Source organism: Nocardia sp. NPDC059228 (assembly GCF_042754245.1).
Lineage (GTDB): Bacteria > Actinomycetota > Actinomycetes > Mycobacteriales > Mycobacteriaceae > Nocardia.
Genome location: NZ_JBHZAL010000024.1, coordinates 1 through 113897, shown reverse-complemented (window position 1 = coordinate 113897; position 113897 = coordinate 1). Strand labels below are relative to the sequence as shown.

The window sequence follows — 113897 nt, the reverse complement described above, 5'->3', positions numbered from 1 at the left end:
GAACCAGTTGCGGTGGCACGCCGAGACCTACGCGTTGACGTCGAACGACGTGGTGCTGCAGAAGTCCCCGGCTACGTTCGACATGTCGGTATGGGAGGTGTTCACGACCCTGGCGATGGGGGCGCGGCTGGTGATCGCGCGCGCCGACGGGCATACCGACCTCGCGTATCTCGCCGAAACCATTGCTGCCCAGCGGGTCACGATCACCGCCCTCGTACCGTCGATGCTGGCGGTATTGGCGGACGCGGTGCCGGCGGAGTCGCTGGAGTCGGTGCGGACGCTCCTGGTGGGTGGTGAGGCATTCGGGCCCGACGTGGTGGCCGACGTGCGGCGAACCTGGCCCGGGGTCGAGTTGCACAACCTGTACGGGCCGACCGAGTTCACCGTGGCCGCAACCGCGCATCGGGTGATCGAATCCGACAGCGGCACCATGCCGATCGGCTCACCGGTATGGAACGCGCGGGCATACGTACTCGACGACCGGTTACATCCGGTACCACCCGGTGTCGCCGGGGAACTGTACCTGGCGGGCGCCCAGCTCGCGCGCGGCTATCAGTCACGTCCGGGCCTGACCGCGGAACGGTTCGTGGCCGACCCCTACGGTGACGGCGGACGCCTGTACCGCACCGGCGACCTGGTGCGCTGGCGCCACAGCGGCGAATTGGAATACCTGAGCCGCACCGATTTCCAGGTGAAGCTGCGCGGCCTGCGTATCGAACTCGGTGAAATCGAGGCCGTACTCGCCGAGCACCCGGGCGTCGCCCGCGCGATCGCCGTGGTGCACACCACCGGTACGGCGGACCATCTCGTCGGCTACGTGGTGCCCGCCGCGGGCGCGACGATCGATACCGCGGCGGTCCTGGCGCACGTGGCAAGCGAACTGCCCGACTACATGGTGCCCACCACGGTGGTGGCGCTCGACACGGTGCCCCTCACGGTGTCGGGCAAGTTGGACCGTGCGCGACTACCGGAGCCGGTGCTCGCGGTGGGAGAGTTCAGGGAGCCCTCGTCGTGGTTGGAAGAGGAGGTCGCGCGGGCCTTCGAAGCGGTACTCGGTGTGGAACGGGTGGGCGCCGACGACGACTTCTACGCTTTGGGCGGCAACTCGCTGAAGTCGGTGCAAGTGGTGAGCGAGTTGCGCAAGGGACTCGACTACGAGGTTCCGATCAGCTGGATGTTGTCCGATCCCTGCCCGGCCGACCTGGCGAAGCGGATCGAATCCGGAATGCGCTCCGGTACCACCGTCGAGCGGACCGACATCGGCTTCGACGTATTGCTGCCGATCCGGACCGGCGGTGAGCAACCGCCACTGTTCTGTATCCACCCGGCCCTGGGCCTGTCGTGGTGTTACCGCACATTCGACAGGTACCTCGCCGCCGGCCGGCCGATCTACGGCCTTCAGGCGCCGCAGATCGGCGGCGAGGACCCCGGTCCGACGTCGATCCGGGACATGGCGGAACGCTATTTCGAGGAGATTCGCGCGGTTCAGCCACACGGCCCCTATCACCTCCTCGGCTGGTCGCTGGGTGGCGTGATCGCCCACGCGATTGCCGTCGAGATGCGCGCCGCCGGTGAAGAGGTCGCGCTACTGGCACTGCTGGACGCCGAAGTGGGCGGTGTCGACGAGTCGACGGTCCGCGCCGTCACGGCCGGAGAGCTGATCAGCAATCTCGGCCCGGTCATGGGCGTCGATTTCGTGAGCGCCGATGCGACCGCCGAGGAGGCTGCCGATCTGATCGAACAGCACTTCGGGGGCGGCCTGGGCATCGACGCCGCCAGGATCGAGCGCCTGACCGACGCCTACAACCTGGCGATCCGGGCAGCCAGTGCGTGGCGGCCGGCGGTCCTGGACAGCGACATGCTCTATTTCACCGCGACACAGGACAGGCGATCCGATGCTGCGGGTCACGAGGGGTGGGCGCAGGTGGTCCGTGGCCGGATTTCGACCTTCGACATCGATGCGGCCCACCTCGCGATGACCGAACCGGGCGCGGTTGCTCAGATCGCCCGGATTCTCAACACACGATTGGAGCGATGACCGCGTCCTTCAGGGCGACGTGACGGGCGCGCCGGATCCATCGGTCGGGCCGCCCGGCGGCGAGAGGGGCGAAGCGAGGCCCAGTATCGCCCCGACCGACGCCCCGAGCGCCCCACCGAGCAGGGCGGCCGGTCCGGCGACGACCGCCACGCCGACAGCCGCGCCGAGGAGCGGGCCGACAACCAAACCGGTTGGCAGGAAAGGGATACCGACGACGAACCCGGCGGCCGCCCCGACCAGGCCCGCACCTATCGCGACGGGCGCGGACACTCCCGCGCCGAGGCCTGCACCGATTGCCGCACCGACGCCCGCGTCGACGACGGCGACGGAGCATCTCTGGGGATCCACCGGGAGGTACGCGCAGAACGACTGGACCGGTTGCTGATCCACGGCCGGCATCAAGTCCGCCGCGTCCACATTGTCGATTCCGGTCCAACCCGCGGCGGCAAGCGGATTCGCCGGGCCGATGGCTGGATCGCCGCTGCTCATATCGACCGCGGGTGCGACGCCGACCGGCGACTGGACGAGCGGAGCGAGTTCGGTCGGCAGCGCGAACGGATCCTGCCCCTGCGCGAATTGCCTGAGTGATAGCCAGTCCGCTGTCGTGGGTAGCGGGGCAGGTGGCGGCGCGGTGCCATCCGGGGATGCCGCGGCGACTCCGGTTCCGAGGATGACGGCAACCGGCAAAAAACTCGCAATCAATAGTGGACGTGAGCGGCACCAACGGCCGGCTTCCGGCATTCCGCACCTCCTGGACTCAAAGCTTCTCTACATCAAGCATTTGTCGTACGGCGTAGATAGCTTAAGCGGCAAGCACGGCCGGATCCGGAAGAAATGCCGAATTCCATGCGCACCTGGCAAATCCGTGGCCGTACCAGACGTTGCACAGCACCCTCCGCTTCCGAATGCATCCGGCCGATATCCCGCTAGCCGCGCCAGCCGTTAGCTACTTGTCATCGAATTACTCAGTTCGAGCCAGCGCTGCACTCCTGACCGCGGACCTGGACCCGGGCAAGGGCGGTGAGCGAATCGCAATGCCGACGACTCCTATGAGAATTGGCGGCGCCGGATTCTCATGGAGTCGCCGCTTTCTTCAGCGCCGCGAAACGAGCAAGTGCCACACACGTTCCACGAAAGCTCGACGCGCAGAGACCACGTATGCGAACTGCCCGCCACCGCTGCCATATGGCTCACCGATGCACCACGGGCGGGGTTGGTCCAGGTCGAGTTCACAGTTGCCAAATGGGGCTGTTTCCGGGACGTGCTGGAATCCATTCTGCTGCTGGCGTTGTGGAGCGAAATCGGGGGGCTTTTCCGAGGTATCGCACAAATGGTGGCTGCCCTCTGGTCTTCTTCGGTGATGCCGTAGTGGCCATTGCGATAGTCACCTGACCGAGAACGAGGACGGGTCCCGCACCATCATGGCGGCCTCGATCCGCTACCTCGACACCATGATCAAGCAGGACGGCGTCTGGCTGTTCGCCGAACGCAATCTCATGGTCGACTGGACCGCCACGCGCCCCAGCTCCCCCTGAGTCCCGCGGCACATCGATCGGACGCGGAATCTCCCACTTGTGCAATCTATTTCGAAACATTCGGGGTCACTGCGAAACTTGGCGGTAGTAGAGGGCCATGCGTGCGATGTGGTCGCCGTCGGCCGCGACGGTGAGATGGTCCATGGCGTATTGGACCGCGTCGTAGCCGTCGACTCGCGCTTGGAGTTCGAAGGCGATTCGGTTGTCCTGCTCGATCCACCCGGCGGCGGTGACCCTGGGAGTGACCGCGAGGATGGTCTTCTCATAGAAGCCGCGAATCTGCTCGGAACCGGCGAAATGCCCGAACGGATTGAGCAGCTCGGCATTGTCGGCGAACAGTGCGACGATGCCATCGAGGTCACCGGCGTCGACCCTGTCCACATAGCGGTCGGCGAGTTGTCGAGCTCTCCCCATGGAAACAACTTTCTTCTGCGCGAGGGTCTGGTTGACGAGTCCCGCAGGACAGCAATGGATTCGGTCAGCGTGCGGTCATGCGCAGCGGCAGGTGACGCAGTCCGGTGTGGCGGCTGCTGCGTGTCCACTCGACCGGTCCGGCGAGTTCGAAGCCGTCGAAGCGGGCGAACAGCTCCTCGAATACGACCCGCATCTCCAACCGGGCCAGATGCGCGCCGAGGCAGAAATGAATGCCTTGTCCGAATCCCAAGTGCGGGTTGGGGTCTCGATGGATATCGAAGCGGTCGGCATGGTCGAATCGAAGCTCGTCACGGTTGGCCGAGGCCTCCCAGACCAACACTTTCTGACCCGGCTCCAGCCGGTGCCCGGCCAGTTCGGCGGGGCGGGTGACGGTGCGGCGCTTGGACGGAGACGGCGCGGTCCAGCGCACGATCTCCTCGATAGCGACCGGCAGTAGTTCCGGGTTGTCACGCAATTCGGCCAGCTGCGAAGGGTTTTCGATCAGCGCGAGAAGTCCGGCCGCGATGGCGTTGCGGGTGGTGTCGGAGCCGCCGGAGAACAGCAGATTGAAGAACGATCGCAATTCCTCGTCGGACAGGCGCGGCGGGTCCTCGTCCGGCATCTCCGCGTGGACGACCAGCGACAGCATGTCCGCGCCCGGATCTGCCCGGCGCTGGGCGATCTGCGCCAGGCCGTACTCGTAGAGTTCCCCTATAGCCGCCGTCCGTTCCGGGCTCGTGGTCAGGTAGTCCTGGCCGCCGGGAATGTCGAAGACATGCTCGATGAGCCCGAACAGACGGTGACGATCCGCCTCGGGGATGCCCAGCAGGAAGCAGATCGCCTGCATCGGAAGCTCGGCCGCGATCTCGGTGAGGAAGTCGTGGTCGCCGCCACTGACGACGGTGTCCAGCAGGCGCCCGGTACGCGCCCGCAGATCCTCTTCCAGGTTGCGAACCGTCCTGGGCGTCAAGCCTTTCGACACCAGACGCCGAATCCTGGAGTGCCGCGGATCGTCCATCATGTTCAACACCACACCCGCCATCGGCAGGTCCTGCAGCACGGTACCGCCGTAGGGCCGGTCGCCGCCGGTCTCGGAGGAGTAGGTCGCGGGACTGGTCAGAACCTCCTTGGTCTCGGCGTAGGTCGCCACCGACCAGAACCCCTCACCGTCGGGAGTGTGCGCAGTGGGCTCGTGCCAGTACACGGGAGCTTCGGTGCGGTGCAGGGCGAACAGGCCGTGCGGGAAGCCCGCGGCGAAGTTGTCCAGATCGGTGAGATCCACGGACGAGAGCGACTCAGCCATGGGTTACAAGCTATACACTTCTGGATAAATCTGTAAAGCGCCTAGGATGACCCACTGTGACAGCTCCGAAGTTGGCCTGGGGTGGGGATCCACCCATGGACGGCGCGGGCGCGCGGCAGCGGCTCGTCGAGGCCGCCGCCCGATGCCTGATCCGGTTGGGGCGCGCGCGTACGTCGATCAGCGTGGTCGCCGCCGAGGCGCGGGTCTCACGACCGACCGTCTACGCGCACTTCAGCGGCCGCGAAGAGTTGATCGAACTCGCCGCGACGCATGTCTCGGCCGGGTTGTTCCAGCACATCGTCGACGAGGCGAGCCATGCGTCCACGGCAGCGGATTTCGTGGTGGAGGCCACCGTCGCGGGCGCGCGGCTACTGCGTGAAACCCAGCGGACCGCCCTGTCCTCGGCAGACTCCGCCGACGCCGAGTGGCTCGCCACGCTGATGACACCGGAGTCACTGCGCCTGGCCCGGCATTATCTCGAACCCATCCGCCGATACGAGCCCGACCTGGAACTGGATCTCGACGAAATCGCCGAAACGACTATCAGATTCCTCATCTCGATCCTGCAATTCGACACCCCCGCCACCAGCGACTCCGAACGCCTGCGCGGCTACCTGCGCCGCCGACTCGTACCCGCTCTCGGGCTGAAGACCCGGCCATAACCGCGACCGGCTCGACCGAGGTCAGTGCCTCCGGCGTTCCCGGCCTCGCACCCACCGCCGCGCGGCACGCACCCGGCTGCGGCCGACGCCGGCTCTTCGAATGGCGTGTGCGCAAGGGTGGGTTCGACAGAACCTCGCGAAAGCTCGGCCCCGGTGTGGGTCGTGGGAGGACGATGATGGCTGTGGGGGCCGATCCGGCCGTCACGGCTCGAAGACGGAGAACCAACCTAGTGCGGTGCGGATCCGGCTGATCCGTGCCGAGGAAGGGTGCGCATCATGTCGACGCCGACCACACCGAGCATTGTCTTCGCTCACGGTTTGTGGGCCGACGGGTCCTGCTTCAGCAAGGTGATTCCCACATTGCAGGCGGAGGGGCACGAGGTGGTGTCCACGCAGAACAGCCTCGATACCTTGGAAGGTGACGTCGCCGCCGTCAAGCGGGCGTTGGGCCGGGTGAGCAGCCCGGCCATCCTCGTCGGTCACTCGTACGGTGGCACCGTCATCACGGCCGCGGGGACCGATGACCGGGTCGCGGGACTCGTCTACATCGCCGCGCTCGCCCCGGACGAGGACGAGACGTCGCAGAGTCTGCAGGCCAAGTTCCCCACGACGGATCTGTTCGCGCACATCGAGATCGCCGAGGGTCGAATCTGGTTGCGACCGGACGGTATCGAGTACTTCGCGGGCGATCTCTCCGAACAGGAGCAGCAACTCGTGCTGGCGACCCAGGGCGTACCCACCGCGGACCTCTTCGACCAGCAGGTCTCGGGCACCGCATGGAAGTCGAAGCCGAGCTGGTACATCGTGGCCGGCAACGACCGCACCGTGCATCCCGAGTTGGAGCGCTTCTGCGCGAAACGCATGAACGCCAGCACCTACGAGGTGGCCAGCAGCCATGTCCCCATGCTGTCCCAGCCCGGCCTGGTGATCGACGTCATCCGCACCGCCGCGAAATCCTGCCAGGGGGCGTAAAGGGGAGACCTCAGGTGTCGGTGGGCCATCCGATAGCGTCGAAGACCGCCAGCGGGTCGAGGTAGTCGCGCCAGTGCACGATCTTGCGATCGGCGATGGTCAGCACCGAGATATAGCGGTTGGCGTAGGCGGCACCGGTGGCGACGGTGCGGCCCTGGGATGCGTATTCGAGAACGACGACGCCGGTGTCCTTGTCGTGGTGGACGGCCACGTCGTGGCAGTGGTCGAGGACGAAGGTCTCGCCGTAGGGGCGATACAGGTCGGCGACGGCTTGCCGGCCGATCACCCGGCGTGGATAGCCGGGAACCGTGATCACGTATTCGATGACGACGTCCTCGGCGAGCATGTCGAAGAAATGGTCGCCGTCCACGAGGCCGTCGACGCCTTGCTCGATGATTCGGAAGAACGGGTCCAGGGCACGGAAATCCTCGAGATTGCCGATCCGGGTCATCGGGCTGTCTCCTTACTCCAGGCTGCTGCCGTGCGGTGAGCGAAATCGGTGAAGTCCGTTGGCGCCGAACCGGTTACCTTCTCCACATCACCGGTCGGCCGTGAACCATGTCCGGATGCGATGGTTTCGGTCAGCATGCGCAGCACCGACGCGTACTCGTCCGGAATTCCGCCCGCGATGGCGGCGGCGATCCATTCATCGCGGTCGATGTCGAGATGAGTCACCGTGGTACCCGAGACGCGGCTGATGATGGCGGCCGCGTCCGCGACGGTGATCGCTTCCGGACCGGTGAGCGTGTACTGCGCGCCCACGTGCGCGACCGGATCGGCGAGGGTCGCGCTCGCGACCGCGGCGATGTCGTCCGCATCGATGAACGCCTCCGCGCCATTGCCGGTGGGGACCGCGATGACTCCGTTGACCGGAGCCAGGAAGGTTTCGCTGAAGTTCTGCATGAACCACGCCGGGCGCAGGATCGTGTGGCCGAGGCCCGTGCGACCGATCAGGTCGAGTTCCACACTGCGCGTGGCCATTTCCGGTGGCGCGGCGTCGACCCCGTAGGCGCTGAGATAGGTGATGTGACCGACGCCGGCGACCTCGGCCTGATCCAGGAACGCCGAGACCTGCCCGGCGAAGTCGATACGCCCAACCGGACCGACGAGATAGACCCGCTCGGCACCCGCGAGCGCGGGTGCATGGGTGCGGGAGTCGTCCCAATCGAAGCGGACGTCGGCGCCGGTTCGGGCCGCGGTGCGCACCCCGATCCCGGCCGCGCGCAGCTTGCTCGCCACGCGCGAACCGGTCTTACCGGTGGCGCCGAGCACGAGGGTGATAGCAGTCGGATTCTTCATACGATCATCCTGGCGGCATCGATTGAGCTTATCAATGTGCGAAACTCTCCAATTACGATGAGATACTCTCATCAAGTGGATGTTCTGCAAGACCATTTAGCGTGTGCCCGCGCGTCGGGTGGGGTGTTCGCCCGCTCGGTCGCGCAGCCACCGTGGGGGCTGCGGCTGCCCGGCACCATCCAGCTGACCGCGCACACCGTCGTACAGGGCCGCGCATGGCTGTGGCTCGACGATCACACGAGCGCGATCGAACTGACTCCCGGCGACCTGGCACTGGTCCGCGGCGGCCCCGACCACCACATCGCACACGAAGCGCGAGCAACCTGTATCCCACCGGAACGCTTCCGCGAACTCCACACCGACGACCAGCACGCCGACCTCCGGAACGCGACGGTATTCCTGTGTGGCGCATATCGATTCGCCGGCGACGTCGGCCAAGGCCTGATCCGCACCCTGCCCCCGATCCTGCTCCTGCGCACCGCCACCGGTGATCCCCTGCACGATGTCATCGCCATGCTGTCGCGCGAGCTGAGCGGACCGGCCCCCGGACAGCAAACCGTCCTCGACCGGCTTCTCGATGTGCTGCTGGTGCTGGCGATGCGTGCCTGTTTCGAACAGAACCCGACAGCGCCCGCGTGGTACCGGGCGGCCGGCGATTCCCGGCTGGGCCCAGCACTGCACGCCATCCACTCCGACCCCGGTCATCCATGGACGGTGCCCGAACTGGCAGCTCTGAGCCGACTTTCACGTCCTGCATTCGCTCGGCACTTCGAACGAGCCCTCGGCCAACCTCCCCTGCAGTACCTCACCGAATGGCGAATGACCCTCGCTCGTGACCATCTCCGTACCGGCGAGCTGACCCTCGCCCAGATCGCCGACCATACCGGCTACACCTCACCCAACGCCTTCGCCGCCGCCTTCCGCCGCCACCATGGGCAACCGCCGGGTCAGTGGCGTCGGACCGAGCTCGCCGGACCCCCCGAGCCGATCCACGGAACATGAGCAGACGACGGCGATCCGGACCCGGCACCTCACATGTTCAATTCCGCTGCGCCCGTGCGAATCTCGATTGAAGGACCAGCAGTCAGGATGCCGTCTCGAGCCCGATCAGCAGGGCGGTGAGGATGCGGGTGAGTTTCGGTTCGACGTCGACCACGGCGTGGGCCAGTTCGGGGCGGGACTCGTAGAGTGCGCGCAGGCCGGTACCGGGCGCGGCCATCTGCCATAGCGCCCCGGCCATGCTGGTGGCCGTGGAGACGACATCGGTCGCCGCAATTTCGGTGATCGGCAGCAGTTGACGCAAAGTGGCTGTCAGAGTGGCGACTTCGGCGAGCACCTCGGTTTTGAACGCGTAGGCGGTCTCGAGGGAGACGTTGCGTTCCAGGTTCATCGGGGCCTGCGCGAGCAGGTCGCAGAACAGCGGGCGCGCGACGAGAGAACTCGCCAGCGCGAACGCGATCGCCCCGGGATCGGGATCGGCCGATTCGCCCAGCCGGGTTCCCACCTCGGCCGACCAATCCCGCCAGCCCTCGGCGGTGAGCGCCAGGAAGATCTGCTCCCGCGTCTCGAAATAGCGCAGCATGGCGGACTTGTGCATGCCGACGGCAGCGGCGATATCCGTGAGCGTGACCTCACGCACGCTGCGTTCACCGGCGAGCGTCCGCGCGGCATCGAGAATCGCCTGCTCACGTTGCTGTTTGGCCTCGGCACTGCGGGCACGCAGGGGTGGGGTCGGACTCATGACAGCAGCATAGCGCAACACTGTTGCGCTATTAACGAAACAGTGTTGTACTAACTTCAGTGGGTTCGAAGGCCCCTTCGTCCCGCCAGCACCCACCAGTGAGGAGTGGCAATGTCCCAGCCCACCATCGTGATCACCGGCACCTCGAGCGGCTTCGGACGTCTCAGCGTCGAGCGGTTCGCCGCGGCCGGATGGAATGTCGTGGCGACGGTCCGCAAGGAATCAGATCTGGACGTGCACAAGGGAATCGGCCATGTCGCGACCCTGCTGCTCGACGTGAACGACGAGGACGCCGATCTCGCCTTCGGCGAACTCGCGCTCGCGCAGTTCGGCCGCATCGACGCCCTGGTCAACAACGCCGGCTACTACCAGGCCGGTCCGTTGGAGGCCACGACCATGGACCAGGCGCGCCGGCAGTTCCAGACCAATGTGTTCGGGCTCATCGCGCTCAACAAGGCGTTCATCCCGATCCTGCGCAAGCAGGGTTCCGGCGTGATCGTCAATGTCGGCTCGATCAGCGCCGACCAGGGGTATCCGTACACCTCCGTGTACGAGGCGTCCAAGGCCGCGGTCGTCTCGCTCAGCGAGGGCCTGCACACCGAACTCGCCGAATTCGGGGTCGTCGTCAAAGCGCTGCTGCCCGGCAACATGGACACCCGCATCTTCGACAAGGTCGACCGCGCCGCCGACGTCCCGGCCGAATATCTGGACTCCATGACGCGTTTCGGGTCGCTGAACCTGGTCCGCTCCGACCCGGCCCTCACCGCCGACGTGATCTTCCGCATGGTCACCGACGGCAACACCCGCAAGGTCCGCTACTACAGTGGCCCTGACGGCGAGGCCATCCCCCGCCTCAAGCAACTGCTCGGCCAGGACTGGTACTGGGAGGAATTCCGCCGGGCCACCCACGGCGACCCGACCCCCCTGTGGCAGGCCATGATGCCGCAGCCGGTAGCGAGCTCACCGAACAACTGAAGCCCTGCGAATCTCGGCCGGGACGGCAAGGATGAGAACCGGCCGCAGCACCGTGAAAGGGGCGTTTGCATGCCGACCCGGACCGTCGCCGATGTCCCACCGGTGATCGACGCCCCGCCACCGGGCGACGTCCGCCGCGCGGCCGATGCCCTTCGACTGGCAGCAGCCGTCGCTGTGTTGACGGTAACGGTCGTATTGGCCACCGCGACACGCTATTTCGCGCGGACCTCGCAGCAGGGACTGCTGCAGGCCGTGACCGCGCTGCCCCCGGGACTGCGCGATGCGCTCGTGGGAATCGTGCAGGTCGTCGCCATTGCCGCACCGCTGACCGCGCTGTGGGCGGTCCGCACCAGGCAGCGCTGGGACGCGCTGGCGCGGATACTCCCCGCGGCCGGGCTCGGCGTGCTGATCGCCTGGCTGCTCACCGATCTCGCGCTGGCGGGCAGCAGGCCAGGACAGTGGCCCGATGTTCTGGCCGGCCGCGGCGGCCTCGTTCCCGCGGGCTGGCCGTCCATGATCTACCTCGCCGGATGCGCGGCGGCCGCCGTCGCCGCCGGACCCTGGCTCCCGGCACGCGGACGGCGCGCGGTATGGGCTCTGCCGATGTGGTGCGCGATCCTGAGCGCAGCCACTGCCTCGATCGTCCCGCTCGAGGCAGTGGCTGCGCCGGCCATCGGTGCGGTCGCCGGATCCGCGATCCTGCTGATCGGCGGCGCACCCGATGACCGGCCCTCGGCTCGAGCTGTCGCGGCGGCGCTCATCGATTGCGGTATACCTGTCACCTGCCTCACCGAACTCCCTGCCGCCGAACGCATCCCAGGTGAAGGGGTGCTGTATCTCGCCGAAACCTCCGGCCCGGCGTTCACCATCCGGGTACTCGCGGGTGACGACCAGCGTCGAGACCTGTTCCGGCGCTGGTCGCGGTGGTTCCTGCTGCGCGAACCCGGCGATGTCGCCCAAACACCCCTGGCCGCAACCGAACACGAGCTGCTCATGCTGGTGGCTGCCGACCGCGCGGGCGCGCGGGTGGTCGAGCCCGCCATCGCCTACCCGGTCGCCGGAGGCGGTGCGCTGCTGGCCACCACTCCCGTCACCACGACCATGCTGCGGAACCCCTCCGATGCTCTGCTCACCGATGTCTGGACCTCGGTCGCACGCTTGCAGGAGCATCGCATCGCCCACCGCGCCCTGCGGCCCGACCATGTGCTGGTGACACCGGATGGCCACACGCGACTGACCGCTTTCGCCCGAGGACAGCTCGCGGCGACGACACGACAACTCGGGTCCGATGTGGCGGAGTTGCTGGCCGCCACCGCGATTCAGGTCGGACCGGAGCGTGCCGTCGCCGCCGCGCTCACCGGACTCGGTCCGCAGCGGCTGGCCACCGTCACGCCCTATCTCCAGCCGCTGGCATTGACGAGCGCGACACGACGCGCGGTCACCGACCGGGATCGAGCCGAAACACGCGCGGCACGTGCATCGGAGCGACGCCGGACCTTACGTCCGGGCGGACGCCCGAGCCTGCTGCGCGACCTGGCCGCGCACGTGCGATCCGCGACGGATGCCCCGGAGCAGAAACCGGCGCCGCTTGCCCGGTTCACGTGGAAGCAGGCGCTGGGTCTCGCGGGCGGATTTCTGGTCCTGCATCTGATCCTGCCGCAGCTGTCGAACGCCGGGGCCGCCGTCGCTGCCCTGCGCACCGCCGACTGGTGGTGGATCCTGGCCGCCCTGCCGACGACCTTTGTCTCACAACTCTTCTCGACAATGCTGCAATCCGGCACGATTCCGGAGCGACTGCCGTTCCTGCCCAACTACACCGTCCAGTTCGCTGCGTCGTTTCTCAACCGGATAACTCCGAGCAATGTGGGGGGCATGGCGCTGAATCTGCGGTTCCTGCAGAAGGCCGGGGTCGACGCCGGGGCGGCGACCGCCTCGGTCGGGTTGCAGACTCTGCTCAATGGGCTCGGTTCGGTGGTCGTGGCCGTCGTCTTCTTCGCCTGGACCGGACGCGGCGGCCAGGTGCATCTGCAGTTGCCCACCGCCCGCGAGCTGCTGCCGGTCCTGTTCGTCCTCGTCATTGCCGGGGTGGGTTTGGCGATGACCGGGCCGGGCCGGCGGTTCCTGCGCGAGAAGGTCTGGCGGTTCCTGCGCTCTGCGGCCGACGCGATCGCTGCGATCGCCGCCGACCCGGTCAAGCTCGCACGCTGTGTGGTGGGCGGCCTCGGTCTGCCGCTCGTGCAAATGGCCGGTCTGGCGCTGTGTTTGCACGCGTTCGGCGTCGGTCTGCCGTTCGTACAGGTGGGCGCGGTGTACATCGGCGCTCGCCTGCTGGCGAACGCCGCGCCCACACCGGGCGGACTCGGCGCGCTCGAGGCCGCGCTCATCGCGGGGCTCACCGCGCTCGGGGCGGCCGTCGGCGCGGCCACCTCGGCCGTGCTCGTCTACCGCTTGCTCAGTTTCTGGCTCAACGTCCCAGTGGGGTGGGCCGCCCTCGGCATCGCGCAGCGCCGCGAATTCGTGTGAGCCCGCGGTCAGCTGGTGGCGCGGCGCATTTGGACGGCATGGATGGCCTCCATGACGCCGAGCACGATCAGCCACCAGCCGGTGACCAGGGCCAGCAGGAAGATGGATTCCAGCGCATCGCGGAAACACAGGAAGCCCAGGATCAGCGATAGCGCGCCGCTGAGCAGGGCCAGCACGCGGACCCCGGCGGGGACATGGTCCCCGAATGCCGTGGCCAGCTGCAACACACCGGCCACGATCAGGTAGATGCCGAACAGGACACCCGCCACGACCAGCGTCGGCCCGGGCCAGGCCAGGATCAACACGCCGAGGACGGCCGACAGGATGCCGGTGAGCGGGATCGTCTGCCAGGCCACCCGGGCCATCATGGGCAGTGGATTGTTCAGGGGCTCAACGGCAGTCATGACGGACCCGCCTTCCTGATCGCCGTGCGTCGATTGTCCGGGATAACCCGAGTTCACCGAAGGTGTTCCGGTCCACCGATTTTCACCGTGCGGCGTGGCGGCCCGCGCGTCCGCCGCCACGCCGCATGATCGTCAGGTGGTCCTGATCAGTCCCTGCGGCGACCGAACAAACCGCTTCAGGCTCTCACTTGTTCATGGATCCAGTGATGGGCCAGCGTGGTCCAGATCGCGGTGTCACCGGCACCGCGTGCCAGGCCGAGGCTATGGGGGCCATGCGGGAACACATGCACTGCATGGGGTACCTCGTTCGCAGCCAATGCAGAAGCCAATCGGTAGGTGTGTTCGGGCGGTACGTAGGCGTCCTCTGCGGTGTGCCAGACGAAGAACGGGGGTGATTGCGGCGTAACGAGGGCGTCCAGCGAGGTCGACCGGCGTAGTTCCGGGCCGGCATCCGCACCGAGCAGGATCAGCCGGGAAGGACGGTAGGTCTCGGTCTCCATCGACGTGATCGGATAGCCGAGCACGGCGAACTGAACCGCTTCGGCGGTGTCCGCGCCGGGCGCCAACGCCGCCATTCCGGCCAGATGGCCGCCGGCGGAGAATCCGACGAGGCCGACTCGTTGTGCGCCCTCGGCCCGTCGGCGCCGGATCTCGGCGCGTAAGGCCCTCAATGGAACCGGGTGCCGGACATTGAGCGGATACCGGAAGACGCTTGCCTGGACGCCGATGGAGCGCAGCCAGTCGGCAATCGGTTCTCCTTCGTGTGGTGCGTGTTCGGCGTATCCACCGCCGGGCAGCACGATCATGTGCGTCCTGGTCATCGAACCTCCCTCGCGTCCATTCCCGGTCTGTAACCGCCTCGCTGGTCGCTGGGCGCTCCCGCATGTCCCCACTTTGCCGCAGTCGACGTAGCTGTCGCACTCACCCGAATGAGTGAGCGCGGCTGCGGCGTCCGGCGCGCCGCCGGCTGCCCGAGGCACCTCGAGACCGGTGACGGGACAATCACCCGCCGCCGAGGCGAGCGGGACAGGGCGTGCTGTGACGAGCAGGTCGAAGATTCGCTTGTCGCCTGCCGCGGAACTGACGTCCGGGTCGGGGACGCTGCGTCCCAGCATTGGGTGGTCGCCGGGCATCGGATACCGGAGGTCGAGCCGGGACAGCTGGGCGCTGAGGTAGGTGTTCACCTCGCCGAAGCCGACGAGGTCGGTCATGACGTCCACGAGGTCGCTCAGCATCGGGTCGAACCGGACCGAAGTCGATTGCGCCGAATCAGTTTCAGCCATGTCGACGAGAGATGCGGAAGAGGTACTCGGCGTTGGATTCCAGGATCGCCTTCGCATCGGCGGCGGCGATGCCGGGGCTGTTGATGTAGTCGACGGCGCGGACGAAGATGTCGTCGGCCTCGTAGGGAAAGTCGGTGCCCAGGATCAGCCGGTCGGCGCCGAAGGAGTCGATGGCGGCACGCAAGGCCGGCAGATGGCCGTGCCCGACGGTGTCGTACCACATCCGGCGGGCCAGAGTGCTCGGCAGGTCCGGGGTTTGCGGTGCCTCCCAACGGTATTGGTTGTCGGCACGTTGCAACAGGATCGGCAGGGCTCCGCCCAGATGCGAGTTGATCACCTTGATGTTCGGGTAGCGCACCGGAAATCCGTGGGTGATCAACTGCATGACGCTGATCGTGTCCTCGACCGGCGCGCCGACCATCCAGGTCAGGTGATAGTCGGCGATCAGCGGACTGCACGCGCTGTTGCCCGCGGGGTGCAGGTACAGCACCGCGCCGCGACGATCGAGTTCGGCGAACACCGGAGCGAATTCCGGGTCCACCAGGGCCCGGCCTAGCGCCGTGGTATTCATGACGGCGCCGACCATGCCCAATTCGTCGATCGCGCGGCCGAGTTCGGCGATCGACTCGTCGATGTGCGGCATGGGCATCGTCGCGAAGGCCAGGAAGCGATCCGGGTGGCGCGCCACCACGTCCGCGTACTGATCGTTCACGAAGCGTGCTGCGGCAATGGCGTTTTCGCGGTTTCGACCATTGGGCAGCTGGGGCGCCGCGGACAGGATCTGCATATCCACTCCGGCGCGGTCCATCAGCCGCAGCCGCGCCTCGAGTTCGGTGCCCCCGCCGGCACCCACGCCACGCTGAGTATCGGTGTCGGTCTTGCCCAGTTCGACCAGCAGGTCAAGATAGTCGTCGGTCCAATAGTGGGCATGCACATCTACTCGCACTCGGATACCTCCTGCTCTCGGGACCCGATCGGCACCCCGGAAGGGACGAAGTTATGGCCGCACCGCCCCGTCCCGAATCCGTTAAATGACGTAGACCTGTCGGGAAACATCGCGCGAGGTCATGGCCGCGGAGTCAGCCCCGGTGCATCGGCGAGCTCGGTGCGTCCGGCCCTATGATGTCGCGGGCCTGTGCGGCGTGCTCGGGTGTGGTGTCGTACGGGTGCGCCCCGGCGGTGCGTTGCGCCGCCAGCATCAGCACGCGCGGCCCGAGCGCGGCGAGCACGCGCTGATCAGCCGGTAGGCCATTTTCGTCCAGCTCGTCGAGGTAGTCGACCAGCGCGTCGTAGGCTGCTCCTCGCGACGTCATCGCGGTTTCCCTGGCAGGATCAACCTCGAAATCATCGGGTCAGTTCCTCCGAGACCCGCCAGAGACGCTCGGCATTGTCCGGATCGAGTGCATAGGGCGCGACTCCACCGGTGTGGCCGGCGCGTTCGCTGATCTCCGGGGCCGGCGCGCAGTCCTCGTAGTAGCGACCCGTAACACCCTCCACCTGAGGGCTGGCGGCGAGCAGCACCGATGTCGCGGCACCCTGCTCGACCGTCTTCACCGGCGGCAATGACAGATCGGTCTGCTCCCCGAAAGCCTCGAGGTCGCCCGGACTCATATGACGGGCCAACGCGGTACTGGCGATATTGCCAGGCATCAACGCATTGACCGTGACACCGTCATCGGCCCAACGCCGGGCAGCACCGACAGCGAACAGAATATTGGCCGACTTCGACTGACCATACGACGTCCACCGGTCATACGGGCGGAACCGGTAATGCAGATCGTCGAAGACCACCGGCGAGAACAAATGCCCGATCGAGGCCACGCACACCACCCGGGCACCGCCCGCGGCGGCCAGCGACCGGTGCAAGCTGGTCGTCAATGCGAAATGACCGAGATGATTGGTAGCGAATTGCATTTCATACCCGGCCCGGGTGCGGGTGAGTTGAGGCAGGGCCATCACACCGGCGTTGTTGACCAAGACGTGCAACGGTCCGTTCCAGGCACGCCCGAAATCGGCCACCGACCCAGGATCGGCCAGATCCAACCGGGCCACGTGCACCCCACCGACGCCGCCCGGCAGCTTCTCGCCGATCTCCCCCGCAACTTTCCTGCCGGCGTCTACATTCCGTACCGCCAGGGTCACCTCCGCACCCGCAGAGGCCAGCGCCCGAGCGGTCTCGGTACCGATCCCCGAACTCGCGCCGGTAACGACGACACGCCGACCATGAAGATCAATATCGGCGACGATCTCGGCCGCCGTGGTCGCGGCGCCGTAAACAGTAGTGGGCATCGTGAGCTCCTTCCGTGTGAACCGAATCCACATCGTCCGCATACGCGAAAACGTCTGTCTCCACCGCCCGCAATACCGATCGGCGCCGTATGCGCCGGACTCTCCCAACCCGCCGCCGGGCCACACAACCGACCGAACGACAATCCCACCGGCTCGCGAGCCGCAAACCGTCTCCGCCCGCACCGACTCCCGACCCGAACGCCCAGCAATCCAATTGTCACGCCCAACAGAGTCGAAGTCGATGTACACATGAACATCCCATTTACTCGCCGGTGTCCCACAGACTCCGCATCCCGATTTCTTCCGGCCTGGCATCGTCGTATCTCTGCCACCCAGCATTGGTCACCGAAACGTCTAATTACCAGGACGGTTTTCATGTCCGATCTGGTACTGAATGCTTTTCACCGTCGGCAAATCTCCCCTCCTTGTGAGCGGCGGACCGGGAAAGCGGTTCCGGGAAGCCCGAACACCAAGCGGGACAAGAGTTTTCGCGAGACCGAACCCCCGCTGGTCATCGAGCTCGCCGATACGACGGTAGGCGCGGGCACGCCACTCTCAGGCGGACAGCGTATGCAGCTCGCCGGTGATCGCCTGCCGGATCTGGTCATGGCGTGTGCCGAGTGCGTAGCGCTCATCGGTCCACCGATCGGGCGGATAGAGCCACACTGGGCCGCCCACCAGATCGTCTGGCTCCCAATCGAATCGCGGCCACACATGAACGTGCAGGAAGGCATCTGTGTTGCCGAGGATCTCCAGATTCACCCGCCGGAAGGCCGGATCCAGTCGGGTGCACGCCCGCTCGACCGCCTCCCCCAACCGATCCATATCGGCGAGAAACGCAGCACGCCGCGGGCGCGACAACTCGGAAAGGCGTTGCACCGCAGGATCATCGGTCAGAAGCAGTGAATAGCCGGGCAGGAACTGAGTATCACCGATGACGGCGAACCCGGCCGTCAGCCGACACATCACTGTCGGATTCGCCCCACGCAAGGCGCTGCCGATCCGGTCACTGCGCCAATCACTCATCTCCACACATTAGCGAGCTCGCATCAGCTGTACCGACGGGTGCCGAGCGGGACGACCCACTCGAGGTGCGCTGAAGTGTGCCCCACTCGGGTAGGTCGCACCCTTGTGGGGCATCGACAGCCGATCCGGCCTCGCCGCGCGCTCTGCCCATTCTCATTCGGGACTGCCCGTGGCCCTTGCACAAATCATGGTGGGGCCTTGCCCCAACGAATGCGCCGAGAACGGATCCGCATTGGGAGGTGGTGGGTTCAGCGAGGAAGAGTGCCCTTCAAGGGAAGGATCACCACGTCGTCGCCGGGGGAGACGACTCCGACCGAACCCTGTGACCGGACATCGGAGAGCACCTGCCGTGCGCGAGCGTCATCGACGAATTCCTGTGGCGTGGAGTGGTTTCCGTCCGGCGCGGTCGGGTCGCCGCCGAGTCAGGGCCGGCTCGGCGATCGGGAGACTGTTATCGGGCTGCTCGCGCGACGTCGAGGATCCAGGTAATACCGAAGCGATCGCGAAGCATCCCGAAGCCGGGCGCCCACTGGGCCGGACCGAATTCCTCGATGACCGCTCCACCGTCCGCGAGGCGTCCCCACAACACACCGACCTCCTCGACGGTGTCACCGCGCACGGAGAGGAAGAACGGCTCTGCGGTGATGGTGGTGCCGTTCTCGCGGCGGGTGGTGGGCGCGCCCTGGGCGACCGGTGCGTTCTCACCGGGTACGTCGTAGGCCATTACTCGGAATCCGTTGTCGGCGATGACCTGGCCGAACACGACCCTGGTGGCGTCCGGCAACTCGGCGGGCATCCCGAAGTCACCGTAGGTGGCCACAGAGAGTTGCCCGCCGAACACCGACTGGTAGAACTCCAGGGCCGCACGAGCCTGTCCGTGGAAGTTGAGGTGGGCAACAGCGTTTACCGACATGGCGATTCGGTCCCTTCACAAGTGGTTTCGACGCGGGATGTTTCCCGGGACGAGAGCCACCCTGTCAGCAATACCGGACAGGGAACGTCCGCTACCTGTGGCAGTCTGACCACCATGCCGACCGCCTCCTCGACGGTGACCTCCCGCCGCCTGCTCTCACTGCTGTCGCTGCTGCAGGTCCGCCGTGACTGGCCGGGAGGCCTGCTCGCCCAGCGGCTCGGCGTCAGCGAACGCACGGTGCGCCGCGACGTCGATCGCCTGCGCGAGCTCGGTTACCTCGTCCGAGCGGTCAAGGGACCCGAGGGCGGCTACCGGCTCGAAGCGGGCATCGAACTGCCGCCGCTGCTGTTCGATGACGAGCAGGCCATCGCGCTGGCCGTGGCATTGCGGATCGCGGCCGGGACAGGGGCGGGTATAGAAGAGGCTGCGGCACGAGCGCTGACGACCGTCCGCCAGGTCCTGCCATCCCGCCTGCGCCTACGCATCGACATGCTCGAAATCACGGCCGTCGAACCAGCCGCGCGCGGGGCCGACCCCCAAGTCGACACCCAGGTCCTGCTCACGCTGAGCGCGGCCATCCGATCCAGAGAGGAGCTGCGGTTCGACTACCAGTCGCCGATCCCGCCGCACGACACCGATCCGCAGCCGCCGCGGCGAGTGCAGCCCCATCACCTGGTGGTCCACAGTGGACGCTGGTACCTCATCGGATGGAACCCGCAGCGTTCGGACTGGCGTATCTACCGCGCCGACCGGATGAGGCTTCGTGTCCCCAACGGGCCGCGCTTCACCCCAAGGCCACTGCCAGGTGGCGACATCGCCACCCTTCTCTCCGCCCGATTCAAAGGCTCCGAGAGCGCGAACACCTGGCCATGCCACGGCGAGGTGATCCTCGACCTCCCCGCCACCCAGGTGGCCCCGTTCGCCGCCGACGGCATCGTCGAGGAACTCGGCCCCACCCGAACCAGACTGCTGACCGGCTCCTGGTCCTGGGCCGCACTCGCAGCGACGCTGGCGCGCTTCGACACCGAAATCGAAGTCATAGGCCCGGATCCGCTACGCGACGCCTTCGCTGAACTGTCGCGCCGCGCAGCCCGCGCCGCGAGCGCGAAGGCATAGGTTCGACGGCACGGTCGCGGCCTGGCACCCCCTCCCTTTCCTCTGAGTCCTCGACGCTGCCGATCCCCCAGACGCGGCCCCGATAGGCTCGCAAGTCCTCATACCGTCGACCACCAATGCCGCTGAGCAAGTAGCCATTTCGACGGTTGCCCATTCACTCCACCGACCGAGTGCTGTGCGAAATCTGTTGTGCAACAAGGTTTCCGCCGCGTGTCCGGCGGCAGAATTCTCCACCTCAACGGATTCAGGCCAGGCTGCTCCTGTGTAACTTCAAGCGCGGATTCCACGGCGGGATCCGGTATGGGAGAAGAAAAATGAGCCACCAGCTTCTCGGCCGCGCGGTGATGATCACAGCGGCGACAGCCTTCACCACCGGCCTCTTCACCGGGGTGGCCAACGCGACGGCGCCCATGACCACGATCAACAGCGCCACCGCCAGCGGCGGCAACGTGACCGTGTCGGTTACCTATACCTGCGACCCCTCGAGTGGTGCCGTACAGCTGACGGTGGTGGTCAGCGACAAAACCTCGGGTGCGTACGGCGCCGGCTCCGCCACGCCGACGTGCAACTCACAGAATCACACGGTCAACGTGCTGGTAAAGCCGTCCGGCTTCGGCGGCCTCACCTTCCACAGCGGCGACTCCGCCGGCATCTCGACGGACCTGCTCGACACGGATGGCAACAGCATCGGGAACTTCACGTTGGGCTAGGCCCCTTTTCCCGATGTCGGTGGGGGCCGGACATGCAGGGCTCCACTCACAGGTAACAACAACAACGCGGTGGTAGTGTTCCCGACGAAGAATCATGTCCACTCGCAACAGGTTTGGTCCCGACGTCAGCCAAATCACCGCAGCGACAGAACCGCCCGCGCTACAGCCAGTACTTGTTCGCCAGGGCTGCGAGCACAAACCCGATGAACATGCAGACGATGGACGTCCAGATCGCCACTTTGCCGAGCGGATGTCCCTTTCTGGCGGCCGTGAGCCCGAGAAAGATCCCGGCCCAACCGAATAGGCACGGCACTCCGAGTGACAGCACAGCGAAGATCAGGGCCGTGATCGCCAGCCCCTTGCCCTCCGGTGGCGAGCTCACTGGAATGTGGGCATAGGGCTGGTAGCGCGGCACCGGTGGCGTGGGCCGCACCGCCTGCTCGGGATAGTCGAATTGCGGGATGTATTCGCCACTGCCCTGAAGGTATTCCGGTGGCGGCGGGGGAATCGCGCCGGGCGCCTGCGGCTTCCAGTAGTCGTCGTCGGTAGGTGGCTGCGGTGGTGTGCCCATGACGTGATCCGTTCCGCTGTAGGTGGTTTCGAACATTACGTCGGGGGCAGCTGTGGCGTCGGCGGGCCGGAGCCCTTACTTTCCGGGGCCACGCTGAGCGGCCCACCAGTCGATGAGGGGGCACCTCGTTGCCCATCCACGCGATGGCGTCGTGCATCTCGCGAACGCGGGCGGCATCGGGCCGGATCGAGGACAGGTCGCGGCGCCCGGCTTGCCGACCCATGGACCCACCGCACGGTGATGAGGGGGATCCGACGAAAGCGACGATCACCGAAACGGTGGGGTGAAGCCCCCGGCCTTTCGGTCCTCGTGGCCGAGCCGGGTGGACGATCTTGCCGTGGCGTGCAGCGCTGGGCATGAGGACAAGGACAGGATGGTGAGAAGAATGCGGGACAGAAGCGTGAGACTGGCTGCTGAATCTGCAGGAAATGAAAGTCCCGAGGGATATGTTTGGCGAGAACCTACATTCAACGGGGTCAGGTGACGATGCGGACTGCGTAGGGCATGATGCCGTCTTCGCGGACGGCGGCTACGCGGACGACCTCGCCGCTTTGGGGGGCCTCGATCATTTTGTTGTTGCCGAGGTAGAGGGCGACGTGTTCGCTGCCGCCGGGGCCCCAGAAGAGCATGTCGCCGCGGGCGCGTTCGGCGACGGGAACCCTTGTGCCCATCGTGTATTGGTAGCCGGAGTAGTGGGGTAGGGAGACGCCGATACCGGCGAAGGCGTAGATCATCAGGCCGGAGCAGTCGAAGCCGGTCTTGTTGTAGTCGCCGTAGCTGTCGGCGGTGCCGCCGTCACGGATGCCGAGGGTCGGGCCGTTCTCGTCGCCGCCACCCCAGGCGTAGACGACGCCCAGCTGGGACATGGCACGGTCGACCACGGTCTCGATGAGCTCAGAGTTGGAGCCTTGGGGCCGGTTGGGCTGAATGGAGCGCTTCGGCGGGGGTGAGGTGTCCTGTACGACGTGCGGGCGGTGGCCCTGGCCGACCTGGCCGGCGCGATCGGCGGCGGCGCGATCGGCGGCCACGCGGGCGGCGGCGGCCACCGCGGCGGCGCGGGCCGCGGCCTCCTCGGCCTTGCGCTGCTGGTCCCAGGCGACGAAGGTGTCGCGCTGGCTCTGCAGGCCCGCCACGTTGGCGCGGGCCGCGTCCAGCCGCTGCTGGGCCGAATCACGCTGCCCGACAAGGTCGTTGCGGCGGAGGTTCTGCTGGTCGAGTTCGGCCTGGGCGGCCGTGACCGCGTTCTGGGCCTCGGTCTTCTTGGCGTCGGCGGCGGCCGCGGCGGCGTCGGCGGCCTGCTGGGCCTGTTTGGCGGCGGAGGTCTTGTTGGCCTGATCGATCTGGGCGTGGCGCAGGCCGTCGACCACTTGCTGCTGGTTCTTGGAGGCGATGGTCAGCACCTGCGCGCGGTTGAGCGCGATCTCGGGGCTGGGCGCGGCCAGATAGCTGACCAGTGAGGTGGAGCCGGGGCGCATGTAGACCTGGGCGACATACTTGTCGAAATTCCCGTGCGCGGTATCGACTTTCGCGCCGGCGGCGGTCAGATCCTGCTGGCACTGGGTGACGGCGCGGGCGGCGGCGTCCGCGGCGTCGCGGGCAAACTGCAGATCCACCAGAGCCTTGTTGACGGCCTCGCGGCGACCGGCGACCGCGTCGTCGAGTTGCTGCAGCTGCTGTTCGGCGGCGGCCACCTGGTTGATGAGAGCGCCGACCGCGCCGACACCGGCGTCGACCTGGGCGCCCGCGGCATTGAGGTCGCTGTCGCTGGGGTTGGGGGGCGGCGGTGGTACCGCGTGCCCGCCGGCCATGGGCAGTGCCAGCACGATGAGCGCTACGAGCAACTCCGTAGCGACCCGCGCCGGGCGACGTAGTCGCTTCGCCGGTCGTCGCATCGCACCTCCCTGGAGTCCCATCCGGCACAAAATCCCCAACCGTGCCATCGCGAAACCGTACGGCACGTTCAGGATCCCGCCGTTCAGGCACGCCATAATCACATGCATGTAATTCGCTGGTAGCCAAGAAGTTGCAGGTAAATCCCACAATCACCACGCGTCACAACACGCGACACTCGGTACGTTTTCGGCGTGTCGCGGACAAACCGGCCCCGGCACACCCCGATCCGGGCATGAAAAAAGGGGCCCGGGACGAACCCGAACCCCGAACGGAGACACCGCCTCCCAGCGCGAACGCGCTACCCGACCGGCGTCGGCGCCCCCGCCGGCCGCTGCCCGCGCCGCACCTTCACCGCATACAACCCGCCGATCGTCGCGATCAGCACACCCAGGATGACCAGCGTGATCACCGTCCACGACACGGTCTCCGGCTGCTCGAGCCGATCCACGAAGACCCGCGCGGCGTCGGTGGTGTGCTCGGGGCCGCGGTACTTGGCCTTGTCCTCGGCCCACTCCAGGTGCCCACGGGTGAACTGGTCGCTGTAGGTGCCCACCCAGTCGTCGCTGAAGACCACCACGGTGCCGTGCTCGATCTTGCCGACCTCGTTGGCAAGATCGCGCAGGTTCGCCTCGATGCCCGGATTGCCCTGCACCACAATGATGTCGAGCTCAACGCCGTGCTCACGCGCGTCGGCGGCGATGGCGGCGAGGGCCTCCTGGTCGCGTCCGGTGGGGGCGGCGACATGATCATCGGCGAGATCGGCGATGATGGCATTCAGGTCGGTGTTCGGCGGTAGTTCCGCCTTCGAGGGCGTGAAAACCGAGGAGTGCGGAGCGGTCACGAAACGCAGGGTACGGGACGGCGTGTCATATCACCTCACCGCGCCATGGGAATCACCTCACCGATCGCGCGAAATCGCATCTCGCGCTGGGCGGAATCCCGGGCCCAACGGCCCGATAACCCGCCCCCCGATGTGCTCACAGGACAAGCGTACTGTTAATGTCGGAAAACGGACGAGGCCCGCGCCTCGACGAGCCATCGGCACAGCCCCGCCGGTGGCCCTCCCATTCACAGACGAGTGGAGCTGAACGTGACGAGTATCGATACCTTCGGCGCCAAGGGCACCCTCGAGGTCGGAAGCAACTCTTATGAGATCTTCCGCCTCTCGGCCGTGCCCGGCACCGAGAAGCTGCCCTACGCCCTGAAGGTCCTCGCGGAGAACCTGCTTCGCACCGAGGACGGCGCGAACATCACCGCCGACCAGATCCGCGCCCTCGCGAACTGGGACCCGAACGCCGAGCCGGACACCGAGATCCAGTTCACGCCCGCCCGCGTGATCATGCAGGACTTCACCGGCGTGCCCTGCATCGTCGACCTCGCGACCATGCGTGAGGCCGTCACCACCCTCGGCGGCGACCCCAACAAGGTCAACCCGCTGTCTCCGGCCGACATGGTCATCGACCACTCGGTCATCCTCGACGTGTTCGGCACTGCCGACGCCCTCGAGCGCAACGTCGACCTGGAGTACGAGCGCAACGGCGAGCGTTACCAGTTCCTGCGCTGGGGCCAGGGCGCGTTCGACGACTTCAAGGTCGTCCCGCCGGGCGTCGGCATCGTGCACCAGGTCAACATCGAGTACCTGGCCCCCACCGTCATGGTCCGCAACGGCCAGGCCTACCCCGACACCTGCGTCGGCACCGACTCGCACACCACCATGGTCAACGGCCTGGGCGTGCTGGGCTGGGGCGTCGGCGGCATCGAGGCCGAGGCCGCCATGCTGGGCCAGCCGGTCTCCATGCTGATCCCGCGGGTCGTCGGCTTCAAGCTGACCGGTGAGATCAAGCCGGGCGTGACCGCCACCGACGTCGTGCTCACCGTCACCGACATGCTGCGCAAGCACGGTGTGGTCGGCAAGTTCGTCGAGTTCTACGGCAAGGGCGTCGCCGAGGTGCCGCTGGCCAACCGCGCCACCCTGGGCAACATGTCCCCCGAATTCGGCTCCACCGCCGCGATCTTCCCGATCGACGAGGAGACCATCAACTACCTGCGCCTGACCGGCCGCAGCGACGAGCAGCTCGCGCTCGTCGAGGCGTACGCCAAGGAGCAGGGCCTGTGGCATGACGCCGACAACGAGCCGGCCTACTCGGAGTACCTGGAGCTGGACCTGAGCACCGTGGTGCCGTCCATCGCCGGCCCGAAGCGCCCGCAGGACCGGATCCTGCTGTCGGACAGCAAGACCCAGTTCCGTCAGGACATCCGCACCTACACCAACGACCCCGTCCCGCACACCGCCCTGGACGAGGCGCTGGAAGAGTCCTTCCCGGCCAGCGACCCGGTCGCCTCCGGCACCGCCTCCGACGGTTCGGCCGTGCCGACCGCCGCCAACGGCAACGCCGGTCGCCCGTCGAAGCCGATCAAGGTCTCCGACCCGGAGCGCGGTGAATTCGTCCTGGATCACGGCGCCGTCGTGGTCGCGGGCATCACCTCCTGCACCAACACCTCCAACCCGTCGGTCATGATCGGCGCGGCCCTGCTCGCCCGCAACGCCGTCGAGAAGGGCCTCGCGTCCAAGCCGTGGGTCAAGACCAACATGGCTCCGGGCTCGCAGGTCGTCGCCGACTACTACGAGAAGGCCGGCCTGTGGCCGTACCTGGAGAAGCTGGGCTTCTACGTGGGTGGCTTCGGCTGCACCACCTGCATCGGTAACACGGGCCCGCTGCCGGAGCAGATCTCGGCCGCGATCAACGACAACGACCTGTCGGTCACCGCGGTGCTCTCGGGCAACCGCAACTTCGAAGGCCGTATCTCCCCCGACGTCAAGATGAACTACCTGGCCTCGCCGCCGCTGGTCATCGCATACGCGCTCGCGGGCACCATGGACTTCGACTTCGAGACCGACGCCCTGGGCCAGGACCAGAACGGCAACGACGTCTTCCTGAAGGACATCTGGCCCTCCGCGCAGGAGATCGACGACACCATCAAGTCGGCGATCAGCCGGGACATGTTCACCAAGTCCTACGCCACCGTGTTCGACGGTGACCAGCGCTGGCAGGGTCTCAACACCCCCGAGGGCGACACCTTCGCGTGGGACGAGAAGTCCACCTACGTCCGTAAGGCCCCCTACTTCGACGGCATGTCGATGGAGCCGGCCCCGGTCGAGGACATCAAGGGCGCGCGCGTGCTGGCGCTGCTCGGCGACTCGGTCACCACCGACCACATCTCCCCCGCCGGTCCGATCAAGCCGGGCACCCCGGCCGCGCAGTACCTGGACGCCAATGGCGTTGCGCGCAAGGACTACAACTCGCTGGGCTCGCGTCGTGGTAACCACGAGGTGATGATCCGCGGCACCTTCGCCAACATCCGGCTGCGCAACCAGCTGCTGGACGACGTCTCGGGTGGCTACACCCGCGACTTCACCCAGGACGGCGGCCCGCAGGCCTTCATCTACGACGCCTCGCAGAACTACCAGGCCGCGGGCATCCCGCTGGTCGTGCTGGGCGGCAAGGAGTACGGCTCGGGTTCCTCGCGTGACTGGGCCGCCAAGGGCACCCGTCTGCTGGGCGTCAAGGCCGTCATCACCGAGTCGTTCGAGCGCATCCACCGCTCGAACCTGATCGGCATGGGTGTTGTGCCGTTGCAGTTCCCGGCCGGCGAGTCCGCCGCGTCGCTGGGCCTGGACGGCACCGAGGTCTTCGACATCGAGGGCATCACCAAGCTGAACGAGGGTGTGACTCCGAAGACCATGAAGGTGACCGCCACCAAGGAGAACGGCGAGAAGGTCGTCTTCGACGCGGTCGTCCGCATCGACACCCCCGGTGAGGCGGACTACTACCGCAACGGCGGCATCCTGCAGTACGTGCTGCGCAACATGATTCGCGGCTAGTCACCGCTATACCGCCTCGGTTTCGAAGGGCTGTTTCGAAGCCGGGACGTGGTGGCAGGCGGCGGATCTCGCGATTGTCGCAGGTCCGCCGCCCGCCACGCGGCCCGCTCCCGGGCCGCTTCGCTCGTCGCTCGTGCGGGTTCCCCGATTTGGTCGCAAGATCGATAAGGAGAACCCGCACAACACGTTTCGGAGGAGCCAGTGCCCAAGGTCAGTGACGACCACCTCGCCGCCCGGCGCAGCCAGATTCTCGACGGAGCCCGCCGCTGCTTCGCCGAGTTCGGCTACGAGGGCGCCACCGTGCGTCGACTGGAAGAAGCGACCGGTCTGTCGCGGGGCGCGATCTTCCACCACTTCCGCGACAAGGACGCCCTGTTCCTGGCTCTGGCCCAGGAGGACGCGGGCCGCATGGCCGAGGTCGCGGCCACCCAGGGCCTGATCCAGGTCATGCGCGATATGCTGGCCCGCCCAGAGGATTTCGACTGGCTGGGCACCCGCCTGGAGATCGCCCGCCGCCTGCGCAACGACCCCGAATTCCGGGCCAACTGGGAAGAACGCTCCGAAGAGCTCACCGCGGCCACCGTCGCCCGCCTCGAGCGCCGCAAGGCCGCCGGCGCCCTGCGCGACGACGTCCCCACCGAAGTCCTGCTCGGCTACCTGGACCTGGTCCTCGACGGCCTCATCGCCCGCATCGCCTCCGGCCACGCCAACGACAACCTCGAAGCCGTCCTCGACCTCGTGGAAGCCTCGGTCCGCCGCAAGCATTGACGAACCCGTAGTCGCCGGGCACTCGCGCGCGGCAACGTCGGCGTACCGTGCGCGTCCGGCATGCCGAGGGTGCGGCCCGCGGCCCGTACCGGCGCCCGGGTCAGCCCTCGCGTTCGAGCTCGGTCAGCAGGCGCCGGGTGATGCGATCGAGGGACGCGCGCTCCTGGTCGGAAAGCACGGAGAGAATCCGGGTTTCGTTCTCGAAGTGCTCGGTCACCACGATGTCGATGAGGTGCAGGCCGCGATCGGTGAGCGCGACCTTGATCGCGCGCCGGTCGCCCGGGTCGGCGATCCGCCGGACCAGTCCCGCCTTCTCGAGCCGGTCCAGGCGGCCGGTCATGCCGGCTCGCGACATCATGAGGGTGTCCGCGAGGCCGGAGGGGTTGAGCTCGTAGGGCTCCCCCGAACGCCGCAGTGTCGCAAGCACATCGAACTCGCCGCGCTGCAATCCGTGTGCCGTGAACACGGATTCGATCCGCTCCGTCGCCACCACGGTGAGCCGGCCCAGCCGCCCGATGATGGCCATGGCCGCGCCGTCCAGGTCCGGCCGCTCCCGCCGCCACTGCTCCTGGATCACATCCACGGCGTCGGTCTTCTTCTCACCCATGGACAACACTCTATTCGATGACATATAGTTCGGTGGCGAATTATCTCCCACCGAATCACATGGAGTCCGACATGGCCACCGCTTCCCGCCCCGCCGCGATCCGCCAGCCGCAGGACGCCGAGATCATCGGCGGCGAGCCCGTCTCGGTACGGCTGCTCATCGACTCCAACGAGGCGGGCGGGTCGGTGAGCACCGTCGAGGTCACCATGACCCGCGGCGCCGACGGCGCCATGCCGCACTACCACACCCTCTCCGACGAGCTGTTCTACGTGGCCGACGGCGAACTCCAGGTCCTGGCCGGGGACAAGATCGTCACCGTCGGCGCGGGCGGCGCGATCGTCGTCCCCAAGTTCATGCCACATGCCTTCGGCGCGGCACCCGAGAGCCCGGCCCGCATCCTCATCGCCCTCATGCCCGGCGTCGAACGCCACGGCTACTTCCGTTTCCTGGAGCGGCTCGCCCACGGCGAGGCCACCCCGGCCGATATCGAGGCCGCCCAGCAGGAATACGACAACCACTTCATCGACGCGCCGCAGTGGTGGGCCGAGCGCAACGCCAACCGCGCCTGACCGCGCGCCCTCGCGGGCCCGCGATGGCGTGAAACCCGCACTGCCGCCAGGGAATCCGCCGAACCGTGCCAGTGGTCGCGTGATTCCCGCAGCGGGCCGTACGGCACACCGGCAACACGGCCGGTTTCGTTGCACCGCCACGATCCCGAGCGCGCAATCCACGGCACGATGACCGATCCACCGGTCACGCACCGGCACCGAGAGTGGCATGGCAACCTGCCGCTATACGCGAGAAGGCCGTCCTGACTCCCCAGTAGCCCGGCGGTCGCCGACGAGGGGTGTGCCACAGACCACCGAAAACGCGGAATGATCATTGCCGCGAGCCGGGTTGGTACGTTCATGGCATTCTCTGTCCCCATCACCGTCCGCGGGTACGAGCTCGATATCAATGGGCACCTGAATCAGGCCGTCTATCTGCAGTACGCCGAGCACGCGCGCTGGGAGCTGCTGCGAGCGGGCGGGCTGCCGGGCGAGAAGATGGTGGCCGCGGGAATCGGGCCGGTGGTGCTGGAACAGACGCTCAAGTACCTGCGCGAATTGCATCTGGGCGACGAGGTCACGGTGAGCTGCGAATTCGAATGGACCGGCGGCAAGATCTTCCGGATGCGCCAGCAGATTGTGAAACTCGACGGCACGGTGTCGGCGGAGATCGATGCCGTCTCCGGCATTCTCGATCTCGCCGCCCGCAAACTGGTTGCGGATCCCGGTGCGGCCCTGCGGGCGGTGGCCGACTCGCCGGACATCCTCGGTCTCTGATCGGACGCCGAGCACACCGGCCGGTTCGGGTTTTTCTGCGAAAATCTTTCGGCGGGAGCGGTTTCCGAAAACCGGCCAGAGTTTGCCGGAGTAGCTGAAATCTTTCGTTGCGGACCGAATCCGGTGCCCAGCGGGATATGATTCAGATCACGCTCGGCCCCGCAGCAAATCCCGAGCAGATCGGAGTTCAGCATGACCGGCGCCCTGCACCGAACGGGATCGGCGATCCTCGCCAGCACCTCGCCATCGCTACCCGGCTACCTTGTCGCAGCCACGGAGCGAAGTATCAGCGTGCGTGTCGGCGACGGCACCACCTGGACCTTCCATCGGACCGATGTCCTCGACATCACCCGGTGGGATGCTGCGACGGCGCAGGGCAGCTGTGAGGGCCGCCCGGTGCTGGTGCGCGTACGGTCCGGCGCCACTGCCGATTTCACGCGGCGCCGTCGTGTCGAGGTCACCGATCGTCCCCTCACCCTGTCGCCGGACCACAGTCCCGCGCGGGGCGACGACGAACTGCGCGAGCTCACCGAAATCTGGGCCCGCGGACTGGATCTCACCACTCGCCCCGGTGCCGGCGGGGCCACCATGACCTGCTGCCAGACCCGGTCGCACCTCGGCAGCGACGACGGCATCGCCTGCGACAGCCTGGACTGACGGAAGCGCGCATGGCCGCCCGCACCATGGGATCGGTGCTCATCGTCACCGAGGCCGAGGACCTCCACGGCGACGCCCTCGCCGCCACCCTGCGCAAACACCACGGGCACAACCCGATTCGCCTCGATATGCGCGACTTCCCGCGCGAGAACGGCACTTTCCGACTCGGCGGGGACGGCTCCTACCGCAGCCTGTCGCACGTCTTCGGGCTCGACGACGTCACCTCGGTGTGGTGGCGCCGGCCCCACCCCTGCGCTGTACCGGCCGGTCTGTCCGAGGAGGACGATACCTACCGCCGCGCCGAATGCGACGGTTTCCTCCAGGGACTGCTGTGGTCGATCCCGGCCCTGTGGGTCAACGACCCCGGGGCCGACCGCACCGCGAGCCGCAAGGTCGTGCAGCTGGAGACGGCCAACCGCGCCGGCTTCGCGGTCCCGGAGACCCTCGTCACCAATGATCCCGACGAGGCGCGCGCCTTCATCGAATCCCGGCCCGGGTCAGTGGTTTACAAGCGCACGGGCACCGGGCGCGGCGCGTTCACCGAGACCCGGCTGTTCACCCCGGCGGATTTCGACCGGCTGGCCACGATCCGCAACTCCCCCACCATCTTTCAGGACTACATCCAGGCCGAGAGCGATCTGCGCATCGTCTGGGTGGACGGCATCGAGTGGGTGGTGCGCATCGACTCGCAATCCGGTGTGGGACGGGTGGATTCGCGCCTGGACACGTCGGTGGCCTTCACCGCCGATCGCCTGCCCGCCTCGGTGAGCAAATCGCTGACCACGTTGATGGGCGCGCTGGGGCTGGCTTTCGGCGTGCTCGACCTGCGGGTGGGTCTCGACGGCGAGTTCTACTTCCTGGAGGTGAACCCCCAGGGGCAGTTCGCCTATCTCGAAATCAAGACCGGTCTGCCGATTTTCCAGAGCCTCGCAAACCTACTGGTTCTCGGCGACGGGACCGTGATGCCCTAGCGGCCGCACACCATCGCGCTTCCTCGAACATCACGGCGAATCGTCGAACCTCGCACCGCAGCGCCCGAATTCGCGGCTGGTCGTCCTGAATCGCAAGTCGTCGACCGGCTTTCGCCGGTCGAGAACCCGCAATCCACTCCCGGAAAAGGGAAAGACGCTACTTGCCGGCCTTGGCGGCCTTGCGGCGGTTCGCACCGCCCCGGCTGCGGAGTTGCACATGCGACTCCACGAGCACGTTGTGGATGAAGCCGTACGACCGCCCGGTCTCCCGGGCCAGGGACCGGATGCTGGCTCCGGCCTCGTACTGCTTCTTCAACTGGGATTGCAGGCGATCGCGGGATTTCCCGGTGACGCGCGTGCCTTTACCCAATACGGCTTTACCCTGTGCGGGCCTGTCACTCATGGCTTCCTCCGAGTCGCCGTGGGCGCCTCATTCCAGGTTAGAGACTCGGATGCCTGTGATCAACGAAACGCTGTGATGTGAGTCACCGACTTTTGGCGACCACGCGTTTTTCGGTGTGCGAGGCGCATTCTCACGCCAGCTGGATCAGTTCCAGGTAGTCCTGCGACCAGTGATCCTCGGTGCCGTCGGGAAGCATGATGACCCGCTCGGGGTTGAGCGCCTCGGCCGCACCCGGGTCGTGGGTCACCAGTACGACCGCGCCCGCGTAACTGCGCAGCGCGTCGAGCACCTGTTCACGCGAGACGGGGTCCAGGTTGTTCGTAGGTTCGTCCAGCAGAAGGACATTCGCGGCCGAGGAGACCAGACCGGCCAGTGCCAGACGGGTCTTCTCACCGCCGGACAGGGTGCCGGCGGGCTGCTCCAGCTGCGGGCCGGAGAACATGAACGCGCCGAGCAGACCGCGCAGATCCTGTTCGCCCGCATCGGGTGCGGCGTGGCGGATGTTCTCCCAGACCGTGGCCTGATCGTCCAGAGTGTCGTGCTCCTGGGCGAAATATCCGACTTTCAGGCCGCGTCCGGGCTCGATCTGCCCCGCGGTCAGGGTCTCCACCCCGGCCAGCAGCCGGAGCATGGTGGTCTTGCCCGCACCGTTGAGGCCGAGGATCACGACCCGGCTGCCCTTGTCGATGGCCAGGTTCACGCCGGTGAAGATCTCCAGCGACCCGTAGAGCTTGGTCAGGTTCGTGGCCATCAGTGGCGTCTTGCCGCAGGGGGCCGGTTCGGGGAACTTGATGCGCGCGACCTTGTCGGCCACCCGGATCTCGTCGGCCTCGGCCAGCATGCGCTCGGCGCGCTTGACCATCTGGTGTGCCGCAGCGGCTTTCGTGGCCTTCGCGCCGAGCTTGGCGGCCTGCTGCTTGAGCGCGGACGCCTTCTTCTCGGCATTCGCGCGCTCGCGGACACGGCGCTGCTCGTCGGTGGCGCGGGCGTCGAGGTACTTCTTCCAGCCCATGTTGTAGATGTCGGCCTCGCCGCGCACGGCGTCGAGGAACCACACCTTGTTGACCACGTCGCCGAGCAGGTCGACATCGTGGGAGATGACGATGAGGCCGCCGTCGTGGTTCTGCAGGAAGCTGCGCAGCCAGGTGATGGAGTCGGCGTCGAGGTGGTTGGTGGGCTCGTCGAGCAGCAGCGTGGTGTCGGACTTGCCGCCACTGCCGTCGGAGGCGCTGAACAGGATGCGCGCCAACTCGATTCGGCGGCGCTGACCGCCGGAGAGGGTGCGCAGCTGCTGGTTCAGCACCCGGTCGGGCAGGCCCAGGCTGTGGCAGATGCGGGCGGCCTCGCTCTCGGCCACGTAGCCGCCGAGGGCGGAGAAGCGCTCCTCGAGCCGGCCGTACTTGCGGATGGCCTTCTCGCGTTCGGCGTCGTCGGCGACCTCGGCCATGAGCGCCTGCTGCTTCTCCATATCGCGCAGCAGGGCGTCGAGCCCGCGCGCCGACAGCACGCGATCCTTGGCGAGCACATCGAGGTTGCCCTCGCGCGGATCCTGGGGCAGATAGCCGATTTCGCCGGAACGGATGACCTTGCCCGCGTAGGGTTCACCCTCACCGGCGAGAATGCGCAGGGTGGTGGTCTTCCCGGCACCATTGCGCCCCACCAGCCCGATCCGATCCCCGGCCTGCACCCGCAGCGCCGACCCCGGCGCTGTCAGCAGGGTGCGGACTCCGGCCCGGACCTCCAGGTCGGTCGCGGTGATCACAAGCGTCTCCTCGGGTACAGCGGATGCCGGTAGTTAACTGAACGAGTGTGCGCCATCGCGGCACACAAGAACCACCGATTTTACCGGGGCCACCTCCGGGGACCGAATCGAGCACATCCCTCGTTACCGCAGACGGGGAACCGGGTAACGGCGGTCACACTCCCCGGAGCCCGTCGGCGTGCGGCGGGAAATCCCGGCGAGGGCCGCTCGCGGGGTGCCTCGCCGGTGGTTCGGCGGGGTGCCCGCCGCCGTGGCGAATAGGGAACGACACGCATTCCAATCGACGATGAATCGGGATGACCGCGGGTCGGATTGCCGCGTAGGAACCTATACCCACCGGGTACATATTCGGATTCGACATGGGATTGTGAGCGCGGCTATCGACTCGACCGCCGCCGTTCACTCCCTGGCGGCCGGCGTCTGCATCGACCTGAACAATGGCGCGAACAAGGACGACGAAGCAAACGATCTATATCAGGAAGCGCTGGACGAATCCACCATGACCGGAATTCACCTCTCGCACGACGACGCGGCCACATTGCCCGGCCTGGCAATGAAGGACGTCTGCCCGACAGCAGGAAAATAATACGGACGCACCGGCCGGTACTTGAATGCTGCGATCTCAGTAGCTGAAGGCGACGGCCGGATCGTCACCGATCCACTGCCACATCGGGATGGTGTCGCGTCAGGTCCGGTCCCGGCGGCCCCGACCGCGACCAGGAACGTCTTGGCGACCTTCTCCGGATCCGCCGGGCCCGTGGTCAGGCTGACGCCGAATCCAGGCCGACCCCGGCACCGGCAATTCTGGCTTACATGTTGACATTTCACGTTGATTTGTCACACACTCGCCAGGCTCAACGGTGATGAGGAGGGGTTCGGCGATGACCGATCACGCGCGGGCCGCGCTCGAGCTGTTGCGGGACAGTAGCCAGTTCAAGTGGTACGTGATTCCGCTGCTGCTCGTCGTCATCTACGTCTATGCGACCGAGGTCGAACGGCGGAACTGGAATGTGCTGTTCGCGGGGCTGACCCTGTGGGGCATGGACTGGTTCAACGAGATCTGGAACTCGCTGGTCTTCCACGCCACCGGGCGCGCGCCGGTGTGGGGCGCGACGGGGCCCACGGCGTATCAGATCCTGATCGGCCTCAATATCGAGATCTGCTTCATGTTCGCCATCATGGGTGTGGCCGCGGCGAAGATGCTGCCGCCCAAGGAGGTTCGCATCCTGGGCCTGCCCAACCGGCCGGTCCTCATCGCGGCGAACTCCGCGGCCGCGGTCGGCGTGGAGGTGCTGCTGAACAAGGCGGGTGTGCTGACCTGGGATTGGTCCTGGTGGCACGCGGGCTTCCCGTACCTCATCTGGCTGTTCGGATACGTGCCGTTCTTCGTCGCCTGCTTCTACGTCCACGACCTGAAGACGGTGCGGGCGAAAGCCATTGCCGTGGGCGCGATTGCGGGGATCGACACCCTCGCCCTGATCGTCTTCGGCTCCCTCGGGTGGTTGTGATGCCCGAACCCGCAGTACGGCGCGGCGTGCTCGCCGCGGCCGCCGGACTCGCGCTCGCGGTGGCGGCGCCCCCGCAGATCGCGTCCGCCGAACCGCCCGCGTGCGCGCTGCTCGGCACCGTCGGCACACCCGAACTGGGCGCGGACGAGACCACGGCCGGGCTCGACGCATTCCCGGCCGCCGCGATCCCGCTACCGGATCAGGTCTTCCTGCGGACCACCGCGGAAACATTCAACCGCCGCTGGTCCTTCGCCGTGCGCGACGGGTCCGTCTACGTGAAACAGGCGGCCGCGCAGGGCGGTTGGCGCACGCTGCCGTTGCCCGGGTGCATGGCGGGCCGGATCGCCGGCGTCTCGGCGGACGACGACGAACTCATGGCCATCGACGTCGACGGCCGCTTCTTCACCATGGACCACATCCTGAGCGCACCCGCGGACTGGAACTGGAGCAGCCGCTACGGCACACCGCTGTGGACCGGCCCCGGCAACACCCTGCCGCCGGGCACGATCGCCTGGACCTGGTCGGTGCTGTCGCCCAACGAGGATCGCCTCTGGCGCGACACCGCCGGCAATGATCACAATGTCGGCGGCGCGAAGGTGTCGCACGTCTTCGCGCTCACCGACGACGGCCACCGCATCCACTACGTGGACCCGTGGCTGCCGCTGGACCACAGCTACGAGATGTCCACACCCGACCAGGGCCGCTTCCGCGCGGTGGCACTGTCCACCAGCGGATCGACCACGCTGGTCGTGGATCGGTTCGGCAATCTCTACACGCGGCTCTACGATTTCGACATCTCCGGCGCGGACAAGGTGTTCTTCCGCTACTCCTACGAGGATCAGCGGGGACGGCCCGCGGCGCCCGACATGCTCGGTGAGCGGATCGACGATCACTACGCGGCGATCCAGCTGCCTGCGCCGGACTGGCTGCGGCAGCCGAGGATCCCCGGCCGGATCACCGATCGGATTTCCGTGCACAAGACCGGAATCGGTTCCAACGCACGCGAATTGCGTGTCGAGGGCGTCGACGGCGGGCGCACCGGTTATTGGGTGAAGGAACTCGCCGCCGACCATTGGGATTTCGTACCCACCGATCTTCCGCTGGCAGGCCGTCTGCTGGACAACCCCGGCACCGACCACTCGGCCGATGACACCGTGGCGGCATCGCCGTACACCTATGCGGGCCTGACCGCGTCGGGCGTGGCCGTGCGGATCGAGTCCTTCGATGTCGCGGTCTCCCCCACCCCGCTGCGCCTGGACTTCGCCGACGGCAGCCACCTCGACCTGACCCTGCACACCGTGGACGGACTCCGCCAGACGGTCCAGGCGTCCGGAATCACCGATCAGCCCAGGGCTTTCGACGGCACCGTGGAGATCCCGGCGGACACCCTCGCCACGCTCCCCGATCAGTCGGCGCCGGTCCGCGAGTTCCTCCAGACCGCCCTCGCGGGACGCCGTTTCACCGAGACGCCGGTCCGCGTCACCACGAACGAGTTCAGTATCGAAGGGCTGGGACCGACCCTGTCGCGCACCCGCTGAATCACCATGGTGTGACGGTCAACTCGCCCGCAATGACGCTGCGGGTCGTGGGTAGATCCAGAAAGGCATGTGGGAGAGCGCGATCGGTGGCCGCCGCCTCGTGCAGCCGGGCGGGATCGAGTTCTCCGGTGAGCGCCCGAGGTCGTCCCCCCGCGGGCAGGGCTGGGAACCGGCAGGGGTCGGCGGCTCGCCCACTCCCGTGTCTCAGTGGTCGGGCAGCCAGTTGCCGTGGAAGCCGTACGGGATGCGGCGGGGCAGGTGGATGGTGGCCACCGGTGCGGCCGCCAGGTCGGTGGCGTCGAGGATGATGAGGTCGCTGCGGTCCTCGGCGGAGTCGTAGACGTAGGACATGAGATAGCCTGCGCCGCCCGGGGTTTCGTCGGCGGGGGCGAAGGATGCCTCGGCGGGGAGGCGGCCGGGGCCGAAGGTGTGGGCGGTGCTCGAGCCGGTGTGGAGGTCGTAGCGGAGCAGCGCGCCGGTGCCGCCGTCGGAGACCGAGACGTGGCCGTGGCGGGCGTTCAGGCCCGCGAGGCGGTCGTCGATGCGCGGGAATTCGGCGATGCGGTCGTCGACTTGGTCCTCGCGGACCGCCCCGGTGGCGAGGTCGATGGTCCAGCGCCACAGGGTCGCGCCCTCGTCGAAGTCGCGGGAGTCGGTGCGCCACATGCTCCGATAGCGCATGGCGTGCAGCATGATCCGGCCGCCTTCCTCGTGCGCGTTGAGGGTGTGGAAGACATAGCAGGGTTCGATGGCGAACCAGCGCACGTCGCCGTGCGGGTCATCGCGGCGCAGTATGCCGAGACGGGCCTGGTAGTCGTCGTTCCACCGGAACGGCATGCCGGCACCGGTCATGGCGGTCGGCAGGTCGAAAACCACCGGCAGATCCATGAATACGACGTGGTTCGCGGTGAGCGCGAAGTCATGGTGCATGGTCGCGGCCGGGACGTCGATCTGGCGGCTGAGCTCGAGTGTGCCGGCCGCGTCGGCGCGGTGATAGGTCAGGTAGGGCTCGAAGAAGTCGTAGCCGAAGAAGTGCAACTCCCCGGTGACCGGGCAGGTCTTCGGGTGCGCGGTCATGGCGGTGGTGAGCTTGCCGTCGAAATCGTGCGGACCCAGAGTGTCCAGATCGGCGGTCAATTCACAGGGAAACGAGGATTCGACGAGCGCGAACGTGCGTCCGGCGTGCCGGATGACGTGCGTGTTCGCCACGCCCGCGGTGAAATCCCGCCGGCCCTGCTCGTCGATGCCGCGGGCGCCGTCGGTGAAGGTGCTGGTGCGCACCCACCGATTGCGATAGGAGACCGCGCGCCCGCCTTCGATCCGCACGCCGTGCACCATGCCGTCGCCGAGGAACCAGTGTTTGGAGGCCGCCGCGTGCGGGTTGGGCCCGTTGCGCAGGTACCAGCCGGTGAGTTCCTCGGGAATCGTTCCGGTGCAGGGCAGGTCGAGGGTGGTGAGCTCGTCGGCGACGGGCGCGTAGTTGCCGGTGAGGTGGGGAGGTGTGGTCATGTTCGATACCTGCCTGCCGAAGGAGCGGGCTCCTCGACGTCGCGACATTCCAGTTCTGACATGTCCAAGCTTGGGCCTCCATTCTCGACATGTCAATACTGGAATGTAAGATGAGCGCATGAGTCTCCGGTACGCCCTGCTCGGGCTGCTGTCCGACGGTCCCGCCAGCGGCTACGACCTGCTGCGGACCTTCAAGCACTCGCTGGCCAATGTCTGGCCCGCGACACAGAGCCAGATCTACACCGAGCTCACCAAACTCGCCGACACCGGATTCATCGCCGTCAGCGACGAGGGCCCGCGCGGCCGCAAGGAATACACCATCACCGACGCCGGGCTCGACGACCTGCGCACCTGGCTCACCAGCACCCGGCCGAAACAGGTGACGCGCAATGACACGCTGTTGCGCGTGTTCTTCCTCGGCATACTGCCACCCGAACAGGCCCGCGCCTACCTGGCCGGCATCGCGGAACGCGCCGAACACGCCCACGCCGAACTGGGCGAACTCGAGCAGAACATCGACTGGACCGACAGCAACCTGTCACAATACGGCCACCTCGCGCTGGAATACGGCGCCCGGGCCACCGCCATGAACCGGGACTGGGCCCGATGGGCGCTGGAACAGCTACCGCCGGAACAGAATTGACCGGCTCGCGCTACAACCCGAGCCCGTGGGCCAGCACCGGCCAGGAAGCGGGCAGCTCGTCGTCCCAGTAACCCCAGGAGTGGGTGCCGTAGGGGTGCAGTTCCACGGTGGCCGGGATGCCCAGGTCGGCGAGCCGGTCGGCCATGGCGTGCGTGCACTGGTCGACAGCGGCCTCGAGAATGCCGCCCACCAGGATCTGGTTCGCGAGACTGTCTCCGGCACCGGCGAAGTGGCGGTCCCCGGCCTTGTCGTGCGGCCCGGGCATGCCATTGCCGCTGGACAGGTACAGGTCGAGCCCGCGCAGTGCCTCGGCGTGCAGATAGGGGTCGTTGGCCGCCCACATCGGGTCGCCGGACGGGCCGTACATATTGCCCGCGTCGCCGCCGCCGAACCCGACCGTGATCCGGACATACATCTCGCCCACCGGATCGGCGATCCGCGCGCAGCCGCTGAAGGCCGCCACCGAGCGGTACAGGCCGGGTTTGGCGATCGGCAACTGCAGGACCGACGTCCCCGACATCGATACTCCGACAAGACCGTTCACGCCATTGGTGCCCAGCGCGGCATCGATGAGCGGGGGCAGCTCCTCGGTGAGGTAGGTCGACCACTTCATGACGCCCAGCCGCGGATCCGGCTGCCGCCAATCGGCGTAATAGGACGCCGCGCCGCCGATGGGCTGCACGACATTGACGTCCTTGTCGGCCAGGAAGTCGAAGGCATTGGTGCGGCGATCCCAGGAGGCCGCGCCCTTGCCGCCGCTGCCGCCGCTGAGCATGTAGAGCACTGGGCGGGGTGCGGACCGGTCGGCCGGCAACTGCACATCCACCGGAAAGTCGAGGTTCATGGCGGCGGAGTGCACGGTGAGTTCGAGGTGCCGATCGTCGACGCGCCGGCTGCCGACAATGGCCGAACCGTCCGGCGCCGCCGGTCCGGTCCCCGGACCGGCGGGCGCCATCACATCCGGTTGGGCACGCGCCACCGGATCGAAGGGTGTCGAGGACAGCGAGACGAGCCCCGCCGCAGCCATTACTGCCATGCTGCAAATCATCGAGCGGTATCGCACGTCCGGGGTCCTGGTTCTCGCGTGCCGCCGGCGCGCTTGACCTGGCGACTGTTCTGCTCCGACGGCGACGGCCGTCCGCGGCCCGACGGGATGCTCATCGGGCGCGCGGCGGCGAGTCTGGCAGCCGCTTTCTAACGGCAGGTTTCCGAATGTTGTCGGGCAGAAAACAGCTTGCGCACCGAAGGCTCAGCCGAGGGTGAGCAACCTCGCAGTCCCGGAGACGACGGTCTGGCTCTGATCGACCAGCGCGACCCGGACCTGCACGGGGGCGCCCGCTACCAGCGGCGTCTCCCCCGTCACCGGGGTGAGCGCGATGGTCGCGGCGTGCTGGGAGCCGTCGCAGGTGAACGAGTCCTGCTGGCCGGTGGCGGCCGGCCGGTCCGCGTTCGGATCGCCGACCATGGCCAGGATGCCGGCGACGCCCGCGGACGCCTCGCACATGTAGTCGATGCCGATCGACGAGGCTCCCGCCGATTCGACCGTGATGGAGTTGGCGGCCAGCGCGGGCGCCGCGGCGAGCAGCACCCCCGCGCCCAGGGCCGCGACGGCAGCGGCGGTGACGGTGGAGCGGTGATGGTTCCGAATGATGACCATGTTTCGTTCCTCCTGTGTGACGGATCTGGATCACTGAACACACGCGGAAAGAGCACAGCCAGTATCGCGCCGAAGCTTCGTCGTCCAACCCCCGGCCCCCGGGAAGCGGGAGAACCACACCGCACGCGGGTCCCGCATCCACCCCGCGACCACGCGGCAGCCATCGAGCCGGGCATCCGGGTGCACGACAGGGGTCGAGGATTCGGGCTGCGGGCGTCACTATGGGAGCCGAGGCAATCGCATCCGGATCATGAGGAGCGCCGGTGGATTCCGACATCTGTTACGCGTCCGCGCGGGAGCTGGCCGGCTGGCTGCGCACCCGCCAGATCTCGGCCGTGGAGGTGGTACGCGCCCACCTGGATCGGATCGAGCGGATCAATCCCAAGGTCAATGCCATCGTCACCCTGGTCGGCGAGCAGGCGCTCGACGCCGCCCGCGCCGCCGACCAGCGGGTGGCCGCCGGGGCCGAACCCGGTCCCCTGCACGGAATTCCGATGGCGCACAAGGACACCCACGACACCGCGGGCATCCGCACCACCTACGGCAGCCCGCTGCTGGCGCAGCAGATCCCCGAGCGCGACGAGCTGCTGGTCGAGCGGCTGCACGCGGCCGGGGTCATCACCGTGGGCAAGACCAATGTGCCGGAGTTCGGAGCCGGCTCGCACACCGTGAATCCGATCTTCGGCGCCACCCGCAATCCCTACGATCTCGGCAAGTCGGCGGGCGGCAGCAGCGGTGGCGCCGCGGCCGCGCTGGCGTGCGGTCTGCAGCCGCTGGCCGACGGCAGCGATATGGGCGGGTCGCTGCGCAATCCGGCCTCGTTCTGCAATGTGGTGGGCTTCCGACCGTCGCCGGGCCGGGTGCCGACCTGGCCGGATCCGTACGCATGGGGGACGCTGACGGTGCAGGGGCCGATGGCGCGCACGGTGGCCGATGCGGCGCTGCTGCTGTCGGTGCTGGCGGGCCCGGATCCGCGCAGTCCCATCGCGATCGCCGAACCCGGCTCGATCTTCACCGGATCCCTGGACCGGGATCTGCGCGGGCTGCGGGTGGCGTGGTCGCCGGATCTGGGCGGCGCGGTGCCGGTCGATCGGGCGGTGCGGGACGTGCTCGAACCCGCGGTCCGGGTGTTCGCCGAACTCGGTGCGGTCGTGACCGAGGACTGCCCGGATCTGTCGGGGGCAGAACAGGTTTTCCGGACGCTGCGCGCGTGGCTGTTCGCGCTGGCGCTGGAACCGATACTGGCGGACCGGGATCGGGTCAAGCCGTCGCTGGTGTGGAACATCGAGCAGGGGCTGGCGCTGAGCGGGCGCGACATCGCCGAAGCCGAAGTGCTGCACACGATGCTGTTCCATCGGATGCGGGAGTTCTTCGAACGCTATGACGTGCTGCTGCTGCCGGTGAGCCAGGTACCGCCGTTCGATGTGGAGCTGGAGTATCCGGACACGGTGGACGGCGAGCCGATGTACACCTATCTGGATTGGATGCGGTCGGCGTATTTCATCAGCGCCACCGGATGTCCGGCCCTGTCGGTGCCCGCCGGATTCACCACGGCATGGCTGCCGGTGGGGTTGCAGATCGTCGGACCGCATCGCGCCGACCGCCTGGTTCTGGAGGTCGGGCACGCCTTCGAGCAGGCCACCGGATTCGGCACCGTACGGCCGCCCATCGCCGCGGGCTGATTCCTCTCGAAGCCCGAGGCCGAGCCGGTGTCGAGCCCCGCCGCGGAGCCGCGCTCGCGGGCCGGGCGCGAACCCGGCCCGCGAACGGTCGTGACTACTCGCCGCCCAGCCGCACCGGCAGGCTGGTGTGCCCGTTGGAGATGAAGCTGCCCAGCGGGGTCAATTCCGTTGCGTCCGTGGCCAGCCGGAGGTTCGGGAAGCGCTCGAACAGGGCGGGCAGCGCGATGGCGGCCTCCAGCCGGGCCAGCGGGGCGCCCAGGCAGTGGTGGGCGCCGTAGCCGAAGGCGACGTGCTGGTCCTTGGTGTCGCGGTGGATGTCGAAGCTGTCGGCGGTCGCACCGTGGATCCGCGGGTCGCGGCTGGCGCCCGCGTAGGAGGCCAGAATGGCCTCGCCCTTGGGGATGGTGAAGCCGTCGATCTCGATGTCCTCCACCGCGTATCGCAGCGGCAGGTGCGCCACCGGCGACTGGAACCGCAGGGTCTCCTCGATGACGTCGTTCCACGACGCCTGCTCGGCGACGACCGCGGCCAGCTGCTCCGGGTGGGTGAGCAGGGCGACGATGGCCTGGTCGAGCAGGTTCACGGTGGTCTCGTGCCCGGCATTGATGACGAGCATGAGGGTTTCGACGAGTTCCTTGTCGGCCAGCTGCGAGCCGTCCTCGTCGTCGCGGGCGGCGATCATGGCGCTGGTGATGTCGTCGCCCGGGTTGTCGCGGCGGTAGGCGACGAGTTCGCCCACGCGCTCGTACATTTCGAGGAAGTTGGCCATGGACTCCTCGGCGGACAGGGACCCGTCGAAGAAGCCGTCGACGCACTTGTGGATGGCGGCGTCGAGGTGCTCGGGCACCCCCATGAGGCCGCTGATCACGCGGATCGGCACCGGGTAGGCGTAGAGCGAGCGCAGGTCGGCGACCGAGCCCGCCGGGAGCGCGGCCAGCTCGTCGAGCAGCTCGGCGACGATGGCCACGATGCGCTCGCGCATGGCGGTGGTGCGACGGTGGGTGAAGGCCGGGGACACCAGCTTTCGCAGCCGGCGGTGGTCGGCGCCGTAGGCGGTGAACATGTTCTCCACGGCCACCCAGGGCAGCAGCGGCCAGGCCTCGGTGATCTCGCCGTTGATGAACGCGGACCAGTGCTGGCGCGGATCCTTGGAGACGCGGGCATCGGCCAGCAGGGTCTTGAGCACGGCCTGGTCGGTGACCGACCACGCCGTCACGCCGCCGGGCAGCTCGACCAGCGTGATCGGGCCCTGCTCGCGAATCCGGGCGGATTCGCCCTGGATGTCGGTGCCGGTGACATCCAGCACGATCGGGCTCTGGGACATGGAGCGCTCCTTACACCGCGCGCAGCGCGGGACTGATCGGGAATTCGACCGGCAGTGCCACCATGGCGCGGTGGAACGGGCCGGGTCGCCAGGAGATGTCGTGTTTCGGGACGGCCAACGTCAGGTCCGGCACCGCGTCCAGCAACTGGTCGATGGCGGTCTGCGCGACCAGGTAGGCCACCGATCGGGCGGGGCAGGCGTGCGGGCCCGCGCTCCAGGCCAGGTGCGACCGGTTGCCGGTGCGGTCGCCGCCCGCGATCTCGGGATCGTTGTTGCAGGCGGCGAGGCTGATCAGGACCGGCTGATGGGCGGGCAGCCAGGTGGTGTCGATGAGGATGGGCTGACGCGGATAGCTGATGGAGAAGTTGGCCATCGGCGGGTCGTTGAAGAGCACCTCGTCGAGCGCGTCGCGGGTGGATAGGCTGCCGCCCAGCATGTCTCCGCCGAAACGGTCGTCGGTGAGCATGAGCAGCAGGGTGTTACTGATCAGGTTCTGCATGGGCTCGAGGCCCGCGCCGTAGAAGCTGACCAGCTGGTACAGCATCTCCTCGTCGTTCAGCGCGGACGAGTGATGGGCCATGCGCGAGGTGACGTCGTCGCCGGGCTCGGCGCGGCGCATGGCGATGAGCTCCATGAGCGCCTCGGCCAGGGTCTGCATGCCCCACGCGGCATTGACGGTGTCGAACAGCGCGGCCATGCCGGTGGCGACCCGCTGGCCGATATCCGCTGGGCAGCCGACCAATTGGTTGAGCACCTCGAACACCAGTGGCAGCGCATACTGCGACACCAGGTCCGCGCCGCCCTCGACGGCCAGGCCCGCGATGAGCCGGCCCGCGATCTCCTCGACCGTGGAATGCACGGCGTGCAGGTCGATCCCGTCGATACCGGCGGTGTAGGCCTGCCGGTAGCGGGTGTGCTCGGCGCCCGCGTTGCGCAGCGCGTTGGGGTACCACTGCATCATCGGCCGGATGGGCGAATCCTCGGGGATGCCCTCCTGCCAGACCCGCGGATCGGCCGGAAAGTGCTCGGGATCATTGAGGATTCGCAGCGCGGTCCGATAGCTCACCACCAGCGTCGCGGGCACGCCGGGCGCCAGCTCGATGGGCACCATGGAGCCGTGCTTCCGACGCATCTCGCGATAGGCGCGATGCGGATCGGCCGCGAATTCCGGTGTTCCCAACAGCATCCGGGGCTCTGCCACTCCGACCGGCGATCCTCCGCGCACCGGGCATCCCCCAGCTCCCGAGACCACGCCCCACGATCCTGTCGACTCCAAGTCCGAAACTCCCTACCGACGAACGACTTTCACCGGACCCACCGGGTCGTCCCCGTCGAGTCAACGCTTCGAACCCTAGCAGCCTCGCAGCACACCCACCCCTTTTGTGAAACGGCAACCACCGGTCCTACTCCTCGACAATCGAGGTGATGAGCGTGCGGCTGCCGACGGTGCGGGTGGTGACTGTCTGGGTGAAGACGTCCTGCAGTTCGCCGGGACGCTGCTGGGCGACCTTCACCGCCCAGTGGTCGTCGTCGGCGGCGGCGATCCGGCTGACCTGCACGCAGTAGCGGGTGCCGATGGGCAGCGAGTCGATGCCGCTCTGGATCTTGGCGGCGTCCGCGACATTCGCCGCGTCCTCGGCCACGAATTCCCGTGCGACGCTGCCGGAGCGGAGCACGTAGTAGGCGTACTCGAAGGCGAGGACGGCATCGGGGCCGCTGGCGATGCCGCCGGGATCGGTGCCGGTCACCCCGTCGGGGGTGCGGCGGGACTGGCAGCCGTCGGCGGCCGCGGCCGCGCCCGCGGAGGTGGTGATCGAGGTGGGGACGACGCTCGTGCTGCGGCGGGTGGGTGCTGCCGCCGTGGAGCTGGTCGGGGCCCCGGCCGCACTGCGCGGGCTGGAGTCGGCGAGCGTGGTCAGGATTCCGACGGCGGCGACCGCCGCTCCGGCCAGCAGCGCCACGGCCAGGAACACCAGCAGGGTGCGCGAGCGCGTCCACTGGCGCGACGATGGAGTCGCCTTGTGGCTGTGCGTCTCCCGAGGCGGCGGCGCCGGTGTCCGAGGCCGCGCGCCCTCGATCGCCTCGCTCACCGCGACCGACAGTTCGGTGCAGGTGGCGAAGCGGGCCCGGGGATTCTTCGCCATCGCCCGGGCCAGCACCGGATCCAGGGCGGCGGGCAGCGCCGGATTCCGTTCCCGCACCGAGGGCACCGGCGCCCGGACGTGCCGGTAGATCAGCCGCGGCAGATCCGTGTCGGCGAACGGCGGTGCGCCGGTGAGCATTTCGAACAGCGTGCAGCCGAGGGAGTAGACGTCGGCGCGACGGTCGACCCGGGCCTCGCCACTGAAACGCTCCGGCGCGGTGTACTGGAAACTGGCCACCACCTCACCGTTCTCGGTGATGCCGCGCACCTCGTGCCGGGACTCGGCGATGCCGAAGTCGGTGAGCAGCGCCCACTCTCGCGGCTGGGCGGTCAGCAGCACATTGGCGGGCTTGACGTCGCGGTGCAGCACGCCCGCCTCGTGGGCATAGTCCAGGGCGCGTGCCAGGTCGGCGGTGATGGCGGCGGCGCGGGCGGGCTCCAGGGGCCCGTCCAGCAGTTCCGCGGCGAGATCGGAGCCGTCGACGTAGGCCATGGCCAGCCACAGCTGTCCCTGTTCCTCGCCGCGAGCGTAGATGGTGACGATGTTCGGATGCGACAGCCGGGCAATGATGTTCGCCTCCCGCAGGAAACGCTGCCGGGTCTCGTCGTCATCGCTGGCCACGCGATTGAGCAGCTTCAATGCGACGAACCTGGGTAGGTCCCGATCGTGGGCCAGATACACCTCGCCCATCCCACCGGCACCCAGTAGTCGCTCGACCCGATATCCGGCGAAGACCACGCCGGTCCGGAGCTGCTCAGCCAACCAAATCCTCCCGATCCACGTGCACCGCAGACAATACCGGGCACCCGGGGCCGAGTCCGCCGCCCCGCCCCACCCGGTTCCGCGGCCCGGCATCCGGCACGAAACGGGGGTGAACGGGGTGTGCGGGTTGGATACGCTGGAGGGGAACGGCTTCCGCGCGCAACGGGGCGAGTCGCCGGGGGTCGTCTCGGGCCGGATGGCAGGAGCCGGGCTGTGCGGTCGTGGAATTCGGCCGGCCGGAAGGACATCCGATGATGAGGACTGTACGGATGCTGGCGGGGGTGATCGCGGCCGCCGGGCTCGCGTTGGGCATCGGCGGCGTGGGCGCGGCCCCGGCGCAGGCGGATTGGCTGCCGCAGTGGGCGCCCTTCGGCACCACGGTGTTCACCTTCGGGGACGCGAATTTCTGTGCGGGACAGATCGCGGTGGGCCTGGAGGCCGCGCACGGCATGCCCGGCCATGTGACCGCGCACGTGACACCGCTGGGGTATCTGGGTGGGCCGTGCGGCAATCACATCGTGCTGGGCTGGCTGGGGTCCGCGGGCGGCGGCTCGCGGGATGTGTATGTCCGCACCGGCGCTGGTCCGGGCGAGACCCAGACGGTCGACCTGTGGGTCGGGATGGGACTGGCCAAGCTGTTCGCCAACAGCTGGCCGCTGCAGGGCCCGTGGGCGGAGTGGTATCTGATCGTGCCCTGAGCGAGCGCTGTACGCCCTGCGCGAGCGCTGTGCCCTGGCCGCAGCGCTATTCGGACGTCGCCGGCCGCAGGCAGGCGATCGCGGTGGCGGATTCGGACACGATCTCGCGCATGGCGGATTCGGCGCCGGGGCCGTCACCGGACTGGATCGCCGCGGCGACGGCGGCGTGCAGCTGCAGGGCCTGCGGATTGGCCTGCGCCGGCATGAGCTCGTGTTCGGTTCTGCCGGTGAGGACTTCGCGAATGATCGGGGCGAAGACCTGTAGCAGCGGATTGCCGGACGCGGCCAGCAGGGTGGCGTGGAAGGCGATGTCGTGGTCGAGATAGGCGGCGGTGTTGGCGGCGCGGGCCGTGGCCGACATACCCATGACCGCCGCGGTCAGGGCCGCGCACTGCTCCGGCGTCGCGTGCGCGGCGGCCCCGCGCGCGGCCAGTGGTTCGATGCCGGAACGGAGTTCGGCCAGCCACGCCAGCTGGGCGAAGCGGTGGGGGCCGGCGAGTTGCCAGCGGATCAGCTTGGGGTCCAGCGCATGCCAGTGCGCGGGGTCCAGGACGGTGATGCCCGCGCGCCGGCGGATGCTGACCATGCCCAGGGATTCCAGCACGCGCACGACCTCGCGGGCGACGGTGCGGGAGACGTCGAAGCGGGTGGCGATCTCGTCGGAGGAGATGCGCGTGCCGGGCGCGATGCCACCGGAGGCGATGTCGGCACCGAGCCGATCCAGCACCGACTCGTGCAGGGGCAAGGACTCGGCGCGGTCGACCATGGCTTCAGTGTCACACATCCGAGGCATATCTATCGGCATCCAAAGAAGAATACGTAGTACTTATTTGCGGAACTGCTTGATATAGTCCTCCATATTGGGCTCTGTGCCCTGGATCACTCCACCTCGACTCGAAGAAGCGTCATGCCCAACCTCGAACCCCTCGCTGTCGCGAACCTGGCCGACGCGGCCACCCGGCACACCGGCAGCGCCCAGCTCATCACCGCGGCCGTGCTCGGTGTCGCGCTCATCGTCGGCCTGATCACCTGGCTGAAAATGCATCCGTTCCTGGCGCTGGCCATCGGCGCGGTCGCGGTCGGGCTCGTCGCCCGGCTGGGCGCGGCCGACACCGTGGCCTCCTTCGTCAAGGGCTTCGGCTCGACCATGGGCAGCGTCGGCATCCTGATCGGCTTCGGCGCCATGTTCGGCAAGCTGCTCGCCGATTCCGGCGGCGCGGATCAGGTGGTCGACACCCTGGTGAACCGGGCCGGGCCGCGGGCGCTGCCATGGGTGATGGGCCTGGTGGGCGCGATCATCGGCCTGCCCATGTTCTTCGAGATCGGCGTGGTGTTGCTGATGCCGGTCATCCTGCTGGTCGCCAACCGGTCGCGACTTCCCCTGATGGCGGTGGCGATTCCGGCGCTGGCGGGCCTGTCGGCCATGCACGGGCTGGTGCCGCCGCACCCGGGTCCGCTGGTCGCGGTGGCGGCGCTGAAAGCCGATCTCGGACTGACGCTGGGCCTGGGTGTGCTGGTCGCGGTGCCGACGGTGATCATCGCGGGGCCGCTGTTCGGGAAGCTGGCCGCGCGCTGGGTGAATGTGCCGGTCCCGGAACTGTTCTCGACCGGTGAGCCCGCCGAGCAGCCCGCTGCGGAGAAGGGGCCGCGGCCGAGCTTCACCGCCACGCTGGCGGCCATCCTGCTGCCGGTCGTGCTGATGCTGGGCAGCGCGGTCTTCGACGTGGTGTCGCCGAAGTCCGGATCCCAGGTGAAGAAGGTCCTGGATGTGCTCGGCACGCCGGTCGTCGCACTGGGTATCGCGCTGATCGTGGGCATGATCGTGCTCGGCCGTGGCGGCCGCATGACGCGGGACGCCCTGGCCGACACCATGAACAGCGCGCTGCCGCCGGTCGCGGGCATTCTGCTGATCGTCGGCGCGGGCGGTGGCTTCAAACAGGTGCTGGTCGACACCGGCATCGCCGGCACCATTGCCGACGCGATTCGCGACAGCAGCCTGCCGGTGCTGCTGCTGGCCTGGTTCGTGGCCGCGCTGATCCGGGTCGCCACCGGGTCGGCCACCGTCGCGACGGTGACGGCGTCGGGCATTCTCGCTCCGGTCGCGGCCGGGCTCACCACCTCCCACGTGTCACTCATGGTGCTGGCGATCGGCTCGGGCTCGCTGTTCCTGTCGCACGTCAACGACGCCGGGTTCTGGATGGTCAAGGAGTATCTGCGCCTGGACGTCGTGCAGACGCTGAAGTCGTGGAGCCTGATGGAATGCGTGATCTCACTGGCCGGGCTGGCGGGCGTGCTCGCCCTGAGCGCGGTCGTCTAGGAGCAGCGATGGCAACCCCCGCGCGACCGCAGATCGTGGTGCTCATGGGCGTCTCCGGATCCGGGAAATCCACGGTCGCGGGCATGCTGGTCAGCAGCCTGGGCTGGGATCTCCTGGAAGGCGACGACCTGCATCCGCCCGCCAATATCGCGAAGATGGCCGCGGGCCACGCCCTCACCGACGCCGATCGGGAGCCGTGGCTGGAGGCCATCGCGGCCTGGATGTCCGACGAGTTCACGGCGGGCCGCTCGGCCGTCGTGACCTGCTCGGCCTTGAAGCGTTCCTACCGGGACGTGCTGCGCCGCAGCCTCGCCGGACACCCCGGCGCGGTGCTGACCTTCGTGCATCTCACGGGATCCCGGGACGAGTTGCAGCGCCGCCTCACCGCGCGCATGGACCATTTCATGCCGCCGGGCCTGCTCGATTCCCAGCTCGGCACCCTGGAGGCGCCGGGTCCCGACGAGCATATTCTCAGCATCGAAATCGGCGCTCCCCCACGCGAAGTCGCCGCCGCGGCACTGGCCGCCATCCGGGCTCACAGCTGACACAAAGCTTCAGCTCAGCTTCAGGCCGGCTCTCTACGATCACTCGCGTGAACGCACCGAGATTCGCCGCAGCGATCCTGCTGTCCACCGCCTTCATGGCCGCCGGGTGCGGGCACCCGCAGGCCCGCGCCGCCGGCGACACCACCGTCACCCTCGAATACGGTGGACTGCAGCGGCAATACATCGTCCACTACCCCGCCAACCGCCCGCAGGGCCTGCTGCCGGCCGTGCTCGCCTTCCACGGTGGCGGCGGCAATGCCGAGAACATGGCCGGTTCGTTCGGCTTCGACAAGGCCTCCGACGCCGATGGTTTCATCGCCGTCTACCCGAACGGCTACGAGAAGTCCTGGAACGACGGCCGTGGCGACGACACCAATGCCAGCGCCGCGAATATCGACGACGTGGGTTTCGTTGCGGCCGTGATCGACCGGATCATCGCGAACGACTCCGTGGACCCCACCCGCGTCTACGCCACCGGCATGTCCAATGGCGGCATGTTCACCGAGGACCTCGGCTGCCGCCTGTCCGGGAAGCTGGCGGCCATCGCCCCGGTGGCGGGCCCGCTCCCGCAGGCCGACGTATCCGCTTGCACCCCAACCCATTCTCTGCCGGTCCTGGAGATCCATGGCACCTCCGACCCGATCGTCCCCTATGGCGGCGGTGTCGTGCGCGTCACCTCCGGCCACCACGGCGCGGGCTCGAGCCCGGTGCTCTCGGTCGACGCCACCCAGCAGCTGTGGCGGGAGAAGAACTCCTGCGGCGCGGCCACCACGACGACGCTCCCGCAGCGCACCGACGACGGCACCACCGTGACCGTCCAGTCCTCCGACTGCGCGAACGGCGCCGAGGTCGAGCTCTATTCGATCGCCGAGGGCGGCCACACCTGGCCGGACGGCCCGCAATACCTGCCGCAGGTGATTGTCGGCAAGGTCACCCACCAGTTCGACGCCACCGACGTGATCTGGCAGTTCTTCGCCCAGTACCACGCCTAGCCGCCCGGTGAATCCACGTGTAGCAGCCAGGTGAACACGGGACGACCAGGACATACCGGTACCGTGGACCAATGGCCGCCTCACAGTTTGCCTGTCGGTAACTCTCGTATGAAACAACCAACGCACAAGCGCCGGATGGTTCCACGAGAGGTGGGCAGCACCTAATGCCGCAACAGCAGGCCGATACCGAGATAGTCGCGACCCCGATGCTGCGGGCCGCCCTCGCACCGCCGGCCCGCACACTGGTCGATATTCTCGCCGCCACCGCCGCGGCGTACCCCGACGCACCCGCCCTCGACGACGGTGAGGTGGAACTCGGATACGCGGAGCTGCTCGCGGAGATCGCGCTCGAGGTCGAGCGCCTGGCCGCGGCCGGGGTGCGGGCGGGCGACCGGGTCGGGGTGCGGATGCCGTCCGGCACGCGCGGGCTGTACATCACGATCCTGGCGGTCCTGCACGCCGGAGCCGCGTACGTGCCGGTGGACGCCGATGATCCCGACGAACGCGCGCGGCTGGTGTTCGGGGAGGCCCGGGTCTCGGCCATCGTGACCGCGGCCGGGATCGAATCCACCGGAGTGGCAAGGGAATCCGGCGACCGGGTGACGTCGACGGCCGTGCCGACGCCCGCCGACGACGCGTGGATCATCTTCACCTCCGGCTCCACCGGCACACCGAAAGGTGTTGCGGTGACCCATCGCAATGCCGCGGCGTTCGTCGATGCCGAGGCGCGGCTGTTCCTCCAGGACGCGCCGATCGGGCCCGGGGATCGGGTGCTGGCCGGACTGTCGGTCGCCTTCGACGCCTCGTGCGAGGAGATGTGGCTGGCGTGGCGGCACGGGGCCTGCCTGGTCCCGGCGCCGCGCGCGCTGGTGCGGACCGGCGCCGATCTGGGGCCGTGGCTGGTCCGCCGGGAGATCAGCATCGTCTCGACCGTGCCCACGCTGGCGGCCACCTGGCCGGCCGAGGCGCTCGAACCCGTGCGACTGCTCATCTTCGGCGGTGAGGCGGTGCCGCCCGAGCTGGCCGAACGGCTTGCCGGCAACCAGGATTCCGAGCGTGAGGTGTGGAATACCTACGGCCCCACCGAGGCCACCGTGGTGGCCTGCGCCGCGCTGCTGGACGGCGGCTTCCCCATCCGGATCGGGCTGCCGCTGGACGGCTGGGACCTGACCGTCGTCGACGCGGCCGGAGATCCGGTGGGCGAGGGCGAATCCGGTGAGCTGGTCATCGGCGGCGTCGGGCTGGCGCGCTATCTCGACCCGGCCAAGGATGCCGAGAAGTACGCGCCGCTGCCGTCGGTCGGCTGGGAGCGCGCCTACCGCAGTGGCGATCTGGTGCGCAACGATCGCGAGGGACTGGTCTTCCTGGGCCGGGCCGATGATCAGATCAAACTGGGTGGCCGCCGCATCGAGCTCGGCGAGATCGACAACGCGCTGCAGCATCTGCCGGGTGTGACGGGCGCGGCGGCCGCGATCCGGACCACCAAGGCGGGCAACAAGATCCTGGTCGGCTACCTGACCGGACCCGGCGCCGATTACGACCTCACCGCCGCGAGAACCATTCTCGCCGAACAGCTTCCGGCCCCGCTGGTGCCGCGACTGGCCGTGGTCGGGGAACTGCCCGCCCGTACCTCCGGCAAGGTCGACCGCGACGCGCTGCCCTGGCCGCTGCCCAAGGCCATCGCCGCCACTCCCGAGAGCGGTCTGTCGGAGACCGAGCGGTGGGTCGCGGGACTGTGGGATTCGATTCTCGGCGCGGAGGTCACCGACCCGGACGCCGACTTCTTCGATCTGGGCGGCGGCTCGCTGGCGGCCGCCCAGCTGGTGACGGCGCTGCGGGAACGGCAGCCGCGCATCGCCGTCGCGGACCTCTACGACCATCCGCGGCTGGGCGCCCTGGCCGCCCTGCTCGACGGCTTCGCCCCGACCGCGGCGGTCGAGGAGCGACTGGTCCGGCCGGTACCCCGGTCGGCGCAGCTGTTCCAGGTGCTGGCGACGATTCCGCTCACCACCCTGACCGGTCTGCAATGGCTGACCTGGCTGGCGATCGTCGGCAATGTCGCCGCCTGGTCGGGGTCGCTGCCGTGGCTGCCGCACCTGTCGTGGTGGTGGATGCTGGTGGCGTTCCTGCTCTTCATCTCCCCGCCCGGGCGGATGGCGCTGTGCGTGGCCGGTTCCCGGCTGCTGCTGCGCGGCGTGCGCGCGGGCACCTACCCCCGTGGCGGGCAGGTGCACCTGCGGCTGTGGACGGCCGTGCGACTGTCCGAGGCCAGCGGCGCCGAGAACCTGTCGGGCGCACCGTGGATGGTGCCGTTCGCTCGGGCGCTGGGCGCGAAGGTGGGCCGGGGCGTCGACCTGCACACGCTGCCGCCGGTCACCGGCATGCTGGAGCTGGGTGACGGCTGCAGCGTCGAACCCGAGGTGGACCTGTCCGGCTTCTGGATCGACGGCGATCTCGTGCACATCGGCCCGATCGAGATCGGGCCGGGCGCGGTGGTCGGCGCCCGCTCGATCCTGCTGCCCGGCACCAGGATCGGACGCAATGCCGAGATCGCGCCCGGCTCCTCGGTGTCGGGCAAGGTGAAGGCCGAACAGGAGTGGGCGGGCTCCCCCGCCGTGAAAGTCGGCCGGGCACAGCATCGCTGGCCCGACGAGACGCCCGCACGGGCCGCGCACTGGGTGGCGATCTTCGGCATCACCTCCATGGTGCTGGCCGCGGTGCCGGTCTTCGCGCTGGGCACGGGGGGTCTGCTGATCGCCTGGTGGATTCGCGACACCCGGACGCTGGCAGCCGGATTCGAGCGTGCCTTCGCCGTCCTGCCGGTGGCCATGCTGCTGGTGCTGGGCGTGTACGCGGCGGTCACCATCGTGGCCGTGCGGCTGCTCGGCATCGGGCTGACCGAGGGCCACCACCCCGTGCGCAGCCGCCAGGGCTGGCAGGCGTGGGCCACCGAACGGCTGCTGGATTCCGCGCGCACCTTCCTGTTCCCGCTCTACGCCAGCCTGCTGACTCCGGTGTGGCTGCGCCTGCTGGGCGCGAAGGTCGGCAAGCGCGTGGAGGTTTCGACGGTCCTGCTGCTGCCGAAGTTCACCGTGGTCGCCGACGGCGCGTTCCTGGCCGACGACACCATGGTCGCCAGTTACGAACTCGGCGGCGGCTGGCTGCGCATCGGCGAGGCCAAGGTCGGCAAGCGCGCCTTCCTCGGCAACTCCGGCATGACCGCGCCCGGGCGGCGGGTACCCAAGAACGGCCTGGTCGCCGTGCTGTCGGCCGCGCCGTCCAAGGCGAAGGCCGGTTCGTCGTGGCTGGGCAGCCCGCCGACCCGCCTGCGCCGCGCCGCCGAATCCGGTGACACCGCACGCACCTTCGATCCGCCGTTCCGGCTGCGCGTGGCTCGCGCGGTGGTCGAGACCTGCCGGTTGATCCCGGTGTTCGTGACCTTCGCGATCGGCCTGGGCGTGTTGTTCGCCCTGGCCTGGCTGGCCCAGACCCTCGGCCACCTGCCCGCCGCATTGCTCAGCGGTGTGGTGCTGCTGGCGGCGGGCGCGGCGGCCGGCGTGGCTTCGGTGCTCGCGAAATGGCTGCTGGTGGGCCGGATTCGCACCGAGGAGCATCCGCTGTGGAGTTCGTTCGTGTGGCGCAACGAGGTTGCCGACACCTTCGTGGAGCATGTCGCCGCACCGTGGTTCGCGCGCGCCGCGACCGGTACGCCCGTGCTGAATGTCTGGTTGCGTGGACTCGGCGCCACCATCGGCCGCGGGGTATGGTGCGAATCCTATTGGCTTCCGGAGGCTGACCTGGTGACACTCGGTGACGGCGCGACCGTGGAACGCGGCTGCGTGGTGCAGACCCATCTGTTCCACGACCGCATCATGGCCGTGGACACCGTCACCCTCGGTGCGGGCGCCACTCTCGGACCGCACTGTGTCGCCCTGCCCGCCAGCGTGATCGGCGCGGGCGCGACCATCGGACCGGCCTCGCTGGTCATGCGCGGCGACAGCGTGCCGCCGTCCACGCGCTGGTGGGGCAACCCCATCGCGCCCTGGCCGGAGGGCGGTCGATGATGCCCGACCGGCTCGACCAGCCCATCGACGATTACCTGCCGCAGAACGGGAATCGCGGCTACCGGGTCTCCCGCTACGAGCTGGAGCTGGTGTACAAGGTCGCCAGTAACCGGCTGGCCGGGCGCGCCGACATCACCGCGGTCACCACCGGCGTGCGAGATCGGTTCGCGCTGGACCTGTCTCAGGCGCTGGCGGTGTCCAAGGTGTTCGTGAACGGGGCCAAGCCCGCCAAATTCACCCATCAGCGCGGCAAATTGGTGATCACGCCGCGGCAGCGGATTCCGGCGGGCGGGGTGCTGGCGCTCACCGTGCAGTACGCGGGCCCGCCTCGGCCGCTGCGCGGCCCGTGGGGCGAGGTCGGGTGGGAGGAGCTCACCGACGGCGTGCTGGTGGCCAGCCAGCCCAATGGCGCGGCCTCCTGGTTCCCATGTGACGATCACCCGAGTTCCAAGGCCAGCTACCGGATTTCGATCACCACCGACTCGCCGTACTACGCGCAGGCCAATGGCACCCTGGTGCGCAAGCAGACCAAGGCCAGCCAGACCACCTGGGTGTACGAGCAGCCCGAGCCGATGTCCACGTACCTGGCCACCATCCAGATCGGCCAGTACCGCAAGCAGCGGGTCGACGCGCCGCGCGGCGCGGTGCCCATGCAGGCGGTGCTGCCGCCGCGGCTGCGCGCCGCCTTCGAGCACGACTTCGCGCGGCAGCCGCGCATGATGGAGGTCTTCGCCGAGAAGTTCGGGCCGTACCCGTTCGAGGCGTACACGGTGGTGGTCACCGATGACGAACTCGAGATTCCCATTGAGGCGCAGGGTATTTCGGTCTTCGGGGCGAACCACTGCGACGGGCGGCGCGGCTACGAGCGGCTGGTCGCGCACGAGCTGGCCCACCAGTGGTTCGGCAACAGCCTGACCATCGCACGCTGGCGCGACATCTGGCTGCACGAAGGCTTCGCCTGTTACGCGGAATGGATCTGGTCGGAGGCGGCCGGCGGGCCGAGCGCGGACCAGCTGGCGCGCACCGCACACCGGAATCTGGCGCGACTGCCGCAGGACCTCCTGCTCGCCGACCCCGGACCGGACCACATGTTCGACGACCGGGTGTACAAGCGCGGTGCGCTCACACTGCATGCGTTGCGGCTCACACTCGGTGATCCCGTCTTCTTCGATCTGCTGCGCGAGTGGACCGCGCGGTACCGCCACGCCTCGATCACCACCGAGGAATTCACCGATCTGGCAGGGCATTACAGCACCAGGTCACTGCGATCACTCTGGGACAGCTGGCTGCACGCCCGGCCCCTGCCCCAATTACCCGCGCTCCCCGCGTTCGGGGCCACTTCCGATACCGGGTAGACTCCCAGCGAACACGTTGTTGATCATGGATGTGCCGGGCCCGGACAAACGCACGGTCACATCAGCGTCGTAGATCGCTACGAACTTCCAAGCAGCCCCCACTGCGCGGCTTAGCTTTCCTTACGGCGATCGATTTTGCCCACTGGCAATCTCGCCACCTTTGTGCCCCCGGCGCGGATCCGAGATCCGCAGCACGGCTCGGGCACACCCCGATGCCTGAAAGGCACTGCAACACCGATGACTTCTGCCCCTGCCTCCTTTGCCGCGCTCGGCGTCCGCGACCCCCTGGTCCGTGCGCTCACCAACGCCGGCATCACCGAGCCCTTCCCCATCCAGGCCGACACCCTGCCCGATTCACTGGCCGGGCGCGATGTGCTCGGGCGCGGAAGGACCGGCAGCGGAAAGACCCTGGCGTTCTCCATTCCGATGGTGGATCGCCTCGGCGAGCGCGCCCAGCGGTGTGCGCCGAATCACCCGGCCGGGCTGGTGCTCGCGCCGACCCGGGAACTGGCGACCCAGATCGCGGCCACCCTGGAGCCGCTCGCGGCCGCCTATCGCATGTCGGTGACCACCATCTTCGGCGGTGTCTCCCAGCATCGGCAGGTACAGGCGCTGAAGCGGGGCGTGGACATCGTCATCGCCTGCCCGGGCCGCCTCGAGGATCTGATGCGGCAGGACCTGATCAGCCTCGACTCGGTCGAGATCACCATCATCGACGAGGCCGACCACATGGCCGATCTGGGCTTCCTGCCCGGCGTCACCCGCATCCTGGCCGCGACGCCCGAAGACGGTCAGCGCCTGCTGTTCTCGGCCACCCTGGACAACGGCGTCAACAAGCTGGTCCAGCGGTTCCTCCCCGATGCGGTGAAACACGCTGTGGACGAAGCGAATTCGCCGGTCGCCGCCATGACCCACCACGTGTTCGAGGTGCCGACCACGGAGGCCAAGCGCGCGGTCGTGCACCGCCTGGCCTCCGGGTCCGAACGCCGAATCCTGTTCACCCGCACCAAACATCAGGCCCGCAAGCTGGCCCGCCAGCTCACCACCGCCGGCATCCCCGCCGTCGACCTGCACGGCAATCTCACCCAGCCGGCCCGCGATCGCAACCTCGCCGCCTTCGCCGCCGGCACCGCCAAGGTCCTGGTCGCCACCGATGTCGCGGCCCGCGGCGTCCACGTCGACGGCGTCGAACTCGTGGTCCACGTGGATCCGCCCGCCGAGCACAAGGCCTACCTGCACCGCTCCGGCCGCACCGCCCGCGCCGGCAACCACGGCGACGTCATCACCCTGGTCCTGCCCGACCAGCGCACCGACCTCGCCGCCCTCATGCGCAAGGCCAAGATCACCGCCACCCCGCAGTCGGTGACCGCCGAATCCCCGGCGGTCACGCAGCTGATCGGCGAGGTGGCCCCGCTGGTCGCCCTCCCCGCGGCCGAGGCCGCCGCACCGCACCGCGTGGACACCTCGGCCGCCTCCCCCGCACGCGGAGCCCGCCAGCCCAAGAAGCGGACCCGCCCGGCCGCGGCCGACGCCAAGCAGACCGCACCTCGGAACCGCCGCAGGCAGGGCTCCCAGCACGCCGACGATGCGCGCACCCCCGACCGCCCCGCGGTCCGGAAGCCCGACACCGCCACCGACGGCAGGCCCACCCGCCGCGCGGGAAGCCGTGCCGGCGGTAAGCCTCGCGTCTCGGCCACGAACACCTCGAACGGCCACAATCCGCGTACCGGCGTCACCCGCGACGAGAACCAGGGCACCCGCGCCCGGACCGAGCGCCGCGGCACGGCCAATGCGCCGCAGGGTGCCCCCGCCGAACCGCGGACGCGCGGCACGTCCGGCCGGACCGCATCCCAGCGCACCGACGGCGCCCCTCGCCGTCGTCGCGCCAACTGACACTCCCGACGACCGCCGCCGCGGCCACCTCGCCGGTGCGCCCGCGGCGCGGCGGCAGCCAGGAGAGTGCGTCCAGAATGTGACATTTGCCCGTATCTAGCGGGCGCATATTTTCCTACAGTTATTGAATAGCAAGCAGTTACCCCGCTCTTACCTCGTGAATTCTCATCTGTCGTCCCGGACGCTTTGACAGGGGTCAGGAGACAAGTCATGAAGCCCGACGCCCCATTGAGTGAGCGGGTCATCGTCAAGTTCGAACGGGTCGAGAATCGCTATCGGGTCTCGGTGACGCCGGTCGATCGGCTGCAGTGGCGGGTGGGGTACGCGCCGGATATGAAAGCGGCCGTCCAGCTGGCCCGGGAACTGGCCAGCTGAGCACTACAGAGCGGGTGCCCCGGGTTCCAGGAGCCGCTTGGGGTGCATGCCATCGACCTGTCCGATGAACGGCGGATGAATGCTGTAGCCGAGCATTCGGCGAATATCCTCGGACACCGCGCGGACCGTATCGCGGGTCATGGAGAGCGTGAACGCTTCCTGCGGGCGCAGCCACGGTTCGCAGTATTGGGCGGTGAGCGCGAGGCGGGGATGCGCGGAGCGATTCGCACCGCCACCGTGCCAGAGAGTGCCGACGAAGAATACGCAGCTACCCGCCGGCATCACCACTGGTTCGCGGCGGTCGGATTCCCCGGGCAGGCGGTCGCCCCACAGGTGGCTGCCCGGAATGATGTCGGTCGCGCCGTTCTCGGCGGTGAAGTCGTCGATGGCCCAGATGGTGGCCGCCCCCAACCCCTTTCGCGGCCGCGGCAGCGGGTAGAAGCCGTCGTCGGTGTGCAGCATCTGCGCCTGCTCGCCGGGCAGGATGTTGATCACCTGCAGCATGGACAGCAGATAGTTCGGCAGGAACAGCCGGTCCAGCAGGGCCAGCACCCGCGGGTGGTCGGCGATGCGGTCGCAGGCGCGAGTCTTGTTCAGCACGCTGTAGATGCGCTGTGTCGAGTGCCCCTCGAAGTTGTTCCGGCCGATCCGATCCAGCAGTGGCACAACACTTTCCCGGATCCGGTCGAGTTCGGCCGGAGTCAGCATGTCGGGCAGGATCACATAGCCGTCCCGCTCGACGGCGGCCAGATCGGCCTCGGCCACCGCCGGATCCACGCTCGCGCCGCTGCTCGCGGTGCGCCGGTAGGTTCCGGCCAGATCGCCGTCCAGATCGCCTAGCGATGTCACCTTCGCGCTCATCCCGCCATCCTTTACATAACTGAGTTCTGTTATTGTTCGACTGTGGCACGAGCACCGATCGGACGTCAACAACTACTCGACGCCGCGCGCGACGAACTGGTTCACGCCAACGGCACCCTGGAGCTGAGCGCGCTGACCCGCCGCACCGGCCTGAGCACCGGCGCGCTGTACCACCACTTCGGCTCCAAAGTCGGTCTGCTGGCGGCCATCTGGGACGACTTCTACGAGGGCCTGAGCCGGGCCATCGCCGACGACCGGCTCCCGGCCGACAGCGACTGGGCCACCCGCGAGCGCGCCCGCACCCACTGTTTCGTGGCCTTCCACTTCGAGCACCCGCTCGCGGCGCTGCTGCTCAACCGCGCGGCGCCCGATCCGGGCCTCACCGAGATCGAGGCCGTCTACATCCGCAATCTCGGCGACGCGGCCGCCACGAATATCCGCCGCGGGCAGGCCACCGGCGAGATCCCCGCCGATCTCGACCCCGACAGCGGGGGCGCGTATGTCATCGGCGGCCTGCGTCACGGCATCGCCCAGCAGTTGCGCGTACACCCCCGTCCACCCGTCGACCTTGCCGCCGAACGCCTTTGGCGCTTCACCGCCGCGTCGCTGTCCCTGCCCTGATCCGCGAAAGAACTGGCGATCGCGCCCGCGGCCGCGTATCACTGCGTGCTATGTCGATCTCCACGGCCGACCGGCTGGCCATTCACGAATTGCTCGCCCTGCACGGCCATCTCAGCGATGCCGGCGCCTTCGACCGCTTCGGGGAGGTCTTCACCGAGGACGTCGCCTACGACCTGACCGCCTACGGCGCGGGCGTGGTCACCGGCCGGGACGCCCTGCGCGATCTGGCGCTCCAACTGGGCGACGGCAACCCGCTGGGACATCACGTCACCAATATCGTGGTGTCGCCGACCGATTCCGATACCGCGCGGGCTCTGTCGAAGGGCCTCGCGGTCGCGACCGACGGCACCACCGCCAGTGTCACCTACGAGGACATCGTCGTCCGCACCGCTTCCGGCTGGCGCATCAGCCGGCGCCGCGTCGTCCCGCGCCGGCGACCCCTCCACCCCTGACGCTCCGGCAAACCCGAGGCGCTCGCTCCCCGAACCGCCACCTGGGTGCTCATCGGCGCTCAGCCGCACGGGTGCGGGGTGCTGGGCCTGCTCATCGAGGAACCGAAACCGCGGTGGCAGTTTCGGTAGACGCGCGGATGCCCCCGTTGAGCGGACGCCTGATAACACCGAGGGTGCGTCAACGGGGGCGTGGGGTCACCGCTGTGGATCCGTCCGATCGACCACCTCCTTCCCGCTCTACCCCGGACGATGTGCCCGTGCTCCGATCGCTGCCGTCGAGCATGCCGCGTGCCGCGGGATTCCATTACGGCCGAAAGTCCCTGTCCCCCCGGGAACATGGCCATCACCGATCCCGAATCGCCTCGGGGTCGCGCTGATCGAGCAGAGCGAGGTAGGCGTCGAGTTGGGCTGCGCCGGTGAGGAGGTCGCGGCTGCGGGTGGTCAGGCGTTCTTGCCAGGCGTCGAGGAAGACGGTCAGAGCTGCTGTGCCGCCAGCGGTTCGGAGTGCGTCGAGGAATTGGGTGATCTGGGACAGCCGGTGGTTGCCGCGGCGCAGTTGGCGGGCGATCTCGGCGTCGCGAACGCAGTCCGGGCCGTAGTGGCGGTAGCCGGTGGCGCGATCGCGTTCGGGATGCAGGATGCCCTCGGTTTCCCAGGTGCGCAGGGTCGCCGGGTGCAGGTCGAGGCGGCGGGCGAGTTCGCCCACGGTCAGCGACCTGCGCGAGGCATCCGGCGGGATCGGGGTGGACAGGCTGTGCAGGGCCCTCGCGACGTCGGCTCGGGTGGCGCGTTCGGTGTGCAGGGCGAGGTGGGTGGCGTCGATGAGCCGGTAGGCGGCTTCGGTGTCGCGGCGGTGGATCGCGCGCATGATGTCGGTGGCCGGCTGATGGCCGTGGCCACGGCGCAGCGCCAGGAAGGCGCGCAGGGCCTGGGCATGCAGGGGTGTGTAGAGCCGGTAGCCCGTCTCGCTGCGTTCGGTGGGCGGGAGGACGCCTGCCTCGTCGTAATTCCGGATGGCCTGTGCGGACAATCCGTGTTCCCGCGCGAGATCGATCGGTCGCAGATCGCACCTCCGTTTGAGGGTTCGGACACCTGATACGTGGTCACGCTCGGGCAAGTTTCACACGAACCTTCAACGATAGTGTCGAAGGCAGTTCCTTCTGGAAGGGGTCTCCATGTCAACTGCCACCGCACTCCAGGCCATCGGCCGCCCGATCGACGACCCGGAAAGCCTGGGCCGCGCCCTCGACGACCTGCTCGCCACCCACACCGAACCGCCCGCCCTGTTCGCGCTCGGCGAGCCGACACACGGCATCGCCGCATTCCCGTTGCTGCGCAACGATGTTCTCGGCCACCTCGTCGAACGGGGTTACCGGTCAATCGTTCTGGAGACCGACTACTTCGCCGCGTCCATTGTCGACGGCTATGTGTGCGGCGCGTCCACCGAGATCGACACCGTGCTCGCCACCGGGTTCAGCCACGGTTTCGGCGCGGTGCCGGGCAATCGAGAACTCGTCGAATGGCTCCGCGCGCACAATGCCGCCCGCGCGCCGGAGGATCGGGTGCATTTCCACGGCTTCGATGCCCCGGTGGAATACGCCGGCGCCCCCGGCCCACGCCATGCCCTCGCCCGGGCCGCCGACTGCCTGCCCGACGCCCTGCGTCCCGAATCAGTAAGCAAACTCGACGAATTGGCCGGTGAGGATGCCGACTGGACCAATCCGGCCGCCATGTACGACCCGGCGGCATCCATCGGCAATTCCCCCCGAGCCCACGCCCTCCGCCTCCTCGCCGACGACCTCGCCGGCGCACTGCACCGCGCCTCCCCCGGCCTGCGCCCCGCCGACCCCGCCGCCTACGACCGAGCCGTGTCCTACGCCCGCACCGCCCAGGGCCTGCTCCGCTACCACGCCGCCACGGCCACCGATACTCCCGACCGCATCGACACCGTCCTCAGCGTCCGCGCCGAAATGATGGCCGGCAACCTGCTCGCCATAGTCGCCCAGGAGCAACACCGGGGCCCATCCCTGGTCTTCGCCCACAACGCCCACCTGAGCCCCGCCCACGATGACACCAAGAGCTGGGGAAATGCCGGTGCGCTCGTCCATATGACGCTGGCGGACCGCTACCTGTTCGTGGCAACCGACGCCAGCCCCGCCCCCGACCCGAACACGCTCCAGCACTCACTGGCGGCAGCCACACCCCACCGCAGCCTCTTCCCAGCGCCTGCCCTGCGCGCCGCACTCTCCCCGTCAACCGGCACGAGCACACCGATTGTGCCCGGCCACATCCCACTCACCCCCGCCGACCTGTCCGGCGCGGCCGCGGTCGTCTTCATCGCCGACACCGACGGAAAGCGCCATCAGTATTGGTAGCGGAACCGGCGGCATCGAACCGATGCATCAACGGGAGAGCTCACCGGTGAGCAGAAACTGTTCCAGCCGAACAGAATACGGCGTCGGATCGATGCCCTGTCCCGTGAGCCAGGCCTCGCTGTAGTACTTGTCGAGGTAGCGTTCGCCCGGGTCGCAGAGGAGGGTGACGACGCTGCCCCGGTCGCCTCGGGCGAGCATGCCGGAGATGACGGCGAAGGCGGCCCAGACCCCGGTGCCGGTGGAGGCGCCGCAGCGGCGGCCGAGCAGGCGCTGCAGGAGGTGGACGCTGGCGACCGAGGCGGCGTCGGGGACGCGGATCATGCGGTCGATGGCGTGCGGGAGGAAGCTGGGTTCGATGCGCTGGCGGCCGATGCCCTCGATGCGGGATCCCCTGGCGGAGGTGGTGTTTCGGTCGAGGGTACGCCAGCCTTCCAGGAACGCCGAGTTTTCGGGGTCGGCGACGCAGATGCCGGTGTCGCGCTGGGTGTAGTGGACGTAGCGGGCCAGCGTGGCGGAGGTGCCGCCGGTTCCCGCGGTGGCGACGATCCAGCTCGGTTCGGGGTAACGCTCCTGTTCGAGCTGGCGGAAGATCGATTCGGCGATATTGTTGTTGCCCCGCCAGTCGGTGGCGCGCTCGGCGTAGGTGAACTGGTCCATGTAGTGGCCGCCCCGTTCCCGGGCGAGCCGGGCCGCGACCTCGTACACCTCGCTGGGGTCGTCGACGAGATGGCAGGCGCCGCCGTGGAATTCGATGAGGTCGATCTTGGACCGCACCGTGGAGCGCGCCATGACGGCGATGAACGGCACGCCGATCAGCTTGGCGAAGTACGCCTCCGACACCGCGGTGGATCCACTGGACGCCTCCACCACCGGGCGGCCGGGCCGCAGCCAGCCGTTGCACAGCGCGTACAGGAACAGCGACCGCGCCAGCCGATGCTTGAGACTGCCGGTGGGATGGGTGGATTCGTCCTTGAGGTAGAGGTCGATGCCCCATTCCGGCGGTAGCGGGATGGTGAGCAGGTGGGTGTCGGCGGAGCGGTTGCCGTCGGCCTGCACCTTGCGTACGGCCTCGCGCAGCCAGCTCCGGTACTCCGGGTCGGAGCGGTCGATGTCGGTCTCGTCGGCGAGCGTGTCGTCCTGGATCACAGCCATCTCGGTGTCCTTCTGGTTCAGGCCGGCGAAGCGGAGCGGGGCGCCTTCGACGCTAGCCGGGAATCCGGGTTTCCCAGTGTGACCTGGGGCGATATTTCCCAAGCAGCTGTAATAGGGGGTGAAAGCTCCGCTAATGGCCCGGTGCGGTGACCCGCGCGCCGAACGAGGCCACCATCGGGACTAGTGCGAGACGGCGGCCTCCACCAGCCGCGCGGACTCCCGCAGTCCGCCGATCACCGCGCGCACGGCCGGAACCGCCTCGAGTTTGGGCAGGGTGACCGCCAGCACCCGCCGCTCCATGGCGGGTTCCACCGGCAGCGAGCGCACCGCTCCCGGCGCCGGCACACCGGACAGCGCGAGTTCGGTGGCCAGCGCGACACCCAGCCCCTCGGCGACCAATCCGGCGACCGCGCCCGGATTCTCGGTGGCATAGGCGATGTCGGGATGGAATCCCGCGTCCGCGCAGGCGTCGACGAGGTGTCCCCGGCACTGCGGGCAGCCAGCGATCCACGTCTCCTTCGCCAGTTCCGACAGCTGCATCGGGGTGGTGCGCGCGGTCCCCGCCAGGCGGTGCCCGGCCGGCAGCAGTGCCCGCAGCCGATCGGTGAGCAGGGTGTGCGCATTCAGCTCGGAGAGGTCGGGACTAGCTGCGTCACAGGAGCTTTCGCTGTCCGGCACCTTGCCGTGCGGATAGTCGAAGACGATCGCGATCTCGCACTCCCCCGCCCGCAGCATGGCCACCGATTCCGGCGGCTCGGCCTCGATCAGGGCGACCTTCAGCCGGGGTTCCGCGGCCTGGATGCGCGCAATGGTCTTGGGCACCAGCAGATTGCACGCGCTCGGAAACGCCGCCAGCCGGACCGTCCCGGCCCGCAGTGCGGTGAGCGCCCGGATCTCGGCCTCGGCCGCGTCGAGACTGCCGAGCACGGTCGCGGCGTGCCGGGCCAGCGCCGAACCGGCCTCGGTGAGCTGCAGCTGATGGCCCGACCGGGTCACCAGCGCGGTGCCGAGCACGCGTTCCATGGCCTTGATCTGCTGGCTGATCGCGGGCTGGGTGTAGCCGAGCTGCCGGGCGGCGGCGGAGTAGGACCCGGTCCGCGCGACCGCCCTGAAGATCTTCAGCTGCCTGATCTCCAGCATGGTCCCCATCCTAGGCACACCAGGTCGTGGGGCCGGGAAAGGCGCTGGTCAGACCGCCAGACCGAGATTGGCCACCAGGCGGCGAACCCGGAGTTCGATCGCGTCGCGAATGCCGCGGATCTCCTCGATGCCCCCGCCCGCCGGATCGGGCAGCGGCCACTGCTCGAAGCGGTGCCCGGCGATGATCGGATCGGTGTCACCGCAGCCCATGTCGACGACCACGTCGGCGGCCCGCATCAGCTCATCGGCCCACGGCTTGGGGAATTCGTCGGCGATGTCGACCCCGCGCTCGGCCATGGCGGCGACGACGAGCGGATTGACCACAGTGTTCGGCGCCGAGCCGCACGACCACGCCGACGCCCGGTCCCCGGCCAGTCGATTGAAGAATCCGAGCGCCATCTGCGAACGTCCCGCATTGTGCGTGCACACGAACACCACGGCCGGACCGGTGCGGATGGCACGTCCCTCGACGCGGGCCAAGGCCGTCAACCGTTCTCGCGCGAACCGCTCGGCGACCCCGGCCAGCCGGGCGCGGTCGATGCCGATGGCGTCGAGGTGAGCGAAAGAGTTGTCGAGGATGCGTGCGACGGTGGTGGCGTCCACCACCGAGCCGAATTCCGCCGTCAGCCGTTCCGAGGCCTCCTCCGGGATCATCGGGTCCGCATCGGAAGCGGTGGAAGGCAGGGCGGCGCCGGATGTCTCGTTCACGATCGCTCCCTCTGCACGTTGGTCAGCCTATCCCCGTCCTCTGGTCGCTGCTGGACCGCGAAACGCCACCGGCTCGCGGTGATAGGCAACCGCTACCGATACGCAACCATCAAACCCCGTCCCGGCACCGCTCGTCGAATGGCTTCGCGCACAGCGAACATTCGGACACAACGGGCAAGTGTGATCACGGCCATGCATCGGGCATCAAGGAGAAATCGGTCACACCCGAGCACCCGCCACGCATCCACGCCTCTGCCGATCAGACCAGGACCGGTGTCAGCGGCTCGGTGAGCGGGTCGAAATCGTCTGCGGGAAGCCCAGTTTCGAGGTCGTCGTCTCGGCGCTCACGGCGGTACGGCCAATGCAGCAGGGCCAGTCCCACGAATCCGGCCAGTGCGGTGGCGATGCCGATCTTCCAGCCCGGCGGACGCCAGGCGACCACCAGGTCGGCATCGCGGGCGCCCGGCGGGATATCCACGGCCACAAAGGTATTCGCGACCGTATGGAAGCCGATGTCGTGGCCTTCGAGGGTGACTCGGTAGCCGGAACAGCAGCCCGAGCAGCACGGCCGCCGCCACGCCACGGCGCCGGACCCCGAAACGTCCGTGGCGGCTCAGCCACAGGCACACCAGCACCAGCGAGCCGACCGCCAGCATGGGCAGGACCCGCGCGGGCCAGCGTAGCGGGCCGATCCGCCCGGGCCCCCGCGGTCCACATCAGGAAGATGACCGCGAACAACACCGGTCCGGCGTATTCGCGCGCCGACCGCCGCACCGCACCCCAATCGATAAGGCCAGCAGCGGAATCAGGAACCAGGCGATGTAGACCATCGGGAACGGCTGTACGTATCCCCACCAGCCCGTGAATGCCGGAACCGTACTGGGCAGGCTGGCATTCATCGACTCCGACCACGGCACGGTCAGGAAGTCCCCGGACAGAATGCGTTCGTTGCCGCGCCAGGTGACCGGTGAGGACAGCATGCCCGGCAGAGACGTATCCAGCCCCACCGCCCCCGCGCAGGCCGCCACCGCCAGCAGCCGCAGCGCGGGCCGCCAGGGCGCTGCCGCACCACCTCGCCGACCGCCACGGCCCGATCATCAGCGCGGATTCGACTGCGGGAAAGACATATTGGACCGAGATGGCGAGGTACAGGTACACGAACACCGGTATCGGCCCGGTGGTCCAGCGCCGCTCGTCCGCCGGCGTGCGGGTGTACCGGATAGCGGCGGCCCACGCGTGCAGCATCCACGCGGTACCGGTCAGCGAGGTCGCCCAGCCGGCTTCGTCGAAGAACAGGAACCAGCCCGACAGCGGAAAGGCGATGGCCGCCAGCGCCGCCCACGATCCGCGCGCCCCGTAGGCGAGGCACACGCGGAACACGCCGAGCGCCGCGATGATCGAGAAGATCAGCTTCACGATGGTCACGTCGAGCGCAAGATTGTCCATCGTGGGCGCGAACCAGTCGACCAGCAGCTGCGGCGGATTGTAGAGCCCTGCTCCTCCATGGAGTAGTTGCCCGACATCCATTCCCACGGCACCAGCGCCGGGAAGCGCCCATCGTGCAGGTGCCGTCCCAGCATCACCCACATCGGGGCGTACTGCGATTCGGTGTCATCGGTATAGAAGTGGCGGGGATTGGCCAGCAGCACCGACGCATACCCCGCGACCACGCCGATCACCGTGACCATTCCCCACCGGCACCCGTCGGTCCGCAGACGGAGTGCAGCACGATTTCCCACGATTCGGAGACCCTACCCGATACAAGCAGTATGCAACAGTTGCCATCTGCGTGAGTTCGATTCCGTCACGAAGCCGATGCCGCTGCACACGCCCACGGAGCAACCGGCAGGATAGGAGCAATCTGGCAGCGGCAGAACGTGCGGAGGTAGTGGTGGCGGCGAAGGACGCGGTGGCCGTGGAGTCGGTGGACGAGATCACCGATGCCCTGCTGGGCGCGTCGCGATTGCTCGTCGCGCTCTCGGCGCGCTCGCTGGCACTGGTCGACGACTCCATCACCATCCCGCAGTTCCGCACCCTGATGATCCTCTCGACCCGGGGGCCGTCGAAGGTCGTCACGCTGGCCACCGCGCTGGATGTCCAGCCGTCGACCGCGGCCCGCATGGTGGACCGGCTGGTCGGCGCGGGACTGGTGGACCGCAAACCGAATCCGGACTCCCGCCGCGAGCTCATCATCGAATTGACCGGGCACGGACGCGAAGTCGTCGACGCGGTGACCGCGCACCGCCGCCGCGAGCTCGCCGCCGTGGTGGAGCACATGCCGAAAGCCGACCGCTCCGGCCTGATCCGCGCCTTGACGGCCTTCACCCGCGCCGGCGGCGAGACCCCGGCCGACCTCGATATCGACAGCTACCAACTCTGATCCGTCTGCGTCGCATTCTCTTCGGCCGCACGGAATCTCATCACGGCGGGTGAGGGTCAGGCCGTGGCGTCGGCGAAACTGTCACCGCTCAGCACGGGAACCGCTGCGCTGCCGTCGATCTCGACAGCGATCGCCACATCGTCGCCGAATCCGATGGCGGCCAGCTCCCGCCCGGAGGCGCAGTCACCGATCAGCGCGGGCACGTCGGGAATGCCCGAGTAGCCGGCGTGCGCGGCCATCGACTCCGGCGACAAAGGTCCGGCTCCGTGCTCCGACAGTGCCGCGATGACCGCACCGGCTCCGAGCCAGTCCTCGATCGCCGGGCGCAGCACCTCCCGCCCCGGCCAGTGCTCACCGGCGGCGATCACCCCGACCGGCCGATCCCCGGTGCCCCAGCCCTGCTTCACGATCCACCGGCCCACCGCCGACGCGTTCCGCAGGCAGGCCGCCACCACCGGAATCCCCTCGACGGCAGCCGAAATGGCCGACCCGTTCGGCGACGGCAATACCAGCCGTTCCGGCGCGGGCGCCCGGCGCAGTGCGGCCGGGGACAGCGACCACGGATTCGCGGCGCTCATCGCACTGCGGCCGACGGCCAGCCGGGCATCCCGGGACACCGCGAAATCCGCTGCCGTGGAATCGCGTGCGGGATACGGGAACACCCGGGTACCGGCCTCGGCGGCGACCGACACCGCGGTCGTGAACGACAACACATCGATCACCACGAGCACCGCACAGCCCGGCCCGAGTGCCCGCGCACCGGTCAGCCCCCATTCGAAGCGCACTCCGTACCCGTCCTGCCTCGACCATGCGGGCAGCTCCGACATTCCGATTCCCCTCTCCGTTCATGCCGTCCACCTGGTATTCGCTGTGCGTCAGCCACGATTTCGGGCAGCAGGAGTGGGCATTGTCGCATGGCGGGGCGTTCGGAGCGCGGTTGGCTTGCGGGGCATGGCAGAGGAGAGCAGCGGTCAGGGGGCGGGCCGGGGAGTCAGCCGGCGCGGGTTGTTCACCGCGACGGCCGGGGCCGCGGCGGCGGGGATCGAAGCGGGGGCGGCGGGCACGGTGGCGTTGCGCTCCGAGGACGGGAGCGGAGCAGTCGAATTATGGCCGAAGCCAGCAGATTCGGAGGCTCTCGCAGTGCGCGGGGTGCATCTGCAGTATCGCGCGGACGCGGCGCGGGAGGCGGTGGTGTCGTGGCATACGGTGGTGTCGATCCGCCCTGGCGCAGGACCGGGTGCGCATTCGAGCGCAGGTGGCGACGGCTCCCCAAGCCTTTTGTGGCTCAGCGCATGCGGTTGCGGGAGCTGAGCTGGTCGCGGAATTGGCCAGGGGTGAGCCCGGTTTCCTCGCGGAACGCTCGATAGAAGTGGCGGTCCGTCGCGAAACCGGACGCGGAGGCGACGGCGGCCAGGGATCGGGAGGGGTCGGCGCGGATGAGGCGGCGGGCATGGGCGATCCGGGTGCGGCGGACGATCCCGCCCGGCTCGCCGAAGCCCTCGCAGACCCGGTACAGCGTGCGCCGCGAGATCAGGCAGGCATGCGCGATCTCGTCGACCGAGAGGTCCGGATTCGTGAAGTTCTTGCGGATGTAGGCCAGCACCTGTTGCCGGGTATAGAGCGAATCCGATGGGCCGGGCGAACTTTCGCCGTTCGCCAGCAGCAACGCCGACGCCATCATGCCGGCGGCGTCGCTGCCGAAGACAGTGACCGCACGCGCGATGTCGTCGGGGGGTAGCTCGGCCAGATTGCGGAAGAAGCCGGCGACCACGCCCAGCGCCCCCGTGGCGGGGACGGCGGTGGCGGTGGGTAGCTGGTCGCGGGTGAGGCCGGAGTGCTCGAGCACCAGCTGCAGCGGGGCGCGTACCAGCGTCGACAGGCAATTGTCGGTGGTGCGGCTCTCCAGCGGCACGCCACTGTCGAAGAACGAGATGGTGCCGGGCTTGCATTCGGCCGTCTGGCCGCGCTGCTCGGTCCAATTCGTTCCTTCGAGCACGATATTCACCAGTAAGAACTCACCGGTCGACTGCGCCACCATCTTTTTTGTCCGCAATGCCCGTTGCGCGCTGGCCTGCATGCGCGACACCGCGAATCCGTCGAATTGAGTTGTGGCGACTTGTCCGTGCCAGTGACCTGTGCGCAATGGCTCGATCACCGACGGTGCGACCGCATCCGCCATCAGGGCTTCCCACTGCTCGAACGCCTGACGTGGCGAAAGGGTCGAGGACGACGAGATCTCGACAGCGCCGAAAACGGCTTGCTCCACGTCGGTAATCTTCCCACCACATATCGCTCAGCAACCACGTTTCGAACGAGTTCCGTCCGTGGTCGGTGACCAAGGTCCCCACCATGGCCTCACCGTAGCGGTGAACCGCTCATGAGCAGGGCGGTCAATGTATACAGACGCTCGATTCTAAGCGGCGATCCAAGATCTTTGTAGTGCCACAATGGGGTTCGCGTCGAATCGGCCGTCCCGGCGTCATAGCAATCGGCAAGAAAATGTGAGACCGGCGCAATCCACCGGCCACCGAACGCTCGGCCGACGGTTCCGCGCAGGCGCACAGCACGTGCACCGCGCCCGCCGTCTCCTCCGCGGTGGGATGCCACATACGCCAGGATCCGCCCGGCCGCTGGGTCTTCGCCGTCTCGTCCGCGTCCGGGATATCGCGCCAGACGGCGCGGCCCTGCAAGCCTGCGCAGTGTTCGACATTGGTCTGCTGGAACATTCGGGCCGCGCGCAGGGGCGAGCGGCAGTGATCGTCGTCGGCATCGGACACCTTCGCAAGTCGTTCCAGCAGTGCCGGAATCGTGCACTCGATCGCCTCTAGACTGGGCAGTCGTTCCGGAAGAAGGACTTCCGGAACCGCGAAGAGGAACTCGCTCCCACGCCGCGCCGCGCACGCATTCGCAATCGATCGGCGCGTCGGCGGCGTGCCCCCGCAGCACGCACACCGCCGCCAGCGTGGGCAGCACCCGATAACGCCTCGGGGCGTGCGGACTCCCCCAGCTGCCGTCGCCGTTCTGGGTGCGCGCCAACGCATTCAGCGCCAGCCACGCCAGCGTCGCGGGCAGCACTCGGGGTGTTTGCCACAGCCGTCCGACCACGCCGGCCGTAGCGTAGGGCGACCCGCTGAGCATGTCGTCGGGGTCCTCGTCGGCGACCTTGATCAACTGCCACAACGACATCAGGGCGGGCTTGCGGACCGCGGCGGTGGATTCCTCGTACACGATGGCTCGCAGGGGTTTGCGGACCCGGACGGGAACCCCTTCACCGTACCTCCGGCACTCGTTGTGCGGCCGTCCGCGGTCCCGGCGAAATTGGTTGCCGCTCTGCGGATCTTGCGAATCCGCGAATATCTGCCCGAAATGTCGGTTATGCTGACCGCCGGAGGGATCCCGCCTCCACCCGAGTGAACCCAGGTGTTACCGATGAACGAACACGACTTGCGGCACCTGGAGATCCCGCTTCCGTTCTCGCCGCAACGGCATACGAAGAGCGACCGGGCGCAGGAAAGAGTTCAGATCTGGGCACAGCGTTTCGGATTGCTCCAGGACGAGGCGGCCGCCCGCAAGTTCGAATCGCTCGGCTACGCGCGATTCTCGGCGTATTGGTGCCCCACCTCGTCTTTCGCCGACATGCTCCTGGTCGCCGAATGGATCACCGTATTCTTCGTCTTCGACGATCTGCAAGATCTGGCCATCGCCACAGGCCGGCTCGACGACTACGACCGCCTCCGGCACGCTGCATTGCAGGTGGTGCACGAGCGCGGGGTCGCGGGTCCGGTGCCGCCCGTCATCGCAGCTCTGTCCAATCTCTGCACCCGTACCTTCCCGCGTAATTCCGAGGCTTGGGCGCGCCGATTCGCATTGAATCTGGAATTGTGGCTGGTCGGTCACGCACGCGAGAATGCATTTCGTCAGGCGGGCAAATCACCGAGCCCGGACGAATATCCGCGACTGCGCCGGGACGCGTGCACCGTATTGCCGACGGTGGATTTGGCAGAGGTGATCGAGCACACCGAAATTCCTGACGCCCTGTATTACGGTCCCGCGTATCAGAAGATAATCGCCACCACCGCGGATATCATGTGCCTGATCAATGATCTGCATTCACTGGCAATCGAAACCGACTCCGAGGACACCATCAATCTGGTGACGACTCTGCAGCATCATCTGGGAATGGATCTGCCGCAGGCGGTGACGGAAGTCCGCCGTTCGATAGACGTCCGAATCGCCGACAATCAGGCCGCGGCTCAGGCAATTACGGCAGAAATGGATGCGCTGCGGCTGCCGCCGAGAATCCGCAATGGCGTCCGCCGCTGCATTCGCGACTGCCAGTCCGCCATAGCCGGAATGGAACTGTGGGATCGCACCGACACGGTGAGATTCACACCGGACGCGGATCTGCGTGATGCCCGGAACATCGACTACGGCAACGGTTTCCTCGATCGGGTGTGATCGCCGGAGTCCGCGCTAGGGGGATTCGCGCAGGGTGTAGCCGACCCCGCGCACGGTGTGGATGAGCGGCGGGTGGCCGGTGTCGATCTTGCGGCGCAGCTGGCTGACGAAGGTCTCCACCACCCGGTCGGCGCGGCCCTCCTCGGCCTGCCACACGCGATCGAGGATCTGGCGCTTGCTCACCACCTTGCCCGCATTGAGCATCAGGTAGTGCAGCAGCTTGAATTCCGTGGCGGACAGCCAGATCTGTTCCCCGGCGCGGAACACCAGGTGCGTGCCGGCGTCGAGTTCCAGGTCGGCGAAACGCAGCCGGCCGGGTCCGTCCTCGCCGGGCCGGGTGCGGCGCAGGATCGCGTGCAACCGCAGAATCACCTCTTCGAGGCTGAACGGCTTGCTCACGTAGTCGTCGCCGCCGGCGCTGAGGCCGGCGATGCGGTCCTCGACGGCGTCGCGAGCGGTCAGGAAGAGCACCGGCACCTCGCTGCCAGCCGCGCGCAGCCGCCGGGCGACGGTGAATCCGTCCAAGTCCGGCAGCATGACATCGAGGACCATGACATCGGGTCGCCGCCGGGTCGCCGCCTCCAGCGCGCCGCGCCCGGTGTCGGCCGAGTACACCTCGAACCCGCTCAGCCGCAGCGCGGAACAGAGCAGGTCCAGAATGTAGGGCTCATCGTCGACGACCAGCACGGTCGCCGCCCCCGCCGGGGCGCGATCGCTCACGCTCGCCACCCTATGCGCACCCGCGCCCCACACCGATTCATACCGGTCATCCTTGTTGCCGCCACCACCGCTCCAGCTCGGCGTCAGCTGGGCGTTTCCTGTGAACGCCGGCCGGTGGCACCGGGCGTGTCCGATATCGGGAACACGATCCGGAACGTCGTGCCGGACCCCGTGCCCGTGAGCAGCTGGATCCGTGCGCCGTGCGCGGTCAGCACGGCCGCGACGATCGCCAGACCGAGGCCGGAACCACCTGCGCGCGAACGGGATTCGTCCACCCGATAGAAGCGGTCGAACACGTGCTCGGCCTTCCCCGGCGGGATACCGGGCCCGGTGTCCGACACCTCGGCGATCACGGCCGCAGCGCCCGCGGGCAGTTCCGCCCCGGCCGCCGCGACCACCCCGGCGCCGCGCGGCTCGACATCGGCCGCCCCGGTCCGGGGCAAATCCGCCCGGCCGCCCGCGGTCTCGGCGGGCACCGCGCCCCGCCGGATCCGGACATCGATCCGCGCCGCGGCGGGGGTGTGCACGAGCGCGTTGCCGACCAGGTTGGTCAGCACCTGACGGAGCCGGTGCCCGTCGCCGACGACGTGGACTGGTTCGTCCGGAAGACGCAGCCGCACAACGCGTTCCGGCTGCCGGACCCGTGCGTCCCGCACCACCTCGTCGGCGACGGTGGACAGGTCCACGTCGGTCAGATCGAGCGGGCGCTGTTCGTCGAGCCGCGCGAGCAGCAGCAGATCGTCGACGAGCACACCCATGCGCGCGGCCTCGTCCTCGATGCGCCGCATCATGGTGGCGACCTGGGCCGGGTCCGCGCCGCCGCCCATCCGGTACAGCTCGGCGTAGCCACGGATCGAGGTCAGCGGCGTGCGCAGCTCGTGCGAGGCGTCGGCGACGAAGAGCCGCATGCGCGACTCGGATTCCTCGAGCCGCCGCATGGTGGTGGACAACCGCTCGAGCATGACATTGAACGCGGTCCCCAGCCGCCCGACCTCGGTCCGGGTGTCCGCGTACTCGACCCGGCGCTCCAGATCCCCGGCGGCGATGGCCTCGGCGGTGTGCTCGATGCGCGACAGCGGCAGCAGGCCGACCCGCACCAGCCAGGCCGCCACGCCGCCCAGTACCAGGATCAGCCCGGCGCCCGCGACCAATTCGATGGTGCGCAGTTCCCGGGCGGTGGCGTAGTAACCGTCCAGCGGCATGACGACCGCCGCCTGCCCGCCGTCCGGCTGGTCCTCGTTGGGCGGTTGCGCGACAGTGCGCACCCGCCACGGTGTCCCGTGCGAGTCGTCGACCTCGAAGATCTTGCTCCCGCGCGCCTCGACCGCGGCCCGGTCCATCGCGGGCAGGGCCAGATCGTTCGCCCCGACCCCGATCTGCCCGACCTGCTGTCCCGCACTGTCGAAGAACTGGATCTGGAACGTCGACGGCAATCCCTGCACCGTCGAGGTGGAACGCGGCGGCGGAGGCGGGTGGCTCTGAGCGGCCATATCCGCCGCCACCGAATTCAACTGCCCATCGATCCGCGCGAGCTCCGATCGCATCAGCGCAGCAACGCTCAGCACCCCGAACGCCGTCAGCCCCACCGCCGCGATCGCCACGACCGCCACCAGCAGTCGCGTCCGCAGGGTCCACCGCCGCAGACCCCGAACCCGCCGCGCCGCACCACCTCCTACGGTCGCCGTGCCGGCCGGTAGATCGCTCACGCCACCCACCTCAACACAGCCCAGCGCCGCTCCGCGTACCCCTGCACCAGCACGCGCCGCTCCTCCCACCCCGCATCCTCCGGCTCCCTGACCACCCGAACTCCTTCCGCCGCGCCGCAACCGCCGAACCGCCCCGACCGTATCCGCCCAACCTCTGGCCAACTCGAGAACCACCGCTCAGCCCGCAGCCGGGACTCGGTGCATGCGGTGCCGACCATCAAAGCAGCCCGGAACGGGTGCGACGCCGTGGTTGGATTCGGCCGCGTCCGTGCGCCGGGTTCGGGGCACAGCGGAGGCGCAGGGTGCTCACGCGGCATTGCCAGCTGGTTCCCAGGTTCGCACCACATTCCCCCGAGGGCGGGCGATCAGGATCGGCTGCGAGAACCGCGCCGGAGCAACGGCATCGCGCGGTGAATGAAGGGACGTGGATATGACATCGACGACGCAGCGGCCGGGGGTGGCCGGGGCGCACCGGCTGACCGAGCGCAGCGGAATGGATCGTGAGAACTGGTTCGGGCGCGCGTTCTTCGGGCCTCCGAAGCAACCGCGGTGGGCGCGGCCAGGTCTGCTCGGTCTGCTGGCCGTGACCGCGGTGCTGTATCTGTGGGACCTCACCAATTCGGGGTGGGCCAACGAGTACTACTCGGCGGCCGCACAGGCGGGGTCGCAGAGTTGGAAGGCGTTGCTGTTCGGGTCGTTCGACGCGGGCAATGCCATCACCGTGGACAAGCCGCCCGCGGCGCTGTGGGTGCTGGGTTTGTCCGGCAGACTGCTCGGCTTCTCCCAGTGGTCGGTCCTGCTGCCGCAGGCGCTGATGGGCGTCGCCTCGACGGGTCTGCTCGTCGCGACAGTTCGCCGGCTCAGCGGGCCGGGCGCGGGGCTGGTGGCCGGGGCGATCGCCGCGCTGACCCCGGTGGCCGTGCTCATCTTCCGATTCGACAATCCGGACGCGCTGTTGGTCCTGCTGCTGGTCGCGGCCACCTACTGCACGGTCCGCGCGATCACGGCCACCGGGGACCGTCTGCTCTCCGCGTCGACGCTCTGGCTGGTATCGGCCGGTGTCGCAGTCGGCTTCGGGTTCCTCACCAAGATGATGCAGGCGTTCCTCATCCTGCCCGGTCTCGCCCTGGCATATCTGATCGCGGCCAACGCGCCACTGCGGCAGCGGATCTGGAGCCTGATCCTGGCCGGCGTCGCCGTGGTGGTCTCGGCGGGCTGGTACATCGCGCTGGTGGAGCTGTGGCCGGCGGATTCGCGGCCGTACATCGGCGGTTCCACCACCAACAGCCTCTGGCAGCTGGCGGTCGACTACAACGGCCTGGGCCGGATCTTCGGCGGCCACGGCAACCCGGGCTCCGGCGGGGGCGGGGGCGGGTTCGACCTGCCGGAGGGCATGCACGGCGCCCCCAGCTTCAGCGGCGCCAATGGCATTACCCGCCTGTTCAATTCGGCGATGGGCGCGGAGATCTCCTGGCTGCTGCCCGCCGCGCTGATCGGGCTCGTCACCGGGCTCTGGCTCACCCGCCGCGCCCCGTGCACGAACCGCACCCGGGCGGCTTTCCTCCTGTGGGGCGGCTGGCTACTGGTCACAGGACTGACCTTCTCGTACATGAGCGGCATCGTGCACCCCTATTACACGGTCGCGCTGGCCCCGGCCATCGGCGCGCTGGTCGCCCTGTCGGTGCGTGAATTGTGGTCCCGGGCAGGGCATCCCGCCGCACGGCTGACGCTCGCGGCCATGGCCGCCGTCACCGGCGCCTGGACCTTCGTCCTGCTGCACCGCACTCCCGACTGGCTGCCGTGGCTGCGCTGGACGATCCTCGCCGGCTCGATCCTGATAGCACTGGCCCTGGTCGCGGGCACCCGGGGCTCCCGCCGCTACGCCGTCGCACTCGCCACCGCCGGCCTGCTGTTCGGGCTGGGCGGCACCGGAGCGTGGGCGATCGCGACCGCTGGTCAGGGCCACAGCGGTGGCAGTCCGAACTCGGGACCCACCAGCCAGTCCTTCGGAGCGATGCCCGCGGGCGGTCCCGGCTCCGGCGTGGACGCTCCCGCCCAGTCGCCGGTTGAGGACTCCGGCCAACGGCCCGAAGGCTTTCCGAGTGGCGGCCCCGGTGACGCGTCGGCCGCGCCGGGCGGGAACGGACCTGGTTCCGATACGGGGAGCAATGCCGAGCTGGTCAGTCTGCTCTCGCACACCGGCGGACGGTGGTCGGCCGCGTCGGTCGGCTCGATGTCGGCGGCGACGCTCGCCCTGAAGTCCGGTACCTCGGTCATGGCCATCGGTGGCTTCTCCGGCGGCGACAACTCTCCCACGCTCCAGCAGTTCCAGCGGTATGTGTCGACCGGTCAGGTCCGGTACTTCCTGGAAGGCTTCGCCATGGGCGGTTCGAATTCCACCGCCGCCCAGATCACCGAGTGGGTGAAGTCCCACTTCGCCACCGTCACCGTGGGCGGAACCACCGTCTACGACCTGTCCCAGCCGGTGAGTGCGTGACCCACGAACAGCTGCGCCGGCCCCGTCCGGGGCCGGCGATCGAGCTCTATTTCGCCTCGGCCGCCAACAATCTCGTCGCCGCGGCCCGCACCCTCGAGGAGATCCGCCTCGACGTACCCGACCCGCACGGCGTGCGGGTCCGGCTCTCCGCCTTCGCGCGGGTCAGCCACCAACTGACCGAACAGCTGGTGTGCCTGCTGGTCGCCGAACGCTACGAGACGCCCGATCGCACCGAGCTCTACCGGGTGACCAGCGCCCTCGACTACGCGGTGGACCGCCTGGAATCGGTGGGCCGGATGATCGAGATCCATGGCCTCACCGCCTTTCCGGACGAGGTCCTCGTTCTCATCCGCCGGACCGCCGACGCCGCCTGGGCGACCTCCCAGGGCCTGGCGCTCGTACGGTCACCGCGGACCATGCCGGCGTATTGGCTGGAGCTGAACCGGATCTCCGGCGACACGGACCGGATGCTGCGCGCACTGTACACCCGCTGCTTCGGGATGGACTGCCCCGCCGAGGCGGCGGCCCTGCGTGACGTGAGTACCGAAATCGCTGACGTCGTCAGGCTTTTGGCCATTTCGGCCTGCACCATGCAGGGCGTGATCGACCGCTGGACCCAGCCGCAGGGGGTGCAATCGAACTGACCGGACCGGCTGTCAGATCAGTGCGTTGTGCCGGTGTATGCGCCGGCGCACGTCGGCCATCATGGTGCGGGTGCCCATGGTGCGCAGGAACTTCGGGATGAAACGGTTGACGAAGCCGACGAACAGGAACAGGTGCTCGAAGCGGCGTTGGTCGGCGGCCGTCCACTCCACACCGAGTTGCTCACGGAAATAAGGCGGCAGGTAGCCGACGGTCAGGAAGCGCAGCAGTCCGCCGAAGATGACCCGGAGATACCAGTGGATCATCCGCAGGTGCAGTAGATCCTCGATGAAGCGGCGGATCTTGTCGTCGGCGGCCACCTGACGGCACGCCCCGACCCAGTATTCGTCGAACTCGGCGCGGGTCCCGGGCCACATCTCCTCGGTCACCTGCAGTGTGGTGCCCAGCGGTGCGGCGGTGGAGTAGAACGCCTCCGCCTGTTCGGGACTCATCCGGCCGTTGAGCAGCTGGTAGGAGTCCTCGAACCCGATGTAGAGGCAGGCCGCGACCCACATCTGCAGGTCGCGGTCGAAGGCGTTGTACTTCACCGCGGCACCGGGTTCCGACTTCACCTGGCGGTGCGCCACATTGACCGCTTCCCGGAAGGCGATCTTCTCCTCGGGCGTGCCCAGGATGGCCACCGCCAGATAGGAGGCCGTGGTGCGCAACCGCTTCCAGGGATGCACCATGAGCGCGCCGGATTCCACCCTGCTGTCGGCGACCCCGTGGCCGACGCCGGGTCGCGCCATCTGCATGGCGACATTCGCGGCGGCCCCCGAGAACTGCCAGAAGTCCAGCGCGTCTTCGAGTTTCGGCGGCCGCTTGGTGTCCGGGCGGTGCACGCCAGGGATGTGGATGCGCGTCTGCTCCAGGGTCGGGGTCGCCGCGTCCCCGGCTGCCGGTGCGGACGCCACCGAGATCCGCCGGACCCGGGGTCTGCCCCTGCCCCCCGCCGGATCCGGATTCGACTGTGCCTCATCATCATTCCAGCCGGACGGCTGCGCTGCCCCGGTCGTCATTTGGGTTCCCTCTCTCCGTGGCAGTCACGGCGTATCCGACCCCTGCCTGGATACTCCTCACCGAACCTGCGCCGAGCACCCCGGCACGGCTGCTATGTTACCGCCTATTCTCACACTCAGACAGTCTTTTGACGTAGGAATTACAGATAACTTAGATACTCGGCTCCGGCAGTAACGAGCCGACACGGGCGTTACTGCAGAGCATATTGGCCGAAAAAGATCATCTGAACCGCTTCCACATATAAGAATTGTCAGTAACATACGCTGCTGCGGGCAGCTCTCGCGAAGCGACCCGCACCGGCATCGGGGACAGCGCGGCACCGGCAATGAGGCACGCACCGCGGCCGAGGCCGGCAGGGAAGCGAAAGGACATACGCGACATGCTGAAACGACTGGATCGGCTGCTCAGCTACGAGATGAAGCTGTCGGAGTTCCTGGGGACCCTCATCATTCTCGGCATCCCCTACGGGCTGGTCGGGGTGATCTGGACCCTCACCCACACCTCGCATCTGAAGCAGCTGCACGGCATCGACGTGATCATCTCGTTCCTGGGATCCATCGTGTGCTGGCCCGTGCTCACCTTCTCGAATGTGTGCATGACGTAGATGATGGCCCTGGTCTGGCTCATCGACATCCTGGTGATCGGCATCAAGATCCTCGGTGGGCGTATGGAAGTCAATCCCGTGCTGCGCTTCGGGCTGTGGGTGGCCGTGCTGTGCACCGTGGCCGCAGGCCTCTCGGTGGCCGGGTATCTGCTGGTCCTGCTGCAGCGCTATCTCGAGGACATGGCCTGATGACGACACTCGAAAAGCCCTCCGCCGCAGCGGATGCCGAACCCACCGAGCTCGAACGGATCGGTGAGAGCGTGCGCGGGCTGTGGCGGCGGCATCCGCAGCGCTCGCTGGAAACCCTTGGGCGACAGGTCGATCTGGGCCGCGACGCGCTGCGGCAGCTGGTGGTGTCGATCCTGCGCCGGCGGTTCCCGTATCAGGAGTTCATCAAACAGTGCGCGTTCATGACGAGCGTGTCGGCCGCACCGACGGTGCTGGTGGCCATTCCGATCTCGGTGGTGGTGTCGATTCAGCTGGGCGCGCTGGTCAACCAGGTCGGCGCGACCACGTTCATCGGCGCGGTGGCCGGGCTCGGCATCATCCGCCAGGGCGCGCCGCTGGTCACCTCGCTGATGATCGCGGGCGCGGTCGGGTCGGCCATCACCGCCGACCTGGGCTCGCGGACCATTCGCGAGGAGATCGACGCCATGATGGTCATGGGCGTGGACCCGGTCCGGCGGCTGGTCGCGCCGCGCATCGCGGCCGCGGTGCTGGTGAGCATGCTGCTGTGCGGGTTCATCGTCTTCGTCGGCTTCGCCACCGCCTACATGTTCAATGTCTACGCCCAGTCGGGGACGCCGGGTTCGTTCATCGGCTCGTTCGCGTCCTTCGCGGTGGCCGATGACCTGCTCGTCGCGGTGCTGAAGGCGGCCGTCTTCGGCCTGCTGACCGCTGTGATCGCCTGCGATATCGGCCTGCATGCGCACGGCGGCCCCGGCGGGGTGGCCAATGCGGTGAACTCGGCGGTGGTGAGCTCGGCGCTCATGCTGTTCGCCACCAATATCGTGCTCACCCAGCTCTACAACACGCTGTTGCCGTCGAAGGTGGTGTGAGGTGGGCACGACCTACACTCCCCCCGCGCTCGAGCCGGTGCGGATGGCCACGAATGTCGTGTCCGTTCCAGTGCGGGCCAATCAGCGCCTCGGCCACCAGGTCATCACCTTCTTCCAGGCCCTGCTCGCGATTCCGTTCGCACTCAGGCACTATCGCCAGGAGGTGCTGCGCCTGACCGCGGACATCGGCTGGGGCAACGGCTCCCTGGTGGTGGGCGGCGGCACCATCGGCGTGGTGGTGGCGCTGTGCGGGTTCGGCGGCATCACCGTCGGCATGGAGTCGTTCACGGCGCTGAACCTGCTCACCATGTCGCCGCTCACCGGCGCCATCTCCGGTTTCGCCACCACCCGCGAGATCGCGCCGGTCATCGCCACCCTGGCGTTCGCCATTCAGGCCGGGTGCCGGTTCACCGCGCAGCTGGGCGCCATGCGCATCTCCGAGGAGATCGACGCGCTGGAATCCCTTGCCATCCGGCCGCTTCCGTATCTGATCAGCACCCGCATGATCGCCTCCACGCTGACCATCATCCCGCTCTACAGCGTGGGCCTGGGGGTGGCGTATCTGGCGACCAAGCTGTCGGTGCTGTTCCTGGGCGGCACCACCGCCGGCACCTACGACCATTACTTCTTCCAGTTCCTGCTGGGACCGGACGTGTTCTGGTCGCTGCTCAAGGTCATGGTCTTCGTGATGATCGCGACGTTCATCCAGTGCTACTACGGCTTCGTCGCCACCGGTGGGCCGGAGGGCGTCGGGGTGGCGGCCGGGCAGGCCATCAAGATGGTCATCGTCGTCATGGTCTTCGTCAATCTCTTTCTGACCCTTGCGATCTGGGGTATCGACCCCGGCTTCCGCATCTCGGGATAGGTGTTTCGATGATTCTCGATCCCAGCGGGCGGGGCCCCACGGCCCGGCAGCTCACGCTGGCCGGGCTCGCCCTGATCGCCACCGTATCGCTGCTGCTGTATCTGCTGGCGATGCGCTACAACGGCCGCTTCGAGGACAAGGTGGCGGTCACCGCCGAGCTCACCAGCACCGGCGACGGGCTGCCCGACCACGCCGACGTGAAATTCCGCGGCATGGTCGTCGGCCGCGTCGAGGAGGTGTCGGTAGTGGCCAAGGGTGAGCGGCAGCGGGCCGAGCTGGCGCTGAAACCGCAAGTGGCGGGCACGATTCCGGCGACCGTGGCGGCGCGGGTCATTCCCGGCAACCTGTTCGGGGTGACCGCCGTCGAACTCGTCGACACCACGCCCACCGGGGACACCCTGCGGGCGGGCGCGACCATTCCCGAGGACACCGGCAGCGCGACCGTGCGGCTGCAGACCACGCTCAATGTGCTGCGCACGGTGCTGACCAACATTCAGCCGGAGAAGCTGGGCCGGGTGCTGTCCACGCTGTCCGCGGCGCTGGATCCGTCGGCGCGCGTGCCCGGTTCCACCGTGGAGCGGCTCGATCACTGGATCACCGAGGTGCGCGGCATCGAGGGCATCGGGGATCTGCTGGGCGATCTCGGTCGCGCGGCCACCGCCCTGAGCGAGTCGGCCCCGGATCTGGTGGGGACACTGGCGAAGTCGGTGACCACCGCGCGCACCCTCACCGAGCAGCGCGCGGCGCTCATGGATCTGCTCACCAGCGGCGGCACCGCGGTGGACACGGTGAACGGGCTCTTCGCCCGCAATCCCGACTCCGGCAAGTTCCTGGTGTCGGGCCTCGACCAGCTGTTCGGCAGCCTGGCCCAGGACCAGCAGGCGATTCCGACCGCCATCGCCAATCTCAATACGGCGTTGCAGCGTCTGCAGGGCACCTTCACCTTCGGACCGAAGAAGCAGATGGTCTGGCGGATGGACGTGACCTTCACGCCGTTCCAGCAGTACACCGCGGCGGACTGCCCGCACTACGGTGACCTCTCCGGGCCGCGTTGCGGTGGTGCGACCGTGCCGGAAACCGCTCCGGCGCAGGAGTTTCCGCAGCAGCTGATGCCCAAGCGACTCGAGGCCGCGGGACCCGCGCCCGTCGAGACCACGCCGGCGGCACCCGGCCTGCCCGCGATTCGCGGTCTACCGGCGATCCCCGGGCTCACCGCACCGGCCGCGGCCACCGAGACGAATCCGGCCCCGGCGCAGCCCGCCGGGCTGCGCGGCACCGACGCCGTCGCCGCCCTGGTCGGCGGCAGGCCCAATGCCGCACAGGTCCTGCTGCTCACCCCCATTCTGGCCGGTGGATCCCTGGTCCCCGCCGAGACCGGAGGCGCCTCGTGAAATCCGGAAAAGCCCTGGCGGGCTTCGGCCTTTTCGCCGTGGCGGCGATCGTGCTGACCTACACCATGTGGTCCACGCTGCAGCGCTCGGTGCCCGGCCGCACGCACGACTACTCCGCCGTGTTCTCCGATGTCCTCGGGCTGCGGATCGGCGACGACATCCGCATGGCGGGGGTGCGCGTCGGGCGGGTCGACAAGATCGAGTTCACCGACGGCTACCGGGCCCGGGTCGGGTTCCGTATCGAGGACGACCAGCATCCGACCACCACGACCAAGGCGCTGGTGCGGTATCAGAACCTCATCGGGCAGCGCTATATCGCGCTGATGCCCGGCAAGGACGCCGGTGAGCCGATGGCGCCGGGCGGGCAGATCCCGATCGAGCGCACCGAACCCTCCTTCGACGTCTCCTCGCTGCTGTCCGGTTTCGAGCCGCTGTTCAGCGTGCTGCAACCGGATCAGGTGAATTCGCTGTCGGAGACCCTGATTCAGGCCCTGCAGGGCAGTGGCGTCTCGCTGAGCGCGCTGGTGACCCAGTCCGCACAGCTGGCCGGCACGTTCGGCCAGCGCGACGAGATTCTCGGACAGGTGGTCGGCAATCTCAGCAGCGTCATCTCCGGGCTGGCCCACCGCAGCAACGAGCTGGAAACGCTGATCACCCAGGCGCGGGCGCTCACCGAGGCGCTGTACACGCAGGGCTCCACGCTGAAGTTGTCGGTGGAACGCGTTGCGACCGCGACGAATTCGCTGGTGAACGTGCTCGCCCAGGTGAAGCCCGGCGTGGCCAGGGCCCAGACCGACGCCTCCGCCGGTGTCGCCCTGCTGCTGCTCAACGGCGCCTCACTGGACAAAGCGGCCGTCGAACTGCCCGACATGCTCAATGGCGTCGCGCGTTTCAGCAGTTACGGCGCCTACGGCAATGCCTACCTGTGCAGCCTCGACGTCTCGCTGTGGGGCGTGCTGCTCCCGCCCGGTCTGTTCAATCAGATCGGCGGCCAATCCCATTCGGAGGTGTGCCGATGAGGCGGCCACGCGTTCCGACGCTGCGCCGGCCCTCGATCCGCTATCCCGGCTTCCTGCGCAACCGCTATCTGCGGCTGGGTCTGATCGCCTCGGCATTCGTGGTGCTGCTGTTGGTCGGCTCCACCCTGATCGAGCAGGCGCAGCTGGGCGACAAGGCGATTCACGCCGAGTTCGCCCAGGCCGCCGGGTTGCGGCCGGGCGCGACCGTGGACGTGTCGGGCATCGAGGTCGGTCAGGTCAGCGCGGTCAAGCTCGACAACGGCAAGGTGCTGGTGGACATGCGGGTGCACCGCGACATCCAGCTCGGTGACGAGGCGCGCGCGGCCATCAAGATGTCGACGATCCTGGGCCGGTTACACGTGGATCTGACGCCCGGCGCCGGCCGGGCCCTGCCCGGCGACCGGATCAAGCTCGACCACACCTCGGTGCCCTACAACCTGGGCAAGGTCATCCAGGATCCGCAGTACAAGAACAGCTTCGAGCGCGTCGAGAAGCTGGACCCGCAGAAGCTACGGCAGGCGCTGGATCTGGTGGATCAGCAGATGGGCGACTCCCCCGAGCTGACCGTGCAGGCACTCGACAGTGTGGGCGCGCTGGCGAAGGTGATCAATGACCGGCGCGACGAGGTGGACACCCTGCTGAAGAGCATGGACACGGTCTCGCAGCTGACCGCCGACAACCAGAACAGCGTGCTGTTGCTGCTGACCCGTGGGGAGGCCATCGGCAGCGCGGTGCAGCAGCGCCAGACGCTGCTGAAACAGCTGCTGGACAATGTGGCGTCGCTGTCGAAGCTGTTGCAGCAGATGGGGTTGGAGAACAACAACCAGCTCGGCCCGCTCATCACCGACCTGAACACCCTGTCGGAGGGCCTGGAGAAGAACAAGGGCAACCTCGACCGGCTGTACCAGATCATGCCGGTGACCTTGCGGCAGTTCAACAATGTGCTCGGCGACGGCCCGTACGGAAATGTGTACGCGCCGTGGCTGTTCCCGGACAACTGGCTGTGCTTCGCACAGGCCGTGCAGGGGTGCAAGTGATGACACTGCGCAGACGAATGAAGCTGGCCGCGGCCTGCGGCGCGCTCCTGCTCGCCTCGGCGTGCGGCATGCTGCCCGATTCGGTGTCCTCGCTGTCGAAGGAATATCTCGGCGGGCAGATGAAGGTCACCGCGGACTTCGAGAACGTGGCGGGCCTGTACGCGGGCAATGACGTTGCGGTGCTCGGGGTTCCGGTCGGGACCGTCGAAACCGTCACACCCAAGGGCAGTTACGTCCAGGTCACCATGTCGCTGGACCGGGATGTCAAGATTCCCGCCGATGCCATTGCGGCACTGGTGAATCCACAGCTGATCACGAATCGTCACGTGGAGCTGGCCCCGGCCTACACCGGCGACGGCCCCACCCTGACCGATGGCGCCTATATTCCGCTGCAGCGCACCAGGGTTCCGGTCGAACTGGACCGCATCCTGGCGACCTTCTCCCAGCTCGGCGACGCGCTGAAGGGCGACAACACCACCGGCCCGATGGCCAGCCGGGTGCTGTTCCCGCTGCTCAACGGCAATGGCGACAAGCTGCGCGAGACCCTCGACCAGCTGTCCTCGGCCTTCGAGGTGACCTTCGCCAACAAGGATCAGATCTCCAACACCATCATCAAACTCAATGACATCACCCAGGTCATCGCCGCCAACGATCAGACGGTGCGGGACTTCAGCGGGCGGCTCACCGAGCTGCTGAACCTCATGGGCGACCAGGCGCCCGGCATCGACGCGGTGCTGCGGCAGCTCGACGACTTCGTCACCAATACCTCGACCCTGGTGGGACAGAACAGGGATCAGCTGGCCGGGGCGCTCACCCGCTTCGTGGCCATCACCGATCAGATGCGCGCCAATGCCCGCGGTCTGACCGAGATCGTGGACGTCGGGCCGCTGCTGTTCCAGAACATCGCCAATGCCACCAGCAAGGAGGATCAGGCGCTGCGGCTGCACGGCCTGCTGGACAAGTCGCTGCTCGACGGCGAGATCCTGTCGACCTTCTGCGAGCGCATCCAGATGCGCCTCGATGGCTGCCGCACCGGCAAGGTCCAGGACTTCGGCCCCGACTTCGGCCTCACCGCCGCACTACTGGGAATCGCGAACCTGAAATGAGACTACGCACAACAGCTCTCGGCGGACTGCTCACCGCCGCCACCCTGCTCGCTACCACCGGGTGCGCGGTCACGGTGGACACGCTCCCCATGCCCAAGCCCGGCCTGGGCGCGCCCGGGTACACGATTCACGCGGCCTTCGCCGATGCGCTGAATCTGCCCGACCACGCGCACGTCAAGATCGGCGGCACCGATATCGGCGTGGTCACCAGGATCAAGAGCACGAACTTCATCGCCGACGTGCAGATGCTCATCCGCGACGACATCCGGCTCCCGAAGGGCACCACGGTCGAGCTGCGGCAGGCGACCCCGCTCGGTGACATGTTCGTGGCCATGACGCTGCCCTCCGCGCAGGAGGCCGGGGATCCATTGCGCGACGGCGACACCATCGGCACCGATCACACGGCGGCGGGCGCGTCGGTGGAGCAGCTCATGATGTCGATCTCGCTGCTGCTCAACGGCGGCGGCATCAATCAGGCCGCCAAGATCACCGGCGAGATGAACTCCATGTTCGCGGGCCGGGCGCCGGAGCTGTCCCATCTGATCACCGAGATGACCGCCGCCATCGCAGCGCTCAATGCCCGTACCGGGGATATCGACCAGGTGCTGGGCGGGATGAACTCGCTCTCGGGCGAATTGGCCCGGCGCAAGGCGCAACTCGGCGCCGCCGCCGACACCTTTCCCGCGCTCATCGCCCTGCTGACCGAGAACAATCAGCAGATCGTGGACCTGCTGTCGAAGGTGGCCACCACCACCGACGCACTCGGCGACTTCGCCGACACCAGCGGCGGGGATTTCGTGAGCCTGTTCAACAGCATTCAGGCGCTCATGTCCGGATTCGCGCAGAGCGATCAGCTGACCGGGGCGCTGGACGGGCTGCACACCATCTACCCGTCGCTCATGGCCAGCCTGCGCGGACCCACGCTGGCGGTCGCGGCGACCGTGTCGTACTCGAGCGTCGGCGCGCTCACCGACCCCAGCGGCAGCCGCTGGCCCGGACTCGGCGATGCCGGGCAGTTCGTCGGCAGCCTGGCGCAGGTGCTGGAGAAGGTGTTCGGCCGGCTGACCAGCCCGCCGCGGCAGCCGGACGCACAACCGGATCCGGTGCAGCCCGGCCCGGCGCAGCAGGGAGGGGATCGATGAATCCGCCACTGTGGCACTGGGTGGTGCGGCATCGCATCGCCATCGCGAACATCGGGCTCGTCGTCGTGCTGGTGCTCGGGTCGGGCTACATCGGCGGATTTGTGCTGCGGTTCAACCCGATTCCGCACACCTACAAGGTGACCGTCGAGCTGGCGTCCTCGGGCGGGCTGCTGCCCGGCAATGACGTCACCTTCCGGGGCAGCCGGATCGGCAAGATCACCGACGTGCACGTCGCCGGGGACGGTGTGGCCGCGGTCGCCGAGATCGACGACAGCGCACAGCTTCCCGTCGGCGGCACCGTCGCGGTCGGGCGACTCTCGGCGGCCGGCGAGCAGTACCTGGATTTCCGGCCCGACTCCGACACCGGTCCCTATCTGCACGACGGCTCGCTGGTCGAGCGGGCGCGCACCAGTGTGCCCGTGCCGATCCAGTCGGTGTTCACCAATCTCAGCGATCTGATCGGCGGCATGAACCCGGACCGGCTCGACGTCATCATCGACGAGCTGGACAAGGCGCTGACCGGCGGCCCGGATCGGCTGCGCAACATGATCTCCGGCATCAGCCGGGCCATGAACGGGCTCGACGACCTGCTCCCCCAGACCCGCCGGCTCATCGAGAACCTCGAGGTCATCGCGGGCACCACCCAGCATGCCCAGCCCGACCTGGGCACGCTGACCAAAGCGGGCAGCGTGCTGTTCGACCAGTTCGCTTCCGCCGACCAGGAATTGCGTACATTGCTCCGGCAGGGGCCGGGACAGTTGGCCACCCTCAACGGGTTCATCACCCAGACCCAGGACCCGATCACCAATCTAGTGACCAACTTCGTGGCCGTCACCAAGGCCGCCAAGCTGCGCGCGCCGGCCATCGCCGCGCTGTTCCCCGCCCTGCGGGTGGGCACCGAGGCGCTCGGGATCCCCGCGCACGACGGCGCGTACAACACCCTGGTCGACCCCTGGCCCCGGCCGAGTTGCGACTACGACACCATCCCGGTGGTGCCGACCGATGTCCAGGCCGATACCCGGGTCCGGCTCTACAACTACTGCGTCACCTCGAATCCAGCGCTGCAGATCCGCGGCTCGGCCGACGCGCCACGGCCCGGCGTGCCCGACAACGGGGTGACCAAGCCGCCGGGGGCCACCGGCAACGAGATGTCCCAGCCCGTCCCCCATTAGGAGACTTCCCATGAGCGAGAATACGATTCAGCACGATCCGGCTGCGGAGGCCGACCGGGCGAGCGCCGAGAACGTCGACATGAGCACCGACGCCGCGCAAACCAGCGCTGCAACCATCGAATCGGATACCGAGACCGGCAGCAGTGCTGCGGACAAGGCCGCCGTAGAAGCAGAGCAGGCCGAGCCTGCAGACACCGAGGCTGCGCAGGCGCCCGCCGGCGCGCCCAAAGCCGCTGCGCGCGTGAAGAAGTCGCGGCTTCCACGAGTACCGGTACTGGGCAAGCGCGCCCGCATCGTGGCCCGGGCCGCCGTGATACTCGCGCTCGCGGGGTCGATCGGCTCGAGCATCGTCTTCCACCAGCAGGACGCGCACCACCGCGATCTGCTCACCGCTCAGGAGCAGGCCCGGGCCGCGGCCTGCAAGTACGCCCCGCTGCTGGCCACCTACGATGCCAAGAACCTCGACGCCTACTTCACCGCCGTCCTGGACAGCGCGACCGGTGACTGGCGCAAGCAATTCGACTCCACCAGCAAGGATCTGCGGGACGTGCTCACCCAGGGCCAGGTGGTGTCCAAGGCCACCGACGTGCAGTGCGCGGTCCGCACCGCCGACCGCGATTCCGCCGAGGCCATCGTGGTGATCGGGCAGACCATCACCAGCCTCGGCACCCAGGGCAAGCCCGCGCCCGGGCAGCTGTCCATGGTCATGCGGCTGGAGCGATCCGGCGACCGGTGGCTGGTGAACAAGGTGAATTCGCCGCTGGCACAACAGCCGCAGTCGTGAACCGCGCCACCACGCCCGCCTCCGACCCGGGAGCGCGGGCGGTGCGGCGACGCCCCAAGAACAGGCGGGCCCAGATCGCCGCGGTGTCGGCCGCGGAGTTCGCCGCACTCGGGTATCACCGGGTGAGCATGGAGGACATCGCGGCCCGGCTCGGGATCACCTCCGCCGCGCTGTATCGGCACTACCCGAGCAAGTACGCGCTGTTCGCGAGTGAACTGCTACGGCTGGGCGCACTGACCGTGGCCGCGGTGCGCCTGCCGCCGGAGGCCGCGGCCTGGCCCGCCCGGCGGCGGCTCGGTCACGCCATCGACGGGATCATCGCGGGCACCATCGCCAACCGGACCACGGTCGGGCTGGCGCGCTGGGAGTTCCGCTACCTCGACGACGCCGACAAGCGCACGGTGGACGGGAACTTCGCGACCGCTCTCACCGCGCTGGGCGGCCTGATGGGTGAGGTGCGGCCCGAACTGTCCGACCACGAGCGGCGGGTCCGGGCGGTGGGCGTCTTCAGCACGGCGAGCGGCCTGGGCGATCACCGCATCACCCTCGGCGCGAAAGCCACGGCCGCCCTGCTGAATTCGGCCTGCTGGGCGCTGGTCGAGGCCGATCTGCCCGCGCCCGGACTCCCGGCGGCCGCGCCGCGCGCGGTGGAGGTACCGCCGATACTCGAGCACGAACTGCTGCTGCATCGGGCGATCCGGCTGTTCTACGAGCGCGGCTACCCGAATGTCAGTGTCGAGGACATCGCCACCGCCGCGGGCCTGCCCTCGCCCTCGGCGGTGTACCGCTACTACCGCGGCAAGAGCGACCTGCTCAATGCCGCGTTCCGCCGGGCCGCCGACCGCATGTCGGCGGTCATCGGCCCGACCCTGGCCGAATCCTCCGGTCCCGCTGGCGCTCTGGCCAAGCTCGTCGACATGTACGTGGCCGGAGCGTTCGACGAACGGGAGCTGATCTTCGTCTACTTCGCCGAATTCGGCCACGTCCGCGACGACGAACGCGCGACACTGCGGGTCGTGCAACGTCTCGTCGTCGCCGAATGGGCGGCCCTGCTGGCCCGGGTCCGCCCCGAGCTCAGTCGCGCCGAGGGGCACATCCTGGTGCACGCCGCGCTCGGGCTGGTCGTCGACTACGGCCGCGTCTTCGGCGACGACGAGCGAATCTACCCGCGCCAGTGGGTGATCCGCCTCATGGAGTCCGTCCTCTTCGGCCGCGTCGCCCTCTGACATGCCGGGCAACCGGGGATCACCGGGCCTGGGAAACGGTTCGATCGTGCCAGGCGGCCTTCGCCCCGCTGTCCCCGATGCGATAGACCTGCACGACGGATCCGACCGACACGGCGAGGGCAGCCACCGCGACCATGGCCGCGATCGCCCGGCGACCGGAGACCGCGTCGACCCGCGGCGCCCGCCGCCGCAGGAGGTCCCGCGCGCGCTCACTGTGCATCGCCCACCACACGGTGGCGAACACGAACGTCGCCGCCGACCAGACGATCAGATCGTCACCGAGGTGAGTGTGGACGCGCAACAGCGGATCTCGCGACATGTGGTGTTCGAGCCATTCACCGGAGTGGGTGGTCAGCGGCACGAACACCAGGGTGAGGAAAGCGACCACCGGCAACAGCACGCCGATCCGGCGCCGCGCCGAGGGCCACAGCACCGCGGCCACGACGAGTAGTGCGGTCACCGGCACCAGCACGACCACAGCGTGAACGAAGAGAACGTGGGCCGGTAGCCCATTGATGGTGGTGGGTCCCATGATGATCTGCACTCTCCTGTCGTGACGTCGGCGGTGAGCCTACGAAGCCGTACTCGAGGTTTAGCGGACCGTCGCTGAGAGGATGCTGTGATCGATCACCCGACCCGGTGTGGGCTGTCGCTACGACACCGGCAGAGCGGATGTCGCGACCACCAGGCCGAGGTCGCCGTCGTAGCGGCGGTAGAGCAGACGGCCGCGGCCGTCCTCGGCGTCGGTGAAGAAGAGGAAGGGCAGACCGTAGCCGCACAGGCGGAGGGCGGCGGCCGACTCGGTGAGGGTGCGGGTCGGGTGGGGGTTCATGGTCAGTGGGAGATGCTCGAAATCGCGAGGCGGGCATGCCCGGCGCTGGCGGGCCATCCGGACGCCCAGGGGCCCGGCCCAATACACGATGGCGTCCTCGCCGGTGTCGAGGTCGGTGAAGAGGTGGGCGTCGTAGTCCAGGGCGTCCATGGTCGCGACGGCGGCCGCCGGGTCGCACCGGTGTGGCACGCAGTGCTTGCGGCGGACGATCGGGCGCTCCTCGCCGATGGCGACCAGTGGCGCGCGGTCCGGGTCGGGCGCCCAGCGCGGGGGTGCTTGCGCCAGTTGACGATTCAGCGCGCGGTCGAGGCGTTCAGCGGCGAGGCGGACGACGACGGTGCCGGGGCCGTGGATCTGGCAGCGCACCGCAGTCCCGGCGACGCACAGGTTGACCTGCGCGACCGACGTGCCGTCGACGTGGGCGTCGCGGGTGAGCCGCAGGCTCGCGCTGCCGGCCAGGCCGTGGCGGCGCAATACCTCCGCGAGTTCGGCGCGAGCCCGGTCCATCTCCTGCGCGGAAATCGTGCCGTCCACGATCACCTCGACGACCGGTCCCGCCATGGTGGCGACCTCGTTCGCATGCACGCTGCACGACCTCCTGGTGGTGATCGACCCTGATGTCGACGCTCCCATGTCAGCACCGGTCACTGCGGCGCAAACAGGGCCGAAGGTCCCGGGATCACATGGCGAGCCGCACCTTTCACCGATTTCGAGATCCAAGTCCCGGTCCGGTGAGGACCTTCGGCTCTGTCGCCGGCGGGCGCGGCGCGGAACGGTGGGCGGTGGCCGCACGGCCCTCACTCATCGGACAGGAAGGCGGACAGTACTCGTGGCGCGTGAGCTGACGCAGCGGGAGATTCTCGTGGAACTGGAGCCGGTCGCCGGGCAGGCGCTGGACCGGCATCTGTCGGTGTTCAAGGATTGGCATCCGCACGATTACGTGCCCTGGGACGAGGGGCGAAACTTCGCGCAGCTCGGCGGAATCGATTGGGATCCGGACCAATCCGGGCTCTCCGAGGTGGCGAAGGCCGCGCTCATCACCAATCTGCTCACCGAGGACAATCTGCCCTCCTATCACCGCGAGATCGCCGAGAACTTCTCCCGCGACGGGGCGTGGGGCACGTGGGTGGGCCGCTGGACCGCGGAGGAGAACCGGCACAGCGTGGTCCTGCGCGACTATCTGGTGGTCACCCGCGGCGTCGATCCGGTCGCGCTGGAGAACGACCGGATGACCCATATGACCAATGGTTTCGCCGCGCCCGTCGATCCGGGCACCGCGGCCGCGCATGCCGGTTTCCTCTACTCGGTGGCCTATGTCAGCTTCCAGGAGCTGGCCACCCGGATCAGCCACCGCAATACCGCCGAGGTCTGCGCGGACCCGGTCGCCGACCGCATCATGCAGCGGCTGGCCCTGGACGAGAACCTGCACATGATCTTCTATCGCACCCTGTGCGGCGCGGCCCTGGACCTCGTGCCCGACCAGGCCATGGCCGCCATCGACCTGATCGTCGAGAAATTCCGCATGCCCGGCACCGGCATGCCCAACTTCCGCCGCCACGGCGTCCTCATGGCCAAGCACGGGATCTACGATTTGCGCCAGCACTACGAGGACGTGCTGATGCCGGTCCTGCGGCACTGGAATGTCTTCGGCCGCACCGACTTCGGGGCCCAGGGTGAACAGGCGCGAGAGCGGCTGGCGCGCTACCTCGACAATCTCCACCAGGTGCAGATTCCGCGTTTCGAGGAGCAGCGCGACCGCTCCCTCGCCCGTGAGCGCGCCCGCGTCTGAGCGGACGGGTCAGGCCGGGGTGACGATCTGGATCAGATTCCCGCAGGTGTCGTCGAATACGGCGGTGGTGACGGGTCCCGCCGCCAGCGGCTGCTGCGTGAACGTCACCCCGAGACCGCTCAGCCGCTCGAATTCGGCCCGCACATCCGGCACCTGGAACGAGGCGGCCGGAATGCCGTCATCGACGAGCGCGTCCTTGTACGGCTTGACCGCCGGATGCTCATCCGGTTCGAGCAGCAACTCCGCGCCCTCCGGATCCTCCGGCGACACCACGGTCAGCCAGCGGGCCCCCGGGCCCAGCGGCACATCATGCTTCTTGGTGAAGCCCAGTACCCCGGTGTAGAAGTCGAGCGCCTTCTGCTGATCGTCCACGAACACGCTGGTGATGTAAATCCGCACGGCCCTTACCCTTTCCTGTGCACCGGCCACCGTTCCTGAATGGCGGCCAGCGGAGTCGTATCGAGGTGGTGGAACTTGTACCTGCCCTGCTTCCGCGTCTCGACCAGCCCGGCCTCCTCCAGCACGGCCAAATGCTGCGACACGGCCTGCCGCGTCAAACTCAGCTGATGCCGCCCACTGAGCCGGGTACAGATCTCGAACAGCGTCTGCCCATCCCGCTCGGCCAATTCATCGAGAATGATCCGCCGCGTGGGATCGGCGAGGGCCTTGAAAATATCGCCCACCACCCGACCATAGGCAAGTCATCACTTGCCTGTCAAGAACGCCCCGCCACCCCCACGATTTATCCCGGACCAGCAAGAACCCAACGATTCCGGATCAACTACACGCCGGCGAGGTCTGATTACCCAACGACAGCATGTTGCACAACCACTCCTTCTGCACCTTCCATTTGCCACCCTCGGCGACGAACGGCACGACCGCCCGCTGCGGCTGACCACCGCTGATCGATGCCTCGGCATCAGCGGTCAGCGTGCCGTTGCCGAGGTCGACGACATCGGTAACGGTGAGGTGGCGTTGCTCTGCTTGCGGAAATCGGCAAAACGTTGCGGCAGTCCGGGATCGGATTTGAATCGACGGCGCGGACTTGAAACTGACGTTGGGTCAGGATCTAGCGTCGGGGGCGACTGCTAGAAGGAGGAGCTTGTGCCGAGAATCGATCAGATCGAAGTAGGCTACTGGGTGGACACTGCGCGGATCACCAAGGTGTTCAACGGCTATTTTCGCGCACTTGACGAGATGTGTTTCGACGTAACACGTTTCGAGCAGATCTTTGCCAGCGACGGGCGAATCGTGCGGCCGAACGGGGTGGCTGTGGCGGGGCCCGCGAATATCGCGGGCAGTCATGCGCTGAGCTTCGCCCGCTTCGACGCCACGCAGCATCTGCTCAGCGGTCATGATGTCGCGATCGACGGTCATACGGCCGACGTGCGGGCCAATCTTGTTGCGATACATCTGTGGAAGGGCATGCCGGCCGAGTCGAGCATGCTCGAGCGGTCGTTCACGGCAGGCGGCGTCGTTACCGCGGATCTGGCCCGCACCCCCGATGGGTGGCGTATGACCGAAGTGCGGAACCGCATCATCTGGCGTACGGGACACTTCGGGGACATGATCGAAACCCGCTGACGGCGGGGATGCGCCCGGTACCGCGGAATGACGGTGGCCGAACGGGTTTCACGAGGGTGCGGGCGGTCCGACGGTTATCGGCGGTGCGGGCGTCAGTCGGCCGCGTGGACGACCATGACCGGGCAGTGGGCGTGCTGCACCAGCGAGTGCGCCGTCGACCCGAGCAGCAAGCCCAGGAATCCCCCGCGGCCGCGATTGCCGACCACGATCAGCTGTGCGTGCTTGGACCAATCCTGCAGGTGCGCAGCCGGAGCGGAGAAGTGGACGCGGCGGACCACGGTCACATCCGGGTATTTCTCCTGCCACCCGGCGAGCCGCTCGGCCAGCACCGACTCCTCGACGGCTTCGACATCCTCGAGCATCGGAGTCGGATGATCGCCGGCGAAGATCCCCGCACTCCAGTCACTCCAGACGTGCACCGCCACCAGGTCCGCACCCCGCTCCGACGCCTCGGCGAACGCGGCGGCGATGGCGGGCTCGCTCACCGGGCCGCAATCGATGCCGACCACCACCGGGCCGGAATCACGAACGATGTTGTCCGCCTGGTGATCCGGGCGCACCACGAACACAGTGCCCGTCGCGTGCGAGGCGACCGACAGCAGCGTCGAGCCCAGATGCGCGAAGGTTCCGGTGGTCCCGGTGGCTCCGAGCACCACGGCGTAGGCGCGGGCGCTGAAGTCGATCAGCAATCCCGCGGCGGAATCGTTGAACAGGTGCGCCGTCACCTGTAGATCGGGGTGCGCGGCCCGCGCGGTCTCGACCGCATGCCGAACCACGTCCCGGCCCTTGGCCTGTGCAGCGTCGATCACCTCGGGTGTCACCACCGCGTACGGGCCCATCACGGCACTGGTGCCCACCAGGTCCAGCCCGTGGACGATCTGCAGCGTGCGTCCCCGGCGCGCCGCCAGGTCGGCTGCCCAGCGCAGCGCGATGTCCGATCCTGCCGACCCGTCCACGCCGACGACCACTCCCGCGGAGACCAGTCGGTGCGGATCGTCGTATTCCTGCTCAGCCATTGCCATCTCCCGGCGGTGCGGTTATCGGGCGGCGGATCGCCGCCCACCCTCACGGTATGAATCACCGGGGTGCCGGCACTGCGGCCGATGGTCATGGGACCGGGGGTCCAAAGACCGCCCCGCCGCGGGCCGATGGTCGCGGCGGCGATCGGCGGCTACTCGCCGGCGGTCTCGTGCTCGCCGTCGCACCACTGCTCGGCGGGGACGCTGACCTTGACCTGGTCGATGTGCTCGCCGCAGCCGGCCCAGGTGATCTTGCCGCAATCGCAAGGGGTCGGTTGACACATGATGGTGGTCCTCTCGGGATCGGTCGGGTCGGACGGCGTCGTCGGATCGGCACACCATCCGAGACGCGGCAGCGTGGATGGTAGCCGGAGCGTCGCTCACCGGAGCGGCTCGGCCCCGATCATGCCCGCCCGACCAACCGGATACCGGTCACCAGCGTCGGCTCGATGGCCACGATGGTGTCCATGTTCCCGTCCGCCCAAGGCTTTACCAGCGCATCGTAGCGGGCCACCAGGTCCGGGTCGGTGATGGTCCGCGCGATGCCGGTCACCACCACCGACCAGCCCAGCCGGGTCGTCCGATCGATGTCGTCGGCCTCGTAGGCGACCACCACGTCGGAGTCGGCGCGCACCGTCGAGGTGAGCCGGGAGGTCAGCTGGGTGCGCACAATGACGGTGTCCCCGTCGAGGATGTGGTTTACCGGCCGGATCGCAGGCAGCGCATCGCGGGTGAAGACGACGCGGCCGAACGGCACACCGGACAGCAGGCGCAGCGACTCGACCCGGGAGAGGTTCACCACGCGGCGCGCGACCTCGTCGACCCGGAAACCTGTCATGCCGCCATCTCCCGTCATCGGTTCACTGGGCGTACCAGCCTCCATATGACCATCGAATTCCGGCGCCCGACAGGGCCTTAGGTCCTGTCCCGAGCGCGAACTGCGGTTCTACCCATGTCGACAGGACTTTCGCCTCTGTGGCCCGAGCTGTCGCGCGCCGGAGTCTGAGGAGACACCCTCGACAAGGAGAGACGCGATGACCTATCGAATCGATCTGTGCGAGACGGCGGCGCAGACGGTGATGCGGATCCCCCTCCAGATCCGGCCGGACCGGCTCAGCGACACCATAGCCGCCGGAGTGGAACGCATGACGGAAGTGGCAGAGCGGGCCGGACTGACCGCTTCCGGCGCTCCCACCCTGACTTTTCATCATGAACTCCCCGTCGAGGACACCATCCGGGTCGATTTCGGGCTGCCCATCGAACCCGCGCCGAACCTCGGGCCCGCGTCCGGGGCACAGCTGGTGGTGATGCCGCCGATGCTGGTGGCGCGCACCTGCCATCGCGGCGGCTACCAGGGACTCGACGCGGCCTATCGGGCGCTCGGCGAGTGGGTGCGGCAGTCGGGATGCAAACCGATCGGGCCGCCCACCGAGGCGTATCTGATCGGACCCGACGAGGTCAGCGACCCGCGACAGCTGATCACCGAGATCCGGGTGCCGGTCGCGCCCGCGCCCGCGATCACCACGCACATGGACGGAAACTTCGCCGACGCGGTCGAGCGCACCCGGGAGTCGCTGCGCTGCCAGGGTTTCGGTGTCGTCGCCGAGATCGACCTGCGCGCGATCCTGCGGGAGAGAACGGGTGAGCACCTGGATGACTACCTCGTCCTGGAGGTCTGCCATCCCCGGCTGACCGCTCGAGCCCTCGCCGCCGACCGGCAGGCCGGCCTGCTACTACCGTGCCGGGTCGTGCTGCGCGGCGACGACACCGGGGTCGTGGTCGAGGCGGCCGATCCGGAGGTGCAGGCCGGCACACTCGCGCAACCGGCCCTGAACGCCATTGCCGCCGAGGCACATCGGCTGCTCGCGGCGGCGCTGGACGCGCTGCACCATCCGGCAACGGCGGCCGGATGAGCCGATCGGGGCCTTCGCCGCACCCGCCGCGCCGCAGGCGGAAACTTCCGACGGCCCAAATACACTGTGGGTGAGCGGTACCCCAGCTTCACCCACTCCGGACCCAGGACGCCTCCAGATGACTGCCCTCTCCGACGACTCGTATTCGGTGCGAAGCACGTTGTCGCAGTTGCGACTGCGCGAACTGCTGACCGAGGTCAAGGATCGGGTCGATCAGATCATCGACGCCCGCGACCGGATGGACGGTCTCGTCGAGGCCATGCTGTCGGTGACCGCCGGACTGGATCTGGACCAGACGCTGCGCACCATCGTGCGCACCGCCACCAGCCTGGTCGAGGCCCGCTACGGCGCGCTGGGCGTGCGCAGCGTGGACGCGCATCTCACCCAGTTCGTGCACGAGGGCATCGACGACGTGACCGCCGAATCCATCGGCGACCTCCCGGCCGGGCGCGGCGTGCTGGGCCTGCTGTTCCATCAGCCCGAGCCGATCCGGCTCGACGACATCGCCAGTCATCCTGCGTCCGTGGGCTTTCCGGCCAATCACCCGCCCATGCACACCTTTCTCGGGGTGCCGGTGCGGATTCGGGACGAGATCTTCGGCAACCTGTATCTGACCGAGAAGAAGAACGGGCTGCCCTTCAACGAGGACGACGAGGTGATCGTCCAGGCGCTGGCCGCGGCGGCCGGTATCGCCATCGACAATGCGCGGCTCTACGAGTCGGCCCGCACCCGGCAGGCGTGGATCGAGGCGACCCGCGACACCGCCACCGCGTTCCTGGCCGGGACCGCCGCCGATGACGTGCTCGCGCACGTGGTCGAGCATGTGCGCACGCTGACGCAAGCCGAACGCGCCTTCCTGGCCGTCGACGACGATCCGGATATGCCGGCGGAGGAGGAGCTACGTATCGCGCGCTGGGCCGGGCCCGGCGATGGGCCCAGCAGCCCGGTCGCCCGTACCACCGGCACCGCGATCGGGCGGGTGTTCGCCGAGGGCACCCCGCTGAGCTTCGACGACGCGTACGGCATCGATCTCGGCAAGCCGCTGTCGGATCCCGGCCCGACCCTGATCCTCCCGCTGCACGCCCAGGGCTCCACGTTCGGCGTGCTGGTCATCGTCCGCCCCATCTCCGCTCCCCCGTTCTCGGACGAAATCCTGGAATTGGCAGCGGCTTTCACCGAGCAGGCGGCCCTGGCCATCCAGCTGGCCGAGGCCCAGCAGCGGGTGCGCGAACTCGACGTCCTCACCGACCGTGACCGCATCGCCCGCGACCTGCACGACCACGTCATCCAGCGCCTCTTCGCCGCGGGCCTGAGCCTGCAGGGCACCATTGCCCGCACCCGCGCCCCCGAAATCCGCCGCCGCCTCACGGATGTCGTCAACGACCTGCAGGATGTGGTGCAGGAAATCCGCACCTCCATCTTCGACCTGCACGGCGGCACCGGCCAGACCCCCGGCCTGCGTCAACGCCTCGAACACGTCATCGCCCAGCACACCGCCGACATCGACCTGCGCACCTCCCTGCGCACCTCCGGCCCTCTCTCCGTCGTCGCCCCGGTCCTGGCCGACCACGCCGAAGCCGTTGTCCGAGAAGCGGTTTCCAACGCCGTCCGCCACGCCGACGCCCAGTCCCTCGCCGTCACCGTCGACGTGGCCGACGACCTCACCATCGCCGTCTCCGACGACGGCACCGGCATCCCCGACAACATCACCCCCAGCGGCCTCTCCAACCTCGCCCGCAGAGCCCAGGAACTGGGCGGCACCTTCACCATCCTCCCCAACCCCGACGACACCGGCACCCGCCTCCGCTGGTCGGCCCCACTCCACTGACCGGCCGCCTCGGAACCCATCGGTCCGAGGCTTCCTCGGGCATAACGGTCCCCTGGTCGGCTTTTCTCTGCTAAGACCTGTGGATCGTCGGTGAAAGGTGAAGATGTTGTCTCGCTCTGTCATTCAGCTTCGGTCGATTCCCTTGGCGGTGGCTGCGGCGGCGGTTGTCGTGATGGCGCCGGGGGCTGCTGCGCTGCCGACCGGATCGTCCGATCTGCCCACTGGGACGTCCCAGAGTTCGACGGGGACGCCGCCGGTGGCGGGGACGAGCGTCTCGACGGCGTACGGGTCGATCGGGGTGTGGATGTTGCAGTCCAATGGGGATGTCGCGGACTGGCTGGGGCAGCAGTATCAGGGCAAGTCGTTGTTCGAGCCCATCGATGTGCTGCTGGTCGATCGGACCTCCGCCACGGCCGATGGCGCGACTTCGAAGCTGACGAACCAGCTTTCGGCGGCGGGGTTTCCGGTGCGGTGGCTGCACAGCACGGGATATCAGGGGCGCATCAATGGTCAGCTTTATGCGCAGCAGCCGCCGGACGGCAGTGATTCGGCCTTCTCCGACGCGATCGCGATCGAAACCAATGACCACGGCAGGGTTTTCGGTCCGGCCCCGCTGCCCGGCGGCGGATTCGTGTGGTCGGCGGCCTTCAGTCGCGAGAAGTTCGAAGTGGTCACCCATGCCTACGTGTCCTTTACCCAGGCCCGTGACAACGTCCGCACCGCGGTGCTCGCCAAGGGCGGAACCGATCTCGGGACGGTGCCGCTGGGCAACACGTACAACACCGCCACCGCCTCCACCGGCGATCACGACGGCAATGCGGTGGTCCTCGGGTTGAACTGACTGTCAGCGCCCGGCTTCGGAACCGATCCCGAGCCGGGCGAGTCGGGGCACCTCGATCGGCACGGCCGATGTGAGGCACATCGCGGTACATACCCCTGGGGGTATGGTAGCTTGGTTCATACCCCACGGGGTATCCGCGACGCGGCCGATCGGAAATGCCGCGCTTCGCCGAAGCAACCGAAGGAGTAGCCATGTCCGCACCGACCGACGTCGCCCACGCCTCGCCGCACGGCAAGGCAGTCCTGAACGAGCTGTCCCCTCTCCACCGGGAGCTGCGGCGTGCGATTCCCGAGGTGTACAAGGGTTTCGGCGAGCTCAGCAAGGCGGCGTTCGCGCCGGGCGCACTGGATCGCAAGACCAAGGAGCTGATCGCGCTGGCCATCGGGGTGGTCGAGGGCTGCGACGGCTGCATCGCCTCGCACGGTCAGGCCGCGGCCCGCGCCGGTGCGACCAGACAGGAGGCCGCCGAGGCCATCGGCGTCACCTTCCTCATGCACGGCGGCCCCGCCACCATCCACGGCGCCCGCGCCTACGAGGCGTTCTGCGAATTCGCCGACGCCGTCGAATCCGGCGAATCCCCCGCCTGACCACCCTGGAGAAGCCACCCATGTGCCATCCCGCCCGATGCCGGACCTGCGGCAAGACCACCTGGTCCGGCTGCGGCGCCCACGTCGCCCAAGTCCGCGCCGCCGTACCGGCCGACCAGTGGTGCCCGGGTCATCAGGACAACACCCGCGACAACTGGATCCGGCGAATCCTCACCCGCTGATCAGTAACTTCAGCTTCGCAGTAAACGCCAGTTGCAACGAGCAGCAGATCTGGCATGCCTTCGCGTATCTGCTGATCCGGCTGCCCGCCGCTCTGGACACCCAGATCCAGCGAGACGCCGATACCAGCTATTTCGACTACCTGGTGCTGTCGGCACTGTCCTCGGATCCCGAGGGCGCGCCGCGGATGAGCAGGCTCTCGCATTTCAGGGGCGGTTCGCTGTCGCGGCTGTCCAACGTGGTCGCCAAGCATCCGATCAATTCGAGGTCGGGGTGGGCGCCGATTCGCTTGATCATCTCGGTGCCGACATTGCCGGTCGCCACCTGGAAGACCCGGATCGGCCGCCGGGGGAACGCAGATACCATGGGCGGCATCGCCTTTCGTGTGATCAGGAGTGCGGATAGAACTGGGCGGCCCAGGTGCGCAGGGCCATGAATCCGTCGTATTCGGAGCGGGCCAGCGCGGGTGGATCCGAATAGCGCTGATGCGACCAGATATGCACGTCGGCCAGGAACTGGTCGATCACAACCCGCATCACCCGTTCGGCCCACGGCGGCGCGGTGGCACTGTCGTCGCCGGGCGTGCGTCCGGCCCACACGGTGAAGCGGACATCGCAGGTGTCGTCGTCGACCGGAGTGACCGCGGAGACGGTGCGATTGTCGACCATGCCCCAGCTCTTGGTCACCGCGACGCCGAGCCTGGCATTGATCGCCTCGACACCGCTGGCCATATCGTCGGCGGTCATCCCGGTGGCGTCGCCGAAGGTGATGGTGAAGTCGACATAGGACACCGGCCCCTCGAAGTCGTGGCGGGTGAACTTGGGAACGAACGGGACCTTGTGCACGAACTTGAAATGCGCGAAGTCGACGCCGTTCTCGAGCACGTACTGCGAATGCAGTTCGAGCCGCTCCCGGTAGAGGGTGCCCTGCGGATGGGCCGGGTAGTAGTCGGCCGAGGTGCCGGCGTCGCCGAATCCCGCGAAGACGTCGGGCACATCGAAATACGGTGCGCGACCGTCGATATCGTGCCAGATGTAGATGGATTCGTTGCGCTCTGCGACCGGATAGGTGCGCATGCGCCGCCCCCGGTTGGGCCTGCTTTCGTAGGGGATGCACACATTGCGGCCCTCGCGGTCCCATTCCCAGCCGTGGAAGGGGCAGACGATGCGCTCGCCGTCGACGCGGCCGCCGAATCCGAGGTGCGCGCCGAGATGCTCACAGTAGGCGTCCATCACGGTCACCGCGCCCGCCACGGAACGCCAGGCGATCAGGTCGCGGCCGAAGTACGTCATCCGGTGCACGTCCCCGACAGCGATCTCGGGCGACCAGGCCACCTGGAACCATCCCGTCGGTTTCATCGATAGCGGCGGCTTGACCATGCCTGCTGCCCTCCCACTGCGCACAGAGAGTCGTGTATTCGTTTATCCGATAGGGGGCGGGATGCCCTCAGGCCCGGTCCAGGTCCGCTCCGGGCTGTGGTGCGACGTAGGTGTCCAGCGCATGCCGTAGCCACCGTTCCCGCGATCGAAAGGCCCGCCGGCTCACCTCGGCGCGCGGGACGAGCCGGTCGAAGCCGTGCCAGCAGCCGGGATGGACCTCGAATTCCACCGGCACGCCGCAGGATCGCAGGCCATTCACGTAGGCGATCGTCTCGTCCCGGAACGGCTCGAGGCCCCCGACATAGGTGAAGGTCGGCGGCAGACCTCGCAGATCACCGGCCCGCGCGGGCGCCGCGTACACCGGAACCCGCTGCGTCCCATGCAGATCCCGCAGATACAGCTTCCACGCCGAGGCCAGCGTGACCGAATCGAGCAGGGGCGCGTCATTGTCACGAGCCGATTCGGTGTTCTGCCGGTCATCGAGCATGGGATAGATCGGCATCTGGAAGGCGATGTTCACCTCGCCCCGATCCCGCGCCAGCAGGGTGAGCGCGGCGGTCAGTCCCCCGCCCGCGCTCTCCCCCGCGACCGCCAGCTGATCCTCGCGGATGCCGAGCCGAATCGCATTGTCGCGCATCCAGATCAAGGCGGTGTAGCAGTCGTCGAGGGCCGCGGGATACGTGCGGGCGAGGCTGAGCCGGTAGTCGGGCGCGACGACCACACATCCGGTCCGCTCGGCCAATCGCCGTAGATGCGCATGTCCTGTTCCGGTCGCCCGAGGAAGTATCCGCCCCCGTGCAGCCAGAGCAATCCGGCCGCGGCGGTGGTTTGCGCCGGCGGTGAATAGACGACCACGCGCAGCCGCGTTCCGTCACCACGATCGATCCCGAACTCTTCGACCCGCAGGGTCTTCGGGCGGCGGGCCCGCGCGAGCCACAGCAGCCCGTCGACCAGCGCCCCGGCGACGCGAAGCCGCCGCTCACTGTGCCGAGACCCTATGCGCCGCAACCACACACCGGTCGCACGCAGCTGACCGCCCATCATCGCGTCGGTGATCTGCATGCCGGCCCTTTCGCAGGTCCAGCGACGTTTCACAGACCTGGAAGCCGATACAGACACTAGTCCAGACTTCGTGGCGTCGGTATTATCCAGACACATGTCCGAACTCGCATCCACCGGTATCGAGGCAACCCGGCGGCGTCTCACCGAGAAGCAGGCCGACACCGTCGACCGCCTCACCACGGCGGCAGTCGAGGTGTTGGCCCGGGAAGGCTTCTCCGGCACGACGATTCGGCTGGTCGCCGCGGCCGCGGGAGTCGGCACCGCCACCGCCTACACGTACTTCTCGTCCAAGGAGCACCTGATCTCGGAGGTGTTCTGGCGGCGACTGGTCGCGGCGCCGAAACTGGACGCCGGCACCGGGGACCCGGCCACCCGGGTGGTCGCCGTGCTGCGTCAGGTATCCCTGCTCGTGGCCAATGACCCGGCTCTCGCCGGTGCGGTCAGCAACGCACTGCTGGGCGACGATCCCGATGTCCGGCATCTGCGGGTGCGCATCGGCCGGGAGATTCGCGGCCGGCTCGCCGAGGCATTGGGATCCGATGACCCAGAACGGGTTTCGATGCTGGAGCTGCTCTACGCGGGCGCGCTGCTCCAGGCCGGGATGGGCCTGCTCTCCTACGAGCAGGTCGCCGACCTGCTGGAACGGTCCGCGCGCCGACTGCTGGCAGATCCCTCGGCCGAGTGATCGACGGGCACCGAACACGGGCCTGCACAGCACACGGCCGCCGATCCGATTCAACGCCCGAAACCGGCCGCGGACCTTGTCGCACGCCGCCGACCATAGTACCGTCCAGACACATGTCCATCACGTGTCTGGACAAGATTGTTCGTGGAGGGATTTGCAATGACGCTGGTCAAGCCGCAGCGAGTATCCGGGGGCGCGGATGAGCACGGACACCTCGAGGAGTTCCGCACCGATCCCATCGCGCTGATGCGGCGGGTGCGCGCCGAATGCGGCGATGTCGGGGCCTTCGAACTCGCGGGGCACGATGTGATCCTGCTGTCGGGCGCCGAGGCCAACGAGTTCTTCTTCCGCGCCAGCGACGAGGACCTCGATCAGGGTGCGGCCTACCCGTTCATGAAGCCGATCTTCGGCGAGGGCGTGGTTTTCGACGCGCCGCCCGAACGCCGCAAGGAGATGCTGCACAATCAGGCGCTGCGCGCCGACCACATGCGCGGGCACGCGGCCACCATCGCCCGCGAGGTGGATCGCATGCTGGCCCGCTGGACCGACGAGGGCGAGATCGATCTGCTCGAATTCTTCGCGGAGCTGACCATCTACACGTCCTCGGCCTGCTTGATCGGCCCCAAGTTCCGGGAGCAGCTGGACTCCCGGTTCGCGCATCTCTACCACGAACTCGAGCAGGGCACCGACGCGCTGGCCTACGTCGACCCCTACGCGCCGATCGAGAGCTTCCGCCGCCGCGACGAGGCCCGCGCCGCACTGGTCCGGCTCGTCCAGGCGATCATGGATCAGCGCGAGGCGAATCCGCCGACCGGCAAGGACGATCGCGACATGCTCGACGTCCTGATCTCGGTGAAGGACGAGCAGGGCGTGCCGCGTTTCTCGGCCAGCGAGATCACCGGCATCTTCATCTCCATGATGTTCGCCGGGCACCACACCACCTCCGGCACGGCGGCCTGGACCATCATCGAACTGCTGCGCCACCCGGACACACTGGCCACGGTGGTCACCGAGCTCGACGAGCTGTACGCCGACGGCGCGGAGGTCAGTCACCATGCGCTGCGCCAGATTCCGAATCTGGAGGCCGCGCTCAAGGAGGCGCTGCGCCTGCACCCGCCGCTGATCATCCTCATGCGTATCGCCCGTGCCCGCTTCGAGGTGTGCGGGCACCGGATCGAGGCGGGCGACATGGTGGCCGCCACGCCCGCGATCTCCAACCGGATACCGGAGGACTTCCCGGACCCCGACACCTTCGACCCGGGCCGCTATCTGGATCCGCGGCAGGAGGATCTGGTCAATCGCTGGACCTGGATCCCCTTCGGTGCGGGCCGCCACCGCTGTGTCGGCGCACCGTTCGCGCTCATGCAGCTCAAGGCGATCTTCTCGATCCTGTTGCGAGACTGGGAATTCGAGCTGGCCCAGCCGTCGGAGACCTATCGCAACGACCATTCCAAGATGGTGGTGCAGTTGCAGCAGCCGTGCCGCGTCCGCTACCGCCGCCGTCGTCGCTGAGTCCGTCCCGGTCCACAATGATGTCGGCCCGTCAGGAGGCAGCCGTGTCCGAGCCGTCCATTCCCCCCGGATTCGATTTCACCGATCCGGCGCTGTGGGAGACCCGAAACCCCGTCGCGGAATTCGCCCGGCTGCGCCGCACCGCGCCCGTGTGGTGGAATCCGCAGACCGATGCCCAGTCCGGCGGATTCCGCGACGGCGGCTACTGGGTGGTCACCAAACACGAGGACATCAAGGAGATCTCGCGCAACGCGGAGCTGTTCTCCGCCCGGTCCAAGGGCGCGGTGATCCGCTTGCCCGGCGAGATCACGCCCGAGCAGATCGAGCTCACCGGCGCGCTGTTGCTGAACATGGATCCGCCCAAGCACACCAAGATCCGGCGCATCATTTCGAAGGGCTTCAGCCCGCGCGCGATCGAGGGATTGCGCGGCGCACTGGCCGAGCGGGCGGCCGCGATCGTGCGCGCGGCACGGGAGACCGGCGGCGGTGACTTCGTCGAGCAGGTGGCCTGCGAGCTGCCGTTGCAGGCGATCGCCGAATTGCTGGGCGTGCCACAGGAGGATCGGCGCAAACTGTTCGACTGGTCCAATCAGATGCTCAACTACGACGACCCGGAATACGGGGACAACACCGGCACGACCTCGTCGACCGTCGCGTCGGTGGAGATCCTCGGTTACGCCTGGACCATGGCCGAGCAGCGCCGCGCCGATCCGCTCGACGATATCGTCAGCCGGCTGGTACACGCCGATCTCGACGGGGAAGCCCTGGGCTCGGACGAATTCGGTTTCTTCGTCATCCTTCTGGCGGTGGCGGGCAACGAGACCACCCGCAATGCGATCACTCACGGCATGAAGGCGTTCATCGACCACCCCGAGCAGTGGGAGCTCTACCGCCGGCAGCGCCCGCGCACCGCGCCCGACGAGATCGTGCGCTGGGCGACGCCGGTGACCGCGTTCCAGCGCACCGCCACCGCCGACACCGAACTGGGCGGGCAGCCGATCCGGCGGGGCCAGCGGCTCGGATTGTTCTACAGCTCCGCCAATTTCGACGAGGACGCCTTCGACGACCCGTTCCGGTTCGACATTCTCCGTGACCCCAATCCGCATCTGGCGTTCGGCGGCACCGGCGCGCACTACTGTGTCGGCGCGAATCTCGCCCGGCTGGAGATCGATCTCATGTTCAATGCCATCGCCGACGCGATGCCGGACCTGTCCGAGGTCGCCGCGCCCGAGCGGCTGCGGTCGGGGTGGATCAACGGCATCAAGCACTGGCGGGTCCGGTACGAATAGCCGGGCCCACCGTATCGTCGAGCGGATCGCCCGGTGCATACTCGATCGGCGCGGATCGGACGAGAAGCTGTCCCCCGCAATCACATTGGGAGTAGATGATGAAGACCCGCCTGAGCTGCCCCTGCGGCGAATACATTCGCGGCGAGAACGAGGACGACCTGGTCGAGAAGACCCAGGCCCACCTCGCCGAGCAGCACCCCGATCACGACTATTCCCGCGACGAGATCCTCTTCCTCGCGTACTGATCGCGCATTCGGGGAAGTAGGTGATCAGGGCCCGGGGTCGTGCCCAGGCGTGGCGCGCCTGCGCCGAGATCCTCGAGAGAGGTCGGCCCGGCTCCGAATGAGCCGGGCTCCCCCACTACTTCGACGGTCAAGCATTCTGCAGGCCGCCCACGTCGGTGATCTTCCATCCCGAATTGCGGTCGACGGTCAGCGAATACGTGACGGTGGTCTGGGCGCCGTCGGGAGTCTGCGCGCTCGTGGACGTCACCGTGAGGTAGGCGTTGACCCTGTAGATTCCGCCGGATTCGGAGATCACGATGGCGGGCAGGGGCGCTGCGTTGGAGGTCCAATGCAGCGGCAGCAGAATCTGTTCGAGTTGCGGTGCGGTGGTGTCGAATTGGCCGCGTCGTGCCGGATTGCAGGCGGCCGATCCAGCCAGGCCGATTCTGTCGCTATGGGACACGCTGCTACGCGAGCGCCTGGCGGATAAACGCTTGCAGGGCATCGTCGATGGGATGGGGCCGCGGCGCGATGGCGGGACGGTTCCAGCGTTGGAGGTTCACGGCGGCGGAGAGTTGGCGGGTGCCGTCGACGCTGGTCATCGAGAGTGCGCCACCGCCCCAGACGGAGCCGTCGTGGCCCCAGAAGGGGGCGGCGGCCGGAAACCGGTGGAGGCCCAGACCGTAGTCGAGGGTCTTTCCCTCGAACGAGATGACCGGAACGGTGCGCTGCATCTCCGCCAGGGCTGGGCGGCTGATGATTTCGCCGGCCAGCAGTAGGCCGAAGAAGTGGTTCAGGTCTTTGACGGTGGAAATCAGCGACGCTGCCGGTCCGACCCACGACATGTCGAAAACGCTGTAGTCGCGCGGCGGTTCGATCATGCCGAACCACGACTCGTAGTGCAGGGAGTGGGGACCGTCGATGTGCGGTCCGGCCGGGAGTTCGGTGTCCCGCAGCCCGGCGCGCTCGATGATGTCGCTGGTGATGCACGTCTCGGCCGAGGCGCCGGTCACCGACTCCAGAAGTTCGCACAGCAGAAGGTAATTGGTGTTCGAATAGATCCCGGGGGTGCCGCCCGGGGCCCCGGTGGCGGGCGCCGAGACACCCATCTCGATCAGCTCGGTCGGGTGGAAGCGGGTGAATCGGTTGTCGTCCAGGCTGTCCGGCGTCGTCCTCGCCAGGTCCGGAAAGGCCGCGAGTGACGGGTAGGCATGGGGCAGGTATTCGGCGAGGCCGCTGGTGTGGTTGAGCAACGTCCGTACGGTGATCACCGCACCCCGATCCCCGGGAACCAGGCGGGGCAGGTAGCGGCCGATCGGTGCGTCGAGCTCGATCGCACCGTTGTCGACCTGCCGTAGCACGGCGGCGGCAGTGAACGTCTTGGTGATGCTGCCGACGCGGTGGCGCATATCGCTGGTGACGGGTCGGCCGGTTGCGACGTCGGCGACTCCGGCTGCGCCACACCAGATCTGGTCACCGGCGCGGACTTCCGCGAAGATTCCCGGCATGCCCGCACGATGGACGGCATCCAGGGCGGCCTGCAGCTGCGTGGAATCGAGGGTGGTGGTGGTCACGACACGTGTCCTCTCGTTGTCGATGTCGGTGGCCACCACTATCGGCCGGGCTACCCGGCCCGGTATTGGAAGAATTCTCCCCAGGCCCGGTACCGGTGCCGGGCGATAGCGGGCAGATAGTGTGCGGTGAGAGCCCTCGGGGTGTCATTCGCGAAGATCGACACATCCCGGCACAGGTGAGCCTGATCGGCGTATCCGCACTCCGCCGCAACCTCGGCGGCGGGCCGGCCCGCCATCAGTTTGTCGACGGCATACCGGAATCGGGCCAGCATCGCCGCCCGCTTGGGAGTGAGTCCGATCTGGGACTCGAACCGCGACCCCAGCCGCTTATGACTCCAGCCGAGCGAGCGGGCGAGTTCGCCGATCCGCAACCGGCCGTGCGCGGACTCGATTCGAAACCAGGCCTCGAGCACCTCCGGGTCCGGCGACCGATTCGGGGTGTCGCACTGTGCCAGAAACGATTTCGTCAGTGCGAAACGCTCGCCCCACGCCGAGGCGGAGGCGAGCTGCTCGCGCAGTATCCGAACTCGCGGTCGCCAGAGGTCCTCCAGCGCGACAGCGCCGCAGCCCAGATCGATTGGGGGAACACCCAACAGGGAGTACGCCTGTATCGGCGACAGGCGGATCTCGATACACGCGGCTCGCTCGCTGCGTACTCGCATCGCCGAGAGGGCAAGCCCCGCGGCGAACCCGTCGAGAGTTCGCCGGCCGCCGACATCGTCGACCAGCACCGCCCCGGCACCGAAGCCGATCACTACGGTGACCGCCGTCGTCCCGGCAACCCGGAGGTCCAGTCCGGCCCGGCCTATATCGCGATAACCGATCATCGCGCCGCTCGGCCATCCGGCGTCGCCCGGACCGGCGAAATCCCACCCCGCACCAGGCTCGTCACCCAAGTCCACAGCATCCACCCCGTCCAGGCTACAAACCCGGGGGCCTCACCAGGGTGACGCCCGGTATGCCCAGGTCCTGGCCGCAGGCTCGCCGCGACTGGTCAGCCGGCCTGGCGCATCAAGCCCTGGGCGGAGACGGACGCCACCAGATCACCTGCCTGGGTGAAGATCTGGATGCGACCGTACATCCGGCTGCCACCGGCGAACGGGCTCTCGCAGTGCAGCAACAGCCAGTCGTGCATCGAAAACGGCCGATGGAAAGTGACGGTCTGGGCGAGCATCGCGGACGCGCCGCGGCCGCCGCGGCGCTCGATCTCGGTGTGCGGGTAGGGGCGCAGCGCGACCGGGCCCAGGAAGCCCTCGGTGCCGTGCGCCAGCAACGCGCGACCGAGGCTGGGCAGATCCGGCGCCTTGTCACAGCGCATCCAGACATCCAGGGCCGGCGGTCCCGACAGTTCGGCCGCGAGCGCGTCCGCTCCGCCGAATGTCCGTACCTCCCAGGGCAACAGCGCACACGGCAGCTCTTCGCACTCCTCCGGCCCCGGCACCCCCTCGGGCAGGTGCGCACCGTGGCTGAGGAAGTCCGGCTCCTCCGCGCTGAGCATCGTCAGCACTCGCGCGTGCTCGCGCCCCTCCTGGGAGAACGAAACCTGCACCGTCGCCAGCGCCCGCCCCGACTGCACCACCTCGACCGCCACATCGACGTCCCGGTCGGCATACCCACCGCGTGGAAAGACACCGTGCAGCGACTGCACGGCCATGTGCGGCACCGTCCGCTCCGCGGCAACCACGGCCTGCGCGAGCGTCTGACTCCCGAGCGTCGTCGGCAGCGTCGAGGTGACGTTGCGAGCACGGAACCGACCCACCCCGACCTCGGTCAGATCGAGGACATCGAGCAGATCGGCCAGGTCGACCACCGGCCACATATGCGTTCCACCAGCCATTGCGAAATATTTGCACACGCCGAAAAGCGCGCGATCGGCGATTCCCGATGAGCGGCATGGTGAAGTATCCGACCGCTGCGCGAATGGGTGAAAGCGCAACGCTGGGACCTTGTCCGGACCGGCCCGCACGCTCAGTCCGAAATCCGCAGAACGTACCGTCATCAGCGGAAGGCCGATTACATCGCGAACGGCCGCCTGGTCAGAGCGGGAGGGTTATGGCGCTTGCCCGATCTGGTGCAGGAAGGTGAGGTTGTCCTCGATGTGCCAGTCCTCGGTGATCAGGGTGTGGTCGCCGCCGAGATGTTGCAAATCGATGGCGTTGAATTCGACAGGCTGGCCAGCACCTCGAGCACCGTTGAAGACGCCCGTGAAGTGGCCGCGGAAGACCAACCGCGCGGTGAGAGTGTCCCCGGTGACGTACAGATCCGACAGCTCGCACGTGAGGTCGGGGACAGCGGTGCGGAAGGCCGCCGATGCCACCGCGGGGCCGGTGGGTCCCTGCGGTCGGCCGGGCGGCAGGGTGTTGTCCCGGAATGACGGTGCAATCGCCCGGACCAGGTAGTCGACGTTCCCGGTATTCCAGAACGTGTACAGCAACTGCGCCACATGGACTTCCCGTGCGGCCTGATCGGCGCCGAGGCCGTCATCGATGTGCACCGCCCCGGTACGACCAGGTCGCCGGAACGGTCGACGGGGTCGACCGGTCGCGGCGCCTGCGTCGAGCAGGCAGCGAGAAGCAGTGTGGCACAAACGAAAAGAGCGATCTTCACGCCAGTCTCCCGCCGCCGTCGACATGCAGGGTGGCGCCGGTGAGGAACGGGTTGGTCAGCGCCAGCAGTGCCGCGGAGGAGATGTCGGCCGGCGTCCCGACCCGGCGTGCCGGATTGCGATCGGCGACGGTCCGGAAGAACGCCTCCTTGCCGGGACCATCCCATACGCCCGAGTCGACGATGCCGGGTGAGATCGCGTTGACGCGCACCGGCGCCAGCTCGACCGCGAGGGCCTCGGCCAGAGCGGCGGCAGCGGCGTTGGTGGTGGCCATCACCGCCCGACCCGGTGTCGGCCGCCAGGCTGCGACGCCGGAGAACAGCAGGATCGCACCACCCGTGCGGAATCGAGGAGCGAAGTGTTTGGCGAGCAGGATCGGTCCGATCACCTTGGCGTCGAAGGCACGGTGCACGGCGTCGTGGTCCAGTTCGGTGATCGCGCCGTTGGCGTGGTCGGCGGCCAGCGACACCAGATAGTCCAGCTCGCCGACGCGCTCGGCCAAGGCGCGCACGGTTCCCTCATCGGCCAGGTCGATCTCGGGGCGTCCTACCGAAATCACTTGCGCGCCTCGGACTCTCGCGTCGTCGGCAATGCGGCGGCCGATGCCCGATCCGGCGCCGACAATGACCATCGTTTTGTTCTGCAGTGTTGTCATGCCCGGTTCAGCATCCCGTCGGAAACGAATAATCCCTTCGCGAACTGAATGTTTTCGATCAATGCCATAAGATTTTCGAATGCCAACGCTGCGGGCCCTGGAATGCCTGATCGCCGTCCTGGACGCCGGGTCGATCACCGACGCCGCCGCGGTGCTGCACATGTCTCAACCGGCACTGTCGCATCAACTCGCGGCGCTCGAACGCGAGATCGGCGCACCGGTCCTCGAACGACTGCCGCGCGGGGTGCGCGCCACCGTCATCGGCCGCGCCGTCGAGGCCGACGCCCGTGCAGCGTTGACTGCGGCTGCTCGCGTCGTCGATGGCGGTCGAGCCGTGGCCAGAGGCGAAGGCGGCCAGTTGCGGCTGGCATGCGCGGAAAGCCTGACCGCGAGTCTGCTGGCCCCGGTGCTTCGTACCTGGTTCCGCCGCAAGCCCGGCGTGCAAATGGTGCTCACCGAAGCCACGAGCGCCGACGACCTCGTCCACCACATCGAATCCGGAACGGCCGACCTGGCCCTCGGTCCCCGACCGACCCGCCGGACCGGCGCGTCCGAACTCATCGGCACCGAGGAGATCGTGGCCGTCCTCCCCGCCGATCACCCCTTGTCCCAGCGTGATCGGCTGAGCTTCGAGGACCTACACGATCAACCACTGGTGCACTACCACCCCGAGAACGGCCTGGCCGGCTGGCTCGACGCCCAAGCCGCCGGTCACGGCGTCACGCTCAGCCCCGTCATGCGCACCCGGCAGGCAACCACCGCAGCGCAACTCGCGGCGGCCGGACTCGGGATCGCACTGGTCCCCGCCACAGCCCTCGGCCCCGGCCTACCGGCCACCCTGAAACACCTGCACCCCATCGTGTCCCGCGATCTCATCTGCCTCATCGGCTCCCCCGCCGACCCACTGCTCCGCCACTTCGTCTCCGACATCGTCGAGCGCGGAGTACCCATGAACCCTTCAGTCAGAACAAAACTCACCTGACCCCGGACACCATTCCGCACATCCACCGCGAACCCGTCGGGCATCAGGCATCTATGCCGCGAGCCGCGCGGTTCGAAGTGACTGGAGCCCTTTGAGCAGGTCCAGCGGTTGTGAGAGTTCTGATGCACCAGAATGGGTGCAGGAGGACGGTTCACGACATGACGCGACGACG

At 68.1% G+C, this 113897-nt stretch carries 112 protein-coding genes and 2 pseudogenes (1 of these 114 running past the window's edge); 59 read left to right on the top strand and 55 right to left on the bottom strand.

Annotated elements, in window-relative coordinates:
* Positions 1–2038: the 3' end of an amino acid adenylation domain-containing protein gene (locus ACFXKA_RS30080; protein WP_379429871.1), read on the top strand. The gene continues 16184 nt to the left of window position 1, outside the view; 2038 of the gene's 18222 nt are visible here — the last part of the coding sequence; its start codon lies beyond the left edge, outside the window; it ends in the stop codon at positions 2036–2038.
* Positions 2039–2047: 9 nt separating this feature from the next.
* On the opposite strand, the gene ACFXKA_RS30075 is transcribed toward ACFXKA_RS30080, so the two are convergent.
* The 3 genes from ACFXKA_RS30075 to ACFXKA_RS30065 form a co-directional block, all read right to left on the bottom strand.
* Positions 2048–2779, bottom strand: a complete 732-nt coding sequence (locus tag ACFXKA_RS30075) for a hypothetical protein (protein ID WP_379429870.1) — start codon at positions 2777–2779, stop codon at positions 2048–2050.
* 860 nt (positions 2780–3639) lie between these two features.
* Positions 3640–3987, bottom strand: a complete 348-nt coding sequence (locus ACFXKA_RS30070; protein ID WP_379429869.1) for a nuclear transport factor 2 family protein — start codon at positions 3985–3987, stop codon at positions 3640–3642.
* A gap of 64 nt (positions 3988–4051) precedes the next feature.
* Complete coding sequence (locus ACFXKA_RS30065) at positions 4052–5290, bottom strand: cytochrome P450 (RefSeq protein WP_379429868.1); 1239 nt, start codon at positions 5288–5290, stop codon at positions 4052–4054.
* Positions 5291–5346: 56 nt separating this feature from the next.
* Between ACFXKA_RS30065 and ACFXKA_RS30060 the strand changes: the two genes are divergently transcribed.
* Positions 5347–5952, top strand: a complete 606-nt coding sequence (locus ACFXKA_RS30060; protein WP_354845304.1) for a TetR/AcrR family transcriptional regulator — start codon at positions 5347–5349, stop codon at positions 5950–5952.
* Between the two features lie 276 nt (positions 5953–6228).
* Positions 6229–6924, top strand: coding sequence for an alpha/beta fold hydrolase (locus ACFXKA_RS30055; protein WP_379429867.1), 696 nt, complete (start codon positions 6229–6231; stop codon positions 6922–6924).
* A gap of 10 nt (positions 6925–6934) precedes the next feature.
* On the opposite strand, the gene ACFXKA_RS30050 is transcribed toward ACFXKA_RS30055, so the two are convergent.
* Together ACFXKA_RS30050 and ACFXKA_RS30045 are read right to left on the bottom strand one after the other, a co-directional pair.
* Positions 6935–7375 carry a nuclear transport factor 2 family protein gene (locus tag ACFXKA_RS30050; protein ID WP_379429866.1) on the bottom strand — a complete coding sequence of 147 codons (441 nt, stop codon included), beginning with the start codon at positions 7373–7375 and terminating at the stop codon, positions 6935–6937.
* Positions 7372–8223: an NAD(P)H-binding protein gene (locus tag ACFXKA_RS30045; protein WP_379429865.1), complete on the bottom strand. Its 852-nt coding sequence runs from the start codon at positions 8221–8223 to the stop codon at positions 7372–7374. The genes ACFXKA_RS30050 and ACFXKA_RS30045 overlap by 4 nt, the downstream gene beginning before the upstream one ends.
* A 75-nt stretch (positions 8224–8298) precedes the next feature.
* Between ACFXKA_RS30045 and ACFXKA_RS30040 the strand changes: the two genes are divergently transcribed.
* Positions 8299–9225 carry a cupin domain-containing protein gene (locus tag ACFXKA_RS30040; protein WP_379429864.1) on the top strand — a complete coding sequence of 309 codons (927 nt, stop codon included), beginning with the start codon at positions 8299–8301 and terminating at the stop codon, positions 9223–9225.
* Positions 9226–9307: 82 nt separating this feature from the next.
* Here the strand turns inward: ACFXKA_RS30040 and ACFXKA_RS30035 are convergent, their stop codons facing one another.
* Positions 9308–9964 (bottom strand): TetR family transcriptional regulator, encoded by a 657-nt coding sequence (locus tag ACFXKA_RS30035; protein ID WP_354845317.1) that lies wholly within the window; start codon positions 9962–9964, stop codon positions 9308–9310.
* Positions 9965–10075: 111 nt separating this feature from the next.
* Between ACFXKA_RS30035 and ACFXKA_RS30030 the strand changes: the two genes are divergently transcribed.
* Positions 10076–10939: an SDR family oxidoreductase gene (locus tag ACFXKA_RS30030; RefSeq protein WP_379429863.1), complete on the top strand. Its 864-nt coding sequence runs from the start codon at positions 10076–10078 to the stop codon at positions 10937–10939.
* 69 nt (positions 10940–11008) lie between these two features.
* Positions 11009–13462: a flippase-like domain-containing protein gene (locus tag ACFXKA_RS30025; protein WP_379429862.1), complete on the top strand. Its 2454-nt coding sequence runs from the start codon at positions 11009–11011 to the stop codon at positions 13460–13462.
* Between the two features lie 8 nt (positions 13463–13470).
* Here the strand turns inward: ACFXKA_RS30025 and ACFXKA_RS30020 are convergent, their stop codons facing one another.
* From ACFXKA_RS30020 to ACFXKA_RS30000, 5 genes and pseudogenes are all read right to left on the bottom strand, one after another.
* On the bottom strand, positions 13471–13866 hold the full coding sequence (locus ACFXKA_RS30020; protein ID WP_379429861.1) for an HdeD family acid-resistance protein: 396 nt from the start codon (positions 13864–13866) through the stop codon (positions 13471–13473).
* Positions 13867–14042: 176 nt separating this feature from the next.
* A complete protein-coding gene (locus ACFXKA_RS30015) occupies positions 14043–14672 on the bottom strand; it encodes an alpha/beta hydrolase (RefSeq protein WP_379429860.1) in 630 nt (209 codons plus the stop codon).
* Positions 14673–15141: 469 nt separating this feature from the next.
* A complete protein-coding gene (locus ACFXKA_RS30010) occupies positions 15142–16095 on the bottom strand; it encodes an amidohydrolase family protein (RefSeq protein ID WP_379429859.1) in 954 nt (317 codons plus the stop codon).
* A 139-nt stretch (positions 16096–16234) separates the two neighbouring features.
* Positions 16235–16441 (bottom strand): annotated as a pseudogene (locus tag ACFXKA_RS30005) (LLM class F420-dependent oxidoreductase); the annotation flags it as partial.
* 52 nt (positions 16442–16493) lie between these two features.
* On the bottom strand, positions 16494–17480 hold the full coding sequence (locus ACFXKA_RS30000; RefSeq protein WP_379429858.1) for an SDR family NAD(P)-dependent oxidoreductase: 987 nt from the start codon (positions 17478–17480) through the stop codon (positions 16494–16496).
* Positions 17481–17813: 333 nt separating this feature from the next.
* Between ACFXKA_RS30000 and ACFXKA_RS29995 the strand changes: the two genes are divergently transcribed.
* On the top strand, positions 17814–18344 hold the full coding sequence (locus ACFXKA_RS29995) for a hypothetical protein (RefSeq protein WP_379429857.1): 531 nt from the start codon (positions 17814–17816) through the stop codon (positions 18342–18344).
* A 571-nt stretch (positions 18345–18915) separates the two neighbouring features.
* Here ACFXKA_RS29995 and ACFXKA_RS29990 read toward each other — a convergent pair.
* Positions 18916–19377 carry a VOC family protein gene (locus tag ACFXKA_RS29990; protein WP_379429856.1) on the bottom strand — a complete coding sequence of 154 codons (462 nt, stop codon included), beginning with the start codon at positions 19375–19377 and terminating at the stop codon, positions 18916–18918.
* 114 nt (positions 19378–19491) lie between these two features.
* On the opposite strand from ACFXKA_RS29990, the gene ACFXKA_RS29985 reads away from it, so the two are divergent.
* Positions 19492–20493: a helix-turn-helix transcriptional regulator gene (locus tag ACFXKA_RS29985; RefSeq protein WP_379429855.1), complete on the top strand. Its 1002-nt coding sequence runs from the start codon at positions 19492–19494 to the stop codon at positions 20491–20493.
* A 314-nt stretch (positions 20494–20807) separates the two neighbouring features.
* Complete coding sequence (locus ACFXKA_RS29980; protein WP_379429854.1) at positions 20808–21203, top strand: hypothetical protein; 396 nt, start codon at positions 20808–20810, stop codon at positions 21201–21203.
* A gap of 160 nt (positions 21204–21363) precedes the next feature.
* Here ACFXKA_RS29980 and ACFXKA_RS29975 read toward each other — a convergent pair whose 3' ends face one another.
* From ACFXKA_RS29975 to ACFXKA_RS29965, 3 genes are all read right to left on the bottom strand, one after another.
* Positions 21364–21774: a hypothetical protein gene (locus tag ACFXKA_RS29975; protein WP_379429853.1), complete on the bottom strand. Its 411-nt coding sequence runs from the start codon at positions 21772–21774 to the stop codon at positions 21364–21366.
* Between the two features lie 476 nt (positions 21775–22250).
* On the bottom strand, positions 22251–23666 hold the full coding sequence (locus ACFXKA_RS29970; RefSeq protein WP_379429852.1) for an NlpC/P60 family protein: 1416 nt from the start codon (positions 23664–23666) through the stop codon (positions 22251–22253).
* 299 nt (positions 23667–23965) lie between these two features.
* On the bottom strand, positions 23966–24508 hold the full coding sequence (locus ACFXKA_RS29965) for a DUF6676 family protein (RefSeq protein ID WP_354845355.1): 543 nt from the start codon (positions 24506–24508) through the stop codon (positions 23966–23968).
* A gap of 249 nt (positions 24509–24757) precedes the next feature.
* On the opposite strand from ACFXKA_RS29965, the gene ACFXKA_RS29960 reads away from it, so the two are divergent.
* Both ACFXKA_RS29960 and ACFXKA_RS29955 read left to right on the top strand, forming a co-directional pair.
* Positions 24758–27550: an aconitate hydratase gene (locus ACFXKA_RS29960; RefSeq protein WP_354845358.1), complete on the top strand. Its 2793-nt coding sequence runs from the start codon at positions 24758–24760 to the stop codon at positions 27548–27550.
* Positions 27551–27751: 201 nt separating this feature from the next.
* The gene (locus tag ACFXKA_RS29955) at positions 27752–28318 is read left to right on the top strand and encodes a TetR/AcrR family transcriptional regulator (protein WP_379429851.1); all 567 of its coding nucleotides are present in this window, start codon (positions 27752–27754) and stop codon (positions 28316–28318) included.
* Positions 28319–28418: 100 nt separating this feature from the next.
* Here ACFXKA_RS29955 and ACFXKA_RS29950 read toward each other — a convergent pair whose 3' ends face one another.
* Positions 28419–28925, bottom strand: coding sequence for a MarR family transcriptional regulator (locus ACFXKA_RS29950; RefSeq protein WP_354845364.1), 507 nt, complete (start codon positions 28923–28925; stop codon positions 28419–28421).
* A gap of 71 nt (positions 28926–28996) precedes the next feature.
* On the opposite strand from ACFXKA_RS29950, the gene ACFXKA_RS29945 reads away from it, so the two are divergent.
* From ACFXKA_RS29945 to ACFXKA_RS29930, 4 genes are all read left to right on the top strand, one after another.
* A complete protein-coding gene (locus ACFXKA_RS29945; RefSeq protein ID WP_379429850.1) occupies positions 28997–29494 on the top strand; it encodes a cupin domain-containing protein in 498 nt (165 codons plus the stop codon).
* A gap of 339 nt (positions 29495–29833) precedes the next feature.
* Positions 29834–30250: an acyl-CoA thioesterase gene (locus ACFXKA_RS29940; RefSeq protein ID WP_354845369.1), complete on the top strand. Its 417-nt coding sequence runs from the start codon at positions 29834–29836 to the stop codon at positions 30248–30250.
* A gap of 192 nt (positions 30251–30442) precedes the next feature.
* Complete coding sequence (locus tag ACFXKA_RS29935; RefSeq protein ID WP_379429849.1) at positions 30443–30907, top strand: hypothetical protein; 465 nt, start codon at positions 30443–30445, stop codon at positions 30905–30907.
* 11 nt (positions 30908–30918) lie between these two features.
* On the top strand, positions 30919–31878 hold the full coding sequence (locus ACFXKA_RS29930) for an MvdC/MvdD family ATP grasp protein (protein WP_379429848.1): 960 nt from the start codon (positions 30919–30921) through the stop codon (positions 31876–31878).
* Positions 31879–32035: 157 nt separating this feature from the next.
* Here ACFXKA_RS29930 and ACFXKA_RS29925 read toward each other — a convergent pair whose 3' ends face one another.
* Together ACFXKA_RS29925 and ACFXKA_RS29920 are read right to left on the bottom strand one after the other, a co-directional pair.
* Positions 32036–32281, bottom strand: coding sequence for a helix-turn-helix domain-containing protein (locus ACFXKA_RS29925; RefSeq protein ID WP_033087059.1), 246 nt, complete (start codon positions 32279–32281; stop codon positions 32036–32038).
* A 130-nt stretch (positions 32282–32411) separates the two neighbouring features.
* Complete coding sequence (locus ACFXKA_RS29920; protein ID WP_354845378.1) at positions 32412–34043, bottom strand: ABC-F family ATP-binding cassette domain-containing protein; 1632 nt, start codon at positions 34041–34043, stop codon at positions 32412–32414.
* 367 nt (positions 34044–34410) lie between these two features.
* Here ACFXKA_RS29920 and ACFXKA_RS29915 point away from each other — a divergent pair, with 367 nt between their 5' ends.
* The 3 genes from ACFXKA_RS29915 (at position 34411) to ACFXKA_RS29905 (ending at position 37089) form a co-directional block, all read left to right on the top strand.
* Entirely contained in the window at positions 34411–34629 is a 219-nt protein-coding gene (locus ACFXKA_RS29915) for a hypothetical protein (protein WP_379429847.1), read from the top strand.
* 295 nt (positions 34630–34924) lie between these two features.
* The gene (locus ACFXKA_RS29910; RefSeq protein WP_379429846.1) at positions 34925–35551 is read left to right on the top strand and encodes a hypothetical protein; all 627 of its coding nucleotides are present in this window, start codon (positions 34925–34927) and stop codon (positions 35549–35551) included.
* The gene (locus ACFXKA_RS29905; RefSeq protein ID WP_379429845.1) at positions 35551–37089 is read left to right on the top strand and encodes a hypothetical protein; all 1539 of its coding nucleotides are present in this window, start codon (positions 35551–35553) and stop codon (positions 37087–37089) included. The genes ACFXKA_RS29910 and ACFXKA_RS29905 overlap by 1 nt, the downstream gene beginning before the upstream one ends.
* Before the next feature lie 204 nt (positions 37090–37293).
* Here the strand turns inward: ACFXKA_RS29905 and ACFXKA_RS29900 are convergent, their stop codons facing one another.
* Positions 37294–38598 (bottom strand): carotenoid oxygenase family protein, encoded by a 1305-nt coding sequence (locus ACFXKA_RS29900; protein WP_379429844.1) that lies wholly within the window; start codon positions 38596–38598, stop codon positions 37294–37296.
* A 118-nt stretch (positions 38599–38716) separates the two neighbouring features.
* Here ACFXKA_RS29900 and ACFXKA_RS29895 point away from each other — a divergent pair, with 118 nt between their 5' ends.
* A complete protein-coding gene (locus ACFXKA_RS29895; protein ID WP_379429843.1) occupies positions 38717–39241 on the top strand; it encodes a PadR family transcriptional regulator in 525 nt (174 codons plus the stop codon).
* 10 nt (positions 39242–39251) lie between these two features.
* Here ACFXKA_RS29895 and ACFXKA_RS29890 read toward each other — a convergent pair whose 3' ends face one another.
* Together ACFXKA_RS29890 and ACFXKA_RS29885 are read right to left on the bottom strand one after the other, a co-directional pair.
* Positions 39252–40277, bottom strand: coding sequence for an alpha/beta hydrolase (locus ACFXKA_RS29890; RefSeq protein ID WP_379429842.1), 1026 nt, complete (start codon positions 40275–40277; stop codon positions 39252–39254).
* A gap of 213 nt (positions 40278–40490) precedes the next feature.
* Positions 40491–40898: a hypothetical protein gene (locus ACFXKA_RS29885; protein WP_379429841.1), complete on the bottom strand. Its 408-nt coding sequence runs from the start codon at positions 40896–40898 to the stop codon at positions 40491–40493.
* 263 nt (positions 40899–41161) lie between these two features.
* On the opposite strand from ACFXKA_RS29885, the gene ACFXKA_RS29880 reads away from it, so the two are divergent.
* On the top strand, positions 41162–42580 hold the full coding sequence (locus ACFXKA_RS29880; protein WP_379429840.1) for an amidase: 1419 nt from the start codon (positions 41162–41164) through the stop codon (positions 42578–42580).
* 94 nt (positions 42581–42674) lie between these two features.
* Here the strand turns inward: ACFXKA_RS29880 and ACFXKA_RS29875 are convergent, their stop codons facing one another.
* From ACFXKA_RS29875 to ACFXKA_RS29865, 3 genes are all read right to left on the bottom strand, one after another.
* A complete protein-coding gene (locus ACFXKA_RS29875) occupies positions 42675–43904 on the bottom strand; it encodes a cytochrome P450 (protein WP_379429839.1) in 1230 nt (409 codons plus the stop codon).
* A 10-nt stretch (positions 43905–43914) separates the two neighbouring features.
* Positions 43915–45090 (bottom strand): cytochrome P450, encoded by a 1176-nt coding sequence (locus ACFXKA_RS29870; RefSeq protein ID WP_379429874.1) that lies wholly within the window; start codon positions 45088–45090, stop codon positions 43915–43917.
* A gap of 217 nt (positions 45091–45307) precedes the next feature.
* Entirely contained in the window at positions 45308–46810 is a 1503-nt protein-coding gene (locus ACFXKA_RS29865) for a serine/threonine-protein kinase (protein WP_379429838.1), read from the bottom strand.
* Between the two features lie 251 nt (positions 46811–47061).
* On the opposite strand from ACFXKA_RS29865, the gene ACFXKA_RS29860 reads away from it, so the two are divergent.
* On the top strand, positions 47062–47508 hold the full coding sequence (locus ACFXKA_RS29860) for a hypothetical protein (RefSeq protein ID WP_379429837.1): 447 nt from the start codon (positions 47062–47064) through the stop codon (positions 47506–47508).
* 46 nt (positions 47509–47554) lie between these two features.
* Here the strand turns inward: ACFXKA_RS29860 and ACFXKA_RS29855 are convergent, their stop codons facing one another.
* The gene (locus tag ACFXKA_RS29855) at positions 47555–48274 is read right to left on the bottom strand and encodes a FadR/GntR family transcriptional regulator (protein ID WP_379429836.1); all 720 of its coding nucleotides are present in this window, start codon (positions 48272–48274) and stop codon (positions 47555–47557) included.
* A 141-nt stretch (positions 48275–48415) separates the two neighbouring features.
* On the opposite strand from ACFXKA_RS29855, the gene ACFXKA_RS29850 reads away from it, so the two are divergent.
* The 7 genes from ACFXKA_RS29850 to ACFXKA_RS29820 all read left to right on the top strand — a co-directional run bounded on the left by ACFXKA_RS29850 (position 48416) and on the right by ACFXKA_RS29820 (position 59049).
* Positions 48416–49825: a GntP family permease gene (locus ACFXKA_RS29850; protein WP_379429835.1), complete on the top strand. Its 1410-nt coding sequence runs from the start codon at positions 48416–48418 to the stop codon at positions 49823–49825.
* 8 nt (positions 49826–49833) lie between these two features.
* A complete protein-coding gene (locus ACFXKA_RS29845) occupies positions 49834–50370 on the top strand; it encodes a gluconokinase (protein WP_354845415.1) in 537 nt (178 codons plus the stop codon).
* 47 nt (positions 50371–50417) lie between these two features.
* Positions 50418–51362 (top strand): alpha/beta hydrolase family esterase, encoded by a 945-nt coding sequence (locus tag ACFXKA_RS29840; RefSeq protein WP_379429834.1) that lies wholly within the window; start codon positions 50418–50420, stop codon positions 51360–51362.
* Between the two features lie 164 nt (positions 51363–51526).
* A complete protein-coding gene (locus ACFXKA_RS29835) occupies positions 51527–55426 on the top strand; it encodes a Pls/PosA family non-ribosomal peptide synthetase (RefSeq protein ID WP_379429833.1) in 3900 nt (1299 codons plus the stop codon).
* Positions 55423–56781 (top strand): M1 family metallopeptidase, encoded by a 1359-nt coding sequence (locus ACFXKA_RS29830; RefSeq protein WP_379429832.1) that lies wholly within the window; start codon positions 55423–55425, stop codon positions 56779–56781. The genes ACFXKA_RS29835 and ACFXKA_RS29830 overlap by 4 nt, the downstream gene beginning before the upstream one ends.
* A 237-nt stretch (positions 56782–57018) precedes the next feature.
* Entirely contained in the window at positions 57019–58674 is a 1656-nt protein-coding gene (locus ACFXKA_RS29825) for a DEAD/DEAH box helicase (RefSeq protein WP_379429831.1), read from the top strand.
* A 210-nt stretch (positions 58675–58884) separates the two neighbouring features.
* Entirely contained in the window at positions 58885–59049 is a 165-nt protein-coding gene (locus tag ACFXKA_RS29820; RefSeq protein ID WP_354845429.1) for a hypothetical protein, read from the top strand.
* Positions 59050–59052: 3 nt separating this feature from the next.
* On the opposite strand, the gene ACFXKA_RS29815 is transcribed toward ACFXKA_RS29820, so the two are convergent.
* Positions 59053–59910, bottom strand: coding sequence for a phytanoyl-CoA dioxygenase family protein (locus ACFXKA_RS29815; protein ID WP_379429830.1), 858 nt, complete (start codon positions 59908–59910; stop codon positions 59053–59055).
* 42 nt (positions 59911–59952) lie between these two features.
* Here ACFXKA_RS29815 and ACFXKA_RS29810 point away from each other — a divergent pair, with 42 nt between their 5' ends.
* Positions 59953–60531, top strand: a complete 579-nt coding sequence (locus tag ACFXKA_RS29810) for a TetR/AcrR family transcriptional regulator (protein WP_379429829.1) — start codon at positions 59953–59955, stop codon at positions 60529–60531.
* Positions 60532–60581: 50 nt separating this feature from the next.
* On the top strand, positions 60582–60983 hold the full coding sequence (locus ACFXKA_RS29805; protein WP_379429828.1) for a nuclear transport factor 2 family protein: 402 nt from the start codon (positions 60582–60584) through the stop codon (positions 60981–60983).
* A 343-nt stretch (positions 60984–61326) separates the two neighbouring features.
* Here the strand turns inward: ACFXKA_RS29805 and ACFXKA_RS29800 are convergent, their stop codons facing one another.
* Positions 61327–62046 (bottom strand): MerR family transcriptional regulator, encoded by a 720-nt coding sequence (locus ACFXKA_RS29800; protein WP_379429873.1) that lies wholly within the window; start codon positions 62044–62046, stop codon positions 61327–61329.
* 112 nt (positions 62047–62158) lie between these two features.
* Between ACFXKA_RS29800 and ACFXKA_RS29795 the strand changes: the two genes are divergently transcribed.
* The gene (locus ACFXKA_RS29795) at positions 62159–63358 is read left to right on the top strand and encodes an erythromycin esterase family protein (protein ID WP_379429827.1); all 1200 of its coding nucleotides are present in this window, start codon (positions 62159–62161) and stop codon (positions 63356–63358) included.
* Positions 63359–63385: 27 nt separating this feature from the next.
* Here the strand turns inward: ACFXKA_RS29795 and ACFXKA_RS29790 are convergent, their stop codons facing one another.
* The 5 genes and pseudogenes from ACFXKA_RS29790 to ACFXKA_RS29770 all read right to left on the bottom strand — a co-directional run.
* Positions 63386–64510, bottom strand: coding sequence for a PLP-dependent cysteine synthase family protein (locus tag ACFXKA_RS29790; RefSeq protein ID WP_379429826.1), 1125 nt, complete (start codon positions 64508–64510; stop codon positions 63386–63388).
* A 180-nt stretch (positions 64511–64690) separates the two neighbouring features.
* Positions 64691–65650, bottom strand: a complete 960-nt coding sequence (locus ACFXKA_RS29785; protein WP_379429825.1) for a LysR family transcriptional regulator — start codon at positions 65648–65650, stop codon at positions 64691–64693.
* 48 nt (positions 65651–65698) lie between these two features.
* Positions 65699–66358 (bottom strand): arsenate reductase ArsC, encoded by a 660-nt coding sequence (locus ACFXKA_RS29780; protein ID WP_379429824.1) that lies wholly within the window; start codon positions 66356–66358, stop codon positions 65699–65701.
* Between the two features lie 259 nt (positions 66359–66617).
* Positions 66618–66836, bottom strand: coding sequence for a hypothetical protein (locus ACFXKA_RS29775; RefSeq protein WP_379429877.1), 219 nt, complete (start codon positions 66834–66836; stop codon positions 66618–66620).
* 67 nt (positions 66837–66903) lie between these two features.
* Positions 66904–68046: pseudogene (locus tag ACFXKA_RS29770) on the bottom strand (hypothetical protein); the annotation flags it as partial.
* A 203-nt stretch (positions 68047–68249) separates the two neighbouring features.
* Here ACFXKA_RS29770 and ACFXKA_RS29765 point away from each other — a divergent pair.
* Positions 68250–68738: a MarR family winged helix-turn-helix transcriptional regulator gene (locus ACFXKA_RS29765; protein ID WP_379429823.1), complete on the top strand. Its 489-nt coding sequence runs from the start codon at positions 68250–68252 to the stop codon at positions 68736–68738.
* 56 nt (positions 68739–68794) lie between these two features.
* Here ACFXKA_RS29765 and ACFXKA_RS29760 read toward each other — a convergent pair whose 3' ends face one another.
* The 3 genes from ACFXKA_RS29760 to ACFXKA_RS29750 form a co-directional block, all read right to left on the bottom strand.
* Complete coding sequence (locus ACFXKA_RS29760) at positions 68795–69565, bottom strand: 2-phosphosulfolactate phosphatase (protein WP_379429822.1); 771 nt, start codon at positions 69563–69565, stop codon at positions 68795–68797.
* 458 nt (positions 69566–70023) lie between these two features.
* On the bottom strand, positions 70024–71004 hold the full coding sequence (locus ACFXKA_RS29755) for an AraC family transcriptional regulator (RefSeq protein WP_379429821.1): 981 nt from the start codon (positions 71002–71004) through the stop codon (positions 70024–70026).
* 124 nt (positions 71005–71128) lie between these two features.
* The gene (locus ACFXKA_RS29750) at positions 71129–71515 is read right to left on the bottom strand and encodes a hypothetical protein (RefSeq protein ID WP_379429820.1); all 387 of its coding nucleotides are present in this window, start codon (positions 71513–71515) and stop codon (positions 71129–71131) included.
* A gap of 667 nt (positions 71516–72182) precedes the next feature.
* Here ACFXKA_RS29750 and ACFXKA_RS29745 point away from each other — a divergent pair.
* Positions 72183–73196 (top strand): hypothetical protein, encoded by a 1014-nt coding sequence (locus tag ACFXKA_RS29745; RefSeq protein WP_379429819.1) that lies wholly within the window; start codon positions 72183–72185, stop codon positions 73194–73196.
* Between the two features lie 15 nt (positions 73197–73211).
* On the opposite strand, the gene ACFXKA_RS29740 is transcribed toward ACFXKA_RS29745, so the two are convergent.
* Both ACFXKA_RS29740 and ACFXKA_RS29735 read right to left on the bottom strand, forming a co-directional pair.
* A complete protein-coding gene (locus tag ACFXKA_RS29740; RefSeq protein ID WP_379429818.1) occupies positions 73212–73925 on the bottom strand; it encodes a response regulator transcription factor in 714 nt (237 codons plus the stop codon).
* Between the two features lie 74 nt (positions 73926–73999).
* A complete protein-coding gene (locus ACFXKA_RS29735; protein WP_379429817.1) occupies positions 74000–75622 on the bottom strand; it encodes a sensor histidine kinase in 1623 nt (540 codons plus the stop codon).
* Positions 75623–76052: 430 nt separating this feature from the next.
* Between ACFXKA_RS29735 and ACFXKA_RS29730 the strand changes: the two genes are divergently transcribed.
* Positions 76053–78119, top strand: a complete 2067-nt coding sequence (locus tag ACFXKA_RS29730; protein WP_379429816.1) for an ArnT family glycosyltransferase — start codon at positions 76053–76055, stop codon at positions 78117–78119.
* A complete protein-coding gene (locus ACFXKA_RS29725) occupies positions 78116–78763 on the top strand; it encodes a hypothetical protein (RefSeq protein ID WP_379429815.1) in 648 nt (215 codons plus the stop codon). Before ACFXKA_RS29730 ends, ACFXKA_RS29725 begins: the two co-directional genes overlap by 4 nt.
* A 12-nt stretch (positions 78764–78775) precedes the next feature.
* On the opposite strand, the gene ACFXKA_RS29720 is transcribed toward ACFXKA_RS29725, so the two are convergent.
* A complete protein-coding gene (locus ACFXKA_RS29720) occupies positions 78776–79780 on the bottom strand; it encodes an oxygenase MpaB family protein (protein WP_379429814.1) in 1005 nt (334 codons plus the stop codon).
* Positions 79781–80160: 380 nt separating this feature from the next.
* On the opposite strand from ACFXKA_RS29720, the gene ACFXKA_RS29715 reads away from it, so the two are divergent.
* Genes ACFXKA_RS29715 through ACFXKA_RS29660 form a run of 12 tightly spaced genes read left to right on the top strand, consistent with a single transcriptional unit; the run spans position 80161 to position 91185 of the window.
* Entirely contained in the window at positions 80161–80385 is a 225-nt protein-coding gene (locus ACFXKA_RS29715; RefSeq protein ID WP_379429813.1) for a hypothetical protein, read from the top strand.
* Positions 80386–80574 carry a hypothetical protein gene (locus ACFXKA_RS29710; protein WP_354845476.1) on the top strand — a complete coding sequence of 63 codons (189 nt, stop codon included), beginning with the start codon at positions 80386–80388 and terminating at the stop codon, positions 80572–80574.
* On the top strand, positions 80574–81443 hold the full coding sequence (locus tag ACFXKA_RS29705; protein ID WP_379429812.1) for an MlaE family ABC transporter permease: 870 nt from the start codon (positions 80574–80576) through the stop codon (positions 81441–81443). The genes ACFXKA_RS29710 and ACFXKA_RS29705 overlap by 1 nt, the downstream gene beginning before the upstream one ends.
* 1 nt (position 81444) lies before the next feature.
* Entirely contained in the window at positions 81445–82308 is an 864-nt protein-coding gene (locus tag ACFXKA_RS29700; RefSeq protein WP_354845481.1) for an ABC transporter permease, read from the top strand.
* Positions 82309–82316: 8 nt separating this feature from the next.
* On the top strand, positions 82317–83699 hold the full coding sequence (locus ACFXKA_RS29695) for an MCE family protein (protein ID WP_379429811.1): 1383 nt from the start codon (positions 82317–82319) through the stop codon (positions 83697–83699).
* Entirely contained in the window at positions 83696–84718 is a 1023-nt protein-coding gene (locus ACFXKA_RS29690) for an MlaD family protein (RefSeq protein ID WP_379429810.1), read from the top strand. Before ACFXKA_RS29695 ends, ACFXKA_RS29690 begins: the two co-directional genes overlap by 4 nt.
* Positions 84715–85755 carry an MlaD family protein gene (locus tag ACFXKA_RS29685; RefSeq protein WP_379429809.1) on the top strand — a complete coding sequence of 347 codons (1041 nt, stop codon included), beginning with the start codon at positions 84715–84717 and terminating at the stop codon, positions 85753–85755. Before ACFXKA_RS29690 ends, ACFXKA_RS29685 begins: the two co-directional genes overlap by 4 nt.
* On the top strand, positions 85755–86861 hold the full coding sequence (locus ACFXKA_RS29680; protein WP_379429808.1) for an MCE family protein: 1107 nt from the start codon (positions 85755–85757) through the stop codon (positions 86859–86861). Before ACFXKA_RS29685 ends, ACFXKA_RS29680 begins: the two co-directional genes overlap by 1 nt.
* Positions 86858–88003, top strand: a complete 1146-nt coding sequence (locus ACFXKA_RS29675) for an MCE family protein (RefSeq protein WP_379429807.1) — start codon at positions 86858–86860, stop codon at positions 88001–88003. Before ACFXKA_RS29680 ends, ACFXKA_RS29675 begins: the two co-directional genes overlap by 4 nt.
* Positions 88000–89175: an MCE family protein gene (locus ACFXKA_RS29670; RefSeq protein ID WP_379429806.1), complete on the top strand. Its 1176-nt coding sequence runs from the start codon at positions 88000–88002 to the stop codon at positions 89173–89175. Before ACFXKA_RS29675 ends, ACFXKA_RS29670 begins: the two co-directional genes overlap by 4 nt.
* A gap of 10 nt (positions 89176–89185) precedes the next feature.
* Complete coding sequence (locus ACFXKA_RS29665) at positions 89186–89959, top strand: hypothetical protein (RefSeq protein ID WP_379429805.1); 774 nt, start codon at positions 89186–89188, stop codon at positions 89957–89959.
* Positions 89956–91185 carry a TetR/AcrR family transcriptional regulator gene (locus ACFXKA_RS29660; protein WP_379429804.1) on the top strand — a complete coding sequence of 410 codons (1230 nt, stop codon included), beginning with the start codon at positions 89956–89958 and terminating at the stop codon, positions 91183–91185. The genes ACFXKA_RS29665 and ACFXKA_RS29660 overlap by 4 nt, the downstream gene beginning before the upstream one ends.
* A gap of 19 nt (positions 91186–91204) precedes the next feature.
* Here ACFXKA_RS29660 and ACFXKA_RS29655 read toward each other — a convergent pair whose 3' ends face one another.
* Both ACFXKA_RS29655 and ACFXKA_RS29650 read right to left on the bottom strand, forming a co-directional pair.
* Positions 91205–91717, bottom strand: a complete 513-nt coding sequence (locus tag ACFXKA_RS29655; RefSeq protein ID WP_379429803.1) for a DUF2231 domain-containing protein — start codon at positions 91715–91717, stop codon at positions 91205–91207.
* A gap of 120 nt (positions 91718–91837) precedes the next feature.
* Positions 91838–92602, bottom strand: a complete 765-nt coding sequence (locus tag ACFXKA_RS29650; RefSeq protein ID WP_379429802.1) for a sigma 54 modulation/S30EA ribosomal C-terminal domain-containing protein — start codon at positions 92600–92602, stop codon at positions 91838–91840.
* A gap of 244 nt (positions 92603–92846) precedes the next feature.
* Between ACFXKA_RS29650 and ACFXKA_RS29645 the strand changes: the two genes are divergently transcribed.
* Entirely contained in the window at positions 92847–93806 is a 960-nt protein-coding gene (locus tag ACFXKA_RS29645) for an acyl-ACP desaturase (RefSeq protein WP_379429801.1), read from the top strand.
* A 9-nt stretch (positions 93807–93815) separates the two neighbouring features.
* On the opposite strand, the gene ACFXKA_RS29640 is transcribed toward ACFXKA_RS29645, so the two are convergent.
* Both ACFXKA_RS29640 and ACFXKA_RS29635 read right to left on the bottom strand, forming a co-directional pair.
* Entirely contained in the window at positions 93816–94205 is a 390-nt protein-coding gene (locus ACFXKA_RS29640; protein WP_354845511.1) for a VOC family protein, read from the bottom strand.
* Positions 94206–94210: 5 nt separating this feature from the next.
* The gene (locus ACFXKA_RS29635) at positions 94211–94489 is read right to left on the bottom strand and encodes an ArsR/SmtB family transcription factor (protein WP_379429800.1); all 279 of its coding nucleotides are present in this window, start codon (positions 94487–94489) and stop codon (positions 94211–94213) included.
* A 421-nt stretch (positions 94490–94910) separates the two neighbouring features.
* Here ACFXKA_RS29635 and ACFXKA_RS29630 point away from each other — a divergent pair, with 421 nt between their 5' ends.
* Positions 94911–95390 carry a nuclear transport factor 2 family protein gene (locus ACFXKA_RS29630; protein WP_379429799.1) on the top strand — a complete coding sequence of 160 codons (480 nt, stop codon included), beginning with the start codon at positions 94911–94913 and terminating at the stop codon, positions 95388–95390.
* A gap of 92 nt (positions 95391–95482) precedes the next feature.
* Here ACFXKA_RS29630 and ACFXKA_RS29625 read toward each other — a convergent pair whose 3' ends face one another.
* The 3 genes from ACFXKA_RS29625 to ACFXKA_RS29615 all read right to left on the bottom strand — a co-directional run bounded on the left by ACFXKA_RS29625 (position 95483) and on the right by ACFXKA_RS29615 (position 97247).
* Complete coding sequence (locus tag ACFXKA_RS29625; protein ID WP_379429798.1) at positions 95483–96406, bottom strand: universal stress protein; 924 nt, start codon at positions 96404–96406, stop codon at positions 95483–95485.
* A 155-nt stretch (positions 96407–96561) separates the two neighbouring features.
* Positions 96562–96693 (bottom strand): hypothetical protein, encoded by a 132-nt coding sequence (locus ACFXKA_RS29620; protein ID WP_354845525.1) that lies wholly within the window; start codon positions 96691–96693, stop codon positions 96562–96564.
* 119 nt (positions 96694–96812) lie between these two features.
* The gene (locus tag ACFXKA_RS29615; RefSeq protein WP_379429797.1) at positions 96813–97247 is read right to left on the bottom strand and encodes a pyridoxamine 5'-phosphate oxidase family protein; all 435 of its coding nucleotides are present in this window, start codon (positions 97245–97247) and stop codon (positions 96813–96815) included.
* A 196-nt stretch (positions 97248–97443) separates the two neighbouring features.
* On the opposite strand from ACFXKA_RS29615, the gene ACFXKA_RS29610 reads away from it, so the two are divergent.
* From ACFXKA_RS29610 to ACFXKA_RS29590, 5 genes are all read left to right on the top strand, one after another.
* Entirely contained in the window at positions 97444–98322 is an 879-nt protein-coding gene (locus ACFXKA_RS29610; protein ID WP_354845529.1) for a DUF302 domain-containing protein, read from the top strand.
* 118 nt (positions 98323–98440) lie between these two features.
* On the top strand, positions 98441–100150 hold the full coding sequence (locus ACFXKA_RS29605; protein WP_379429796.1) for a GAF domain-containing protein: 1710 nt from the start codon (positions 98441–98443) through the stop codon (positions 100148–100150).
* Between the two features lie 256 nt (positions 100151–100406).
* Positions 100407–100991: a hypothetical protein gene (locus ACFXKA_RS29600; RefSeq protein ID WP_379429795.1), complete on the top strand. Its 585-nt coding sequence runs from the start codon at positions 100407–100409 to the stop codon at positions 100989–100991.
* Positions 100992–101182: 191 nt separating this feature from the next.
* Positions 101183–101578: a carboxymuconolactone decarboxylase family protein gene (locus ACFXKA_RS29595; protein ID WP_354845536.1), complete on the top strand. Its 396-nt coding sequence runs from the start codon at positions 101183–101185 to the stop codon at positions 101576–101578.
* Between the two features lie 20 nt (positions 101579–101598).
* Positions 101599–101760 carry a hypothetical protein gene (locus tag ACFXKA_RS29590; RefSeq protein WP_354845539.1) on the top strand — a complete coding sequence of 54 codons (162 nt, stop codon included), beginning with the start codon at positions 101599–101601 and terminating at the stop codon, positions 101758–101760.
* Between the two features lie 136 nt (positions 101761–101896).
* Here ACFXKA_RS29590 and ACFXKA_RS29585 read toward each other — a convergent pair whose 3' ends face one another.
* The 4 genes from ACFXKA_RS29585 to ACFXKA_RS29570 form a co-directional block, all read right to left on the bottom strand.
* On the bottom strand, positions 101897–102124 hold the full coding sequence (locus ACFXKA_RS29585; protein WP_379429876.1) for a hypothetical protein: 228 nt from the start codon (positions 102122–102124) through the stop codon (positions 101897–101899).
* Between the two features lie 23 nt (positions 102125–102147).
* Complete coding sequence (locus ACFXKA_RS29580) at positions 102148–103137, bottom strand: Rieske 2Fe-2S domain-containing protein (protein WP_379429794.1); 990 nt, start codon at positions 103135–103137, stop codon at positions 102148–102150.
* 67 nt (positions 103138–103204) lie between these two features.
* Complete coding sequence (locus tag ACFXKA_RS29575; RefSeq protein WP_379429793.1) at positions 103205–103858, bottom strand: alpha/beta hydrolase; 654 nt, start codon at positions 103856–103858, stop codon at positions 103205–103207.
* The gene (locus ACFXKA_RS29570) at positions 103780–104199 is read right to left on the bottom strand and encodes a hypothetical protein (protein WP_379429792.1); all 420 of its coding nucleotides are present in this window, start codon (positions 104197–104199) and stop codon (positions 103780–103782) included. The genes ACFXKA_RS29575 and ACFXKA_RS29570 overlap by 79 nt, the downstream gene beginning before the upstream one ends.
* A gap of 94 nt (positions 104200–104293) precedes the next feature.
* On the opposite strand from ACFXKA_RS29570, the gene ACFXKA_RS29565 reads away from it, so the two are divergent.
* The 4 genes from ACFXKA_RS29565 to ACFXKA_RS29550 all read left to right on the top strand — a co-directional run bounded on the left by ACFXKA_RS29565 (position 104294) and on the right by ACFXKA_RS29550 (position 107930).
* Positions 104294–104884, top strand: coding sequence for a TetR/AcrR family transcriptional regulator (locus tag ACFXKA_RS29565; RefSeq protein WP_379429791.1), 591 nt, complete (start codon positions 104294–104296; stop codon positions 104882–104884).
* 159 nt (positions 104885–105043) lie between these two features.
* Positions 105044–106396, top strand: a complete 1353-nt coding sequence (locus ACFXKA_RS29560; RefSeq protein ID WP_379429790.1) for a cytochrome P450 — start codon at positions 105044–105046, stop codon at positions 106394–106396.
* Between the two features lie 44 nt (positions 106397–106440).
* Complete coding sequence (locus ACFXKA_RS29555) at positions 106441–107685, top strand: cytochrome P450 (protein ID WP_379429789.1); 1245 nt, start codon at positions 106441–106443, stop codon at positions 107683–107685.
* A gap of 98 nt (positions 107686–107783) precedes the next feature.
* Entirely contained in the window at positions 107784–107930 is a 147-nt protein-coding gene (locus ACFXKA_RS29550; RefSeq protein ID WP_379429872.1) for a DUF1059 domain-containing protein, read from the top strand.
* Between the two features lie 127 nt (positions 107931–108057).
* On the opposite strand, the gene ACFXKA_RS29545 is transcribed toward ACFXKA_RS29550, so the two are convergent.
* The 6 genes from ACFXKA_RS29545 to ACFXKA_RS29520 all read right to left on the bottom strand — a co-directional run bounded on the left by ACFXKA_RS29545 (position 108058) and on the right by ACFXKA_RS29520 (position 112647).
* Positions 108058–108372, bottom strand: coding sequence for a hypothetical protein (locus ACFXKA_RS29545; RefSeq protein ID WP_379429788.1), 315 nt, complete (start codon positions 108370–108372; stop codon positions 108058–108060).
* 4 nt (positions 108373–108376) lie between these two features.
* A complete protein-coding gene (locus ACFXKA_RS29540; RefSeq protein WP_379429787.1) occupies positions 108377–109483 on the bottom strand; it encodes a serine hydrolase domain-containing protein in 1107 nt (368 codons plus the stop codon).
* A 50-nt stretch (positions 109484–109533) separates the two neighbouring features.
* Entirely contained in the window at positions 109534–110394 is an 861-nt protein-coding gene (locus ACFXKA_RS29535) for a helix-turn-helix domain-containing protein (RefSeq protein WP_379429786.1), read from the bottom strand.
* An 83-nt stretch (positions 110395–110477) separates the two neighbouring features.
* Positions 110478–111320 (bottom strand): acyl-CoA thioesterase, encoded by an 843-nt coding sequence (locus ACFXKA_RS29530; protein ID WP_379429785.1) that lies wholly within the window; start codon positions 111318–111320, stop codon positions 110478–110480.
* A gap of 213 nt (positions 111321–111533) precedes the next feature.
* Positions 111534–111977, bottom strand: a complete 444-nt coding sequence (locus ACFXKA_RS29525; protein ID WP_379429784.1) for an ester cyclase — start codon at positions 111975–111977, stop codon at positions 111534–111536.
* Positions 111978–112086: 109 nt separating this feature from the next.
* Positions 112087–112647, bottom strand: a complete 561-nt coding sequence (locus tag ACFXKA_RS29520; RefSeq protein ID WP_379429783.1) for an SDR family oxidoreductase — start codon at positions 112645–112647, stop codon at positions 112087–112089.
* 175 nt (positions 112648–112822) lie between these two features.
* On the opposite strand from ACFXKA_RS29520, the gene ACFXKA_RS29515 reads away from it, so the two are divergent.
* Positions 112823–113725 (top strand): LysR family transcriptional regulator, encoded by a 903-nt coding sequence (locus tag ACFXKA_RS29515; protein WP_379429782.1) that lies wholly within the window; start codon positions 112823–112825, stop codon positions 113723–113725.
* Positions 113726–113897: the final 172 nt, after the last annotated feature.

Bases quoted from the DNA above. Each gene is read 5' to 3' on its own strand.
- ACFXKA_RS29625 (WP_379429798.1), bottom strand. From the start codon at position 96,406: ATGGCTGAGCAGGAATACGACGATCCGCACCGACTGGTCTCCGCGGGA.
- ACFXKA_RS29860 (WP_379429837.1), top strand. From the start codon at position 47,062: ATGATGAGGACTGTACGGATGCTGGCGGGGGTGATCGCGGCCGCCGGG.
- ACFXKA_RS29905 (WP_379429845.1), top strand. From the start codon at position 35,551: ATGCCCGAACCCGCAGTACGGCGCGGCGTGCTCGCCGCGGCCGCCGGA.
- ACFXKA_RS29680 (WP_379429808.1), top strand. From the start codon at position 85,755: ATGACACTGCGCAGACGAATGAAGCTGGCCGCGGCCTGCGGCGCGCTC.
- ACFXKA_RS29945 (WP_379429850.1), top strand. From the start codon at position 28,997: ATGGCCACCGCTTCCCGCCCCGCCGCGATCCGCCAGCCGCAGGACGCC.
- ACFXKA_RS29795 (WP_379429827.1), top strand. From the start codon at position 62,159: ATGTCAACTGCCACCGCACTCCAGGCCATCGGCCGCCCGATCGACGAC.
- ACFXKA_RS30050 (WP_379429866.1), bottom strand. From the start codon at position 7,375: ATGACCCGGATCGGCAATCTCGAGGATTTCCGTGCCCTGGACCCGTTC.
- ACFXKA_RS29875 (WP_379429839.1), bottom strand. From the start codon at position 43,904: ATGTCCCAGAGCCCGATCGTGCTGGATGTCACCGGCACCGACATCCAG.
- ACFXKA_RS30055 (WP_379429867.1), top strand. From the start codon at position 6,229: ATGTCGACGCCGACCACACCGAGCATTGTCTTCGCTCACGGTTTGTGG.
- ACFXKA_RS30000 (WP_379429858.1), bottom strand. From the start codon at position 17,480: ATGCGGACGATGTGGATTCGGTTCACACGGAAGGAGCTCACGATGCCC.
- ACFXKA_RS29610 (WP_354845529.1), top strand. From the start codon at position 97,444: ATGACCTATCGAATCGATCTGTGCGAGACGGCGGCGCAGACGGTGATG.
- ACFXKA_RS29655 (WP_379429803.1), bottom strand. From the start codon at position 91,717: ATGGGACCCACCACCATCAATGGGCTACCGGCCCACGTTCTCTTCGTT.
- ACFXKA_RS29685 (WP_379429809.1), top strand. From the start codon at position 84,715: ATGAGGCGGCCACGCGTTCCGACGCTGCGCCGGCCCTCGATCCGCTAT.
- ACFXKA_RS29850 (WP_379429835.1), top strand. From the start codon at position 48,416: ATGCCCAACCTCGAACCCCTCGCTGTCGCGAACCTGGCCGACGCGGCC.
- ACFXKA_RS29805 (WP_379429828.1), top strand. From the start codon at position 60,582: ATGTCGATCTCCACGGCCGACCGGCTGGCCATTCACGAATTGCTCGCC.
- ACFXKA_RS29910 (WP_379429846.1), top strand. From the start codon at position 34,925: ATGACCGATCACGCGCGGGCCGCGCTCGAGCTGTTGCGGGACAGTAGC.
- ACFXKA_RS29845 (WP_354845415.1), top strand. From the start codon at position 49,834: ATGGCAACCCCCGCGCGACCGCAGATCGTGGTGCTCATGGGCGTCTCC.
- ACFXKA_RS29815 (WP_379429830.1), bottom strand. From the start codon at position 59,910: ATGAGCGCGAAGGTGACATCGCTAGGCGATCTGGACGGCGATCTGGCC.
- ACFXKA_RS29890 (WP_379429842.1), bottom strand. From the start codon at position 40,277: ATGGCAGTAATGGCTGCGGCGGGGCTCGTCTCGCTGTCCTCGACACCC.
- ACFXKA_RS30035 (WP_354845317.1), bottom strand. From the start codon at position 9,964: ATGAGTCCGACCCCACCCCTGCGTGCCCGCAGTGCCGAGGCCAAACAG.
- ACFXKA_RS29620 (WP_354845525.1), bottom strand. From the start codon at position 96,693: ATGTGTCAACCGACCCCTTGCGATTGCGGCAAGATCACCTGGGCCGGC.
- ACFXKA_RS30045 (WP_379429865.1), bottom strand. From the start codon at position 8,223: ATGAAGAATCCGACTGCTATCACCCTCGTGCTCGGCGCCACCGGTAAG.
- ACFXKA_RS29720 (WP_379429814.1), bottom strand. From the start codon at position 79,780: ATGACGACCGGGGCAGCGCAGCCGTCCGGCTGGAATGATGATGAGGCA.
- ACFXKA_RS29550 (WP_379429872.1), top strand. From the start codon at position 107,784: ATGAAGACCCGCCTGAGCTGCCCCTGCGGCGAATACATTCGCGGCGAG.
- ACFXKA_RS29885 (WP_379429841.1), bottom strand. From the start codon at position 40,898: ATGGTCATCATTCGGAACCATCACCGCTCCACCGTCACCGCCGCTGCC.
- ACFXKA_RS29570 (WP_379429792.1), bottom strand. From the start codon at position 104,199: ATGCAGATCACCGACGCGATGATGGGCGGTCAGCTGCGTGCGACCGGT.
- ACFXKA_RS29830 (WP_379429832.1), top strand. From the start codon at position 55,423: ATGATGCCCGACCGGCTCGACCAGCCCATCGACGATTACCTGCCGCAG.
- ACFXKA_RS29950 (WP_354845364.1), bottom strand. From the start codon at position 28,925: ATGGGTGAGAAGAAGACCGACGCCGTGGATGTGATCCAGGAGCAGTGG.
- ACFXKA_RS29985 (WP_379429855.1), top strand. From the start codon at position 19,492: ATGCCGACCGCCTCCTCGACGGTGACCTCCCGCCGCCTGCTCTCACTG.
- ACFXKA_RS30015 (WP_379429860.1), bottom strand. From the start codon at position 14,672: ATGATCGTGCTGCCCGGCGGTGGATACGCCGAACACGCACCACACGAA.
- ACFXKA_RS29895 (WP_379429843.1), top strand. From the start codon at position 38,717: ATGAGTCTCCGGTACGCCCTGCTCGGGCTGCTGTCCGACGGTCCCGCC.
- ACFXKA_RS29925 (WP_033087059.1), bottom strand. From the start codon at position 32,281: ATGAGTGACAGGCCCGCACAGGGTAAAGCCGTATTGGGTAAAGGCACG.
- ACFXKA_RS29670 (WP_379429806.1), top strand. From the start codon at position 88,000: ATGAATCCGCCACTGTGGCACTGGGTGGTGCGGCATCGCATCGCCATC.
- ACFXKA_RS29665 (WP_379429805.1), top strand. From the start codon at position 89,186: ATGAGCGAGAATACGATTCAGCACGATCCGGCTGCGGAGGCCGACCGG.
- ACFXKA_RS29585 (WP_379429876.1), bottom strand. From the start codon at position 102,124: ATGGTATCTGCGTTCCCCCGGCGGCCGATCCGGGTCTTCCAGGTGGCG.
- ACFXKA_RS29975 (WP_379429853.1), bottom strand. From the start codon at position 21,774: ATGGGCACACCACCGCAGCCACCTACCGACGACGACTACTGGAAGCCG.
- ACFXKA_RS29980 (WP_379429854.1), top strand. From the start codon at position 20,808: ATGAGCCACCAGCTTCTCGGCCGCGCGGTGATGATCACAGCGGCGACA.
- ACFXKA_RS29565 (WP_379429791.1), top strand. From the start codon at position 104,294: ATGTCCGAACTCGCATCCACCGGTATCGAGGCAACCCGGCGGCGTCTC.
- ACFXKA_RS29710 (WP_354845476.1), top strand. From the start codon at position 80,386: ATGATGGCCCTGGTCTGGCTCATCGACATCCTGGTGATCGGCATCAAG.
- ACFXKA_RS29930 (WP_379429848.1), top strand. From the start codon at position 30,919: ATGGCCGCCCGCACCATGGGATCGGTGCTCATCGTCACCGAGGCCGAG.
- ACFXKA_RS29675 (WP_379429807.1), top strand. From the start codon at position 86,858: ATGAGACTACGCACAACAGCTCTCGGCGGACTGCTCACCGCCGCCACC.
- ACFXKA_RS29730 (WP_379429816.1), top strand. From the start codon at position 76,053: ATGACATCGACGACGCAGCGGCCGGGGGTGGCCGGGGCGCACCGGCTG.
- ACFXKA_RS30020 (WP_379429861.1), bottom strand. From the start codon at position 13,866: ATGACTGCCGTTGAGCCCCTGAACAATCCACTGCCCATGATGGCCCGG.
- ACFXKA_RS29940 (WP_354845369.1), top strand. From the start codon at position 29,834: ATGGCATTCTCTGTCCCCATCACCGTCCGCGGGTACGAGCTCGATATC.
- ACFXKA_RS29785 (WP_379429825.1), bottom strand. From the start codon at position 65,650: ATGCTGGAGATCAGGCAGCTGAAGATCTTCAGGGCGGTCGCGCGGACC.
- ACFXKA_RS29695 (WP_379429811.1), top strand. From the start codon at position 82,317: ATGATTCTCGATCCCAGCGGGCGGGGCCCCACGGCCCGGCAGCTCACG.
- ACFXKA_RS29595 (WP_354845536.1), top strand. From the start codon at position 101,183: ATGTCCGCACCGACCGACGTCGCCCACGCCTCGCCGCACGGCAAGGCA.
- ACFXKA_RS29835 (WP_379429833.1), top strand. From the start codon at position 51,527: ATGCCGCAACAGCAGGCCGATACCGAGATAGTCGCGACCCCGATGCTG.
- ACFXKA_RS29705 (WP_379429812.1), top strand. From the start codon at position 80,574: ATGACGACACTCGAAAAGCCCTCCGCCGCAGCGGATGCCGAACCCACC.
- ACFXKA_RS29825 (WP_379429831.1), top strand. From the start codon at position 57,019: ATGACTTCTGCCCCTGCCTCCTTTGCCGCGCTCGGCGTCCGCGACCCC.
- ACFXKA_RS29990 (WP_379429856.1), bottom strand. From the start codon at position 19,377: ATGTCGGTAAACGCTGTTGCCCACCTCAACTTCCACGGACAGGCTCGT.
- ACFXKA_RS29970 (WP_379429852.1), bottom strand. From the start codon at position 23,666: ATGCGACGACCGGCGAAGCGACTACGTCGCCCGGCGCGGGTCGCTACG.
- ACFXKA_RS29530 (WP_379429785.1), bottom strand. From the start codon at position 111,320: ATGGCTGGTGGAACGCATATGTGGCCGGTGGTCGACCTGGCCGATCTG.
- ACFXKA_RS29870 (WP_379429874.1), bottom strand. From the start codon at position 45,090: ATGCTGTTGGGAACACCGGAATTCGCGGCCGATCCGCATCGCGCCTAT.
- ACFXKA_RS29995 (WP_379429857.1), top strand. From the start codon at position 17,814: ATGTCCGATCTGGTACTGAATGCTTTTCACCGTCGGCAAATCTCCCCT.
- ACFXKA_RS30065 (WP_379429868.1), bottom strand. From the start codon at position 5,290: ATGGCTGAGTCGCTCTCGTCCGTGGATCTCACCGATCTGGACAACTTC.
- ACFXKA_RS30030 (WP_379429863.1), top strand. From the start codon at position 10,076: ATGTCCCAGCCCACCATCGTGATCACCGGCACCTCGAGCGGCTTCGGA.
- ACFXKA_RS29760 (WP_379429822.1), bottom strand. From the start codon at position 69,565: ATGTCGGAGCTGCCCGCATGGTCGAGGCAGGACGGGTACGGAGTGCGC.
- ACFXKA_RS29560 (WP_379429790.1), top strand. From the start codon at position 105,044: ATGACGCTGGTCAAGCCGCAGCGAGTATCCGGGGGCGCGGATGAGCAC.
- ACFXKA_RS29590 (WP_354845539.1), top strand. From the start codon at position 101,599: ATGTGCCATCCCGCCCGATGCCGGACCTGCGGCAAGACCACCTGGTCC.
- ACFXKA_RS29855 (WP_379429836.1), bottom strand. From the start codon at position 48,274: ATGGTCGACCGCGCCGAGTCCTTGCCCCTGCACGAGTCGGTGCTGGAT.
- ACFXKA_RS29715 (WP_379429813.1), top strand. From the start codon at position 80,161: ATGCTGAAACGACTGGATCGGCTGCTCAGCTACGAGATGAAGCTGTCG.
- ACFXKA_RS29515 (WP_379429782.1), top strand. From the start codon at position 112,823: ATGCCAACGCTGCGGGCCCTGGAATGCCTGATCGCCGTCCTGGACGCC.
- ACFXKA_RS29900 (WP_379429844.1), bottom strand. From the start codon at position 38,598: ATGACCACACCTCCCCACCTCACCGGCAACTACGCGCCCGTCGCCGAC.
- ACFXKA_RS29605 (WP_379429796.1), top strand. From the start codon at position 98,441: ATGACTGCCCTCTCCGACGACTCGTATTCGGTGCGAAGCACGTTGTCG.
- ACFXKA_RS29615 (WP_379429797.1), bottom strand. From the start codon at position 97,247: ATGACAGGTTTCCGGGTCGACGAGGTCGCGCGCCGCGTGGTGAACCTC.
- ACFXKA_RS30075 (WP_379429870.1), bottom strand. From the start codon at position 2,779: ATGCCGGAAGCCGGCCGTTGGTGCCGCTCACGTCCACTATTGATTGCG.
- ACFXKA_RS29820 (WP_354845429.1), top strand. From the start codon at position 58,885: ATGAAGCCCGACGCCCCATTGAGTGAGCGGGTCATCGTCAAGTTCGAA.
- ACFXKA_RS29790 (WP_379429826.1), bottom strand. From the start codon at position 64,510: ATGGCTGTGATCCAGGACGACACGCTCGCCGACGAGACCGACATCGAC.
- ACFXKA_RS29935 (WP_379429849.1), top strand. From the start codon at position 30,443: ATGACCGGCGCCCTGCACCGAACGGGATCGGCGATCCTCGCCAGCACC.
- ACFXKA_RS29580 (WP_379429794.1), bottom strand. From the start codon at position 103,137: ATGGTCAAGCCGCCGCTATCGATGAAACCGACGGGATGGTTCCAGGTG.
- ACFXKA_RS30070 (WP_379429869.1), bottom strand. From the start codon at position 3,987: ATGGGGAGAGCTCGACAACTCGCCGACCGCTATGTGGACAGGGTCGAC.
- ACFXKA_RS30025 (WP_379429862.1), top strand. From the start codon at position 11,009: ATGCCGACCCGGACCGTCGCCGATGTCCCACCGGTGATCGACGCCCCG.